The organism is Chitinophaga tropicalis (genome assembly GCF_009758205.1).
GTDB classification, from domain to species: Bacteria; Bacteroidota; Bacteroidia; order Chitinophagales; family Chitinophagaceae; genus Chitinophaga; species Chitinophaga tropicalis.
The window spans coordinates 1-115343 of the sequence record NZ_WRXN01000002.1 but is presented as its reverse complement, the minus strand read 5'-3'; the positions used below and the strand labels follow the sequence as shown (position 1 = coordinate 115343).

74 protein-coding genes (1 of these 74 running past the window's edge) are annotated in these 115343 nt (G+C 45.4%); 44 read left to right on the top strand and 30 right to left on the bottom strand.

The features are described 5' to 3' along the window. Window positions 1-4459: the 3' portion of a pectinesterase family protein gene (locus GO493_RS06415; protein WP_157305309.1), read on the top strand. The gene continues 1091 nt to the left of window position 1, outside the view; 4459 of the gene's 5550 nt are visible here — the last part of the coding sequence; its start codon lies beyond the left edge, outside the window; it ends in the stop codon at window positions 4457-4459. Window positions 4460-4691: 232 nt separating this feature from the next. Then, complete coding sequence (locus GO493_RS06410; protein ID WP_157305308.1) at window positions 4692-5045, top strand: chorismate mutase; 354 nt, start codon at window positions 4692-4694, stop codon at window positions 5043-5045. A 91-nt stretch (window positions 5046-5136) separates the two neighbouring features. Here the strand turns inward: GO493_RS06410 and GO493_RS06405 are convergent, their stop codons facing one another. The 4 genes from GO493_RS06405 to GO493_RS06390 all read right to left on the bottom strand — a co-directional run bounded on the left by GO493_RS06405 (window position 5137) and on the right by GO493_RS06390 (window position 10687). Beyond that, on the bottom strand, window positions 5137-6906 hold the full coding sequence (locus GO493_RS06405; RefSeq protein WP_157305307.1) for a RagB/SusD family nutrient uptake outer membrane protein: 1770 nt from the start codon (window positions 6904-6906) through the stop codon (window positions 5137-5139). 5 nt (window positions 6907-6911) lie between these two features. Continuing rightward, window positions 6912-9923, bottom strand: a complete 3012-nt coding sequence (locus GO493_RS06400) for a SusC/RagA family TonB-linked outer membrane protein (RefSeq protein ID WP_157305306.1) — start codon at window positions 9921-9923, stop codon at window positions 6912-6914. Continuing rightward, the gene (locus tag GO493_RS06395) at window positions 9920-10108 is read right to left on the bottom strand and encodes a hypothetical protein (RefSeq protein ID WP_157305305.1); all 189 of its coding nucleotides are present in this window, start codon (window positions 10106-10108) and stop codon (window positions 9920-9922) included. Before GO493_RS06395 ends, GO493_RS06400 begins: the two co-directional genes overlap by 4 nt. Window positions 10109-10255: 147 nt before the next feature. Continuing rightward, window positions 10256-10687: a DUF305 domain-containing protein gene (locus tag GO493_RS06390; RefSeq protein ID WP_198315543.1), complete on the bottom strand. Its 432-nt coding sequence runs from the start codon at window positions 10685-10687 to the stop codon at window positions 10256-10258. A gap of 213 nt (window positions 10688-10900) precedes the next feature. On the opposite strand from GO493_RS06390, the gene GO493_RS06385 reads away from it, so the two are divergent. Together GO493_RS06385 and GO493_RS06380 are read left to right on the top strand one after the other, a co-directional pair. Next, on the top strand, window positions 10901-11743 hold the full coding sequence (locus GO493_RS06385) for an alpha/beta fold hydrolase (RefSeq protein ID WP_157305304.1): 843 nt from the start codon (window positions 10901-10903) through the stop codon (window positions 11741-11743). Window positions 11744-11823: 80 nt separating this feature from the next. Further along, window positions 11824-14259, top strand: a complete 2436-nt coding sequence (locus tag GO493_RS06380) for a DUF1963 domain-containing protein (protein ID WP_157305303.1) — start codon at window positions 11824-11826, stop codon at window positions 14257-14259. A gap of 110 nt (window positions 14260-14369) precedes the next feature. Here GO493_RS06380 and GO493_RS06375 read toward each other — a convergent pair whose 3' ends face one another. The 6 genes from GO493_RS06375 to GO493_RS06350 all read right to left on the bottom strand — a co-directional run bounded on the left by GO493_RS06375 (window position 14370) and on the right by GO493_RS06350 (window position 24039). Next, window positions 14370-15287 carry a PorP/SprF family type IX secretion system membrane protein gene (locus GO493_RS06375; RefSeq protein ID WP_157305302.1) on the bottom strand — a complete coding sequence of 306 codons (918 nt, stop codon included), beginning with the start codon at window positions 15285-15287 and terminating at the stop codon, window positions 14370-14372. Window positions 15288-15289: 2 nt separating this feature from the next. Continuing rightward, a complete protein-coding gene (locus GO493_RS06370; protein ID WP_157305301.1) occupies window positions 15290-21094 on the bottom strand; it encodes an MBG domain-containing protein in 5805 nt (1934 codons plus the stop codon). Between the two features lie 82 nt (window positions 21095-21176). Continuing rightward, window positions 21177-22319: an ABC transporter substrate-binding protein gene (locus tag GO493_RS06365; RefSeq protein WP_157305300.1), complete on the bottom strand. Its 1143-nt coding sequence runs from the start codon at window positions 22317-22319 to the stop codon at window positions 21177-21179. Window positions 22320-22335: 16 nt separating this feature from the next. Then, window positions 22336-22893: a phage tail protein gene (locus GO493_RS06360; protein WP_157305299.1), complete on the bottom strand. Its 558-nt coding sequence runs from the start codon at window positions 22891-22893 to the stop codon at window positions 22336-22338. Window positions 22894-22909: 16 nt separating this feature from the next. Then, entirely contained in the window at window positions 22910-23461 is a 552-nt protein-coding gene (locus tag GO493_RS06355) for a phage tail protein (RefSeq protein WP_157305298.1), read from the bottom strand. Between the two features lie 11 nt (window positions 23462-23472). Beyond that, window positions 23473-24039: a phage tail protein gene (locus GO493_RS06350; protein ID WP_157305297.1), complete on the bottom strand. Its 567-nt coding sequence runs from the start codon at window positions 24037-24039 to the stop codon at window positions 23473-23475. A 165-nt stretch (window positions 24040-24204) separates the two neighbouring features. On the opposite strand from GO493_RS06350, the gene GO493_RS06345 reads away from it, so the two are divergent. The 9 genes from GO493_RS06345 to GO493_RS06305 all read left to right on the top strand — a co-directional run bounded on the left by GO493_RS06345 (window position 24205) and on the right by GO493_RS06305 (window position 36520). Further along, window positions 24205-25011 carry a bifunctional UDP-sugar hydrolase/5'-nucleotidase gene (locus GO493_RS06345; RefSeq protein WP_157305296.1) on the top strand — a complete coding sequence of 269 codons (807 nt, stop codon included), beginning with the start codon at window positions 24205-24207 and terminating at the stop codon, window positions 25009-25011. A gap of 196 nt (window positions 25012-25207) precedes the next feature. Then, window positions 25208-26347: a PDDEXK-like family protein gene (locus tag GO493_RS06340; protein WP_157305295.1), complete on the top strand. Its 1140-nt coding sequence runs from the start codon at window positions 25208-25210 to the stop codon at window positions 26345-26347. A 171-nt stretch (window positions 26348-26518) separates the two neighbouring features. After that, on the top strand, window positions 26519-27604 hold the full coding sequence (locus GO493_RS06335) for an alpha/beta hydrolase (RefSeq protein WP_232538778.1): 1086 nt from the start codon (window positions 26519-26521) through the stop codon (window positions 27602-27604). Window positions 27605-27611: 7 nt separating this feature from the next. Then, window positions 27612-28394 carry an MBL fold metallo-hydrolase gene (locus tag GO493_RS06330; RefSeq protein WP_157305294.1) on the top strand — a complete coding sequence of 261 codons (783 nt, stop codon included), beginning with the start codon at window positions 27612-27614 and terminating at the stop codon, window positions 28392-28394. A 225-nt stretch (window positions 28395-28619) separates the two neighbouring features. Beyond that, a complete protein-coding gene (locus GO493_RS06325; RefSeq protein ID WP_157305293.1) occupies window positions 28620-29465 on the top strand; it encodes an AraC family transcriptional regulator in 846 nt (281 codons plus the stop codon). 86 nt (window positions 29466-29551) lie between these two features. Next, entirely contained in the window at window positions 29552-31990 is a 2439-nt protein-coding gene (locus GO493_RS06320; RefSeq protein WP_157305292.1) for a histidine kinase dimerization/phosphoacceptor domain -containing protein, read from the top strand. Beyond that, window positions 31987-33363: a sigma-54-dependent transcriptional regulator gene (locus GO493_RS06315; RefSeq protein WP_157305291.1), complete on the top strand. Its 1377-nt coding sequence runs from the start codon at window positions 31987-31989 to the stop codon at window positions 33361-33363. The genes GO493_RS06320 and GO493_RS06315 overlap by 4 nt, the downstream gene beginning before the upstream one ends. 103 nt (window positions 33364-33466) lie before the next feature. Beyond that, window positions 33467-34240, top strand: coding sequence for an alpha/beta hydrolase (locus tag GO493_RS06310; RefSeq protein ID WP_157305290.1), 774 nt, complete (start codon window positions 33467-33469; stop codon window positions 34238-34240). A gap of 114 nt (window positions 34241-34354) precedes the next feature. Next, on the top strand, window positions 34355-36520 hold the full coding sequence (locus tag GO493_RS06305; protein ID WP_157305289.1) for a beta-1,3-glucanase family protein: 2166 nt from the start codon (window positions 34355-34357) through the stop codon (window positions 36518-36520). A 64-nt stretch (window positions 36521-36584) separates the two neighbouring features. On the opposite strand, the gene GO493_RS06300 is transcribed toward GO493_RS06305, so the two are convergent. The 5 genes from GO493_RS06300 to GO493_RS06280 form a co-directional block, all read right to left on the bottom strand. Next, entirely contained in the window at window positions 36585-37529 is a 945-nt protein-coding gene (locus tag GO493_RS06300) for a family 43 glycosylhydrolase (protein WP_317165407.1), read from the bottom strand. A gap of 68 nt (window positions 37530-37597) precedes the next feature. Beyond that, entirely contained in the window at window positions 37598-39577 is a 1980-nt protein-coding gene (locus tag GO493_RS06295; protein WP_157305287.1) for an alpha-L-arabinofuranosidase C-terminal domain-containing protein, read from the bottom strand. 28 nt (window positions 39578-39605) lie between these two features. After that, window positions 39606-41096, bottom strand: a complete 1491-nt coding sequence (locus GO493_RS06290; protein ID WP_157305286.1) for an arabinan endo-1,5-alpha-L-arabinosidase — start codon at window positions 41094-41096, stop codon at window positions 39606-39608. A gap of 53 nt (window positions 41097-41149) precedes the next feature. Beyond that, window positions 41150-42700 (bottom strand): RagB/SusD family nutrient uptake outer membrane protein, encoded by a 1551-nt coding sequence (locus GO493_RS06285; protein ID WP_157305285.1) that lies wholly within the window; start codon window positions 42698-42700, stop codon window positions 41150-41152. Window positions 42701-42718: 18 nt separating this feature from the next. Further along, on the bottom strand, window positions 42719-45772 hold the full coding sequence (locus GO493_RS06280) for a SusC/RagA family TonB-linked outer membrane protein (protein WP_157305284.1): 3054 nt from the start codon (window positions 45770-45772) through the stop codon (window positions 42719-42721). A gap of 223 nt (window positions 45773-45995) precedes the next feature. Here GO493_RS06280 and GO493_RS06275 point away from each other — a divergent pair, with 223 nt between their 5' ends. The 6 genes from GO493_RS06275 to GO493_RS06250 all read left to right on the top strand — a co-directional run bounded on the left by GO493_RS06275 (window position 45996) and on the right by GO493_RS06250 (window position 57190). Next, window positions 45996-49256, top strand: a complete 3261-nt coding sequence (locus tag GO493_RS06275) for a ligand-binding sensor domain-containing protein (RefSeq protein WP_157305283.1) — start codon at window positions 45996-45998, stop codon at window positions 49254-49256. Then, complete coding sequence (locus tag GO493_RS06270) at window positions 49253-50029, top strand: response regulator (RefSeq protein ID WP_157305282.1); 777 nt, start codon at window positions 49253-49255, stop codon at window positions 50027-50029. Before GO493_RS06275 ends, GO493_RS06270 begins: the two co-directional genes overlap by 4 nt. Window positions 50030-50113: 84 nt before the next feature. Then, on the top strand, window positions 50114-50674 hold the full coding sequence (locus GO493_RS06265) for an RNA polymerase sigma factor (protein ID WP_157305281.1): 561 nt from the start codon (window positions 50114-50116) through the stop codon (window positions 50672-50674). Window positions 50675-51063: 389 nt separating this feature from the next. Then, complete coding sequence (locus GO493_RS06260; RefSeq protein WP_157305280.1) at window positions 51064-52134, top strand: FecR family protein; 1071 nt, start codon at window positions 51064-51066, stop codon at window positions 52132-52134. A gap of 184 nt (window positions 52135-52318) precedes the next feature. Continuing rightward, entirely contained in the window at window positions 52319-55477 is a 3159-nt protein-coding gene (locus GO493_RS06255; RefSeq protein WP_198315539.1) for a SusC/RagA family TonB-linked outer membrane protein, read from the top strand. A gap of 33 nt (window positions 55478-55510) precedes the next feature. Next, window positions 55511-57190 carry a RagB/SusD family nutrient uptake outer membrane protein gene (locus GO493_RS06250; RefSeq protein ID WP_157305279.1) on the top strand — a complete coding sequence of 560 codons (1680 nt, stop codon included), beginning with the start codon at window positions 55511-55513 and terminating at the stop codon, window positions 57188-57190. Between the two features lie 81 nt (window positions 57191-57271). On the opposite strand, the gene GO493_RS06245 is transcribed toward GO493_RS06250, so the two are convergent. The 4 genes from GO493_RS06245 to GO493_RS06230 all read right to left on the bottom strand — a co-directional run bounded on the left by GO493_RS06245 (window position 57272) and on the right by GO493_RS06230 (window position 66325). After that, the gene (locus tag GO493_RS06245) at window positions 57272-58381 is read right to left on the bottom strand and encodes a fatty acid desaturase (RefSeq protein WP_232538777.1); all 1110 of its coding nucleotides are present in this window, start codon (window positions 58379-58381) and stop codon (window positions 57272-57274) included. A 349-nt stretch (window positions 58382-58730) separates the two neighbouring features. After that, a complete protein-coding gene (locus GO493_RS06240) occupies window positions 58731-60542 on the bottom strand; it encodes a RagB/SusD family nutrient uptake outer membrane protein (RefSeq protein ID WP_157305277.1) in 1812 nt (603 codons plus the stop codon). A 20-nt stretch (window positions 60543-60562) separates the two neighbouring features. Beyond that, window positions 60563-63751, bottom strand: coding sequence for a SusC/RagA family TonB-linked outer membrane protein (locus tag GO493_RS06235; RefSeq protein WP_157305276.1), 3189 nt, complete (start codon window positions 63749-63751; stop codon window positions 60563-60565). A 33-nt stretch (window positions 63752-63784) separates the two neighbouring features. Beyond that, window positions 63785-66325 carry a glycosyl hydrolase 115 family protein gene (locus tag GO493_RS06230; protein ID WP_157305275.1) on the bottom strand — a complete coding sequence of 847 codons (2541 nt, stop codon included), beginning with the start codon at window positions 66323-66325 and terminating at the stop codon, window positions 63785-63787. A 325-nt stretch (window positions 66326-66650) separates the two neighbouring features. Here GO493_RS06230 and GO493_RS06225 point away from each other — a divergent pair, with 325 nt between their 5' ends. From GO493_RS06225 to GO493_RS06180, 10 genes are all read left to right on the top strand, one after another. Then, window positions 66651-70763, top strand: coding sequence for a hybrid sensor histidine kinase/response regulator transcription factor (locus GO493_RS06225; RefSeq protein WP_157305274.1), 4113 nt, complete (start codon window positions 66651-66653; stop codon window positions 70761-70763). A gap of 173 nt (window positions 70764-70936) precedes the next feature. Continuing rightward, the gene (locus GO493_RS06220) at window positions 70937-72484 is read left to right on the top strand and encodes a S41 family peptidase (protein WP_157305273.1); all 1548 of its coding nucleotides are present in this window, start codon (window positions 70937-70939) and stop codon (window positions 72482-72484) included. 131 nt (window positions 72485-72615) lie between these two features. After that, the gene (locus tag GO493_RS06215; protein WP_157305272.1) at window positions 72616-73344 is read left to right on the top strand and encodes an ImuA family protein; all 729 of its coding nucleotides are present in this window, start codon (window positions 72616-72618) and stop codon (window positions 73342-73344) included. Next, window positions 73248-74852 carry a Y-family DNA polymerase gene (locus GO493_RS06210; RefSeq protein WP_232538776.1) on the top strand — a complete coding sequence of 535 codons (1605 nt, stop codon included), beginning with the start codon at window positions 73248-73250 and terminating at the stop codon, window positions 74850-74852. Before GO493_RS06215 ends, GO493_RS06210 begins: the two co-directional genes overlap by 97 nt. Window positions 74853-74864: 12 nt before the next feature. Next, on the top strand, window positions 74865-78014 hold the full coding sequence (locus GO493_RS06205; RefSeq protein WP_157305270.1) for an error-prone DNA polymerase: 3150 nt from the start codon (window positions 74865-74867) through the stop codon (window positions 78012-78014). After that, entirely contained in the window at window positions 77995-78489 is a 495-nt protein-coding gene (locus tag GO493_RS06200; RefSeq protein WP_157305269.1) for a helix-turn-helix domain-containing protein, read from the top strand. The genes GO493_RS06205 and GO493_RS06200 overlap by 20 nt, the downstream gene beginning before the upstream one ends. 85 nt (window positions 78490-78574) lie before the next feature. After that, entirely contained in the window at window positions 78575-78862 is a 288-nt protein-coding gene (locus GO493_RS06195) for a hypothetical protein (RefSeq protein WP_157305268.1), read from the top strand. Between the two features lie 99 nt (window positions 78863-78961). Further along, window positions 78962-79255 carry a hypothetical protein gene (locus GO493_RS06190; protein ID WP_198315529.1) on the top strand — a complete coding sequence of 98 codons (294 nt, stop codon included), beginning with the start codon at window positions 78962-78964 and terminating at the stop codon, window positions 79253-79255. 46 nt (window positions 79256-79301) lie between these two features. Next, on the top strand, window positions 79302-79784 hold the full coding sequence (locus GO493_RS06185; RefSeq protein WP_157305267.1) for a lipocalin-like domain-containing protein: 483 nt from the start codon (window positions 79302-79304) through the stop codon (window positions 79782-79784). Between the two features lie 30 nt (window positions 79785-79814). Further along, the gene (locus GO493_RS06180; protein WP_157305266.1) at window positions 79815-80675 is read left to right on the top strand and encodes an AraC family transcriptional regulator; all 861 of its coding nucleotides are present in this window, start codon (window positions 79815-79817) and stop codon (window positions 80673-80675) included. A 4-nt stretch (window positions 80676-80679) separates the two neighbouring features. On the opposite strand, the gene GO493_RS06175 is transcribed toward GO493_RS06180, so the two are convergent. Beyond that, window positions 80680-81771, bottom strand: coding sequence for a DUF2652 domain-containing protein (locus GO493_RS06175; RefSeq protein ID WP_157305265.1), 1092 nt, complete (start codon window positions 81769-81771; stop codon window positions 80680-80682). Between the two features lie 200 nt (window positions 81772-81971). Here GO493_RS06175 and GO493_RS06170 point away from each other — a divergent pair, with 200 nt between their 5' ends. After that, entirely contained in the window at window positions 81972-82433 is a 462-nt protein-coding gene (locus tag GO493_RS06170; RefSeq protein WP_157305264.1) for a 6-pyruvoyl trahydropterin synthase family protein, read from the top strand. A gap of 13 nt (window positions 82434-82446) precedes the next feature. Here GO493_RS06170 and GO493_RS06165 read toward each other — a convergent pair whose 3' ends face one another. Both GO493_RS06165 and GO493_RS31325 read right to left on the bottom strand, forming a co-directional pair. After that, window positions 82447-83730, bottom strand: a complete 1284-nt coding sequence (locus GO493_RS06165; RefSeq protein WP_157305263.1) for an MFS transporter — start codon at window positions 83728-83730, stop codon at window positions 82447-82449. Between the two features lie 107 nt (window positions 83731-83837). Next, on the bottom strand, window positions 83838-88646 hold the full coding sequence (locus tag GO493_RS31325; protein WP_317165406.1) for a PKD domain-containing protein: 4809 nt from the start codon (window positions 88644-88646) through the stop codon (window positions 83838-83840). A gap of 466 nt (window positions 88647-89112) precedes the next feature. Between GO493_RS31325 and GO493_RS31475 the strand changes: the two genes are divergently transcribed. The 5 genes from GO493_RS31475 (at window position 89113) to GO493_RS06140 (ending at window position 93890) form a co-directional block, all read left to right on the top strand. Next, window positions 89113-89508, top strand: a complete 396-nt coding sequence (locus GO493_RS31475; RefSeq protein ID WP_449386641.1) for an HYC_CC_PP family protein — start codon at window positions 89113-89115, stop codon at window positions 89506-89508. Window positions 89509-89599: 91 nt separating this feature from the next. Continuing rightward, a complete protein-coding gene (locus GO493_RS06155) occupies window positions 89600-90991 on the top strand; it encodes a hypothetical protein (protein ID WP_157305262.1) in 1392 nt (463 codons plus the stop codon). Between the two features lie 97 nt (window positions 90992-91088). Then, window positions 91089-91856, top strand: coding sequence for a PepSY domain-containing protein (locus GO493_RS06150; protein WP_157305261.1), 768 nt, complete (start codon window positions 91089-91091; stop codon window positions 91854-91856). Window positions 91857-92320: 464 nt separating this feature from the next. After that, window positions 92321-92842 carry a hypothetical protein gene (locus GO493_RS06145; protein ID WP_198315527.1) on the top strand — a complete coding sequence of 174 codons (522 nt, stop codon included), beginning with the start codon at window positions 92321-92323 and terminating at the stop codon, window positions 92840-92842. Between the two features lie 82 nt (window positions 92843-92924). Beyond that, a complete protein-coding gene (locus tag GO493_RS06140; RefSeq protein WP_157305259.1) occupies window positions 92925-93890 on the top strand; it encodes a DUF5996 family protein in 966 nt (321 codons plus the stop codon). Window positions 93891-93943: 53 nt separating this feature from the next. Here the strand turns inward: GO493_RS06140 and GO493_RS06135 are convergent, their stop codons facing one another. Then, the gene (locus GO493_RS06135; RefSeq protein WP_157305258.1) at window positions 93944-94306 is read right to left on the bottom strand and encodes a DUF2200 domain-containing protein; all 363 of its coding nucleotides are present in this window, start codon (window positions 94304-94306) and stop codon (window positions 93944-93946) included. 173 nt (window positions 94307-94479) lie between these two features. On the opposite strand from GO493_RS06135, the gene GO493_RS06130 reads away from it, so the two are divergent. From GO493_RS06130 to GO493_RS06115, 4 genes are all read left to right on the top strand, one after another. After that, complete coding sequence (locus tag GO493_RS06130; RefSeq protein WP_157305257.1) at window positions 94480-95277, top strand: hypothetical protein; 798 nt, start codon at window positions 94480-94482, stop codon at window positions 95275-95277. A 500-nt stretch (window positions 95278-95777) separates the two neighbouring features. After that, a complete protein-coding gene (locus GO493_RS06125) occupies window positions 95778-96806 on the top strand; it encodes a hypothetical protein (protein ID WP_157305256.1) in 1029 nt (342 codons plus the stop codon). A 106-nt stretch (window positions 96807-96912) separates the two neighbouring features. After that, window positions 96913-100371 carry a DUF5977 domain-containing protein gene (locus tag GO493_RS06120; protein ID WP_157305255.1) on the top strand — a complete coding sequence of 1153 codons (3459 nt, stop codon included), beginning with the start codon at window positions 96913-96915 and terminating at the stop codon, window positions 100369-100371. Between the two features lie 25 nt (window positions 100372-100396). Then, window positions 100397-104833, top strand: coding sequence for a DUF6443 domain-containing protein (locus GO493_RS06115; RefSeq protein WP_157305254.1), 4437 nt, complete (start codon window positions 100397-100399; stop codon window positions 104831-104833). Between the two features lie 728 nt (window positions 104834-105561). On the opposite strand, the gene GO493_RS06110 is transcribed toward GO493_RS06115, so the two are convergent. The 6 genes from GO493_RS06110 to GO493_RS06085 all read right to left on the bottom strand — a co-directional run bounded on the left by GO493_RS06110 (window position 105562) and on the right by GO493_RS06085 (window position 110580). After that, window positions 105562-106080 carry a hypothetical protein gene (locus tag GO493_RS06110; protein WP_157305253.1) on the bottom strand — a complete coding sequence of 173 codons (519 nt, stop codon included), beginning with the start codon at window positions 106078-106080 and terminating at the stop codon, window positions 105562-105564. A 250-nt stretch (window positions 106081-106330) separates the two neighbouring features. Then, a complete protein-coding gene (locus GO493_RS06105; protein ID WP_232538775.1) occupies window positions 106331-106735 on the bottom strand; it encodes a DNA alkylation repair protein in 405 nt (134 codons plus the stop codon). A 71-nt stretch (window positions 106736-106806) separates the two neighbouring features. Beyond that, a complete protein-coding gene (locus GO493_RS06100; RefSeq protein WP_157305252.1) occupies window positions 106807-107727 on the bottom strand; it encodes a putative phage abortive infection protein in 921 nt (306 codons plus the stop codon). Window positions 107728-107953: 226 nt separating this feature from the next. Next, a complete protein-coding gene (locus GO493_RS06095) occupies window positions 107954-108889 on the bottom strand; it encodes a DUF2268 domain-containing putative Zn-dependent protease (protein WP_157305251.1) in 936 nt (311 codons plus the stop codon). A 62-nt stretch (window positions 108890-108951) separates the two neighbouring features. Then, complete coding sequence (locus GO493_RS06090) at window positions 108952-109659, bottom strand: SMI1/KNR4 family protein (protein ID WP_157305250.1); 708 nt, start codon at window positions 109657-109659, stop codon at window positions 108952-108954. 66 nt (window positions 109660-109725) lie between these two features. Beyond that, window positions 109726-110580 (bottom strand): AraC family transcriptional regulator, encoded by an 855-nt coding sequence (locus tag GO493_RS06085; protein WP_157305249.1) that lies wholly within the window; start codon window positions 110578-110580, stop codon window positions 109726-109728. A 208-nt stretch (window positions 110581-110788) separates the two neighbouring features. On the opposite strand from GO493_RS06085, the gene GO493_RS06080 reads away from it, so the two are divergent. The 5 genes from GO493_RS06080 (at window position 110789) to GO493_RS31000 (ending at window position 114860) form a co-directional block, all read left to right on the top strand. Next, window positions 110789-111724 carry an alpha/beta fold hydrolase gene (locus tag GO493_RS06080; protein ID WP_157305248.1) on the top strand — a complete coding sequence of 312 codons (936 nt, stop codon included), beginning with the start codon at window positions 110789-110791 and terminating at the stop codon, window positions 111722-111724. 151 nt (window positions 111725-111875) lie between these two features. Beyond that, complete coding sequence (locus GO493_RS06075) at window positions 111876-112895, top strand: DUF7638 domain-containing protein (RefSeq protein ID WP_157305247.1); 1020 nt, start codon at window positions 111876-111878, stop codon at window positions 112893-112895. 319 nt (window positions 112896-113214) lie between these two features. After that, on the top strand, window positions 113215-113574 hold the full coding sequence (locus GO493_RS06070; protein ID WP_157305246.1) for a hypothetical protein: 360 nt from the start codon (window positions 113215-113217) through the stop codon (window positions 113572-113574). A gap of 235 nt (window positions 113575-113809) precedes the next feature. Next, window positions 113810-114046: a tetratricopeptide repeat protein gene (locus GO493_RS06065; RefSeq protein WP_157305245.1), complete on the top strand. Its 237-nt coding sequence runs from the start codon at window positions 113810-113812 to the stop codon at window positions 114044-114046. A 175-nt stretch (window positions 114047-114221) separates the two neighbouring features. After that, window positions 114222-114860: an RIP metalloprotease gene (locus GO493_RS31000; RefSeq protein WP_157305244.1), complete on the top strand. Its 639-nt coding sequence runs from the start codon at window positions 114222-114224 to the stop codon at window positions 114858-114860. A 121-nt stretch (window positions 114861-114981) separates the two neighbouring features. Here GO493_RS31000 and GO493_RS06055 read toward each other — a convergent pair. After that, window positions 114982-115343, bottom strand: a 362-nt coding sequence (locus GO493_RS06055) for a transposase (protein WP_198315523.1), incomplete at its 5' end; no start/stop codon positions are given.

The window sequence follows — 115343 nt, the reverse complement described above, 5'->3', positions numbered from 1 at the left end:
TACGGAAGCCGCGTTGAATGCCTATGAATCCGTACTACAGGGGGCCGGTTGCAGCCTGCCTAACCGTGATACGCTGGACCAGAGGATAGTAAATAATGTACGTAACAGGACGGGCAGCATTATAGATGTACAGGGCGGGTATCCTCATGGTACTGCGTACGATCAGACTGTTAACGCCTGGCCGGCGCTGGCATCTGTGGCGGCACCGGCTGACGGTGACCATGACGGTATGCCGGACAGCTATGAAACGGCTAATGGCCTTAATCCCGCTGATGCAGCTGACCGTAATGGTTATGCGGCCAATGGTTATACTAACCTGGAAAATTACCTGAACAGTCTTACCAATCCTGCTACCAGTACTAACCCGGTAATATATGCCCAGGCGACGTTTAACAGCTTCAGTCAAACAGCAGGTTCTCCTTCTGCTTCACAGAGCTTTACCGTTTCGGGGGCTAATCTTACCGGCGCCATCACTATTACAGCGCCGGCCAGCTACCAGCTATCGTCAGACGGGAGTAACTGGAGCACTACGCTTACGTTTAACCCGGCTACGGGAAATACTATCTATGTAAGATTAAATGCAACTTCCAGTGGCAGCTATTCAGGTAGTATCCTGCTTGAAAGCAGTGGCGCTACGTCTATCAGTTTTCCCGTTAGCGGGACAACAGGCGCCGTGACAGCTAATCAAAAACAGGTGATCGGTATTTTTCCTATAATGGAGGGCGGGTTTGAAAACCAGGCAGCGGGCGCAGTTTCTACTACTGCTCCTGCTGCGGCCCTGAATCTCAATCAAACAGCCTGGACCACTTCAGGATCAGCCAATATTGTCAATAATGGTACGGCCAGAACGGGAAATAATTATTTTACATACACCAGTACAAGCACCAGCACCAAGAATGTCTACTCCCCTACTATTACTGCATCCCGGTTCACAAATACCACGAAGTACATTGTACAATATTATTACAGGGCGCCAGCGCCTGCAACAGGTAATACTGTAAGCGGATTACTGGCAGTCGCGGACAGCACAAACTTTACTACTGGTTATTCGACAATAACGTATGCGGGTACGGATAATGGCTGGTTAAAAGCGGCTAAGTCCTATTCCATCAATCCTGCCTATACGCCGGGTATCTCTTTTGGAGGTCTCCGTTTCAACGGTGGTGGCACAGCCATTGCCAAACCCTTCGATGTAGATGATCTGGTAATATACCCGGCCGATGATCAGAGTAATCCGTCGCCGGATACTACCGCTCCTGCGGTTGTTACCAATGCAAAGGCTGTCAGGGTGAATGGTGTAGTAAATATCAGCTGGACGGCACCCGCTACCGGTGTAGATGGTGGCGGATACCTGGTAGTACGCAGCACTTCATCTGCTACTCCGGCTTTAAATGCAAACGGAATCTATTCAACAGGGAACAGCATTGGGAACAATGGTACTGTAATATATATTGGTACAGCAACTTCTTTCACTGACAATAACACTCTGGTATCTGATACAACTTATACTTATTCTATTTTCACAGCAGATAAAGCTTTCAATTATTCACAGACAGCTACCACATTCATTAAAGTCACGGCATCTGTGCCGGTATATACTGCTGACAATGCGGATATAGTTGTGGCAAAGGATGGCAGCGGCAGTTATGCTACCATACAGGCAGCTATTGATGCGGCTCCCTCAGGGAGGACAACACCGTATGTCATTTTCGTCGGGAATGGTAAATATGTAGAGAAAATAAAGATCCCCTCCAATAAAACCTTCATTCACCTGGTAGGTGAAAGTGTTACCAATACTATTATCAGCTGGGATTCTTATTCCGGTAAAGTAGAGAATGGTGTAGTAATAGGCACCAATACTTCTGCTACCCTTACGATCAATGCCAATGATTTCCTTATGCTGAATATTACGGTGGAGAATTCAACAGGGTATACGGGTGATGGTCCGCAGGCAGTTGCCGTGTATATCTCAGGAGACCGTCACGTGTTCAAAAGCTGCAGGTTTATTGGCGGACAGGATACATTCTGGCATAATGGCACAGGAAGGCATTACCTGAAGAACTGTTACATTGATGGTAACACTGACTTTATTTTCGGTTCATCCACAGTTGTATTTGATTCGTGTATCATTCATCCGAGGGACAGGGTTGATGGAGGCAGCGGCGGGTTTGTTACTGCGGCCAATACCACGGCAGATAAAGCGTATGGTGAAGTTTTCAGGGATTGTATACTGACAAAGAACCGGGGTACTACACTTTACACACTGGGAAGGCCCTGGCAGAATGCGCCTAAAACGGTGTACCTGAACACTGTTATGGGATCGTCTATCAATTCTACTGGTTGGTCGACCTGGAACATTGACCCTTCTCTTATTATCTATGCTGAGTACGGGTCTAAGAAGTTCGATAATACTCCGGTTGATGTCAGTAAGCGTGTGTCCTGGTCCAAACAGCTGAATGATACTGAAGCAGCAGCTTATTACAATAACAGTAATCTCTTTGGCACCTGGGACCCTTTTACGGCTTTCCCTGCCATTAATGGTCCGGTTACTACGGCCCTGGCAGTAGCTAATTTCCGTGCTAAACGCAGCAGTTCCAATTCTACGCTGAGCTGGAACATATGCTGGCCTATGAGCGGGGTAAAGTATGAGCTGTTCCGCAGCCGGGACAGTGTCAACTATACAAAGATAGGCGAAGTGAATGGTGTTATTGATTCTGTTGTAGCATTCAGTCTGACGGATACCCTGCCTGCAAAGGGAACTATCTATTACTATTATGTAAAGGCATCCAAGAGCGGTTATCCATCCACCAATAGTTATGTTGCAATAGTTGATCCTTCTGTTCCATTGAATGGTGATTACCGTTCCAAAGCATCCGGTAGCTGGACCAATGCCGGCAGTACTTCTATATGGGAGAGGTATAACGGTACTACTAAATTATGGGAAGAGGTGCCGGCAGGTACGGGAGCTTCAGGGAATGTGACTATCTCAACCGGAGATACTGTTGCGTTGAACGGTCTTGTGGGTATCAATAGCTTAACGGTTGATTCAGGTGCTGTATTACAGACAGATGGGCAGAACAGGAACTTCCGTGTTAAGGGAGATGTAAACAATGCAGGCATCTTTGGCGGGGATGATCCCAATGTTAACAAGATCACCCTGGAACTGGACGGTACTAATGGGATTTATAACATTAGCGGTGATGGCGTCTATAACTTCAACACTATCCGTGCGTTGACTGCTGTTCAGAACCTGACGGTAAACATCAATGCAAATGTTACATTGTATGGCAATCTTCAGGCATGGTATGGCAGCGGATCTGCCACCAATTATGGCGGTAATAATGTGATCGTTAATATCGGTAAGGGTTATACTGTGAAAGCCAATGCGCTGCATAGTACGGCTACGACCAATACGGCTGCATCTTTTGGCAGCTATACCTACAATATTAATGGAACGCTGGACCTGAGTAACAGCAGTACGCTCAGCAGTATTATACCACATGCTACTATTGCGGAGAGCTCCGTTACATTAAATGTAAATGGTGTTCTCAAAACGGGCAGCCTGTTCCGCACCGTGAGCAGTGCACCGGGGGCGTCTGAAGGGAAAGTGATCTTAACTATTGGAGAAGAAGGCCTGATAGATGCTGTAAAAGCAGATGCAGGTTTTACTATCCTGCCTAATTATTTTATAGTAAGTGGTAAGGGTACACTGAAACGTGCGGTAGGCAGTACCGCGGTTACATTCCCTATAGGGGCCAGCGGCGGCAGTTATAGTCCAGTTATCTTATCCAATACGGGGACTGCCGATAATTTTTCGGTGACAGTAAAGAACACCTTTGATCATCCTGTTCCTGATTCCGGCAGAGTGGTGAACAAGCAATGGAGTATTACTGAAGAAGCTCCGGGAGGAAGCCTTGTAACGGCTAAGTTTCAATGGCAGGCAGCTGACCAGTCGCCCGGCTTTGATTCCGCACAGTTGCTGGCAGTGATGCAGTATAACAACAACTGGGACATAAAAGCGGCTGCATATGAAACGCCTAATACAGCTGTTGTTTCGGGGTTGAACAGCTTCTCTGATTTTGGTGTCACCAATTATACCAAGGCGAATGGTGATAAAGTACTTATCTGTCATAAAGGAAAGACGCTTTGTATTTCGCGGGATGCTGTGCAGGCTCATTTGAAGCATGGAGATAGCTGGGGTGCATGTGATGAGAAGCAGGAGGTAAAGATATATCCTAATCCGGTACGTGATAACCTGAATGTACAGGTGAAACATGTAATGGCTGATGCTACGGTTCAATTGTTCACCGCCAGAGGTTTATTAATACGTTCGGTAAGATTGACCAGCACTCCGCAAAATATGTCAGTGAGAGGATTGCCGCAAGGGGTATACCTGCTGGTGATAAGGAATGGTGACAAGGTTACTACAGAGAAAATAGTTGTTACGTCATATTATTGATATAAGCATCACGATCATCTTTTTTTTGTAATCGGAGTTTCTGTTTCAGCCGGTACCTGCTCATTGAGCAGGTCGCTTTTCTTTTACAGAAAATTTTTCCACTACCGATACAACAATTCATTAGTTGAGGTGGTATACCTATTTTTTAGGGTATTTTCACATATCTACATATATTGCAGTCTCCATTTCTATTTACCTGCGACAAAATATTTATCACATTAATCATTAAACTATGAAGAAAGGATTGATTATCACAGGTATGCTGTTAGCAGGATTGGTGAACGCCAATGCACAAACGCAAACGGCGCCTAAGCAGGATACGCTGACAATGTTCAGGGGTAAGATAAACCAGCTGGATAAGGAGATTGTTCATCTTTTGGGAGAGAGAATGGCGGCGGCGAGGGCTATTGGCACATATAAGATGAATCATAAAATAGAGGTGACACAGTCTGCGAGATTCAATGAGGTGTTGCAGAAAGCTATAAGCCAGGGGAAGGAAGAGGGGCTTTCAGAGGAATTTATTAAAGCGTTGTATGAGGATATTCATAAGGAGAGTATTCGTCAGCAGGAGGCTTTGAAACAATAAAGGGAAGTTGTTTAAAGAAAATGGGATCGCTTTCGGCGATCCCATTTTCTTAGTGCAGGTTTGGTTGGCCTGTGGTCAACCGGAGATAAAATCAATACTTATCGTTCTGCTGGAACAGTTTGGAAGCATCGATGGTAGACTGAGGGATCGGGAAGATCCTCTGGTAAGGTTGAGATACGGGTTTAGCTGTGCCTGCCGCTTCAAATTTCCCAAAACGTATCATCTGTTTCCTTCTGTACATTTCCCAGTATAACTCGAATCCAATCTCATTGTACAATGTCTGCTCATCGACAGAAGTCAGCGCTTTACCGGGAACATTGTTGTACAGTGCTTCACGGGTACGGCTGGTCCTCAACTTATTTATATCATCCATTGCAGACTGTGTCAGGCCCTTGCGGAAATAGGCTTCAGCGCGCATACAATAGATGCCGCCCAGACGGTAAAGCGGAATATCTACATTGCTGGTACCATTATCTTTCTCAGGATCGAACTCGTATTTGAACACTCTTACACCACGGTTGATCTGGGCCTGGGTGAAAACTGCCTGGGCCGGGTTATCAAAGTTAAGCTCGGGAGTGAAATCCATAGGCAGCGTAGTGTTCTTTTCGCAGAAGAGTTTGGAGACCTTGATACGATCATCAGATGTCATCTGATATTTGGTACTGGATACAGGGATAGGACCATACTGCTGGCCTACCTGCATACCACGGTTAAAATGGAACCAGGGTAATGAAGGAGAACTGTTTGCTACAGTGGTGGTAGCAGGTACACTTACGTCGGTACCATCATTCATGAACCAGGTGCCATCAGTATACTGATAATGCCTGCTAAAACGGGGATCATCATGGTTATTATCCCAGGTAGCATAAAACTCAGGCGTAGTGCAGGAAGCGTTTGTGCCCCTGTTAGCCGGGGAAGGTTTCTGGTTCCTCTCCATAGGCATGTAGGCGAAATCGTTGTCGCTGCTGCGCAGGTTATTGATGTCCTGAGTCACTACAAAGATCAGCTCTGTACCTGTGTTATTGTCTATATCAAAGTTTTTGAAGTAGTTGCTTTCCAATGTGAACATGTTGGAGCTGATGATCTGGGAGGTATAAGAGATCACCTTATCCATATCTGAGCCATTACCATCAACTGCAGCTTCGTCAAATTTGAAACCGGTGGTTGAATAACGGTCTTTGAGTACTGCGCGGTTCAGGTACATATCGGCCAGCATTGCATAGGCGGCCTGTTTGGTGAACCTGCCGTCATGTGTGGATTGTTCTTTGATATTAGCCAGATCAGGTATCAGGGATTCCACTTCTTTGATGAGTACATCGATGGTGGTATCTGCCTTTCTTACTTCCAGGGGAGCGTTGGTAACATAAGGGTTCCGGTAAGGCGCCTGTCCGTAGAGGTCCAGCGTATGATATGTATAAAACGCCAGCAGTGCCCTGGCTTCCGCCATGAAAAGCTTCTTGTTGGTGAAATCCTGTGTGTTGTTGATAGTGCTGATAGCGGTAATTGATTTGGTGATACCGCTGTTCAGGTTGTTCCAGGTATTGGTTACCACGGAGTTGGCTGGCCCCCACGTGAATTCGTGCATGGCACGCCATGTACCGCCGTCCCCCCAGTCGCTACCACGGGTAGGGAGCATTGCTTCGTCAGTTGAATATTCCTGCATTGCAAATACGTTACCATGATCTACGAAGGTAGCGTTACCCATTTGTCCGTATGCGGCTGCCAGGGCATTTTCAGGGTTTGCATTATCGGAACCCAGTACCTCATCTATCACCTTTTCATCGAGGTTGGTGCAGCCTACCATTGCTGTCATGAAGAAAGCACAGGCTATTTTATATAGTTGTAATGATTTCATTCTCATAGTGTCTAAAATTTAACTGTTGCGCCTAACAGGAATGTTTTTGTAGATGGGTAAGTGGCATAATCCACACCGAGGGACTGGTTACCATCTACTGTTTTAGTAGTATTCACCAGCGGGTCATAGCCGGAATATTTGGTGATGGTAAACAGGTTCTGACCGCTCACATAGATGTTGAGTGATTTCAGCCAGGTTACCTGCGGTAGTGACAATGTATAACCCAGCCTTACGTTATTCAGGCGGATAAAATCTGATTTTTCCAGGTAGAGTGTTGACAGCTGTACAAGGTTTGCGGTGCTAGCTTTGGCTTCATAATATTTTGCCAGTACGTTACGGTCAGATGCGAGGCTGTTGATGTTCAGGTCCAGCGCGGTGTTGTTAACCAGGTAACCGCCTGTTTGCCCTATGAAGGAGAATGCCAGGTCAAATTTCTTATAGCGCATCTGGCTGTTAAGGCCAAAGTTAAAGTTAGGAATAGCTCCCTGGAAGATCTGCCTGTCATTAGGGTTGATAACGCCGTCGCCGGTTTTATCTTCGAAGATGTCTTTACCATCTTTGTCGTACCCCAGGTGTTTCAGCATGTAGAAAGAACCAGCTTCATAGCCATTCTTGTAAATGTTGGCATTTACGCCGGAAAGGCCGGGACCGGAGATGCTACCGGAATAGAGTTCTGAAACAGGGAGGTCTTTGATGGTGTTGGACAGTGTAGAACCGTTAACGTCAACATTCCAGGTAAAGTTCTTTGTATTGATGACCTGTGTACCCAGCATGAATTCAAATCCTTTGTTCACGATCTGTGCGTCTACGTTCTTCCATACGGTGGTGGTAGGGCTGAGCGGCTCAGAAGGGATGTTGAGGATAGGATCTTTGGTGGTTTTGTTGTAGTACTCCAGTGAGCCGTACAGCTTACCTTTCCACAGGTTGAAGTCTACACCGATGTTGTACTGTTCAACCAGTTCCCATTTCAGTTTGGGGTTTGGTGTACGGTTTACGGTAACGCCGTTCACCACTGCCTGGTCGCCATAGAGGTAATATCCTGCAGATGGAGATAAAGAGTAGCTGGCCTGGGTGATCTTGTTGGGTACTTCCTGGTTACCTGTTTGTCCCCAGCTGGCACGGAGCTTCAGGTCTTCAACAGCGCTGATATCTTTCATAAAACCTTCCTGGGACAGGGTCCAGCCTACAGCGAATGAAGGGAAGTAACCGTATTTGTTGTCTTTACCGAAGCGGGTGGAGCCGTCAGCACGGAGAGAGGCGGTAAACAGGTAACGGTTGTCGTAGTTATAGTTTACACGTCCGAAGTAAGACTGCAGCTCATTCTCCTGGGCATAGCCGCTTGGGCTGGTAGGCGTTCCGGAGTAACCGGGGTTGTATTCAGGATCTACGCCCTGTCCCTGTTGCGCAATGCCCTGAGTACCGAAGGCGGTACCTGAGAACTTGAACTGCTGGTAAGAGAAACCGCCCAGTACTTCTACCTGGTGTTTGTTAACTGACAGGTTATAGGTCAGGTAATGGTCCAGCAATGTGGTCAGTGAGGACAGGTTGTTCTGAACATAAGCACCGGTTGGAGTTCTGTCAGTTACGTTAGGATAGATAGTTGAGTTTCTTTCTGAAGTAGATTTGTCAATACCGTAGTTGATGCGGTAGTTCAGACCTTTCAGGATCCTGAAGGAAGCTTCAACGTTACCCAGGACACGGAAGGTGTTGGTTTTATCCTTGTAGATGCTCAGCAGATAAGCGGGGTTATAGTGAGCATTCATGTTGAAGTTGGTGTATTTGCCGGCAGAATCGTATACGGAGCGTGTAGGGTTGGCCATCAGCGCGTGGATGATGAGCTGACCGTCGGAACCTGCGGTGTTACCGTTGGGGATACCTGTTTCCTGGATATCGCTGGCGGTCAGGTTCATTTTTACTATCAGGCGTTTATCGTCGAAGAAAGACTCCTCAGCGTTCACCCTTGCGGTAGTTCTTTTGAAGGTGCTTGTTTCTACGATACCATCCTGATCCATATGGGACAGTGAGGCCATGTAGCTACCGGTAGCGGAAGTTTTGGCGAATGACAGGTTGTGGTTCTGTACAAATGCGTTGCGGTAAATGACGTCCTGCCAGTCGGTGTTACCACCGTGGTCATAGGCAGGGTTTACCAGTGCCTTGCGATATTCTGCTGCAGAGAGCACGTCCATTTTTTTGATAACGGAAGAGGTGCCTATGTAGGTATCGTAGGTCAGCACAGGTCCTCCCCTGTTACCACGCTTGGTGGTGATCAGCACTACGCCGTTGGAGCCCCTGGCACCGTAAATAGCGGCGGCAGATGCGTCTTTCAGGATGGTAACGGTCTCAATATCGCTTGTATTCAGGAAGTTGAGCGGGTTCTTTGGTTCGGAGCTACCGAGGCCGAAGTTAGGGCCTGCTGCGCTCACGTTATCGTTACTTAACGGTACTCCATCTACGACGAAGAGCGGAGTGCTGCCGCTGCGGATGGAGCCTACGCCACGGATGAAAACGTCTACGCCGGCGCCGGGCTCGCCGCTGGACTGGGCGATACGTACGCCGGATACTTTACCCTGCAGCATATTGTCTACAGAGATGTTGGCGCCTTGTTTAATATTATCTGCCTTTAACTGGGTGAGTGCACCTGTTACGTCGGCTTTGGTCTGGCTGCCGTAACCTACTACTACCACTTCACCCAGCTGGCTGCTGCTGCCGCTCAGGGTGATCTTCATCAGGGAGCTGCTGGCTGTAACCTGCTGCTGGGTGTAGCCGATGAATGAGATAACGAGTTTCTCACCTTCTGCCGCCTGCAGGGTGAATTCCCCACGGTCGTTCGTGGTGGTAACGCGATTGGTGGCAAGTGATTTTACAGAGGCACCCGGTATGGGGCTGCCGTCTGTACCAACAACTACCCCTTTTATGGGTTGCTGCGCTACCTGCTCAGAAATAGGATGACGTGGCACATTGGCCATAGAGGGGCTGATGGCTGAAAGCCATACTGCCGCCATTAATAGGTAATGATTATTCATGGGCAATCTATTATTCGTTGATGTGAATAGGTTATAGTGGTATACCGGATACCGTTGCCGGTACCTGTCATAATTATTGTCTCGTTGCGCATAAGCGATTGGTTGGGAGTATCCCTGAATGCCAGTGTTTTTATGAAATCGGCCGCAATGATAAGGCATTGTCCTGAATTAGGCACTAATTTCATGTTATGTTTGTTTTAACTAAATTCCCCGCGCGGGGTGTAGTAAGCTACAGGATCAGGCAACTTTCATGGGGGCTATAAGGTTCATTCTACGTGGAAAATTGTGGTTCTGTTCATTCTCTTATTTTTCCAGTTCATTCAGCTTTGCTTTCATCTGGTCGATTTCGGTTTGCTGACCGGAGCGTATCTGTTCGATAATTTTTTAAGCTCCGGATCTTTGATATCAGCCTGTTCGCACATCAGGATTGCGCCGGAATGGTGTGGAATCATAGATCTTATGAATTGCTTATCATCGACTACAGCCTGTTGCCTGATCAATAAAAAGAAAATAATTAACAACGCAGTACTGCCTGCGATAAGCAAGATATTGATTTTTTTGTTCCTGTACATTGATCCCATAAGAAGCAACTCAATAATTATCATGGGGCTGGTCATCAGGCCTGCCATATAAAACTGATTTATATTCATAAATACATTTGAGAAAGTATCAACCATTGCGTACATGAGTATATACATGGCTAAAAAAGAGAGAATGGCCATTACAAGCAATTTTCCGTAGTGATGGGTATGCTGCGTTTCCATGATCTGATCATTTTAAAAAGCATCTGCAATCTCCTGTCCATTATTATTTACGGAGGTGCAGGGAATTTATAATCAATATGTTGGAAGGCTGAGCGGGCTCAGTCAGAATTATTGTAAAGGAAGCCGGGGAAGGGAATAGTGTCTACGAAATGGGGTGTTAGCGGCAGCTGGAATTCAAACTGATGTATTATCTTAATCGTGTAAAATCATTTTATGACAGAAAGAATAATAACCATCGGGCAGGTACCGGTTACCTGTTACGAAGGCGGCCAGGGAGACAATACTTTAGTATTATTACATGGATGGCCGCAAACGTCCTATGTGTGGAGAAAAGTATTTCAGCCGCTTGCGGAGCAGCACCGGGTTATAGCTATTGACCTTCCCGGAATGGGGAATGATAATGCGGCAGATAGTGCGGATACGGCGGCTATTGCGGCTATTGTGAAATGTGTGTGTGATGAGCTGGGACTGGATAAGTTTAATATTGCTGGTCATGATATAGGCGCATGGGTAGCTGCGGCCTTCGCGTTAGCGTATGAAGAAAGACTGAGATCGCTGATAGTGATGGATGCTGGTATACCGGGGTTGATACCGGATGAGATCTTCACCCCTGCCAATGCCGGTAAAATATGGCAATTCTATTTCCATGCTATTAAAGAGTTGCCGGAACAATTGCTGGAAGGGAAAGAGAGGGAATATCTTTCCTGGTATTTTGAGAATAAATCTGCGGTTAAGGATGCTATTACGGCGGCTGATATTGATCATTACGTCCAGGCTTATAAAGGGAAACGACGACTGACTGGTGGTTTTGCCTATTACCAGGCTTTTCCTGAAAGTGTAATTCAGAACAAAGCCCGGTTAAGGAATCTTAGTATACCGGTATTGGCTATTGGCGGGGAGAAAGCGCAGGGGTTAAATATGGGGAAGGCTATGAGCAGGATATGTACGGAAAATCTGACGGCGATAAGTATTCCGGATTGCGGGCATTATATTCCGGAGGAGAGGCCGGAGGAGATGTTGAGGGCGTTTGATGAGTTCTTTATAAAAGTGAAATGATATAATAAGGAGAGACCGGCCAGAGAAAAAAAGTATATTTGACAGCAAATTTTGCCAACAGAAACCATATCTGATCATTTATGCAGGTAGCAATTACAGAAACTTTCGCAGCCGACTTCCCGGATATTTATCAACGTATACATACCATGTGGGAGAGCATAAGAGGTGAGCATATAAAAGATGATGAATTATCCCTCGTATCTATTGCCCTGAGAGAAGTCAGTACATATGATAAATACCAGGGTACAGATCTCCTGTCCCGCTTCCGGGAGGATTGCCTGGAACAGCGAGGCGCCTTTGAGGTTATTGCAGATAAGAGATTGCCTGTAGCAGATCTTATATCTGATATCCTGATGGCGCAATCAGTGGAAGGCTATTTTTTCTACTTCGGTATTGTACAGATCAGCGCTGAATATTGTTACACCTTTTCAGGAGATTGTAATATAAAGGACCGGGAGTTTTATGAGCCGCTGTTTGATGGTATCTGGCAAAGCCTGGAATACTTTGGTAACCCGGCGAAGGAGCTGGCGAAACAGCAAGCGGCTATTGATGCTCTTTCTACGAAAAATAATCCAGCAAAAAAGGAGAAAAAAGAAGAAGCCCTTCCTTTTTCCGTTCCAGCTGATGGTAAGGAGCTATGGGAGCTGGATGGCAATCAATTCCGTTTTCTGCCTGGTAGCAGCCTGTATGTTTCTGACACCGATGGAAACTTATATATTAAGCTGGAAGGAGAAATGCCGGATTATAATGACACCAGGCACGGGCATATTTTAAATAATTATGAGAATGGGAAGGTATACCTGCAGTTTAATTTCAAAGGAGTATATAACAATGGCGTACCAACGGGAGTATATAAATTTAAAGATGAACGGGACAATACCCACCGCTCTTACCTGTGGAAAGGAGGTTTCCAATACAGCTTTAATTTTAACGGGGAGGTTACGCTAAAGGATGGATGGCTTAATATTAATGGGCACTTCGGCGATTATTTATTAAGAGTAGTTAAGAAGCTCCGCCTGGAAGATATTCAGTGGGATAAGTACCGGTTTACAAGCCTGGAAGAGCTTGATACAGCGTCTGCGGTTATTGTACATCATATACAGCTTACAGACCCTTATCCGGCCCAGCTGCATGAGCAGCTGTATCCGTTCACAGAGGTACGGACGTTTGCTATTCATTTCTCTCCTGGCAACAAGTCAGCCGCTGATATGAAAGAACTTCCCAAACCGCTTAAACGGTATAAATCTCTCAGGCAGCTCAACCTGTCAGGCATTGTTGCAGTGGATACGCTGCCGCAATGGATAGGAGATCTCAAAGAGCTGGAACATCTCAGTTTGTCTGAAAGCCAGATAGAAGGCATACATCCTTATATATTCCAGCTTCCGAAACTAAAGTTCTGTTACCTTGGTAATAACCGCCTGCAATCCCTTGCTCCTGCCCTGCCGGACACGCTGGAGTTCCTATTGCTGGAAAATAATCAGCTTACATCATTACCAGCGTCCCTGGCAAAGCTAAAGCACCTGAAGAGCCTGAACATCAGCAGAAATCCGCTGCAAAAGCTGCCTCCGGGGCTGGAAAATATAGAACATCTGGAACTGGAGCTGGAAAAGAAGCTTTCCATGATGGATTATTCCTACAAAGGCGCTGATGGTAAAGGCATCATTTCTTATGACGATACTTTATTCTTTGCTCATAACGATAAAGAGTTGCAGCAAGGACTGGAAACTGTGATAGCAGATCAGAACCTGCAGCTCTACCGGCAAGGCCTGACAGAGCTTGCCCGTAAGTCAGTGGCTATTGTTACTACTGACGAAGATCATTATGAACAAAAAGGTAACAGCCGTTTTGGCGGATTGCCGGATCTACCTGCCGGTACTTCGTACCCGTCCTTTACTTCATATGATGGTAGTTCTAAAGGATTGCAGTTCATCTCGCAGCTTAATTGTGCAGATGTGGCCCACCTGCAGGATTACCTGCCAAGGACCGGTATCCTGTATTTCTTTATAAGAGACCAGGATGATTTTGAGCCGCTGGTTATGTATTATGATGGCGATATGTCTTTGCTGCAATCAGCCAGAGCACTAGATATTACTGAAGATTATATTTTCGATGACAGGGGTATTTATACTCCTTACAAAGCAACCTTCGATAAGTATCCCGGTATTCCGTTCTTCTATAACATACAGGATTATATAAAAGATTCTTTTCCGGAGCTGAAAGACCTGGAGGATATGGACGATGAAACGGAAGCACTCAAAAACGCGCTGAACCCAGCTATTACGCCTGTACACAGCATTAACAGCTATGTATTCAAACAACATGATACTCCGGAGATTGAAGCAGCGAACGCGTTTAAAGGGAAGCCGGAGGATTGGATGGTATTATTGCGGGTAGGATCTGACAGCAATACCGGGTTTAGCTTCTGGGATGCGGGGGAGATCTATTTTGTGATACATAAGAGTGATCTGGCGCAGAGGAATTTTTCGAAGGTGTTTTGTGGTTTGGAGAGTAGTTGATGGGAGGAGGATATTGCTCAGAAAAAAGGGTTTTGCCTTCGGCAAAACCCTTTTTTCTGAGAGAGATTTTTCTTGAGAGATAACAGGCTGGCCTGCGGCCAGCTAAGATATTAATTGAAGAGGTTTACCATCAGGTTCAGCTCAAACATTCCGTTGGTATAAGTGCTTAGCCCGGAAGTCTGTGAGGTATAAGTGAACTGTACACCTCCGAGCGACTTATAGTTAAGCCCCGCCCCTGCACTGATACTTTTAGAGGTATGATACATGCCAAAGGCATTCAACAGATTGCCCAGGAACACGAAATTGGCGCCTACATCCACGATGTTATCATATCCTTTTACACCACGGAAACAGATTTTAGGTTCAACAGAGCTAAGCTGCTCTCCTGTCTGGAATTTATACCCGGCAGCGGCAAAGAAGATGGAACGGTTTATACCGACATCGGCTGATTTATTTCTCACATAACTGATCAGGTTAGGCATGGCTGCCTGCAGGCTAAGTCCGTTACGGGTGAAGGCCATACCGAAATCACTTTCAAAATAATTGTCCCGGCGGTTATAGGCAGAGATCTCTTCATCTGTAGGATCTCCGACCACAGATTTTGTATCCAGCCTTCTTGCGATGAAAGCAGCAGATAAGCCAAAGTGTAATACACTGTTACCATTCACGTTCAATGGCAGGTGATAGGCATAGGTAAAGGCTACTTTTGTACTGTTCAAAAGGCCGGCCTTATCATTATAGAGATTCATCCCCAAACCTACCCTCTTGCCCAGCATATAGTCGGCCGCGAGTGCCTTTGCTTTAGGAGATCCCGGAACATCCGACCATTGCCGCTGGTAGGCGGCGAATATATGCAGGCCGGTATCTACACCGGCCATGGCAGGATTGGCCATATACTGGTTCAGGAAGTACTGAGCTGCCATCGGCTCATATAAGGAAGGTGCGTTACCCAGGCTCTGCGCTTCTGCATGGTAGCTGCTGAGCGCAAAAGCGCCCAGCAATGTTATGTAGCTTATATATCTTTTCATGTCTAGTATCTGTGGATGATTGTAATGAATCCTTTGAATCTGGGTTTATTATCCCCCAGGTCTATGATATAGTAATAGGTACCTTCTGCTAACCGCTGACCGTTCACTGTACCGTTCCAGTTATTGGTATAACCCTGCTGACGGTAGATGAGACGACCTGCCCGGTCATAGATCTTCACCTCATTCTGCGGATACATGTCAATGTTCTTCACTATCCACAGGTCGTTCTTACCATCTCCGTTAGGGGTAAGGATATTTGTGGCCTCCAGCTGATAATCGTCTTTTACTGTGATGGTGATCTCTTTTGTAACGCTACAACCTTCATTGTTAGTAATAGTTACCTGGTAAGTAGTGGTGGCTGCCGGACGTGCGTCTGTTTCTGCCGATTGAGCGTCGGTCAGTCCAGCGACAGGGCTCCACGTATAAGAGCTGCCGCCGGAAGCTGTGAGCCTTATTGTTTCGCCTTTACTGATAGTAGATTCTCCTGTCAGTTGAATATCTCCATCAGGTAATGGGTTCACAACTACTGTAACAGCGGAGGAAGTCACGCTAAAGTTGCCGTAGATAGCTTTTACTGTATAGCTGCCGCCCTGGTTAACTGTCAGCGATCTGCCGGCTGCACCAGCTACCTGGCTGCCATCACGATACCATTCGTATGCGGGAGCTTCGCTGGATTGTAATGTAATGGTGCCACCTGCGCAGAATGTAGTGTTGCCTTGTGCTGTGATGACCGGTGCACTCCATGCGCTTACTTCTATTGTTTGAGTTACTGCCTGTGCGGGCTCATAGTTATTATCGCCCGCCTGTGAAGCAGTGATAGTGACGCTACCCGCCACACCTACATGGGCAATGTTTCCATTCACACTTATCACCTGTGTATTATTAGTGCTAAATGTTACCGACAGTCCGGAGGTGGATGTAGCGACGAGTGTAAAGTCAGGGTCTCCCTGGTTCTTATTGCCCGGGTTGCTGAAAGTGATCTGCTGGGTAGCTTTTGTGATGGTCAGCTGACCATCTGTATATGTGATGCTGTAATCATTGCTTGTCAGTCCTGCCGGGGTAATGACGTATGCACCAGCATTTACAGCCCCCTGAGCCGAACCGGTATATGTAATGCTACCGCCGAGTTTTGCTGCGTTATCTCCGTTCACAAAACCTGCGTATGTTACTCCGTTACCACCTGTATAGGCAGTACCATTATAGGTACGTGTATCATTTGCTGCTGTAACGGTGAGCGATGCTTTGTTAACGTTGAATGACCGTGTGGCTTGTGTTGCCGGGAAATAGCTGGCATCGCCTGCCTGGTTGGCAGCAATTGTTACGATACCTGCACCGGTGATAGTAACAGTATTGCCATTTACAGTGGCCGGGCCGCTAACTATGCTGTAGCTAACTGGTAGCCCGCTGTTACTGGTAGCGTTGAGTGTAAATGTAGCATCTCCATATGCTTTATCGGTAACTGCCGGGAAGGTGATGGTTTGTGGCGCCTGACCTACCGTGAGCGTACCATTAACAGTAGTGAAGACATAGTTGGCAGAACTCAGTGTACCGGCAGCGATAGTGATCGGGTAATTACCTGCCAGGCTGCTGGCATCTGCATTAGTATTCAGTACGGGGGCGCCGCCTATTACACTGTCATCATCCCCGTTCACGAAACCGGTGATAGTATAGGTCAGCGCCGGATTGGCTACTCCGTAGGCCTTCTGTTTATCATCTGCAGTTACGGTCAGCGTAGCTGTGCCAACATTGAAGGTGTTGCTTACGGCAGTAGCGGCTGTATAGTTGGCATCGCCCGGTTGTGTAGCTGTAACAGTTACGCTACCTGCGCCGGTAATGGTTAATGTATTACCGTTGACAATAGCGGGCCCTGATGTAACCACATAGGTAACCGGTAACCCGCTGGTGCTGGTGGCGCTGAGCGTAAACGGAGCATCCCCGTATGTTTTGTTTGTAAGAGCCGGGAAGGTGATGGTCTGTGATGCCTGGCCAATAGTCAGTGTGCCGTCTACAAAACTGAATGAGTAATTAGCAGCGGTCAGACTACCAGCTCCCACTGTAATGGGATATGTGCCTGGCGTACTGTTTACAGTTGCTGTAGTACTCAGGGCTGCGGTACCGCTCACTACAGTGCCGTTTTCTCCGTTTACGTAGCCGGTAATGATATAGCCGAGTATAGGATTGGGCGCCAGGTAATTCTTAGCCAGGTCTTTGGCGGTTACTGTGAGCACAGCTTTATTAACGGTGAATGTCTGTGTTACAGTTGTTGCCGGCCTATAGTTGACATCACCTGGTTGATCGACAGCGATTGTTACATTGCCTGTGCCTGTGATGGTAACAGTGTTGCCACTTAAAATCACAGGGCCTCCAACTAAACTGTAAGTAACTGGTAAGCCACTGGTGCTGGTAGCGCTGAGTGTAAATTGAGCATTCCCGTATGTTTTATTTGCAATAGCAGGGAAATTGATGGTCTGCGAAGCCTGAGCTATGAGCAGGGTACCATTTGCCAGGCTGAAATTATAATTAGCTGCGCTTAATGTACCTGTAGCAGTAACTATGGGATAAGCACCAGGTGAGCTGCTGGCATTAGCATTAGTGCTGATTGCAGGAGCACCGCTGATTACGCTGTTATCTTCTCCGTTCACGAAACCCGTAATAGTGTAAGTAAGTACAGGATTTACCAGTCCATAGGCTCTTTGTTTATTCTCAGCTGTTACCGTCAGTGTAGCAGGAGTAACAAGGAAGGTCGTGCTTACTGCTGTAGCAGCACTATAATTAGCGTCTCCCGGCTGTGAGGCTGTTACGGTAACACTACCGGCGCCGGTAATAGTCAGGGTATTACCGCTGATGGCAGCGGGGCCTGATGTAATGGCATAAGTAACGGGCAGGCCGCTGGTGCTGCTGGCGTTTAGTGTAAACGGAGCATCGCCGTATGTCTTATTCGTAATAGCCGGGAAGGTGATGGTCTGCGATGCCTGGCCGATGGTAAGCGTACCATCTACCAGGTTGAATGAATAATTAGCAGCGTTCAGGGTACCTGTACCTAAAGTAATGGGATAAGTACCTGGTGTACTGCTGGCATCTGCTGTTGTGCTGATAGCGGCAGTGCCACTTACTACGCTGTTATTCTCTCCGTTCACGAAACCCGTAATAGTATAATCCAGGGCAGGGTTAGCCTGCAGGTATGTTTTGGTTTTATTATTGGCGGTTACTGTAAGAGCTGCTTTGTTGATGGTGAATGTCTGTGTTACTCTTGTTGCCGCTGTATAGTTGGCATCACCAGGTTGATCGGCAGCAATTGTTACATTACCTGTGCCTGTGATGGTAACTGTGTTGCCGCTTAAAGTAGCCGGACCTCCTACCAAACTGTAGGTAACAGGCAGGCCGCTGGTGCTGGTAGCGCTGAGCGTAAACGCAGCGTCTCCATATGTTTTATTTGCAATGGCGGGGAAATCGATGGTCTGTGAAGCCTGGTTGATAGTCAGCGTACCGGTAGTAAAGGTGAAGCTGTAATTAGCCGAGCTTAATGTGCCAACAGCAGCAGTGATAGGATAGGTACCTGGTGCGCTGGTTGCATCTGCAATGGTGCTGAGCTGTGGCGTACCTGTCAGCACGGTGGCATCTTCGGTGTATACAAATCCATTGTAAGTATATGTAAGTGCAGGGTTGTTGACGCCGTATGACCGTTGTTTATCATCAGCTGTAACTATCAGTCCTTTTTTATTAACGGTAATGGTACGTGTAGCGGTTGCCGGCAGATATGTGTTGGTGGCGCCTGCATTGGCTGTGATGACGGCTGTGCCTGCGCCGGTAGTTTTGATCTTACCGTTAACTATCTGTGCTACGGCTGTATTACCCGATGTGTAGGTAATGGTAGCATCGCCGGTGGTGGTTGCCTGTAGAGCGATGTTTTCATCGCCATAGGTAGCAGGAGCAAGTGTCGGGAAGGTGATGGTCTGTGCCTGGGCCTGGATCTCATATGCGCCCAGGTCAATCACGGTATTGCTGATACGTGTTTGTCCGCCGAGGTCCAGTGTACCGGCCTGCGCTGTGTAGCCGCTGTTGTTGGTCTGCGGATCGCCCCTGTTGATGGCGAAGTTGGTCAGTGTGAGCCGCAGGTCGCCGTTAGCGGCGTCTGTAAATGTTACAGCGGGCGTAGTTTGTTGCGTGGTAGTATTGGTATAATACTGATCACCCAGTATTGAATAGTTAATATCCTTTGTAGCAGTAGCGGAGAAATAAATGTCTGTGACACCCGCCCAGGCTGATGTATTGCCTGATATAATGCTATTGTATGCTACAAGGCTGCCATTGGACATTGCCACACCACTTGCCTGTGTAAAGCCGGTATTGCCGCTTATAGTAGCGTTGATCAACCGCAGGGTACCGTTTGCATTCTGGATAGCCCCGCCCTGTTGAGCACTTCCGTTGCCGGAGATAACGCTGTTGGTAAGTTGCATGGTACGCGAGCCGGTATTATATATAGCGCCTCCGCCCAGGTTAGCGGCGTTGCCATGGAAGCGTGTGTTTGTAACAGATACGTTGGCGTCAGAGCAGTAAAGACCTGCACCTGATTGCTTGTCGACCGTTGCGCCGGTAGCGTTTCCGCCCGTAATGATCAGGCCGTCCAGTACCACCTGGCCGCTGACATTACCGATGGTCATTACCTGATAGCTGTTGGTTCCCCTGATATCTGAGGGTTGCAGCACAATACCGTTATTCAGGATATCATCACTTGCCAGGTCGCCGCTGAGTATAACGGGATTAGCCGGTATATTACGTGCATTCAGTGTTGCTTCGTTACCAGCAAAGCCGCCATATACGGAAAGGGCTGAGGTTATAGTAAATGAAGCCGCCGGGTCTGCCGTGGCAGCAGGCTTATAGGTGCCTTTGGCTACCCATACCTGGCTAATGCCGTTTGCTGGATCTGCGGCTGCATTGAGGGCGTCCCGCAGCTCAGGCAGGGGGCTGGTCCAGCTGCTGCCATCGCCGGGTGTAGCGGATTGTTTGTTGACATATACGATACCTCCCGCATCCGGGTTTACGATAGTCAGGTTACAGGGAGCGGTATTTTTCAGGCTGAATGCTGTAGGCGCCGGCGCTGAAAGCGTATTGTCTTTGTTCCATTGTAACGTATCCAGTATCAGGCTGCGCAGCCTGGCAGAAGAACCTACAGTGGTATTGCAATTATATCTTGCATTTACGGTGGTTAGATCCGGGAATTTCAGCAGCGCAGTTGTTGCTGGCTTTACGGAAGAAGAAGAAGTAAAATCACAGGGATCGAGCGATGTTTCCCAGGTCTTCCTGTTTATATTGATACCAGCAATGATACTCGGTGCAGCAACGGTGCCAGTGAAGGCAAACAGCTGATCGCCGGCAAGGCCAAGGCTGATATACTGTGAACTGGAAGCTTTAGTAGCTGTGATATTCGTGACTGTCCCTATTGTAGCTGAGGGAGAATATTTACAGGAGATGACCACCTGCTGACCGGCCTTGATCAGAGTGGAGCCGGAGGACCATCTGATGACGCCATCTGTTTGTGAACCAGTATTGGCGGCACAGGAGGTGGACTGAAAGCCGGTTCCGGTCCAACCCAGATCTGTAAAATAAATTTCTGTATTAGCAGGGCAATTACGGAGAAATACAAACGAAAAAGCATCGTTCTGTGTACTGCCATTGTTATCGTCATCAAAGGTATTGATACCGGTAAACAGCAGATCGCCGGCGGTGATGGTCTGCGCCTGCACATATTGAACAGTACTGCTGAGCAGTAACAAATAAACTACAATCCGGAGTAACGTTAACTTCATAGCTATTGGGAAGCCTTTGGTATAAGAAAAATGTATTGATATAGATCCGCCGTGGCGGATCGTGAATTATCTGTAAATAAGCTCAGGCACAGAGATAGGTGTTAATCCATCCGGAAGTTCGTGTTACGGTCTTATCATTCACTATTTCCTGCCATATCGTTGCTGTATTATCTACCCTCCCTTTCACTTCCGGTTCAAACACTTCATTTGCTTCTACCAGCCATGCGGGGGTAAGCATATGGTGTGTGGCTGTATCGATGCGCATGGGTCCGCGGGGACTGTTGAGCGTAACATTACCAAGACCGGCCAGTATGTCCTTTGCCCGGAAGTTATGTGTGTTTGCAGTATTAAAAATATGTTCCAGTATCAGACCGGTATCCCACCCGTGCATGCCGGCCAGGTTGGCCTCACGGCCGGTGAAATGCAGGAATTGTTCTTTCAGTTGGCTGTTGGCGTCATTGTTAATAGAAGATGTCCAGGGTACATATCCGCTGATACGGAAAGGTAATCTGAGTTCTCCATAAACAGCAGGCAGGGTTTCGTCCAGCAGCATAGGGCTGGCAAATACCTGTAAGTTCTTTGCATGATCCAGTTGTTGCAACTGCTGAAGGAAACAATGTGCGAGATCGCCGTTGAAAAGTGACAGTAATGCCTGTACCTGTGTGTTGGCCGTCAGGAAATCGTGCAGGGGAGCTGAATTGAACTCCTGTACTTTGTACTGGCTGACGAAGTTATAGGCAATGTTACCTCCGCAGTCAGCATATGACTGTGTGAGGGCATGGCTGTGCGAATATCCCCCGTCATAAAAAGATGTGCATACGGCAGCATCTTTTAACAGACCTGCGGCGTATTGACCTGTAAGCCGGCATTGAACAGTATTGTTAAGCGTGTGGGATAGTACTACGGGATGGGGTTCCCAATCATACGGATATTTGGCGCCGTTATGCACCAGCAATACCAGGCGGTTGAGAGACCGTGCCAGTGATGCGATATTCTGTACCGATTCCTGGTCGGCATATAACACCAGGACATCTACCTGCTGTTCCAGCAACATTTTTTCAGCTTCAGCCAGCATCTTTTCCGGTTCTGTTCCAAAACCTATATGAGCCGTGATCAGCGATGCCGGTACCTGCCTGTATTGCAGGTATGCCTGCAACCCTTGCTGGAAATTATGATAAAGCAAAGGCTGGAAGGTTGATCTTGGTAAAAGTGCTCCTATCTTCATACTGGCTTGTGCTGGATCATGTTTGCGATGGGAACTCCCCAGCCGGGTTGATTATAAAGTTCACAACAATATAGGGCTGCATATTATCAAAGGGCTGACTGTTCCCTACCGGAGTTACAGTCATCATATTACCTCCGCTGGATGGGATGACCTTCAAAGGAGGCAGATGGCTGGTATCTGTTTTACCTGTGCTGTAAAGCTGTGTGCCTGTAACAATTGACGGATAAGTGTTATCAGGTACGAGGGATTTGCCGGGATTTTGTCCGAGGGAAGGGATATATACCGCCCCGGCAACCAGGTGCTGGTGAGCAGGAAGGTTGTTGGGTATCAGCGTTACTGTTTCTGTTCCTCCATTTTCTCCCAGTGTAAACGAACTTCCCTGATGTACCGGCACTCTTCCACGCAGGTCAGGAAGACCGAATGTTTCCACTCCATCACCACCATAGGTGGTACCTATGACGAGGAAGAGAGTTTCATACTCAGAAATGTTAAGCAATCGTCCATCACAGAAAAGCCAGCCCGCTGGCTCAAAATCTCCCGCAAACATTCTTATTTCTCCTGTAAAAGCAGGCATAGTTTGAATCTTTAAATTATGAACGTGGAGGGAATACTCCCTGCATAGCAATCAGAAATTTGAGTGTTAATGAGGGCTGAACATTGTATACCGGAGCAGAATTGCCTGCGGCCCTCAATTGCAAAGACGCATGGACGGGGATAGCACCGCTACCTACAGTAGCACTGTACAGAGGTGTAGCTGATGAAGTACCCGGATAATTGCCCATAGGGTTATTGGTATTATTGTTGGCTCCTGCGGGAAATGATAATTCCTGCTCGGGAATATTGTGCGTATGCGAAGGTAGTTCGTTGGTAGTCAAAGTAACCTCCTCAGTTCCGCCCTGCTCGCCAAGGCTATGCAGGTATAAACCCGGTCCCTGGCCTGCTCCGATGGGAACCTTGCCCATGAGGTCAGGAAGACCGAAGGTGCTCTTTCCATCACCTCCGAAGGCAGTTCCCAGAAGTGCAAACAGCGGGGTATTCTGTGAAATGGGCAGTAACTGTCCATTACAGGTAGCGTAACCTTTCGGCGCAAAATTGAAAGGTACTATAATGATCTCAGCGACATAGCGGTCTGTTGCTGCCATAATGAATATAATTAGGTTTCAGAAGGGAAAATACCTTGCAGGGCAATAATAAAATTGATAGCCAGGTATGGCATTACGTTATTAAAAGGAGTTTGTGCCGTTGTATTAGCAGTGCTCAGCAAAGGGGCTCCTGCGGGATCTCTTACCATATCATAAGCCTGTACCGTAGCCATTTTTTCATCTGCCACGGGGCTGAACCCGGGGCTGCCAGCCGGCGCCGTTGCAAAGAAAGTACTGTCTGATGAAGTGGTGGTTGGTGCGCCCCCTGTTGGCAATGTAAGTGTTGCCGTTACCGGATGGCTGTGTTGCGGCATAGTTCCCATATTAAGGGTATTGGCCATTGCACCCTGTTTGCTTCCTAAAGTGTATCCGTTGCCTTCATGCATGGGCGCACGGTCCCGAAGGTCAGGAAGAGCAAAGTTAGTCTGTCCATTACCGCCAAAAGTAGTGCCTAACAAAGCAAACAGTGGCTGGTTCTGATTGATAGGTAATAATTGTCCGTTGCACAATGCGTAACCTTTAGGGGCAAAATTGAAAGAGACCATAACGATCTCTGAAAGGAAGGGTGTTTCTGCCATTGAATTGAGTTCACGTTAGGGATATTGTCCTGGATAAATACGTACGTAACGAATGCTGCCGCAAAAATATAGTTTATTTCCTTCAGATACAATATTTATTTTATCAATGAAAATCCGGATAACAGTGATTATCTTTGTTTCATTCTTTCCCAGATCCTTATATTTATGAATCAAGAACGCCGTTCCTTTCTGCGCAACACGCTGCTATCCACAGGCATTCTGTTGGTCCCCCCTTCTATTAAATCCCTGGCTTCTATTACAGCAGGCAACATTTATATTCCCGGTAACAACCGTGAGTTAATGATATGGCATACAAGCAACCTGCAGGGTGCGCTCCCGGACCTGTTGCCGACCGGCAATGAAAACCTGTTGCTGGACGCCGGAGATTTTACCGGTCATACGGGTATTGAAATGGTACAGGCTATGAATAAAGTCAGTTATCACGTTGCCAATGTAGGTAGCAGGGAACTGGTAAACGGACAGGCAGGCCTGGCTGCGTTGATACCATATATACAATTTGCCCTGGTGAACTGTAATTACCGATTTACAGATAAAACGCTGGTGCGCGAAGTAGTACCGTATAAGATCGTGTATATAGGCCAGTTAAAGATAGGGGTGACTGGTGTGGGGCCTCAATTACCTGCTGCCAGTGGCGTTACCTGCCTGCCTCCCGTTGAAGCTGCCAGCAAAGTAGCTGCAATACTTAAGAATGAACATAGTTGTGATGTGGTAATCTGCCTTTCACAAACGGATAACTACAAAATGGCGATCGATTCTACCAATATAAATCTTGTGATAGGCGGCCATCAGAAGGGAGTATTGTATTCATCACTTGTACTGAAGAATGCCCAGGGTCAGGAAGTATGTCTTAACCAGACAAACAGCGACCTGAATATGGTAGGTAGTATGAAAATGATGTTCAATGAAGAGCGTGAGGGTTGTGGTATGGTGCCTGGTTATGTGATGGCTTAATTAATTTATATCATAAAGCGGTCCCGGCTGTATTTCAGACGGATGAAACAGCTAAAAAGAACGGGTTTTGCCTTCGGCAAAACCCGTTCTTTTTAGGAAGGATTTGTCTATGCTGCGCGGCTGGTTTTGAGAGAAGAGGTAATTGCCCCGGGTTGGTCAAGAGAACAAACCTTCTCCCCTTTCTGTTAAATTAAATATGATAACAGATCAGTTCCCATTCTTATACCATCCTCAGTGGGGAGCAATTGCCGATGGTTACCGCCAGGTGAAACGAGAAAAGAGGTCGGTGGGCTTTAATCTTTTCTCTGTCACCTCCAATGGCCGTCATCATGAAAACTTCCATTCGGATATCCTGGCAAGCCTGCTTGATCCCGGAAGGGAGCACCAGGAAGGTTTCCTTTATCTGCATCTTTTCATAACGTATTTACGGGAGCAGTATCAGATCCTGGTTTCATGTGAAGATTTCTGTCATACCAGGGTAACCCGGGAGGAAGGCAGGCTGGATGTATTGATAAAGGATGAAGTATCCAGGAAAGCTATCATCATTGAAAATAAGATCAACGGCGCCCAGGATATGGAGGACCAGCTGGAGCGGTATCACCGGTTTGCTGAAAAAAATGGGAACTACACTGTCGTGGCTATTATATACCTGTCTGCAGACGGGTTAAAGTATGCTCCCAAATCCAACGCAAGAATAGATCATCTTGTATACAACATTGGTTGTTTTGTTAATACAGCGACTGACCTGCTCAATGGCTGGCTGGTACCCTGTGTTCAGGCAAGTGCGCATGCAGATAGCCGGTCGTTCCTTCAACAGTATATAAATTTATTGAAACATCTTTCAAATAAACATATGGAAACTGCCCAGAAAGCTCAGCTATATGATTTCCTGAGTGAGAGCAATAACCTGCAACAGGCTTTGTTAGTGATGGAACTTATGTCTCAAATGACTGCTTACAGAGCTGAATGTTTTATTAAAGCTATTAATGGTAAATATCATCCTTTCCGCCAACTGTACCGGTATAAAGAGAATTACTACTGTTTCGAAAACTATTGCCCGGAAGACAATCACTTTAAACTGGACGTATGGTTCAATGAAGATGGCAGTGCGGGGCTGGATTTCTGGAATACAACGCTCCACTCGCCCGAAGGCAGGCCACCTCTCACACAGGAGCTACAGCGTATTGGATGGGAAACTTTATTTGATCCCGGACATGGTAATGGCGATAATGGCTACCGGAAGCTATTCAAGATCAGTGATGCCTATCCTAATATGAAAGCGCTGGATGCTGCGGTACTGGATTTTGTTGAGAAATTTATACATGCCCTGGGTTAGCAGAACTTATAATATGTATGCAACCTTTGCTGATCAGGAACGTTTTTGAAAATAAAGACAACCCAAAAAGGATATTATATCGTTACATCTTTGATTTATACAAATGCTCATTGCATTTGTCAATTGACTTCATTTTGCGGCACCGGTACCTTTGAGAACAAAAACGTTGCCATGAGACTTACATACCTGATCATCCTGGCATTGCTGCTGACCAGTTGCGGCAATGCCAGTTCCCAGAAGCAATCTGATTCCTCACCGCAAAATGAAGCAAAGATGAAAAACGGAACAGAAGTAGCTGACTACGCTACTGATCCTGCTATTGAAGTACAGACAAAAGCATTTTTAAAGGCCCTGAACACCAGTGGGGGCAAACCTATGGAGACAATGCAACCTGCTGATGCCCGCAAGGTACTGGAAGGGGCGCAAACATCTGTAAATGCAGATGTATCCGGTATAGAAGTAAGTGAAAGGACCATTACCCAGGACGGGATAACAGTAAAGCTCTTTATTGTGCGTCCGGCTGGAGCTACCGGCGTATTACCCGCTTTCATGTTCTTCCACGGTGGTGGATGGGTGATCGGGGATTTCCCTACACATAAGCGCTTCATCCGTGACCTGGTTGTTAATTCCGGCGCTGTTGCCATACATGCAGAATACACCCGTTCACCCGAAGCAAAATACCCTGTGGCAGTGAATGAGTGTTATGCAGCTACCAAATGGGTAGCGGAACATGGTGACGCAATCAATGTAGATGGCAAACGCCTGGCGATTGCCGGTAACAGTGCAGGAGGCAATCTTGCGGCAGCAGTAGCGCTAATGGCCAAAGATAAAAAAGGGCCTGAATTAAAGGCACAGGTACTGTTCTGGCCTGTTACTGATGCCAATTTTGAAACGGTTTCCTATAACCAGTATGCGAGCGACAGGTTCCTGACAAAGAATATGATGAAATGGTTCTGGGACAATTATATACCGAATGCCAGTCAACGGAACGAAATCTACGCGTCTCCGTTAAGAGCCACGACTGAACAGTTGAAAGGCCTTCCCCCAACACTGGTCCAGACGGCTGAAAATGATGTACTGCGGGATGAAGGAGAAGCTTATGGACGAAAGCTGAATGAAGCAGGCGTACCTGTATCTGTAGTACGTTATTCAGGTATGATACACGATTATGGTTTACTTAACCCACTGGCGCAAATCCCGGAAGTACAGTCAGCACTCTTCTATGCTGCTGTGGAACTGAAAAAAGCGTTGAAGTAACCTCTTTATGATAAGCATTACCCATATTGATACCGCCTGTGTTCTTCTGAACATAGGCGGTTATAAAATACTGACAGATCCGACATTGGACAGTCCGGGGAAACTGTATTATCATGGTTCAGGAACTTTCTCCCGGAAAACCTCTGTACCGGCCTTGTCATCCTTAACCCCGGGTGATATAGACCTTGTACTGTTAAGCCACCATCAGCATAAAGATAATTTCGATCATGAAGGCAGGCGGTTAACTGAAAAAGTGCCCCTGGTCCTTTCTACGGAGGCGGCTACCCGTCTTCTGCCCAATGCAAGGGGGCTTAAGGAATGGCAGTCCTTTTACATCAGGAATTCCCGCGTTCCGGACCTGAAGATCACGGCAACACCGGCACAACATCACCCCTGGTGGGTACCGGGATCTTTTGCGGGGAAGGTTATCGGGTTCATTATTGAAAGCAGCCTGCTGAAGAACGGGGCTATATATATTTCAGGGGATACTGTTTATTTCAGGGGCATACAGGAGATAGCACAGCGTTTCAGAATTGATACCGGGATCTTTCATGTTGGCGCTGTGCAATTCAGGTACCTGACGGGTTGGGGGCAGTATACATTCAGCGGCGCAGAGCTGCTGAAGGCTGTCAGGGTACTTTGTCCTACTATGATAATACCGGTACATTTCAGTGGCTGGACGCATTTCAAAGAGAATGAAACGGCATTGAGAGATATACTGGAAAAAGATACGGAAGTGTGGCAAAAAACGGTTTTTCCGGAGCCGGGAAAGGAAATCGCCCTCTACTAAGCAATGGTTTGTTTGCCGCTGGCGGACAAAGAGAGACTAAACAAAAGCGCGGGACAAAATCCCGCGCTTTTGTTTAGTCTCCATATTTGGTTATTCGCTTTGGTGCATTATCCATATATCGTTAAAATAAAACCGCCAGAATCTCACAACTAAATAAAAATCAATCAAATAACAACCAGGCACATTATTAGTTATGGCAAACTATCACTAACCGGAATTACCACTATGAGAAATACCAATTTTGTCACCAATCCGCTAGCCCGCCCCATTGCTGTTACTTCACTTAAAGAACAGGCCATGGCGGATGCCCTCACCTATTTTCCTTCCGGCAAGCTTTCCAGGTTTGAGATCATCCTGGTGCAGGAAGGCCATTACGATATAGAAGTAAATGGTTATCCCCTGCAGTTAACGACACATACTGCCTGTTTTTTGATACCCGGACAGTTCCGGCTTGCAGCAATTTCAGAAAATGTGAAGGGGTTTCATATCAGTATTTCAGAAGAGTATTTCCATCTTACCCTTAACCAGGGGCTACAGCAGTTCTATCATAGCAATTTTCTGGCTCATCCGTGGTGCTGTAAACTGGATAAGGAGAAAGCTTCATTGCTTGAACTGATACTTTCTGTTATACAGCGGGAAGCCTCGGCACGCCAGGGTATTATACTGGGATGGCTGAAGGTGCTGCTGGAATATTTTGAATGGGAACATACGGAGGCTATCATAGAATTTCCACCCCGCAGGGACCAGGAAATTTCAAGGCAGTTCTTTAAGCTTCTTGCGGATCATTTTACAATGCAGAAAAGGGTGTCTTATTATGCACGTTCATTGTCGCTTACGCCCTCCCATCTTAACCAGGTGATAAAAAGAATATCCGGGTATACTGCCAGCTACCATATACAGCGTTGTATTATCATGGAAGCCAAACGGCGGGCACTGGACGGAGATAAGAGTATGAAAGAAATTTCATATGCACTTGGTTTTGATGATATCTCCCATTTCAGCAAATATTTCAAGAACAATACAGGTGTAAGTTTCAGCAGTTTCAAGAAACTGGTTGACAATCAGCAATAGTATAGGGCATCTGGCAGTAACCGGCACATGATTGCGAAACCGCTTTCTATTCCGTACTTTAGAGGCCAAACCAAAATCCCTCTGCAATGCCCCGGTTTCTGTTACTGTTATGGCTGTCCGGAATGACCATGCTTTCCAATGGCCAGCAACTCCGCAATCCCGTTCCACCATCCTATAATGCCGATATGCAAAGGCTGCTCGTTATTTCGACGGCCAACTTTATATACGGTATTTGCCAGGGACAGATGGACAGGGACAGCTCCACTGTCTTTTCTGCCAATATGTTTGGCTTAAGCCGGCTGTTAGCCTATAATGAAGACTTTTCCAGCGGGAAAGACTATCCCGGCCAGCAGCTGATCGATTCAGGAAGAATAACTACTGCTGAACAGCGTCTGGCAGACCTGCAGGGTGATGCAAGGTTACAACTGCTGGCGGAACTGTGTATCTATTACCTTCATAAACCGGGCAGCGAGAAAAGGGATATGGACAAGGCCATCATTTTTATTGAGCAACTACATCAAGCTGCCAATGCCAAATGGTTGCCATACAGTTTGTGGCTGCTTGGCCAGCTGTATAGTGAAAAGAATGAGGAGGTGAAAAGCCGGCAATATCTTGAACAGGCTACTACCTTATGCCGTAAAGCAGGGAATGCAAGGATGCTGGCAACATCGTTGCTTTACCAGGCAGGGTCGCTTCCTCCCGGTCTCCCTGAAAGAGAGTTATATCTACAGGAGGCATTGAGTATATGTAAAAAAGTAAAACTCCCTCTCCTGCAGTACAGGGTCATGATAGTACTGTTGCTGGACCATACTCATACTCACCCGGAATTGGTACTGAACGAATTACAGGAAGTCCTTGCTCTTGAAAAAAAGATCGGCTTCCTACACAATCAATATGTTTATTCTGTTCTGTCATTCTGGTACAGCATGCAGGGCAACTTATTACAGGCGAAGCTGAATGCCGAAGAGGCTATTACCTGTATGGAAGCAACAAGAGATACTGCGCTGTCAACCACGTATTGCAAACGTATGAGTGAAGCAAATGCCAATCTCAATAATATGCCAGCAGCTACTTATTGGAATGCACGTGCATTGAGCATTCCTAAAACCAGGGAAACGCAGGTGTTCTGGTTCAAAAGTTTCCTGGGTAAAATACGCCTGCTCAATAAACAGGACCTGTATGAACAGTCGCTCAAACTGGCTAAAGACATCAGTAGCCGTTATCCCCCTACGAATGCTTTCGACAAAATGCATCTTATCTATAACATGGGATATTGTTATGACGCCCTGCACCAGGACGAGCAGGCATTGGACTATTACCTGCAGTTCCTCGACATGGCCAAACACTTCCCTCCACAGTTCACTTATACAGAAATGCTGGTAGCCTATAACCAGGTTTCCACCTTTTATTTCCGGAAGGGTAATTATGCAGCCTCCAGGGAATATGCCATGAAGATACTGGAAGGCCCTATAGGGCAAGGGACGGTCCCTACGAGGGCGGCAGCGTATCACCTCCTGTTCAGGCTTGATTCGGTTGCCGGGAAGTATGCATCTGCTATACAGCATTACCAGAAGTTCCACCGGTTTGCCGACTCGACTTACAGCATCTCACAACGGAAAAAGATGGATGAACTCACTGTACAGTACGAAACAAAGAAGAAGGACCAGGACATCCGTATCTTAACCAAAGATAGCCAGTTACAGAAAGAAAAGCTGGCCCGCAGTTCCATGATGGGCAATGCTACGCTGGCCGGCGCTGTTGTGCTTCTAATTATTGTGGGATTACTGTATAATCAATACAGGGTAAAACAGAGAGTAAACCGCGAAACGCTGGCAAGAAATACTGCTCTTCAGCAACTGGTAGAAGAAAAAGAATGGCTGTTGCGGGAAGTACATCACCGCGTCAAAAATAACCTGCAAACTATTGTAAGCCTGCTGGAATCACAATCCGCCAACCTGCAGAATGAAGCCCTGCTGGCCATACAGGAAAGCCAGAACAGGATACATGCCATGTCGCTCATCCATCAAAAGCTTTATCATAACGAAAACATCTCATCTGTCAACATGGGCGCTTACCTGCCAGAGCTTATTCAATATCTTTGTGACAGCTATGATGTGAGAAGCAGAATTAAGGTCATGGTGAATGTAGAGGAAGCGGAGCTGGACGTATCTCAGGCTATTCCCCTGGGGCTGATAGTAAATGAGGCGGTGACCAATGCCATTAAATATGCTTTCCCGAAACCGGGACCGGGGGATAATATCATCATCTCTTTTCTGAATGAAAGCGGTGGTTATGCAAAGCTCTGTATTTCCGATAACGGGACAGGTATTGCACCGGGTATCCTGAACAGTAAGATCCAGGGACTTGGGTTAAAGCTGATACGGGGGCTGACAAAAGATATTGATGCAACGCTGGACATTCATTCAACCAATGGGACTTCTATAACGATAACATTCCTGGTAAGCCGCCCGCTGAGGTCAGTAACGGGACTTCCTGCCACTAACCTTGTCAATGCAGCTGTATGAACAGAAAGATATTAATTGTCGAAGATGAATTTATTGAAGCCAATAATCTTGAAAGGATATTGGAAAAGGCAGGTTATGCTGTTACCGGCATTGCCCGATCTGTAGTTGCTGCAAGGCAGGAAATGGAAAAGGAGCAACCGGATTTTGTGCTGATAGATATTTTTCTTAATGGTCCGCAGACAGGTATAGATCTTGCCTGGGAGCTAAAGAAAAGGAACATACCCTTCCTGTATCTTTCAGCCAACTCCAACCAGGATACACTTGAAGCTGCGAAAAAAACGGGGCCTTATGGCTTTCTTGTAAAGCCTTACCGTGAGAAAGATGTGCTTGTAATGCTGGAAATAGCTGTTTACCAGCATACAAACGGACGGGAGGCTTTGTTAAAGAAGCAACGTATGCAGAGTAAGCCGCAGATGGAAGGGGATTTCCATGGTATTTTCGGGAACAGCCATGCCTTGAAACAGGTGATCGAGCAGCTGGAAATAGTTGCACCGACAGATACCAGCGTGCTTATACTGGGTGAAAGCGGCACAGGTAAAGAACGTGTGGCAGAGGTCATTCATCAGCTGTCTAACCGTAACCGTGGGTCGCTTGTTAAAGTAGATTGTACTACCCTGCCCCCCACGCTCATAGAGTCGATTCTTTTCGGTCATGAAAAAGGCGCTTTTACAGGTGCGACAGAACGCCGTACAGGTAAGTTTGAACAGGCGAACGGCGGCACGTTGTTTCTCGATGAGATCGGGGAAATGCCTGTTGATATGCAGTCAAAACTGCTGAGGGCTATACAGCAAAAGGAAATAGAAAGGCTTGGAGGCGCTTCTGCCATTAAAGTGGATGTCAGGGTGATTGCCGCTACTAACCGCAATCTTGAGCTGGAAGTGAGTGAAAAAAGGTTCAGGATGGACCTTTATTACAGGTTAAATGTTTTCCCGCTGCCGATGCCTCCTTTAAGGCAACGTGAGGGAGACATCAACCTGCTGGCCATTCATTTTGCTGAGACCTTTTGCCGCAGGCTGGGCAAGCCGGTCAAGACTATCAGCGCGGCAGCCATGCAATCACTTATCTCCTATTCCTGGCCAGGTAATATCAGGGAACTGGAACATGTGATTGAGAGAACGGTGTTGCTGTCAAGGGAGGATATCATTACAGAATTTCCCCTGCCGGGGCAAGCGACAAGCACAGCATCTACTTCCTCAAGCACGTTGAAGACCATGGCTGAGAATGAAAGAGAGCATATCACTTCTGTGTTAAAAAACTGTAATGGTAAAGTATCAGGTCCTGGCGGTGCGGCGGAGATACTTGGTCTTCCGGTTTCGACGCTTAACGCCCGCATGAAAAAACTGGGTATACGTAATGGGAAGTTTTTTCATTGATTTATACAACTGAAAGATGGAGATGTCAATTGAATGAGGCTGCTAACAACGGTATTTTTGAACTGTAACCAGGATATCATCTGTGTTATTCAAAAATATTGACATGATCAGCTCTTCAACAATTGTTTTCTTAACCGGCGCATATGTTTCCCATGCATGCTGGGACCAATGGCAAAGTTTCTTCCAGGAAAAAGGATATAATACTATGGCGCCCCCCTGGCCTGGTAAGGATGCTGATACTGAGACACTGAGAAGACGGCATCCGGATAAGCATCTCTCTGCCGTTACTATGGATGATGTAGTTAACCATTATACTTCCATCATACAGAAACTTCCTGAAAAGCCAATATTAATAGGGCATTCATTTGGCGGCCTTTTTACACAGGTACTACTGAACAGGGGTTATGCTGCCGGAGCAGTGGCTATTCATGCGGTGCCGCCTCAGGGTGTGTTTCCTTATGAACTGAATTTTCTCAAGTCGAATCTTCCTACGTTGGGCTTCTTTTCATCACTTGACAAGACGTATCTAATGCCTTTTAAGAAATGGCAGTTCTCATTTACTAATGGAATGTCTCTTGAGCAACAGAAAAAAGGATATGAGCAGCTGGTGATACCTGAATCGAAAAGGGCAGCGAGAGGCGGGCTTACAAAAGCCGCGTATGTGGATTTCAGTAAACCGCATCCTCCCCTGCTGCTGCTTGCTGGTACGGATGATCAATGTATTCCTGAGCATCTTTGCAGAAGGGTGCATAAGAGCTACCGGGATAGAAATTCAGTGACGGAATATGTGGTGAATAAGCGTAATCATTTTGTGCTGGGTTTGCCGGGTTGGCAGAAAGATGCGCAATTTATTTATAACTGGTTGCAGACGCATTGAGTGAAATAATGGGGCGATTGGGCCTGTGGCCGGCTAAAAATTCAAATGAGTGCACTAACGAAAATTAATTTTAAATTAGGGGTGACATTTTGTTAATTCAAACACCCGTAATCTATGAAAATCAGACCTTTCTTTTCCCTCAGGGTCTTACTGCTTGCATTTGCCATAACGGCATCAGGCAAAGTACAGGCCCAGACAACAGTCCCTTTCACATTATCCAATAACTCACAGTACACTGACGCCAATGTGTATGTAGCTATTGTAGGTATCATTAACGGCAATCATGTCTGGATCAATCCGAAGACCAGCGCGGTTAACCTGATGAGCGTATCAGACAACACTGTATCCGGGCCGGTTATTGGCGGGAACCAGGGCCCCGGTGGTAATGGTAAATACGCCAACTGTTTTGCGAGGCTTAGTGAGATTCCCGGGAAAACCATCAATATTCCCGGTATTGCAGGATGCCGTATCCTGATCTCTTTCAATTCCCAGCTGTTCCTCTACTTCTTTGGCGCTTCGGGGGCGCCGAGCGGTTATGCAGCTCCGAATCTTGCCAATCCTACGGACCCTAACCAGGGTATCCGGTATGAGATGATCGAGCTCACAAATGCGTCAAACGGCCTCTGGGCTAACACTACCCGTGTTGACAGTTACCAGTACCCTATGGGGCTTGAAGTATGGGGTAATTCCAGTTTCTATAAAAAAGTTGGAGAGATCATCCCTCATAGCCAGATACTTTCACTATGGCAGTCTAATGCACCATCTGCATTTGCCGGCTGCTATGATGCTACAAACGGTATCATCAAGTTCCCTTCAAAGACAGCTGCTTTCCAGAGCGGTGGCGCTCAGGCCAATTATTTCGGTTCCTACATTGATGCTATCTGGTCTAAATACAGCAATGGCAACCTGGTATTCAATGCAGGAGATGCCGGTACCTGGAGCGGCCGTGTATCCGGAAATGTATTCACCTTCACAAGGACATCTGACGGGCAGGTAGGTACCATATCAAACAAGCCTACCAATACCGAAGTGATGGAAGGCAGTGGTGTTATGGCTTCCGGAGGACAATTTGACAAAGTAGTTCAGGCACAGATATGTGCGGCCATCAACCGTCACGCTATAGATCTGAACCTTGCTACAGGCGTTACACAGAATTTCTCAAATGTGGCTGCGTATTATCAAACCTCTCCTTACAACTGGTATTCCAAATTCTGGCATCGTAGTGACATCACTTTAAACAGCCTGAGCTATGGCTTCTGTTATGATGATGTATTTGACCAGTCTTCCACCATCAATGCACCTTCACCTGTACGTGCAACTATCACTATTGGCGGATATTCAGGATTGACACCAACCGGTGCTGCCATCTTCTACCAGGACTGTAACTATGGAGGTAATGCCGTAGGACTTAGTACCGGGACCTATACCCTTAGTCAGTTGAATGCATTAGGTATCCCGAATGACTACATCTCTTCCGTCAAGGTGACTTCCGGATATAAGGTAACTCTTTACAAGCATGATAATTTTGGCGGAGAAACCCTTGTACTGACAGGAGATGATGCGTGCTTTGTAGACAACAACTTCAATGATTCTACCAGTTCATTGAAAGTGGAAACCAATAGCAATACATCCTCTATCGTTATTCAGGCGGAAAACTACAACTACATGTCCGGTATAGACGTAGAAACGACCACAGATGCAGGTGGCGGGCAAAACGTAGGATGGATAGATGCGGGCGACTGGCTTTCCTATGCGGTTACAATCCCGGCGACAGGAACTTACCAGGTTAGTTATCGCGTAGCTACCCCTAATGCCAACACTACCCTCAGGCTGGAAAAAGATGCCGGCGCTACACAACTGGGCACTGTCAATATACCTAATACCGGTGGATGGCAGAACTGGGCTAATGTATCACATACAGTATCATTACCTGCAGGATCATATAACATCGGTATTGCCACAAGCACGGGCGGCTTCAATCTCAATTATCTTACCATTACCAATGTTGCATCTTCTGCCAGGATAGCTATGCAGAATGAAAAAGTAGTGGAAGATAATGTGATCACCCTGTCACCTAACCCTGTAAGTGAGCAGCTTTACCTCCGTAATAATGATAAAGTAAGAACACTGCGCATTTACGATATCAGCGGACGTGAGGTTATGAGGGTTAACAATCCGCAGGCTACGTTGTCGGTATCTTCCTTAGCTCCGGGAATGTATATTGTTGCTATAGAACGCAAAGACGGCAAGCAGAAACGGGTTAAGATATTGAAGCAATAATATTCTAAAAAAGAGAGTGCGTCATATAGGCGCACTCTCTTATATACTCCAGGTTGACATAAAATTATCTCAGGCCATTTGTCAGTACCGGCCATCCATCCTGCCACGTTATCTCTTCTATAATTAATTTAGAACGTCCTCTGTCCTTCGCGTCATAGCCATGCAATACAAGATAGTCTTTCCCCGATTCAGAGAATACGGCATTATGTCCCGCTGCATACCAGTTAACGCCATCGCCCTGAGCAACAATAGTACCTCCGCCTGACTGCAGGGAAAGCTGTTGTTTATCCAGGTAGGGCCCGTCTACTCTTTCACTTCTCCCTACTACTACTTTATACGTGCTTTTCACCCCCTGACAGCAATAATCAGTGGAAACAAAGAGATAGTAATACTTCCCTTTCCTGAAAATAAAAGGAGCTTCTATAGCTCCGTTACCGGCTGATGTATCGGGTATGGCAAAGCTACGCGGCCTTCTTGCAACAGTATACCATTCTTCCGGCTGACCAGGTGTTTGCAGGTCCTTTTCCATTTTCACCAGTTTAATACCTTCCCAGAAAGAACCGAAAGAAAGCCATGGTGTACCGCTATCATCCAAAACCAGGTTGGGGTCTATCGCATTCCACATATCGCGGCCGGGAACAGATTGTATTACCTTGCCTTTGTCTTCCCATTTATAATCAGGTGATTTTCTATCCAGTGTACTATTAACGGCCAGTCCTATACATGATGTGTTTTTCCCGAACGCAGAAACAGCATAATAGAGATAATATCTGCCGTTATAATAGCTGATATCCGGCGCCCATATATGTCCTTTAAATCCGGGGATGGTCTTTAACGCCCATTCGGGCGCATGATCAAACACGGGGTTTTCCTTACGCCAGTGCTGCAGGTCAGGAGAGGAATAAACTGTAATACCATTTCCTGTGCAGAACAGGTAATAGGTATCTTTCTCTCTGATCAATACCGGGTCATGCACAGGTGTGCTGCGGGTAGGGAATATAGTCCCCACAGGTACGGGTTGGGCCCCGAGCCGTGAGGACCATACCAGTATTAATAAAAGAAAGACTGATACATATTTCATAAACGGACCCTGCATATACTTAATGAATAAGGAGCTGCTTCCAGCGGGAATCGTTTGCCCGGTATGATGATCTCTGCCGTCTTCGGCGCAACCTGCTTAGGTTGTTCCAGGCTGTTCACACCGTTCACGTTATCGCTTTGCAATACTGTCAGCTTAGCCTGTTTGGCAGGTTTTGCATCTTCCAGTTCTACAGTATACGTCTTAGGTTTGCCGGATACGTTGACCAGCTTGATGATCAGCTCATTGGTCTTCCCGTCAAGAGCCGCAGATGCGTAAAGGCTGTCCTGTCCTGCAATAACGTCGTTGTTCATGCGCAGGGGCACAATAGCGGTGCCTTTATTCAGAGAGAACAATTGCTGTACGTAGTAATTGGGCGTACCGTAAGATTGCAGGTTATCTACCCAGATAAGATCGGGCGTCCATTGCCAGCCATCGGCATGTGCAAATAATGGTGCATAGGAAGCCATTGTCACAACATCTGCATTTCTTTCCAGGCCCGTCATAAAAGCCGCTTCAGAAAGGGCTGCCAGCCAGTTGTTCTTATTATGCGGGCTTGCGATCTTATCGGTTTGCGCAGCATATTCACCTGCAAATACCTTTGATCCTCTCCGGGGATAATTATCATAACGCCGTGCATTCTGCATGAACCATTGTGGTGAACGATAGTAGTGTTCATCAATAATATCTGCCTGCATGTTGCGCAGCTCTTTGTTAAGATAATCGAACCGTTCTCCGTCGGGATCAGTACCAGCGCTGTTCACTAACTGAATCCCTGGGTATTTGTCTTTGATGGCTTTGGTGAACAGTTTCAACCGTTCTATATATTGCGGGCCCCAGTTCTCGTTACCTACTCCCAGTAATTTCAGGTTGAAAGGCGCCGGATGTCCCATGTCAGCACGTACTTTGCCCCAGTGTGTAGCAGCATCTCCATTGGCAAATTCTATGAGGTCCAGGGCGTCCTGGATATAAGGTTGCAGCTCGTCCAGCGGCACCAGTTCGGCCGAGTTGAACTGGCAGGCCATACCACAGTTCAGAATAGGCAATGGTTCGGCTCCTATATCTTCAGCCAGCTGAAAGTATTCAAAAAAGCCAAGGCCAAATGTCTGGAAGTAATCCGGTGCGGGCCGGTGTGCAAATTCAAAGTTCCAGCGGTTAATGATCAGCTGGCGTTCTTCTACAGGCCCGATCGTCTTTTTCCATTGATAACGCTGGGAGAGGTCAAATCCTTCCACAATACATCCTCCGGGAAAGCGGATAAAACCGGGCTTAAGATCGGCCAGCATCTGTATCATGTCTGCACGCATGCCGCCGGGGCGGTTCTTCCAGGTATCTGCCGGAAACAACGAGATCATATCAAGATCAATGATCCCGTTGCCTTCCAGCCATAGCTGCATCTTAGCTTTAGGCTCCGTTCCGGAAGCATGAAAGCTGACCGCCTGTTTATGCCATTCACTGTTCTGTTGCGAAGGAATAAGTATAGTATCGCCAATTACCTTACCGTTGCTGTTCAGTAGCTGCACATGCAGCTTCACTCCCGGCTGCTGCTGCCGGTACATGACGGAGAAGTCATAACGCAATCCCTGTTTGATCCCCATCCCGCGGAATCCTTCATTCAGCAAACCGGCATCGCCCTGTGCTGCGTTCCTTACCGTAGCTTTCAGGAAACGGGGATTGGCAGTATGTTCCGGAGCCCGGTTCAGTACCAGGAAATCGCCCTCTTTCACTTTAGCGCCGTTCACAGTCCATCCCATCAGGGGTTTGAAGAATTCGAAGGAACGGTTCTTTACCAATTCTGCATAGATGCCGCCATCAGCCCCCATGTTGATGTCTTCAAAGAAGACACCCCACATAGCAGGAGCTATTTTACCGCTTACTGTTTTTGTTTTTACTGTGATGACATTCCTGTTCTGCGCCTCTGCAACACATGGCGATAACAGCAGGCCAAGCGCCAGTACCTGTAATACCTTTTTTCTCATTACACCCGGTTATCAATTGTTTAAATCATTACTTGCTTTTCTTACCCCATATTGCGGTACCGTCATTATTCAGCCCGGTAAATATGAAAGTGTTTGTTTTTTTCTCCCAGTCCCTTCCCATCTGTATCAGCACCTTATCTGTAAAGCCGTTGCTCCATTTCATTTCCAGCCAGGGAGCGGTATAGGTCCATTTGCTGTTGGGATCGTTGTTCAGCGTTCCGTTGGCAGATATAGTGAGCGGTATGGATACCTGGAAATCGGGGGATACCTGCTCATCTGCGTAACCTGGTACTACCCGGTACCCAAGTATGATCTGTTCCCAGGCGCCGGTGATACTGTCGACAGGTACATTGGCATTATTCTCCCAGGCGTAGCGTTCCGGCGAAACAATGGGCCATCCATCACTTGTCCAGAACACTTTTCGCACATGCAGGTCCATAAAGTATTTACCTGCTCCGGGCCTTCCCTGGTGCGCCAGGTAGTATTGCCCGTTCCCGTCATCAAATACGGTGCAATGCGATACGCCCTGCCAGCCTCCATGGCCATTGAACTGGTATGGAGCTGTGATCATTGGTCCGTGATCTACGTTAGTGTTGGCATCTGTGCCTTTGAAATCGTAGAAAGGCCCATCAGGATTATCGCCGCGCATTACGCGTGTGTTGTATTTTGTTTCCAGCCAGTCATACGCAATGAAGAGGAAATATTTATTCTGTGCAGGGTTATAGATCACTTCCGGTCCTTCTATATTACCGTTATACTTTCCAGCAGTAAACCCGCGGTTAGCGATACGTTTTCCTTTGTCGTTCGACGTTTGTGCGAGGCCGGTGGATGCGTTCAGTTTCAACGCATAGATACCGTCCCATGCAGAACCGTAGTACATCCAATGATCGCCGGAAGAAGTTACCAGGACGCTGGGATCGATGGCATTTGTCTGAATGGAATTATCGTTCAGGGAGGTCACTACCAGACCTTTTTCTGTCCACGGGCCTTCGGGAGATGTTGCAGTGGCCAGTCCCACAACACTCAGGCGGCCTACATTCGAAGCCAGTGAGTAATAAAGCCGGTATTCATTACCTACTTTCAGCACGCTGGGCGCCCACAGGCTGTTATTGGGTGTGCCACCCCGTTGCTGAATGAAGGAAGCGCCAATGGATGGTATCTTGTCAAATACCCAGCCTACGAATGTCCATTCTACAAGGTCTTTCGATTTACGGATCTGCAGACCGGGCCTTACGGAGATGCCGTAGCCTACGTCTGTGCTGTAACAGTAATAGTAATCACCGAATTTCCTGATGATGGGATCATGCACGTTGTAGGGCCCCCATTTGGGATAATAGACAAACGGCGCCACATCGGCATAAGTATCGTTAATACTATTGATGTCGAAGGTAACTACCGGGGCTTCCTCCCCGGTAGTATCAGTGCCGGCCGGTGCAGGTGTCTCTGTTTTCCGGCACGAAACCATACCTGCTATTAATAAAAACAGAATTGCTCTCTTTCTTACATGAGGGAAGATCATATGCTGTATTTACAGGTTTTTGATGATCCGTACGGTGGTACGGGAATGTTTTATCAGTATGCGTCGTTCTGTTCAAACCCGGGATTGTTATCTATTTCTCCCTGTGGGATAGGATAGAGTTCTTTTCCTGGTTTGTAGTTGTCGAACTCCGGATCGCGGGATTTCAGCATGGCAAGTTTGGTGGGATCTTCCAGCCATCCCCAGCGGCGTATATCATCAAAGCGGTGTCCTTCCAGGCAGAATTCCAGCAAGCGTTCGTGGGCAAGCTGAGTGAGCATCTGGTCTTTTGTCATGGCAGCCAGTGTGGAAGTGATATCAGGCAGTTTAGCACGGGTCCTTACCTGCTGGATATAAGGGGCAGCCTGTGCTGTCTGGCTCTGTTGCGCCAGGCATTCCGCATACATGAGCAGTATGTCGGAGTAGCGCATCAGGCGCTCATTGATGCCGGATTTCCAGTCGTATTCATTGGCTTTGTTACCATCGCCATTCTCGTACTTGCGGCAGAAAATATCATTGAGATAGGAGCTGTTGGCATATACCTGGGCGAATAACTGTCCGTAGATAGTTTCTCCTGGTTTGTTATAGAACATGGTGGCATCAAGGCGCGGGTCTGTTCCGCCATCTACGGTCTTTTCCTGCATGTACTCATTGAATGCAGACATGGTTGGCTGTACGTCGGTCCATCCGAAATTAGGAGCGCCGTAGGTGATAGCCCTTGCAGATGTCTTTGCCCAGGTAGATGTAGGAATGCCCTGCCAGCCGAGATCGGTACCGCCTGCGGTAGTGGAGAACTGTACTTCAAAAATAGATTCTGCGTTATTTTCTTTGCTTTCTGTAAAGTTGTCTTTATAATCGGGCATCAGTTCATATACGCCCAGGTCTATCACTTTCTTAAACTGTTCGCCTGCTTCGGGATACATTTTATTGAACAGGTAAGCTTTACCCAGGTAGCCCATTGCAGCACCTTTGGTGGCCCTGCCCACCTGACCGGCGTCAGCGCCGCTTATACCTACGTACGATACAGGTAACAGGTCTGCCGCTGCTTTAAAATCGGCTATTACCTGCTGCCAGCCTTCCTGTTGTGTAGCCTGTTTCTTATAGAAGTCTGCTTTTGACTGTGGTGTGCTGGTGGGCAGCGCTACGTTACCGAACATGTTGACCAGGTGGAAAAAGTACAGGCCTCTCAAGAAATAGGCCTGTCCCAACACACGGTTTTTCAGGTCGCTATCCATATCGATGGCAGGCACATTGTCGAGTACCTGGTTGCAGCGGAACACGCCTTCGTAGTACTCGTCGAAAGCCCATCCGTAGCCGTCTGCATTGCCGGTGCCAAGAGCGAATTTCCCTACACCGGAGATAGCTGTCCACGGACTGTTGCTCCTGATATCATCACCTCTCACATCCAGTAATATTGGTGTAAAACGCATGTATGCTCCGTCCAGTAATAAGGGTGCGTAGGCTGCATTGATACCCTGTACAGCATCGTTACCTGTTTTCCAGAAAGTTGCTGACGTTTGCGCGTTCGGGTTAATTTGTTCCAGTTTCTTACCGCAGGCTGTAATTAGCAGACCGGTGGCCATGAATATAATTATAGTACGTTTCATTGTAATGCTGTTTAAAGATTAAAGACCTAACTGTACGCCAAACATCACTGTTCGTGGGTTCGGGAAAGAGCCATAGTCAAAGCCACGGTTGAAGAGCCCATCACTGATAAAGTCAGGATCGTAGCCTTTGTATCTGGTGATGGTAACCAGGTTCAGTCCTGAGATGTACATGCGCAGGCTGCGGAATACATGGGTCCTGCCGAGTGTTGACTCTGGAAGGGTATATCCGATCTGAGCGTTCTGCAGTTTTACATAGGAACCGCTCTGCACAAAACGGTCTGAGAAACGGCCGTTGTTAATATCGTTGATCAGCGGACGTGGTACATTGGTATTGGTGTTTGCTGGTGTCCAGTAGTTCAGTTCATCTGTATGCGCATTACCATACTGACCGGCCATCAGGGCAGAATACACGCCATTGTTTACTTTACTTCCCATGTTACCCTGCCAGAAGAATGAGAGGTCGAAGTTTTTGTAAGAGGCAGAAACATTCAGGCCGTAGTAGAATTTGGGAATGGCTGACCCGAGGTAAGCCCTGTCTGCGTCGGTAATAGCTCCATCGCCATTCATGTCCTTATATTTGATGTCACCCGGTTTGATACCGCCTGACTGGTCCTGTGTGGCATGTTTGCCAATATCGTCAGTGCTCTGGAAGATACCTTCTGTAACATACCCGAACAGCTCTCCCACTTCGCGACCCACTTCTGTTTTACTGCCGGAGCCGTATACAGGGTTATTCCTGCCACCCAGTTTCTCTACCCTGTTCTTCAGCGTATAAGCATTGGCGTTGATGGTATAGTTCAGTGCACCGATATGGTCTCTGTAGGTCAGGGTAAACTCCAGACCGCTGTTCTTCAGGGAAGCCGCGTTGGTGGTCAGCGTCTGTGGGAAAGAACCTACAGAATAAGGTATAGGGATAGCGGTGATGATATCTTTGGAAAGACGGTTGTAATATTCTACTGTAAAGGACAGTTTCTCTTTGAAGAGGCCCATGTCCAGCGCTACGTTGGTGGTGGTGGTAGATTCCCATTTCAGTGTGGGGTCTGTTACTGATACGGTGGTAGAACCTACAGCCAGCTGATCGCCAAACAGGTAATTGGTGCTGTTGTTAATATAGGACTGGTAATCGTAATACCCTAATGCGGTCTGGTTGCCCAGTACGCCGTAGCCACCTCTCAGTTTCAGGCTGCTTATGAAGGAAGGCAGTTTGAAGAATTTCTCGTTGCTGATATTCCAGGCAGCTGCGAAGCCAACAAAGTTACCATAGCGGTTGGCAGGAGTAAATTTTGAGGAGCCGTCGCGTCTGAAGTTGGCAGTCAGCAGATAGCGGTCGTCATAGTTATAGTTGATCCTGCCCAGCATGGAATACAGGGCTGCGGCGCCTTTCCAGCTGGTCACGCCTTTAGCGTTTGCTCTTGACACAGCAGCAAAGGTGTGAAAATCAAGATCTGTTGTATCTGTAGCGGTAGCAGACATCCATTCGTTCCTGTCTTCCTGGTATGTCATACCGGCCAGGAAGTCAATTTTATGTTTGCCTTTCTGCAGTGCATAGGTAAGTGTATGTTCCAGCAGGCTGGTATTGGAATGACCATATTGCAGGTACATATAATATTGTGTGTTGAGATAGTAGTATCCCATATCAAAGCGGGGCTCGAAATGGGAGTTCTCGTAGTCTGTCCTGTCGTAGCTGGCGTTTAAGCGGTATTTGAGGTTCTTCAGCACTTCGATCTCACCCCAAACGTTGCCCAGGAACCTGTTCCTGTCGCTATAATCATTTACCAGGTTATTGATACCTACTACGTTGGCAGAGATGGCCCTGTTCTTGACCTGGTCGCTACCGCCATAACCACCCAGGCGGGATGGGTCATATACCGGTACTGTAGGGATAGCGGTCAGCATACTGGTCACCACGCCTCCAAACACTGCGTGCCCATTGGTGGCTGCATAGTTACCTTTTTTAGACTGGGTATAGGCGGCTTTTACTCCGTAGCTAAAGCGGCCTTTCTTTCCCTGGAGGTTGGTGTTCAGTGTGTAGCGATCGTATTTCTGTGGACCTTCCTGTGTGCCTGTCTGGTTGAAATATCCCAGTGAAGCGTTATAGGAAATGTTCTCTGTTCCGCCGGAAAGGCCTACGTTATGGTCCTGTATCAGTCCCTGTTTGAGGGCTTCTTTCTGCCAGTCTGTATTAATATCAGATACATAGGAAGGGTTGGCAGGGTCGTTGGCAGGCGCCAGGCTTAAACCGGCATTTATTTCAGCAGCAGACACTATTTTCTGGTATTGTTCCCTGTTTGTGAGTGATATCTTTCGTGGTACTTCCTGCACACCTACATAGCTGTTAAAGTTCACTCTTACGGGTCCCTGCTTTCCTTTGCGGGTGGTGATAATGATCACCCCGGTAGCCGCGCGGGAGCCGTAAATGGCCGCTGCGGATGCGTCTTTCAGTACCTGTATGCTTTCAATATCGTTAGGTGAGAAATCATAAGGGGCATCTACAGGCACACCATCTATAACGAAGAGCGGGCTGTTAGCACCGAAGGTGGTAGTACCGCGTATCTTGATCTGCACATAGCCACCGGGTTCTCCTGAGCCGTGTACGCTGATACCGGCAGCCTGGCCCTGTAACATCTTTGCTACATCGTATGACGCGTTCTTTTTGGCGTCCCCAACATTCACCAATGCTACGGAACCTGTCAGGTCCTTTTTCTTTACGGTACCATATCCTACAACCACCACATCATTGAGGTTCCGGTAGGACTTATCGAGTCTTACAGAAACGGGCTCATTCCCTTTCAATACCAGTTCTTTACTTTCAAAGCCAATGCTGCTGATGGAAACGGAAGCTCCGTCTTCAGCTTCTACGGTAAAACTGCCTGAAACATCGGTCACTGTGCCGGTCCCGCCTTTTACATTGATAGTAGCCCCGATAACAGGCTCATTCTCCTGGGTGGTCACTGTTCCCCGGAACTTCTTTTTGCCGGTTTGCTGGGCAGATGCTGGCTGGATGAGAAATAAAAGCGTGCAGGCAAGCATAGGGAGCACACTTTTGTTCAACAAAATGTGGATCAGTTTCATAAACGTGTAATTATTAATAAATCTTATTTGTCTGCCAGGTTTGCCGGGAATAGCGTAACTTTATAAGTGTAACAAAAACAATTAAAAGCTCTGCTACTTTTATCCGGCCTACACTCTGGAAACAACAGTATGAAGTTGCGATTATTAGTTATATTAGGTTCTACAAACTGTATCAAAACTTCTGCAAATCATCTCATTTTGGATTTTTACGTTATGAAACGGTATGCCACAACCGCATTATAGTGAACAGGGACAAGGGAATTCCACATCACGCTTGTATTTACAGATAAGAACATTTCTGCTGGCCTGCGTTTTTCTGATATGCAGTGCAGGGGGTGTTTGTGCGCAGGCTTATTATTTCCGGCATTACCAGGTGGAGAATGGCCTGTCTAACAATGCTGTTATCTGCTGTTTGCAGGACAAAAGGGGGTTTATGTGGTTCGGCACCAAAGATGGTCTGAACCGCTTTGACGGTTATTCCTTTAAGATATTCCGCCATGATCCGCAGGATACGGGCAGTATTGGGAGTAATTTCATCCATTCTCTTTTTGAGGACCGGAACGGCACGCTGTGGGTAGGGACGGAAAACGGCCTCTACAGCTATGATCCATCCACGGAAAGCTTCCGGTTGCTGGAAACGGCTCCTAAGGGCCAGATAAGGGCTATACAGGCCGATAACAGGGGGAATATCTGGTTTGTAGCTGGTTTTTCGCTGTTCCGTTATCATGCAGCCAGCCATCAGCTACAGTACTTCAGTACGGACAGTTTCTTTGAAGCCACTTCCCTCTGTCTTTCTGCAGACGGTAACATATGGGTAAGCACTTCAGACGGCCACCTGCAGCAATACGATGCAGGTAATGGCAGGTTTACGGCGTTTGACATGTTCAGTCATTCAAAGCAGCCTGCTTCCCGCTGGATAGAGAAAATATACAGTACATCAGACGGTGACATAGTGGTAGGCACGTCCAACCAGGGCGTCAAGCTCTTCAATATTACTCCCGGTACCTATTCGGATATTCTCACGTATAATGATGACCATACGGAGATATTTGTCCGCAATTTCCTGCAGACCGGAGATCATGAATACTGGATTGCCACTGAAACGGGCATCTTTATATACAATACATTGACCGGGAAGGCGCAGAACCTGCGTAAAATGTATAATGATCCTTATTCTATCTCAGACAATGCAGTGTATACTTTCTGCCGTGATAAGGAAGGCGGTATATGGGCAGGCACCTACTTTGGCGGCATTAATTATCATCCGCAGCAATACACACCTTTCAGGAAGTATTTTCCGAAGACCGGGGAGAATTCCCTTAGCGGTAATGTTGTACGTGAAATTCATGCTGACAAATACAATAACCTCTGGATTGGCACTGAGGATGCCGGTCTGAATAAACTGGACCCTGTTACCGGTATATTCACTCACTTCCAGCCGGGAGGCAGGGGCAGTATTTCCTATACCAATATCCATGGACTGTTATTAGATGAAGATGATCTTTGGATAGGCACTTTTGAACATGGCCTGGACGTGCTGAATATCCGTACCGGGAAAGTGATACGCAGGTTCAATATGCAATCCGGTCTTTCCGCCCTGAAAAGTAATTTCATCTACTGTATATATCGTCCTCCGGGAGGCCCTATTATGCTGGGCACTACCCGGGGCGCCTATCAGTACGACCCTGCCCGTAACGATTTCAGCCCTTTCCAGGGCCTGCCGCTCAATAACTGGTATTCCTGTCTCCTGCAGGACAGATCGGGCGTTCTCTGGGCTGGTACCTATGGAAGCGGTATTCTTTTTTATGATCCGGCAACGGGGAAGAAGGGTAATTTCCATTATGGGGGAGATGCACATAGTATATGCAGCGACAGGGTTAACAGTATTTTTGAAGATTCCGGTGGCAGTCTCTGGTTCGCTACTGAAGGAGGGCTTTGCAGGTATAACCCTGCTACGAACAACTTTACCAGGTATACAACTGAAAATGGCTTTCCCAGCAATTTTATGCTCAGCATACTGGAGGATAAGCAGGCAAATCTCTGGATCAGTACTTCCCGGGGGCTTAGCTGTTTTAATCCGCTGACAGGTAACATAAGAACATATACCAGGGCCAACGGGCTGCTGAGCGATCAGTTCAATTTCAATTCTGCTCATAAAGATGCAACAGGCCGTATGTACTTTGGAAGCGGAAAAGGGTTTATCAGTTTTAACCCGGACGAGTTTACCGTTAACAACTTCACCGGTCCGGTTTATATCACCGGTTTCCAGGTAAACAACCTTGAGTTGCCTATTGCAGTCAAAGGGTCTCCGTTACAGCGGTCGGTGACCAGTACTGACAGGATCAGGCTCCGTTATAACCAGTCTACCTTCAGTATTGACTTTGCATTGCTTAGTTATACCGCGCCTGAGATAGCGGAATATGCCTACAGGATGGAGGGACTGGATAAAAACCAGACCTTCCTTAAAACCAACCGGAAAGCATATTTCACGGAGCTGGCTCCCGGCACTTATGTGTTCAGGGTAAAGGCCTGCAACAGTGGTGGGGTATGGTCTGCCGAAACATCTCTTACCATCGAAATAATGCCACCCTGGTGGCGTAGCTGGTGGGCGTATACGTTATATGGCATATTGCTGACAGGATTGATCTGGTATATTATACGCAGTTATCATAAGCGGACCAGGGCTAAAAACAGGCGGAGGATAGAGCGTTTTGAAGCAGCTAAAGAGAAAGAGGTGTTTAAGGCAAAGATAGAGTTCTTTACTAACGTAGCGCATGAGATCAAGACACCGCTTACACTCATTAAAGCGCCGCTGGAAAAAGTGATCAGGAAAGCAGGTAATATGCCGGAGATCAAGGATAGCCTGACCATCATGGAGCGTAATACTAACCGGCTTATCAACCTTACAGGGCAGTTGCTGGATTTCCGGCAAACAGAGCTGAACGGTTATTCTCTCAGCTTTGTGAAGGCCAGTATCACAGAATTGCTGGAAGAGATGTATACTTCTTTTAAACCGCTGGCCGAGCAGCGGCAACTTGACTTCTCGCTTGAGTTACCTGCGGAGCCGCTGTATGCTTATGTAGATATAGAAGCCTTCAATAAAATTCTCAGCAACCTGCTGGGAAATGCTGTAAAATATGCGGCGGCTCATGCCAGCGTACGCTTGTTAAGCTTTGCTGAGCAGGACAATTACTTTACGATAACCATCAGCAATGATGGTCACCTGATACCTGAAGAGATGAAGGAAAAGATCTTTGAACCATTTTTCCGTTTAAAGGAAACGGAAATGCAGAAAGGTACGGGCATAGGGCTTGCCCTTTCCCGCTCGCTGACGGCATTGCATAAAGGAACGCTGGTGCTGCAACCGGGTAATGAGGGAGTGAATGTATTTATACTACGTATTCCGGTACACCAGGAAATAGAGTTCAACCTTCATCCTGGCAGGAGCAATAAAACAATTACAACAAAAAACCAGGTTTCATGAAACCACTTTTACTGCTTGTTGATGATAATGAAGAGATCCTTTCCTTCCTGGGTGAGGAACTAAGTGAGAGGTATACTATCCTGACTGCTCAAAACGGACGTGACGCCCTGCAGCTGTTAACACAGGAAGCTGTGCAGCTGGTTGTAAGCGATGTGATGATGCCTGTTATGGATGGCTTTGAATTATGCCGTATCATCAAATCTACTTTTGAGCATTGTCATATTCCGGTTATACTCCTGACTGCAAAGAATACATTGCAGGCAAAAATAGCGGGGCTGGAACTGGGTGCTGACGCATATATTGATAAACCCTTTTCCACAGAATTTCTCCTGGCACAGATTGCCAGTCTGCTGAGCAACCGTTCCAAGCTGAAAGATTACTTTGCCCACTCTCCTCTTGTACATATTAAGACCATTGCCTATTCAAGGGCAGATGAGCTTTTCCTTGAACAGCTGACCGGCGCTATTTATGAGAATCTGGAAGATCCGGAGCTTGACATTGACAAGCTGGCTAAGCATATGAATATGAGCAGGCCTACGCTATACCGGAAGATCAAATCCATCTCTGACCTTACTCCCAATGAGCTGGTGAATGTTATACGGCTGAAAAAGGCCGCAGAGTTATTGGTAGAAGGATCCTTAAAGATATATGAAGTGAGTGATATGGTAGGGTATCATTCCCAGACCAATTTTGGCAGGAATTTCCTGAAGCAGTTTGGTATGACGCCTTCTGAATACCAGGCCATGAAACAGGCGGAGAAGCAGGCAAAGTAACCAGGCCGTGGCCGAACGTAGATAAAAAGCGAAATCAGGCTTGGTTTGATTGGATTAAATTCTTACTTTTTCGCCAGATCACGTATGGGCTCAACTTTCTCACAATACATTGACTCCTGGTATGCACAGTTCCACGTTCACCTGATCCATGTAGCCACCCGCTGGGGGTATGGAGAGGAAGAAAGCAGGGACCTGGTGCAGCAATTCTTCCTGGAACTTCTGCAAAAGAATGTGACACCCACAGTTGTTCAACACCCCAGGACTTATCTTACCAGGGCTTTTACACACAAGCTGATTGATCACTACCGGCGTACAAAAGCAGTGCTGCATAAGGCCTCTCTTATGGAAACCAGCAGCTATGAGCCTTCGGTGCTGGAAAATCTTGTCCGCATCCAATCCAATGAAGAGTTGCTGGCTTCTGTCAGGGCTGCCTATAACAGGCTTCCTGCACGCTGTCAGAAGGTGATTCACCTGAAATATTATGAAGGCCTTACTACCGAGCAGATCTCAGCGCGTACTGGTCTTAATACCCGGACAGTATATAATAATCTTTATGAAGGTATTAGGCTTCTCAGGGAAGAAATGAAACGGGCTCATCCCGGTTTGAATTTCGCTGCCTTCTTTTCGCTGCTGCCCCTGCTTTAAAGGGAAGCAATCTTTCTTTTGTCCGAAGCAGCAGCCATTGCTTCATTCCCGGTAAAGAACATTTATTAACACCAACAGACGGAGCATGCCACTTTCTTCCGGGAAGTGATGTGGCGTACTTTAGCTACCGCAATACATACACTAAACATGCTTCAGACATGCTTTAAACATGCCTGAAACATGCTTAAAAGGAGAAGTATCTGTATGGAGAATATTCATGAACCAGGTTGAAAAGAAAGGGTGAGATTCTATCCAGGCAAAGGGCATCGTGCAGAGCCCCAGAAATTATATACTGGTTTTCAATCACTTAAAATAAATTTTCAAAGAAACTGAGAAAATAGTTGGTAAATCTGCCAAATGCCTACGTCTATGTTTAAAACAGCTGTAGCATGCCCGATCGCTTTGAGATAGAACAACTGGTCATAGACGATACCTTTATCAGTTACTGTTACCGCAGGAACGTGGCAGACGTAGCTTATTGGGAAAACTACCTGGCAGCGCATCCGGAAGAGGCCGGAACGCTTGCCGAAGCGCGGGAGCTGGTGCTGGGAATATCCCTTATGCTGATGGAAGCGCACGAACATGCGGATGTCTCTGAAAGAGAAGGACTGTCCCTGTATGGCAGACCGCGGCGCAATATTTGGAAAACCCTTGCTGTAGCAGCTTCTGTAGCCGTGATCGCCGTATCCACATTCTTTTTTATCCGTAACAGGAGCAGGCCGGAGCTGGCAACTGCTGAACGTACCTATGTATTCACTACTGCCCTTGCGGAAAAAAAGAGAGTCAGGTTGCCGGACAGTTCTACCGTGCTTCTCAATGCCGGATCAACCTTACAGGTAAGCAGGGACTTTGGCGGGCAGGACCGTTCTGTAAGCCTTACAGGAGAAGCATTGTTTGACGTAACGCATGATGCCCGTCTGCCGTTTATTGTGAAAGTAGAAGGATATGAAGTAAAGGTACTTGGTACTGTCTTCAATGTAAAAGCTTACCCGGGCGAGAAAAAAAGTGAAACATCCCTGATCAGCGGCAAGGTGGAGATACATATGAAACATACAGACCCGGGCTATAAAATACTGTTGCCGGAAGAGAAATTCGTGTTCAGCGAAGATATCAGCACTGTGCCGTCATCCAGCCCATCACCGGTTGCTTCTCCGCCTAAAACCTCTATCATGCCGCTTTCCTATAACCGCAACCAGGTGAATATTGAAACCGCCTGGTCACAAAACCGGCTGATATTCGAAAATGAGTCATTTGAAGATATCAGTAAAAAACTGGAACGCTGGTTTGATGTGCAGATCATATTTGAGGATAAAATTGCAAGACAATATAGTTTCACGGCCACTTTTGAAAAAGAAAATATCTACCAGGTAATGAAAGCGCTGCAGGCTTCATATGGGTTCACGTATAGTATAAATGGAAAAGAAATAAAGATCAGTCACCAAAATCGCATCGTTAAATAAAATTCCCTTTTTCTTAAAAATGGAGGGGAGAACAGCTGGAACCTGTTCTCCCCCGGTTAAAAACATGACCAGTGTATTGGAAACAATACCTGTGCCGTATTTCTAACATTTAAACCTTCTCTAAGATATGAAAATCAGCTGTATTAAACTGCCCTCAAAAGGGGCGTTTAAAAAGATTCTACTTATGAAACTTACAACGGCATTATTGCTGCTTACAACATTGCAGGTCACGGCGTACAAAGGAAGCTCGCAGGACAAGGTGAGTGTAGATTTCCGTAATACAAAGCTTACTCTTGCATTAAAAGAAGTTGAACGTAAAAGCCAGTACAGGTTTGTGTTCAGCAACCTGGTATTAAACGAGCAGGTAAAAGTTACGGCAGATGCAAAGGACATTCCTGTAATGGACCTGCTGCGCCAGATACTTGCCGGTACTGGCCTCATCTTTGACCAGATGGGAAACAACCTTGTGGTAATTAAAAAAGATGAAAGCCCGCTTGGACTGATCACTGTGCAGGGCAAGGTAACGGACAGCAAAGGGTTCCCTCTTCCGGGAGTAACGGTAGCATCTGCTCCCGGCGCGGGTACTGTGACAAACGAAGCAGGTGACTATACTGTTCGCGTAGATGAAAAAGGTACACTCACTTTCACCTATATAGGGTATGCGCCGCAGGCTATTCCTGTAAACGGACAAACCACCATCAATGTAACCATGCTGACAAAGCCGGATACGGAATTGAATGAGGTAGTGGTGGTTGGCTATGGAACGGTGAATAAACGGGACCTCACCGGGGCTGTTACGAATCTTGGTCAACGGGACCTGATAGCCGGCTCCGTATCTCCGCTGCTGGCTATACAGGGAAAGGTTCCCGGCCTCACCGTGCAATCCACTAATGGAACAGATCCTAATGCCAGCGTTTCCCTGCAGCTGCGCGGGGTGAACTCTATCAATGCAGCGCAGGGCCCGCTGGTGGTGATAGACGGTATTCCCGGTGGTAATATCAATGCTGTTGTGAAGGAGGACATTGAATCTATCAGTGTACTTCGCGATGCTTCTGCAGCTTCTATTTATGGTACCAGGGCTTCCGGCGGAGTAATACTTATTACCACGAAGAAAGCTGAGGCCGGCACCATCCGCGCCAGCTTTACCAGCGAATTTTTCCTGGAGTCAGTGCGCAGAAGGCCTGAATCCCTCTCCGCAAAAGAATTCCTTGCCAATGACATGGGTAATGACCTTGGACATACAACTGACTGGTACAAGGAAGTGACCAATAAATCTCCCTTCAGTCAGCGTTATGTGCTGAACCTTGACGGCGGCACGGAAAATGCACAGATCTATGCCTCTTTTATGAGCCGGGATGCAGTAGGCATGGCTATAGAATCTAAAAGGAAAGAACGGAGCGGCCGTATCAACACCTATTTCCGGCTTTTTAACGGGGTAGCTGAACTAACTACCAATATCAGCTATCAGCAGGCCGATGCGGACTTCAGTGATAATGGCATATTCAATATGGCGCTGGTTATGAATCCTACTGAAACACCTTACAATGCTAATGACGTAACCGGTTACAACATACCTGTTGGCGGCTATGACTATTTTAATCCGCTGGCGGAAGTGAAGCTGCGGAAAGACCAGGCGCAGTATAAATACCTGCTGGCCAGTTCTACGTTGAAGATCAATCTTACCAAAGACCTGTATGCTTCCGGCATGATAGCGTTGAAAAATGATACAGAGCATAAGAATTTTTACCGTTCTGCGCAACATCGCATTTCCCGTAATGACAACATTGACGGGTATGCCAGCCAGTCGTACAACCGTTGGGAGGACCGTACAGTGGAACTGACGCTGAATTATAACAAGTCTATCGGCTACCACCGTATCAATGCTGTAGGCGGTTATACATACCAGGATTTTAATGGCCAGGGGTTTAATGCAAACAACTCTAATTTCCCGGTAGACGGTATTGAAGAGAACGACCTGGGCACAGGCACCTGGCTGGCAGACGGCCGTGCAGGGCTGGGGTCCTGGAAAAGCCCTTCTGTGAAGCTTATCGCTTTCTTTGGAAGGGTGAACTACTCATATCGTGACCGTTACATAGTTACTGCATCGTTGCGGCATGAAGGATCGTCCAAGTTTGCCAAGGGTAACCAGTGGGGTAATTTTCCAGGTATATCTGCCGCATGGCGCTTAACTGAAGAGCCATTCCTGAAAGGTTCTTCTATTGTGAGTAACCTGAAGATCCGTGCGGGATATGGCGCTACAGGCAATGAAGGGTTCAATGCCAATGTAGCTACAAGGATGTACGGCCCCGATACGTGGTGGCTGGTGAACGGAGAATGGTTGCGCACCTATGGCGTGCTGCATAACCAGAACCCCAACATACGCTGGGAAGTGAAGAGAGAATTCAATGCAGGGCTCGACTTTGCGCTGTTTGACAACCGCGTGTACGGGCGTATAGACGTATACAAACGCCGCGTAGATGATATGATCTATGAAGTAAGCGTTTCCCAGCCACCTGCCATTCACGATAAGACCAGCGTGAACATTGGCAATATGGAAAACAGGGGATACGAGTTTGAGCTGAACTGGAATGCGGTGAAAACAGCGAACTGGAACTATACTACCGGCATTGTGGCATCTGCCAACCGTAGTACGCTGACAACGCTGAATGGCGGGCAGACCTTTTCAGACCGTAAGGGTTTCCCTTCTCCCGGTAGTCCCGGTAGTGCTGTACGGCTTTATCCCGGGGAAGACATTGGCCGTTTCTTTCTCTGGCGTTCTGCAGGGTTTACAGAAGAAGGCAACTGGATGCTGTATGATAAAACAGGGAAAGCTTTTGACGTAACAAAGCAGGCCAAGAAGATAGAAGACAAAGTATTTGTGGGCAATGCAATTCCTAAGCTGATCCTTTCGTGGAACCACGCTCTGACCTGGAAAAATTTTGATGCAGGGCTTTACCTGCGCAGCTGGATAGGGCATGATGTGTTTAACATGATCAACATGTACTACAGCCTTCCTAATGTGAGAGGGCAAAATGTGCTGCGTGAAGCCTTTGGTAAACACAAGGATATCAGGGGAGAAAAAGAGCTGAGCGATTACTGGCTTGAAAAAGGCACGTTTGTAAAACTGGACGCCCTCAACTTCGGATATACTTTCCGGCCGGAGATGGTAAAACCATTGAAAGGGCTGCGGCTGTATGTTACTGCGCGAGATCTGTTTGTGCTGACAAATTACAGCGGATTGGACCCTGAAGTAAATATCAACGGCCTTGAGCCTGGTTTTGAGGAAAGGGACGTTTATCCTAAAACGCGCACTTTCATGTTTGGTTTGCAGGCAAACTTCTGATCTGCCACATTATTCATTCCACAAGTAATTAGTATGAAAAAGATATTGGGATTAAAGATTTTAATAGTCGCCACACTCCTCTTCGGAAGCTGCACTAACCTGGACCAGGAGTTCTATGACAGGGTAACGCCGGAAACGTTCTTTAAAAGCGAGAAAGATATCAAAGCTGCCTTATACCGTCCATTTACCCATGCCCGCTGGTATCTTGGCGAAGACCGATGGAACCTGCAGGAATATACAGCAGACCAGTTTGCGATCACTACCAAAGGCAGGCACTGGTATAACGGCGGAGAAAATGAGCGTTATCATTACCACCGCTGGACGCCGGATGATAACTGGATATGGGGCACGTGGCGTGGGACGTTGATGGGCGTTGCGTTAGCGCTGGATGCAAAGCAGGACCTGGAAAAGCTGGATTATACAAAGTTTGCGCTGACACAGGCAGATAAAGATGATCACGTTAACCAGCTCAACACACTCATTGCATTCTTTTACCTGAGAGGCCTGGACTATTTCGGCGGTTTGCCGATCTTTGAATCGCTCGACGCAGAATCACTTCCCCGTAATACTGATAAGGAGACATTCGCGCACATTGAAAAGCTGTTGAAAGAAGCTATACTGAAGCTGCCGAAGAAGAAAGCCGGCGATAAGGAAGAAGGCGCTTTCCGCCAGGCCGGGGCAGCCGCTTTGCTGGCAAGGCTTTATTTTAATGCAGAAGCGTATGTAGGTCAGCCGATGTTTGCAGAATGTAAGAAGCTCTGCCAGGATATCCTGGCGCACCAGTATGGCGACTATAGCCTGGATGCTACCTGGTATGGGCCTCATTCGTTTACAAACGACAGATCGCCGGAGATCATATGGTCTATTCCCTCAGAGTTCAATAAGCTGCAATATGATTGGTTCTTCAATCCTTTCTACCATTACAATACTACAAAGTACCTGGATATAGATGGCGGGCCGTGGAACGGGGCGCATCTCACTCCGTCAAAGAAACCGACCGGAGAATGGTATGTGGAATACAAACTGGGATCGCCATTCAGGAAATACAATGATCTTGATCTGCGGAAGAGACCCTATAAATACCTGGGTGGCGGCCGTTATGAAGGGATGTTCATTTTTGGCCCGCACCTTACGCCTTCCGGAGCAGTGATCAACGGTGGTGAAGAATATAAGGACCAGCCGCTGGTGTTTGTGGACCAGGTAGGCCGTTTTTCTGAAGTTGGTCCGGGGAAGCGTTATGCGTCAATAAGCGAGCTGCCTTCCAGGATGGCAGATGGGGAAGAGAATACCGGTGTACGGCCTGTTAAAGTACCTATTCCGAATAATACAGATAAAAGCCTGCGCTGGGGGGCGGATAATCCGGCTATCCGCCTGACGGAGATACAGTATATGTTAGCAGAGTGTCTTCTGCGTGAAGGAGATAAAGGCGGGGCAGCGGCATTGATCAATGAAGTGAGGAAACGCAATTTTGAAAATGGTACAGATCCGGATCCGGTAACAGCCGATAACCTGGATGACTATCGTATGCTGGATGAATGGGGTATTGAGTTCCTGGCTGAAGGACGTCGCAGAACAGATCTTATCCGCTGGAAAAAATTCACCACGGAATCCTGGTGGGACCATCAACCGTCAGATAATCATTATAACAGGTTTCCGGTGCCTACACAGGCAATATCGGGGAATAATAACCTGGCGCAGAATGACGGGTACTAAGCCCTGGTTAAAAAATCCGGGGCTGCTCAGATACATTTTCAGGTATCTGGGCAGCCCCGGAAATATTCTTTATAGACTATTTTACCTGATAACAGTTACCGGTTTAACGGCAGCCGTTTTCATCCGCTTTACTTCTTCGAGATAAGGCTTCCTGTAAGTTTCCAGGAACTGTTTCCTTGCGTCCCGGCAGGAGCTTACACCGCCAATTAATTTCAATGTCCAGATGTAATACCAGGCAAAATCGATCTGTCTTTTCAAAAACCCTGACCTGGCGCTGGCAGGATAAAGGTGATGATTGTTGTGCCATTCTCCCGCAACGATGCCAGGCCACCACTGGTTAATAGATTTGTCTTTTGTATTGTAATCAAAGCCGGCAACATGTTTTGTTTCTCCTTTTGCGTGTCCTTCATAGTTGAAAGTCCGTACCCCTATACCCCATACAAAGGCCCCGGCAAGGATAGCTACCAGCAGGTAGGGGCCGCCAATAAGATAGAAAGCCGTCAGCCAGAATGCCCAGTTCGCAAATGTGGCAAGTACTGTATTTAAGGGATGTGCAATAGAGCCCCATTTGAGATAGCCGGCATAGCTGTTGGCTTTTATGCCTGTATGGCTGAGCATAGCAGCAGCCTTTTTATAGTCTTCTTCACTCAGGTCTTTAGCAATAGGCTGATGATTGGCATCGGCCAGGAAACAGTACAGGAAACCAGCTTCTGCGTTGTAAGGATCTCCCGGTTCGTCTGACAGGGAATGATGGACATGGTGAGATACGATGTAAAGTTCTTCCGGCACCAATTTAATTACCAGGTTGAGGGTAAAGAAGCGCCAGAATTTATTGCTGAAGGTATAAGCCTGGTGTGTACCATAGCGGTGATACCAGATGGTACCATGACTACCCATAAAGATCATTCCGTAAACGAAAGCCACCAGCAGGTACCAGATGTTAAAATCCCTGATCTCCATCGCAATAAAGATGAAAAGAAAGGGTGCAAGGCTTAACGTGCTGAACCAGGAAAAGAATGGCAGCCAGTTCTTACGGGAGGCCATAATATTTATCCGGCGGAAAAATTCTGTAAACAGTTGTCTGGCTGTAGGCTTTACAAGTAATCCTTCACTGGTCTTCCATCCATAGCTTGGAGGCGCCAGTACATTCTCGATAAAAGACATATTTTCAATATAAATTTCAATTCGCATATGGATTTGCTGACAAATCCTTTTAAACTCATTCCAGTGTATAAAAATGAATAGCTGACATAGAATCACAGGACCATGAACTAAAGACTACTTGGCGAGAGCTAAAAGATGAGAAGATTCGTTATTACCTGTAGGAAGTAAAAAAAAATAATTCAGCAGCAGAATGCTCTAATCAAAGAATCTAAGCCCAATATAAGTGAAAAATATTGATTTATGTATTATTTTTTGAAAATACATGACTTCGCTACTGTGCTGGCTGGCTGAATTTGCTCCTGGCGTTGAGTCTATTAATACAAACGGAGAGAAGAAAAATCTTCTCTCCGTTATCCTATCCATCAATTAACACGTATTAATATCCCTGATTTTGTGGGAAGGGAGGCCCTTCCACTACCCTATCTATCTGTGACTGTGGAATGGGACGCAGCGAATGAAAACTCTGAATATTTCCCGCCGCTTCGGGGTTCCAGTCTTTCACCCTTCTTTCCAGTGACTTTGTGCGTACCAGGTCAAGCCATCTTTGCCATTCGCCATAAAACTCACGCGTGCGTTCATCCAAGATAAAGTCAAGTGTAACATCAGCCGGAGTGATGGTTACAGCCGCCGCAGCGGCATCATTCTGTGCAGCTGTGTTGGTTTTCCTGTAAGCTGCACGTTGCCTCACTACATTGAGCATGGCAGCTGCATTGACATTATCTCCTGCTTTGAAGGCTGCTTCTGCGGCAACCAGGTATACGTCTGAAAAGCGGTAGAGTACTACGGGCCTGGTGGAGGGATCATTAAAGTTAGCCCCCCTGCTGGGATCCATGAATTTCTTTACGGCGGGGAAATAAGCATTTGACCAGAGGCTTGGCGGTATGATGATACCTTTAAAGGGTATAGTGCCGTTAAACTGTGGCGCCCCGGTCACTTCACGGTCGGTTATCCATACGGCAGTATCTACTCCTACCGCCATAGAATAGCTGATACCCCGCTGATTATTACTGGCCGTTGCGGTATTGGAAACAGCTGTATTGCTGATCCAGACGGTTTGAAAAGTATTGTCATAGCGGGAATCATTTACCCTGTCAGCAAATGCCTGATCAAGCAGGTAGCGTTTGCCGGTGTTTGGTCCGACGGAATTATTGGGCCTTGTGCGCACATAAGGGCGTCCGTTGGCAGCATCTCTTACCATGGTGGAAGAGCCGCTGTTCACCAGTGCATTGGAAGTATTTTTATAAGAGTTAATACCGCTGTTTGAAGGATAGTTCCAGATATAGAACCAGGGCGTAAGATTTTGTGCAGCGCCGCCGGAGGCTGCGCCGCCGACAGTGTACTGACCATATTTAGGATCGATGGAATGGTCGCTCACGAACATAGTCTCCTTACCGTAGTCGTTGGCGGGGTTGAATGCGTCTCCATAGTCCTGCCATAAGTCCAGGCCGTAAAGGCCTTTGTTGCTGATGATATCTGTACAGATATTATATGCCTGGGTGAAGTCAGCCTGCGTATTATTTAACCAGCCCCTGGTCAGGTAAGCTTTTGCCAGCAGGTATTGTGCCACGGGCTTACAGGCAGCCTTTCCCAGGAAAGGTAAGATAGGTTTAGCAGGCATATCTGTAGCAGCATCTGTAAGATCTTTGAGGATCTGTTCATATACCTGGGCTACCGGCTGACGGGAATCTGCCTGGGATGGTGTTGTGATAAATGCTGTATGCAAAGGAACATCTCCGAAGGTCTGTACGAGATAGAAGTACCAAAAGCCGCGGAGGAATTTTGCCTGTGCCAGGTATTGTTTCCTGGTGGAATCGGGTACATCTATAGTCTGTCCGTATTCCAGTACGCCGTTCAGGGTATTGATGTCAGTGTAAGCAATACCCCATGCAGCGCCAAAATTGCTGCCGTTCAGCCCATTGTATGTATACAATTGTATGCCGCTGGCAGAAGCACCGGAGAGGTGTTCGTCCGTACCTGCTGCCATTTCTGCACTAAAGCCCTCTGTGCCCCAGGCGCCCCGGATATCGTTATATACGCCGGCAATGCCTCCCAGCACCCCCGATGGGCTATTGAAAAAGGAAGGGACAATTCCTGATTGCGGATGCTCCTCCAGTATCTTGCTACAGTTAGCGAAAAGCAGTGCTGCACCGAGAAGCACTGCCAGTTGTATGTTGATTTTACGTTTCATATCTGCGCTGTTTGTATGGTTTAGAAATTCAGGTTTGCTCCCACGGTGTACTGGCGGGTAGAAGGATTGTTCAGGTTTACGCTGATCTGCCGGGTAGGAGAACTTACGTCTGAAGAGCCAGTGGGATTAACAGCGCCGCCATACCCGTTGCCTTCCGGGTCAATGCCCAGTCCGGATTTAATCAATGGTGCATAGATGAAGAAAGGATTGGTAGCATTAACGTATACACGTAAGGAGTTTACAGACAGTTTTTTCAGCAGGCGGACAGGGATCTCATATCCCAGGTTGATGCTGCGGCATCTGATAAATGAGCCGTCCCTGTAAGCGAGAGTGGAACCGAAATTCAGTCGGTCGGTACCGGCATCCGGCGCAGGGAAATCGTTGGAAGGATTAGTGCGCGTCCAGTAATTGGTCCTGATCTGGTTAACCCTGCCCTGGTTGTAGAATGGGAAGCCGTTGGAGCCTCCATCAGCCGATAAATAAGGAACCAGTACTTTCATGCCCATCCTTGCATTAATAACTACAGAAAGGTCAAAACCTTTATAGGAGAAACGGTTTGTCAATCCTCCTTCCCAGTTGGGTTGGAAGTTCCCTAATATCTGGCGATCACCGGCATCTATTTTCCCGTCTTTGTTTACATCTTCAACACGTATCTGGCCCGGGTAGGCTTTGGGAGATGTTTGTCCGCCGGTAAGCCCTTTAATGGAATCTTCCGTCTGCCAGATGCCGGTCTTCTTATAATCATAGATGACAGTCAGCGGCTGACCTACAAACCATCCGTTACCTGTATTTGTTTTTTCTGCCGGGGTAGTTAGCTGAACGATCTTTTCACGGTTGAAGAAGAAATTGACGTCTGTGCTCCAGGTGAACCCGCTGCGGGTCCTGACGTTGACGCTGCTAAGGCTGATCTCCAGTCCTTCGCCGGATGTTTTGCCCAGGTTCTTCAGTGTTGAGTTGGCGCCGTTAGAGATGGGCAGGTTTACTGATAAGAGGATGTCTTTTGTAGTTTGTTTGTACCAGTCGACCGAGCCGCTAAGCCGGTCATTGAACAGGCCGAAGTCGATGCCCAGGTCAACCTGCGATGTGGATTGCCATCCGAGTGCGTTATTGGGCAGTGTGGTGACTGTGTAGGCTAACTGCTGGCCCTGGGTGCTTTGTCCGAAGTTGTATGTGGACGCGGTGAGAAGGCCAAGTGTAGCATATGGAGACACGTTACGGTTGCCGGATATACCCCATCCACCTCTGAGTTTCAGATTTGAAAGCACGGACTGTCGTTTCATGAATTTCTCTTCCGTTACATTCCAGCCTAATCCGAATGCAGGATAGGTAAAATACTGGTGTCCGGGAGACAATGTAGAAGAGGCATCCACCCTTACGGTAGCTGTGAGCAGGTAACGGTTATCGTAACCATAGTTCACCCGGCCCATATATGATAACAATCCTGATTCAGAGAATCCTGAGTTAGCGCCGTCGGCCACCGGCTGACCGCTGGCCAGGGCAAAGTTGCTGTTCAGGATATAATCGGCCGGTACGCCGGTAACGGTAAAGCGGCTGCTTTCATTGCGGTTTTTGTTGACTTCAAATAGTCCTGTGAAGCCGACCTTATGTTTTCCGGCAAATGTCTTGTCATAATAGAGCAGGTGCTGGATGTTGTAAGACCATGCTTCCGCATTGCTGATACTGGCATTGGATGAAGATTGTACTGTAGCAGTATTTGTATAGGTTAAAGGGCCATTGTACCCGTTACCTGCCTGCTGACTGAAATCAAGTCCTACATTCAGGCGGTAACGCAGCCCATTTGTTATCTGTACTTCGCCATACAGGCTGTTGAATGTTCTGAAGCGCCTTGTCTTTGAAAGGATGGCGTCTTCTTTTGTAATAAGGGTTAAGGGACTGACAAGGGCTGCATCAAGAGAACCTATAGCTGGAAAAAGATTCACAGAGCCGTCACTGTTATAAGGCGCCGCCAGTGGGGTGAGGCGGGCCAATCCGCTGGAAACGCCGCTCCCGCCCGGAGTATTGGAATAATTGAGTGTATTGAGGGAGTTGATCCCTACTTTCAGAAAGCGGTTGATACGATGGTCTATTGTAGTACGTATGGTATAGCGTATAAAATTCTGGTTGGGAATGATACCAGCTTCGTTATAGTACCCAAGCCCCATACCGTATTGCGTGCTCTCACTACCGCCTGAAACACCCAGCTGATGGCTGGTCACAAATCCTGTTTTATATATCAGGTCCTGCCAGTCAGTAGAAATGCCGGCTTCCAGTGCATCCTGCTCGGCAGCTGTAAGCGCATAAGCTGTTGTACCCGGTGATGTACGGTTATAGGTAGCCGCATCTGCTTTAAACTGCGCATATTGCGCTCCGTTCATTACTTTATAATTTCCCAGCGCCTGTGAGATGCCGTGATAACCATCGTAGGTGATGGTTGCCTTTCCGGTCCGTCCTCTTTTGGTGGTGATCAGTATTACACCGCCTGCCCCTCTTGAGCCGTAGATGGCAGTAGCGGAAGCATCTTTTAAAATCTCCAGGCTGGCTATATCGTCCGGGGTAATATCATTGATGCTGCCTCCGAACGGGATACCATCTACCACCAGTAAGGGGCCGTCCAGCGCATCGCTCTGGCCTTGTGTGGTAGTAAGTGTACGGTTACCGCGGATACGTATCTGTCCTGCGGTTCCCGGTGTTGAGCCGTTGTTGATAATAGATACGCCCGGGGTACGTCCTTTCAGCTGTGCAATCAGGTTAGGCGCCGGTACTTCTTTCAGCGTTTTTTCATTCACGGAAACTACAGACCCGGTAACATCTCTTTTCCGCTGCATGCCGTAACCTACTACAACCACCTGGTCGAGATCACTTGTGGAACTGGCCAGCGTTACATTATTTGTACCCTGGCTATTGATAGTCACTTCCGTCCGTACGTGTCCCATAGCAGATATTACCAGTGTGCTGTTAACATTAGTATTAACATTGATCTGGTACTCTCCGTTGGCGTTGGTAATAGTCCCTGTAGTTGTTCCTTTTACGGCTACTGATGCGCCGATAACGGGCTGGTTCTTATCATCTGTTACCCGGCCTTTTACAGTTGTTTTCTGCTGCGCTATGGCAGGTAGAAAGGCCAATGCGGTGAAGAGCAGTGATAATCCTGCTTTCTTAATACGTCCCGCCACCGGTTTTGTTTGTTTTTTTGCAGACATAGTTTTCATAACGTTCTTTTAAAAAAGTTGTGGAGATACTGTTCACCGGAGTATGCTGGTTTCCGGAGGGCCGAGGTAACCGGGTTGTAGTCCGCCGGCATCGATCACCAGCCGTTGCAGCACAACACCCGGATCAATTACCCGGCATTTCAATACGTGCCTGCCGGGTGTATGAATGGTATGTACAGACCGTTTAATGATGATGTTATCCGCTACCCATCGTTCCCAGGTATGCAGATCATCGTCTTCTTTGTTAAGCGTGATCAGTTGCGGAGGTTCATCATCAATGGAAACAGCGTACTGCAATCCCTGCTGATGAGGGAAATTGAGTGTTGGTGAACAGTAAGTATATAATGTGATTGTCCCTGTGTCGTAAGTGTAAAAATTGTAAGCAGTATAGGCGTCATCTTCTTCCCCTTGCTGGCGGGGTGCGGTTACCGGGAAAGGCGATATACCCCCACCCGTTTTTCCGATACCGGGAATGGCTTTCCATGCAACGTACCTGTCGTTCCTGGCGTAACTGTAGTGATCTGCTTCCATGGCGATATATCCGTCTTTTTCGTAGAAGAGTCTTCCTTTTGCGGTGTCAGGCACCAGGGATAATGCAGTACGTGTTGCCGGAGCCTTCACTGTATCTGTTATGGCTTTACCGGTAAGGGCCGGCATCCTGTTACGTGGCGGGTCATTCCAGGAGGTATAGCCAATATGTGTCTGGCTCATCATCCTGTTCCATTTACCACCGGCAAGGGTAGTATGAAAACGGGCGGTAAGCAATGAGTCATTTTCGAAGTACCACTTTACACTATCTGGTTTATTGAGCGCTACTGCGTGGTACATTTCGTGGAGATTGCAAAGAGCGGTAACGGGATATAGTACCAGCTGGAAATAGGCATCGTGGTAGTCCGGCGGGAGTTTTTCATCCATCCGTTCAGCCCTGGAGCGTAGCTGGCGCCATTCTCCCGTTACTGTTTTCCACTCCTGGTATGAATAGGTCTTTTCATTCAGCAGCTCAGGTTTCCGCCTGGCGCTGTATTGGGAGTATAACCGGAGAATATTACCGACCTCTGTTCCCACTGCAGTTCCAAACTGTTTTACGGCCCAGGTCTCATAATAGTTAGGGATATTATCTTCATTCCATTTGCCGGGGTCCCATGCGTAGTCGAGGAAAAAGGAGATTGGCAGCTCCATCGGTTTAATATCTCCTACGTTCACTATCCAGATCTGCCGTACGTTATATTCCCATGCCAGGTGCATCTGTTCCCATATGCGGGCGATATTGCTGGTGTTGATCCATTTGTAGCTGCGTGGGCCTCCTACATAATCAAAATGGTAGTAGATGCCATAGCCCCCTGTACGGTTCTTGTCTTCCAGCCGGGGTAAGCGCCTGATATTCCCCCAGTTGTCATCGCAGAGCAGCAGGGTAACATCGTCAGGTACCCGCATGCCTTTGTCGTAGTAATCCTGTACCTCTTTGTATAAAGCCCAGAGCTGGGGTGTGGCGGAAGCCGGCTTCCGTGTTACCTGTTCAATGATATGACGTTGTGTGTCTACAATTCTTTCCAGCAGGGCTGTGGCTGTTTCCCGGCTCATTGGTTCGTCACCGTCTCCCCGCATGCCGATGGTCACTATCTTTTCATTATCTGCCCGCTGGAGGCCAGTGCGCCAGAAATCTTTCAGCCGCGTTTCATTGCTATCAAAGTTCCAGGCACCTTTTCCATAGCGTCTCCATTCGTCATGCGCCCGCATAAGCGGTTCATGATGCGAGGTACCTATTACGATACCGTATTCAGCGGCCGTCCGTATGTTGAGGGAATCATCGTCATAAAAAGCATTTCCCCACATGGCAGGCCATAAATAGTTGCCTTTCAGGCGGAGCATCAATTCAAATACCTTCTCATAAAAGCGATGATTGAACCCGCCGAACTGTTCTTTAGCCCAGCCAGAGAGTGCCGGAGCTTCATCATTAATGAAGATCCCCCGGTATTTTACTTTAGGTGCATCTGTAAATATGCCCGGCCTTATATACAGGGCCTGCTGATGCTTTACCGGTATATCTGCCCACCAATGCCAGGGAGATACCCCTATCTGCTCCAGGAGGGTCATGACACCGTAAGCTGTTCCCCGGCGGTCGCTACCGGCAATAACCAATGCCTGGTCAATACCTTTCATTGGCTGACGTACCACCTGTACCTGGTAAGCCTCCCATTTACCTTTCAGGGAGCTGACATCTATCTTATGTTTTTTTATTAACTGCTGAAGAAGGGAACTTTTATCTATCGACCCTACCAGGACAACCGGCCCTCCGGTCAACGGAAAGGTATTTCCGATACCTGGTCTTTTACCGGTGACTGCGGCAACATCTTCCTGCATCATTCCGGTTACCTTTTTTACAAGCGGATCATCCCCTGCGTCAACAATAATACTGGCAGTTCCTTTTTCTGTAACCAGGGGAAAAGCTCTATTCTCTGCCTTTATGGAAACCAGTTCCTGGGCTGAAAGACAAAAGGGGAAAAGTAACGGGAAGACAAAAAAAAGCCTGCGCTCAGCCAGGGCGACCGAGAACCGCTCTATCCATTCTTTCATACGTGAAATAATTTGATACCGGCAACCATCATCTATTGCCAGGAATAAAACTACATGCAGCTACAGAGGAAGGCTGCCTGTTTTGGGGATAAGCATGGAACAAATGTTCAAGCAAAACCTTCTCTAATTCATTATCGGTCAATAAATTTGAACATTTGTGCTATTATTCAGAACATTTATACCATAGCGTGGGTATGATCCGGGTTACCTTTGAAGTGATCAGATCCACTATTCCGTGATGACGTAACCGCTGTGGCGGCGAAGAGTTGTACCTTAAATATTCTCCTGTAACCAGCAACCCAGTTCCACATTACAAACCGGTAATATGACGGCATTTCTAATATCCAGGTGTAAGTCCGCTGTTTTATTATGTATATATTTTGCTTGTTCTACATTCCACGCAACGGCGCAGACAGATTCTATCAATTTCACCTCCCTGACATCCAAAAACGGGCTTTCTTCCAATACGGTAAATACCATCCTGAAGGACCGGTATGGATGGATGTGGTTTGGTACGGAGGATGGACTGAACAGGTTTGACGGCAGCAGGTTCACTGTATACCGGCATAAGGAAAATGAGCCGAACAGTCTGCCGGTCAACGATATTACCTGTCTTCATGAGGACAAGGCCGGCAATTTATGGGTGGGCACCAATGGCGGAAGCCTGAACCTGTACGACAGGAAGAACGATGCTTTTATCAATGTGAACATATATGAGAGAGGCTACGCCTTAAAAGGCAGCACCATCCGGACTATCTGCAGTGACGATGCCGGCAGGTTATGGATAGGTTGTTATAAGGGGCTATACATAATCGACCCTGCAACCGGGAAATTATGCCAGCTGCCGGCTGCTTTAAGGAAAGACAGTCTGTCGTTTACCCGGCAGGTGAACTATCTATACAGGGACAGCCGGCATACCCTCTGGATAGGGACAGCAAACGGACTGTTCCGGTACGATAAGCAAATCCGGCTGTATAAGCATTCTGATGCAGACAGTAACAGCCTGATCTGCGACAATATTAAAACCATCTCCGAAGATGGCAACGGCAATATATGGATAGGGACCTCTAAAGGCTTAAGCATGCTCAGGCCGGATGGCGACAACTTCCGGAATTTCCGGCATCGGGACAATGACCCGGGGTCTATCAACTGTAACCAGGTATTTGCCATAGCGGCGGACGTAAACAGGGGAAAATTATGGATAGGTACCGAGGAGGGGCTCTCTATACTGGATCCCGTGAGCGGGCAGATCATGCGAATAGCGCCGGATAAGCGAAGGTCATATGGGCTGACGGGAAAATCACTCCGTTCTATCTATATTGACCCGCAAGGTATTTACTGGCTGGGGCTTTACCAGGGAGGGATAAGCAAATATGATAAAAACCTTGCCCTTTTCCAGCTGAGGCAAAGTAATGTCTTTGATGTAAACGGCCTGAATTCTTCTGTTGTTACCTCTTTTGCTGAAAGCAATGACAACAGGGTTTATATTGGCACAGATGGTGGCGGGCTGAATGTATTTAACAGGAAAAGCGGGTTGTTCTCACATATGCCGTTGTCTTTCGGGGGGCAAACGTCCTCTTCACTCACCATCCTCTCTATGGAAATGGACCGTAATAACCAGCTCTGGATCGGCTCTTACGGTATGGGACTTTTCCGTCTAAATCCCGCTACAAGCACCTGCCGCCGTTTCCAGCAGGGAACGGGAAGCGCTTCTCTCAATAATAATGATATCTTTTGTATCAAAGAATCCAGGGAAGGTAATATATGGATAGGAACGAACGGAGGCGGAGTGAATGTCTACGATTCCCGTAGTGACCGTTTTCATACGTATAATAACGGTCCTGGGAGTACCTCCAATACCAGCATACCTATAAATGGTTATATACGCGGTATTGAAGAAGATGAAAACGGGGATATGTGGATAGGCTCATATGGTACCGGTGTTGTCCGGGTCAACCCTAAAACAGGCAGCAGCAGGCTGTATAACAAACTGAACAGTGACCTTCCTGCCAACGTTGTGCTTTGCTTATTGCGGGACAGCCATAATAATATCTGGGTAGGTACTGCCGGTGGTGGATTGAGCCTGTTGAACAAGCAGACGGGCCGCTTCCTCTCCTATTCCGAGAACGACGGGCTTTCCAATGCTGTTGTATATAAAATACTGGAAGACAATAACGGCATACTCTGGACAAGCACCAATACAGGCATCAGCAGTTTTGATGTAAAGACCAGGCGGTTTACCAATTACAGTCATTTCAACGGTGTTCAGAACAATAATTTTGTTTTTGGTTCTGGGATAAGGCTCAGAGATGGGGAGATCTATTTCGGGGGACTGGACGGATTTAACTTCTTCAATCCCTGCCTGCTGCCCCGGAACAGGAATATACCTGCTGTTGTGTTAACAGAGTTGCGGGTAGCTAATCAACCCGTTATTCCGTCGTCTGAAGGGCCGATACAGGAACAGGTATCTATCGCCAACCGGATCAACCTCAATTATAAACAAAGCTTCTCTCTCAGCTTTACTGCGCTGGATTATACTTCAGCCCAACAGAATACTTTTGCATACAAGCTGGAAGGGTTTGACAGGGACTGGAACTATGTGGGCGCTTCCAAAACAGCGTCGTATACAAATCTTGATCCCGGGGACTATACATTCAGAGTAAAGGTCAAGAACAGTGACGGTGTGTGGAATACAAAGGGCGCGTCAATTGCCGTGCATATCAGGCCGCCGCTCTGGCGTACTGTGTATGCGTATATGTTCTACGTGGCAGTGGCTATCGGTATATTCCTTTTTTACAGGCATAAAACCCTGCAGAAGCTGAAACGGAAGTTTGCGGCAGAACAGGAGCAACGGCGTATAGAGCAGCAGCGGAAGGAAGCGGCCATAGCCCGGCAGATGGATGAGATGAAGATCAGGTTCCTTACCAATCTAAGCCATGAGTTCCGCACGCCTATTTCTCTTATAATGGGCCCGGTGGATAATCTTCTGTTACGCAAACATGATGAGATTATCACCGGTCAGCTACAGATGGTGAGGCGTAATGCAAGGCGCCTGCTTAACCTGGTGAACCAATTACTTGACTTCCGTAAAATGGAGGAGAATGAGCTGGCTATCCATACATCAGAAGATGAGGCCATCGGCTTTATAAAGGAGGTGTTCGATTCTTTTAAAGACCTCTCAGAAAGGAAAAAGATCAGCTATTCTTTCTCTGCCAGCGTGGAGCGTTTGTTTGTTCACTTTGACCATGACAAGCTTGAACGCATCCTGTTCAACCTGCTTTCCAACGCTTTTAAATTTACACCTGCTGAAGGCTCTGTGAGAATAGTGTTAAGCACAACAGAACATTCAACAGATGAAAAGAAAATATGGCTCAACATCTGTGTATCTGACACCGGTATAGGGATACCGGAAAGTAAAAAGGAGAAGATCTTTGAGCGGTTCTTCCAGATCAACTCTGCTTCGGTCCTTAACCAGGGCAGCGGTATTGGTTTGTCTATTACCCAGGAATTTGTAAAGATGCAGGGAGGGACCATCGGAGTAGAAAGCAAGCAGGGAACAGGAACAACTTTTAAAGTAAGCCTTCCCCTTCATATAGCGGAAATACCTGTGCCTGAGGTCTCTTATCCCGCAGAGCAGGAAACAATAACAGAGCCATCTGATAAGCCAGTTATCCTGCTTGTAGAAGATGATGATGAATTCCGTGCTTACCTGAAAGATAACCTCAGGCGCTTTTTCAAAGTAATAGAAGCCTGTAATGGAAAAGAAGGCTGGCAGAAGGCCCTGGCCCATCATCCGCTGATCGTGGTAAGTGATATAACCATGCCTGTTATGGATGGTATACAACTGAGCAACAAGATAAAATCTGATAAAAGGACCAATCATATTCCCGTGATCCTGCTTACAGCCTTAACAGGCGAAAAGGAACAACTGAAAGGCCTTGCTACCGGTGCTAATGATTATGTTACCAAGCCGTTTAATTTTGAAATCCTTCATTCTAAGATCAGGAATCTGCTTTTACTGAATCATTCACTAAAAGCTACCTATTCACGGCAGATACAGGTACATGTACCGGATAAGGACATAGAATCGGCGGATGCCTTGCTGATGAAAGATATCCGATCGTATATTGAGGGGCACCTGGTTGATTCACAGTTGTCAGTAGATCAGTTAAGCAGGCATGTTGGTATGAGCAGGAGTTCTCTTTACAGTAAGATGCTGGAGCTGACAGGGCAATCTCCTATTGAATATATCCGGTCGGTTAAGCTTGAGAAAGCAGCTGTGCTGCTGGAGAAAAGCGGGTTGAATATGGCGCAGGTAGCTTATGAAACGGGATTTGCCACACCTAATTATTTTGCAAAGTCTTTTAAGGCGAAGTTCAATATGCTTCCGTCTCAATATGCCAATTCAAAACGAAAGAAGCCGGTGGATGGGATATAGAGGTTATATCAGTTTAAATTCTTTCTGATAACAGCGCAAAGAAAAGTTGAACGGTTTCTTGTAGCTTAGAGCTAATGCCTTGCTATTATATGAGTAAGAGATTTTCTTTGCGCTGCGCGCTGCTAAAAAGTCGAACGGTTTTTGTAGCTTAGGGGTTGATACCCTGCAATTATATGAGAAAAGTACTTCTTCTGTTATTATTGGCGCACCAGGCATGGGCGCAGTCTACAGCCAATTCCACTGAACCTGTTAAACGTCCCGGCGATAGCCTGTCTGTATATAACCAACAGCTTTCCCCAGCTGAGATGAAGCAGGACCTTCAGCTGTTTCTCGACATCCGTAAAAAAGCTAATTCCGGTCTGTATCGTTACCGTACCCAAAAGCAGATAGACAGTATCTACAAATGGGCATTCAACCAGGTACGCCAACCTATGTCTACTATAGGCTTTTACAAGATAATTTTACAGTTAACTGATTTTGAAGGAAGCTGTCATAACTATACAGAGCCACAGGCAGCACTTGTCAGCTATCTTAACCGGCAGCGCGCCTTCTTTCCTTTTGCTCTTAAATATATTGAAGGCAGGATGATCTTCAATAGTAAAACAGACCTGATACCTGTAGGATCGCAGATATTGAGCATCAACGGCGTTACTGATAAAGAGCTGATGCGATCCTTTTATAAATATATGACAGCAGATGGTTATACGCAGACACAGAAGCAGTCAGCCAGTGTGAACAAGAGTTATGGTATACGTTACCTATACGAATATGGTGTCAGAGATAGTTTTAAGATCGGGTTCCTGGCGCCTGGCGCTACTCAGCAACAGACCGTAACAGTACCGGCAGTATCGCTGGAAGAACGGAAGGCTAACCTCACGTTACGTTACAGTGCACCGGTAGATAGTGTGATAGATTATAACGTGCAACCTAAATACAGTTTCAGGATGGTGAGCCCCACCACCGGTCTGTTGAACCTGCGGATATTCACTATGGCCGCCGACGCAGATGATCCGGCTTTCCCTGTATATGTATCATTCATAGATAGTGTATTCAGGGTACTTGCCAATAATAATATTCCTAATCTTATCCTGGACATCCGCAGCAATCCTGGTGGCAGTGATCCCACTTTTGAGCAGCCGATGATGTACCTGACTGATTCAAGTTTTAAGGAGAATACGCTGGCCTATACCATCTTTGATGAGGTGCCCTATGAAAAATATTTCTGGGGTGTATCTACTGCAGTAAAGATGGATTCTGCAGAAAAAATGAGCGGGAAGCAACTGCTGAAAGATTATTTCCCGGCATTGCACAATGGCAGGAATATACAAAACAGCAAATACAACCCGGTATATCATCCTAAAAGCCCGGGGTTCAAGGGGAAACTATATATGCTTATTGATGAAGAGGTAGCTTCTGCCGGATCACATCTGGCATCACTTGTAAAAGCCTATGCCCGTAACGTCACTATTGTTGGAGTGGAAACCGTTGGCGGATATTATTACCACAACGGGCATATGCCTGCAATCTATGAGCTGCCTAATTCAAAAATAAAAACGAAGTTCTCTATTGTTCATGTGGAGCAGGATGCCCTTATAAAGCCTGACCAGCCTGAAGGCAGGGGTATTATACCGGATTATACGGTATGGCCTACTTTCAGTGATTTTATGCAAAACCGTGATACGCAGATGGAATATGTGCTCAGGCTGATTGCCGGGAAATAAAACCTGAGCACACAGTATAAAGGATCTTTAAACATACTGCAAACCGGACATTGCCTTATTTCCTGATTGGAATGCTAAAAATTTTAGTATTTTTACACTGGAAATTTAAACAAGTATTCTACTCGTCACCTATGTCCAAGGCAGATATTATCGCAAAGTTGCGACAGGACCTTCTTTCCCTTCAGGGATTGAGACCAGCATCAGATCCTCTTAATGTTGGCCTGGGCCTTATTGAATCTGCTTTTCCCAATGACACCTTTCCTACCGGAGCTATGCACGAATTTCTGAGTGACACGGCAGAAGATGCAGCAGCCACATACGGATTTATTGCAGCGATCCTGGCCCCGCTCATGCAGCTGGGCGGCGCCTGTGTATGGATCAGGAAAACCAATAAGATATTCCCTCCTGCTTTAACAGCATTCGGTATACGGCCGGACCAGGTGATCTTCATAGATCAGAGCAATGACAGGCCTACCTTATGGGCTGCAGAGGAAGCACTGAAATGCCCGGGCCTTGCAGCTGTCATACTGGAAATACAGGATATAAGCTTAATAGCATCCAGGCGTCTGCAGCTGGCTGTAGAACAGAGCAGGGTAACAGGTTTTATCATCCGTTATAAACCCAGGAGCTTACATACTATAGCCAGTGTAGCACAATGGCGTATACAGGCGTATGCAAGCGTTTCCCACAACGGCATGCCGGGGCTGGGGTTTCCCCGCTGGCAGATAGAGCTGTTGCGTGTCCGTAATGGTAAGCCCGGCAAATGGCTGACAGAATACATGGATGGCAGACTATTACCGGTTGTATCCGAAGCAGCACAGATTATCCCGGAACAGAACGTGAGGCGGAAAATCGGGTAGTTATGGGACAGCGATTTATTACGATCTGGTTCCGGCATTTAAAAACGGACTGGCACATTAACCGCCGACGGGAACTGGCATCTATTCCTTTTGTTCTGGCAATACAGGACTATGGCCGTATGGTCATCTCTGCTACTAACATAGAAGCGGAAAAACGGGGGATCTCTGCAGGAATGGCTGTAGCTGATGCCCGTGCTATGGTCCCCTCACTGGAAGTACAGGATGATAGTCCTGATCTTGCTGTACGCCTTTTACGGAAATGGGCAGAATGGTGTATCCGTTATACTCCTTTTGTTTGCATAGATGGCGAAGATGGGCTGATCCTGGACATTACCGGCTGTGCTCATTTATGGGATGGTGAACGCCCTTACCTGAAGGAGATCATTACCCGTATCCGGGCAATGGGTTATGATGCACGCGGCGCCATCGCCAGTACTATTGGCACTGCCTGGGCTGTTTCCCGTTACGGGACTATCACTCCTATCATAGAACCTGGTAACGAATTAACGGCTATCGCTCCTCTCCCTCCTGCCTCATTACGATTAAACAGTATCATAATAGAAAAGCTACACAAGCTGGGCCTCTCTGAAGTAGGGAGTTTTATGACAATACAACGTCCGGCATTACGCAGGCGTTTTGGGACAGAACTCTTATTGCGGTTAGATCAGGCATCGGGCATGCAGCAGGAGATCGTCATACCGGTCTTCCTACCCGAACAGTACTTTGAAAGGCTTCCCTGCCTGGAACCTATACGTACAAGAACAGGTATTGAAATAGCTGTTCAGCGCTTACTGGAAGCCCTTTGCCAGCGGTTACAGGCCGAAGGGAAAGGCCTGCGGAAAGCTATACTGAAGGGATACCGTATTGACGGGGAGATCATACAGGCCTGCATTGGTACTAACCGCCCTTCACATCATATCAAGCATCTTTTTCACTTATTTGAACCGGAGATCGGAAAGCTATGCCCTGAGCTGGGTATTGAGCTATTTATTCTTGAGGCGCCAATAGTAGAAGACGCTATATCCAGGCAGGAAGCATTCTGGAATGCCGCCACAGGAAGCCCTGGAGATGTAAAGGTAGCAGAGTTATTAGACCGTATCACTTCCAGGTTAGGCGCAGATGCAATACACCGTTATCTGCCTGATCAGCACCATTGGCCGGAAAGATCTGTCTGTACAGCCAGTTCACTGGAAGAGCAAGGGACAATTACCTGGCCGGAGGACAGGCTACGTCCTATTTTATTGCTCTCTTCACCTGAGCTGATACAGGTAACTGCGCCTATACCGGACTATCCGCCAATGTTATTTATTTACCGGGGAAAGGTGCACCGGATATCTAAAGCAGACGGGCCGGAGCGTATAGAAAGGGAATGGTGGCAGGAACAGGGCGATCACCGGGATTATTACCGTGTAGAAGATGAACAGGGTAAGCGTTACTGGGTATTCCGCTCAGGGCATTATTCAGATGATCAGCAACCGGACTGGTTTATTCATGGTTTTTTCGCATAACAACGAGTGAGTATGGATTATGTAGAGTTACAGGTGACAAGTAATTTCTCCTTTTTAAGGGGCGCCTCCCATCCTGAAGAACTGGTAGAGCAGGCCCTGGAACTGGGCTATAAAGCCATAGCTATTACAGACCGTAATACGCTGGCGGGTATTGTCCGCGCGCATGCTGCCGCTAAAAATAAACCTATCCGCATTATACCTGCCTGCCGGCTTGACCTGCTGGATGGTCCCAGTCTCTTAGCCTATCCTACCAGTAAAGAAGCATATGGACGGTTATCTGCTTTATTGACTGCAGGCAACCAGAGAACGGAAAAAGGCCAGTGCCACCTGTACAAAGCAGATGTATATGCTCATGCAGAAGGCATTAAGTTTATAGTGATACCGCCTGATAAGCTGAATCGCCTGTTTGAGCCTGATGCGGCTTTTATTGCAGCATTGGCTGAATATAAAAGCCATCTGGGTGATCATTTATACCTGGCCTCTCACCGTACTTACCAGGGAGACGATATGAAGCTGATCTACCAGCTGCACCGGTTATCACAGCGATACCAGGTACCGCTTGTTGCTACCAACGATGTATATTATCATATCTCTTCCCGTCGTGAGTTACAGGATATTCTTACCTGTGTACGTGAGAAATGTACTATCCATAATGCGGGTTTTCTCCTGCTATCCAATTCAGAAAGACATTTAAAACCCGTTGCTGAAATGCACAGGCTTTTCCGGCAATACCCGGATGCGCTTCAGCGTACGATAGAAATAGCTGACGCCTGCCGGTTCTCTCTCAGTGAATTAAAATACGAATATCCTGAAGAGATCACTACCAATGGCAGGACGCCGCTGGAGGAGCTGAAATATCTTGTCTGGAAGGGAGCAAAAGATTTTTATGGCGAATCATTGCCGGATAAGATCATCGCCAATATCAATCATGAAATGCAGTTCATTGAAGAAATGAATTATGCTCCTTATTTTCTGACAGTCTATGACATTGTAAAGTTTGCCCGTAGCAAGGATATATTATGCCAGGGCCGGGGATCTGCTGCAAACAGCACTGTTTGTTTTTGCCTGGGCATTACCAGTATAGATCCTACTAAATTTGATCTGCTGTTTGAACGTTTTATTTCCAGCGCCCGCAACGAACCTCCTGATATTGACGTTGACTTTGAGCATGAACGCAGGGAAGAGGTAATACAATACATATACAACAAATATGGCCGTGACCGTGCGGCTATTGTTGCTACTGTTACACAGCAACGGCAGAAAGGCGCCATCCGCGACGTAGGCAAGGCAATGGGACTTTCTGCAGATACTATCAAACGGCTGTCAGACGCAATATGGCGGTATTCTGATGATATATTTGACGAGCAGCGCGTTGCAGAACAGGGTATCAATCCGCAGGACCCTTTTTTGCGAAAAGTGCTGGAGCTTACACACCTGATGATAGGATTTCCGCGGCAATTAGGGCAACATACCGGGGGTTTTATTATCACCCGTGGGAAATTAACTGACCTCTGCCCTGTCATCAATGCCCGCATGGAAGACAGGACAAATATTGAATGGAATAAAGATGATATAGAAGCCCTGGGGTTTCTGAAGATCGATGTACTGGCATTGGGTATGTTAACCTGTATCCGTAAGGCATTTGACCTCGGTAAACGGCATTATAACAAACACTGGACCCTTGCCAACATTCCACAGGATGATCCTGAAGTCTATGAGATGATCAGCAACGGTGATACTATTGGCGTATTCCAGATTGAAAGCCGGGCCCAGATGAGTATGTTACCAAGGTTAAAACCGAAAGAATTTTACGACCTGGTGATTGAAGTTGCAATAGTGAGGCCCGGGCCTATTGTCGGAGACATGGTGCATCCTTATCTGCGACGCCGTAACAAGATAGAAGAGGTATCTTATCCTTCTAAAGCGCTGGAAGAGATACTGCATCGCACTTTAGGTGTTCCTCTTTTCCAGGAACAAGCGATGAAGATAGCTATAGTCGCTGCTGGCTTTACACCTGCGGAAGCAGATGAGCTACGTCGCAGTATGGCAACGTTTAAAGCTAAGGGAGTGGTATCCAGGTTCCGGGAGAAAATGATACAGGGTATGAAAGAGCGCGGCTATAATGAAGATTTTGCCAACCGGGTATTTAAGCAGCTGGAAGGGTTTGGAGCGTATGGTTTTCCGGAGAGTCATGCCGCCAGTTTTGCGTTACTGGTGTATGTCTCCTCCTGGTTAAAATGCTTCTATCCTGATGTATTTGCCACAGCGTTGCTGAACAGTATGCCTATGGGGTTTTACCAGCCGGCGCAGATCATCATTGATGCAAGAAAGCATGGTGTTGAAGTCCGTCCGGTGGATGTGAATCACTCTGCGTGGGATAATACCCTGGAACCGGCAGGTGAACGGCATGCTATCCGCCTTGGCTTCCGGCAAGTAAAAGGATTACAGGAGCCCAGTGCCGGCCTGATCGTAACCGGGCGGGGAAGCGGCTATTCCTCTATACCTGCACTGGCAGAAGCAGGCGTGCCTGTTACTGTGCTGGAACGGCTTGCTGAGGCTGACGCATTCCGGTCATTAGGATTTGACAGACGCAGCGCCCTGTGGGAGGTCAATGCGTTAGCAGACAGACCCGTTGCACTGTTTACAGGGCAGCCTTCAGATAGTGTTTTTGAAGAGAAGCCTGCTCTACCGGTAATGACTGATGGAGAACATGTATTGATGGACTATGCCTCAACAGCACTTTCCATCAAAGCACATCCTGTCAGCTTTGTCAGAGAGAAGCTACGGTTGCTTAACGCCGTTACAGCTGCCGAACTGGCATCGCTGCAGGATGGCATAACGGTACAGGTAGCTGGCCTTGTGCTGGTACGACAGCAGCCCGGTACTGCGAAAGGTATCTGTTTTATTACTCTTGAAGATGAAACCGGTTCAATGAACCTGGTTGCTTTCCAGAACATATTCAGTAAATATCGCAGAGAGATCTTAAGTGCGCGCCTGCTTATGGCAGAAGGTAAGCTTCAGATAGAAGGTAAAGTGATCCATGTTATTATCACCAGGTGTTATAACATTAATCCTATGTTACGGGAGCTGTCCAGGCCCCGTTCTTCCGGTAAGGAGAGCCAACAGGAAAAGCTGTTTCCGGATGCACGGAATTTTAAATAAGGTACACCAGATAAAAGCTGAATTACAGACCCAGGGAAAATTCGGGCAGGAAGAACTGCTGAGAAACTATCTGAAAGCGTTCCTGATCCAGGTCCAAAGGCGAAAGAACGAATCTGAAAAGGGGGAAGGTCAAACTCCCTTTATGGTTGATGAGAAAAGGGTCCAATTAATACACTTTGTAAACCTGATAGAGGAAAACTATAACAAAGGTCTTTCCGTAACAGAATATGCGCAGTTAATGCATATTTCCGGGCGTACTTTATCAGACCTCACTAACCACATGCTTAACAAGACTCCTTCTCAAATGATACAGGAACGTATTATCCTGGAAGCGCAGCGCCTGCTTCTGCATTCCAACCTGAACGTAAATCAGATCGGTTACCGTTTGGGATTCGATGATCCCTCCTATTTCGTCAAGTATTTTAAGAAACATACACTGATCTCTCCTTCTGATTTTCGGAAATCTATTTCCTAAATCTACCATTTCTTTTCAAGTCTATCCATTTTCAGAAGGCGTCTGCCTTCCGACCTTTGCATTGTAAACTTTAAATTTTTATACAATGGTAAAAGCTTATTTAGAGATTAGTCTGAAGGTTGATAATTCAGACAGGGGAAGTGCGGCGGAAGTATATAACAAATACAAAGCACCATTCCTCTCTGATATTAAAGGGGCCACATCCAAGGAACTTCTGATCAGGGATGAGGACGTACAGGTACTGCATGGTTTTGAGTCAATAACGGATGCGCAGGCTTACCTGTCAAGCGGATTGTTTAACAATGACGTTGTAATTGCCCTTAAGCCGTATTTGAAGGATACGCCAGACGTAAGAATTTACACTGTTGTCTGATCAAACAAAAAAATATAAAATGAAACAAGCATTAATTATAGGTAGCTCGTCAGGAATGGGAAAGCTACCGCTCTCCTGCTTCTTCAAAAAGGAATAGAAGTGGCTATTGTAGCGCGTGCTAACAAAAATCTGGAAGTTACTGAGAAAGAATTATCTCAAAAAGGGAAAGTGAAAGTTTATGGCGTTGATCTGGCAAATCCAGGAGAACACCTGGCAATGGAGCTGGCAGATGTCAATATCCGCGTCAATGCAGTTTCACCCGCAGTAGTGGTGACTCCTATTTACGGATCTTTTATTGAAAAAGATAAGATAGTCTTCGTTCAAAAATTCATTAGGCATAACTTCAAATATCCTTTATACAAATACAGATTTTTGGTAAAATCTTACAGATAACCGCTGTTTTCTCAAGCTATTTTTGTCCTGGCACAACAAATATAATATGAACAAGATGTTACAATACGTTATCGCTACATTCAGCACCTGTATCTCAATTCCAGTATTTGGCCAGCAGCTGGCCGGTACATGGAAGCTCATTGCTGCAGACAAGATATTACCTGATGGCCGGCAGGCGGCAGATTATGGCGATAATCCACATGGCATTGCCATCTTTACCAATAACGGGCATTATACAGTGGAGATCTTCCATAACGACCGGCAACGATTTGCCTCCGGCGACCGTGAAAAGGGAACGCCCGAAGAATACCGGAATGCTATGCTGACAATGAGTTGCCATTTCGGTACATATGAAGTAGATACAGTAAAGAACAGGATCCGTTTCCACATTGACAAAGCCAGTTTCCCAAATGCCGACGGTACCTCAAGGGAAAATACCTTTTCACTGAAAGATGACCAGCTTAGCTGGCAACTGCCACCACGGCCCAACGGTGAAATTCCCCTTTCCGTATTCACCCGGATACGATGACCTCCCGTATTAATTCTGTAAATTACGATCATGAAAGAGACCTTACACAGACCTTTCGAGATCGAAGTGAAAGAGATGGAATACTTTCCTGTTAAGAAACGGAAGCTCAACTTTTTTGAGTTGATCTACATTGTTAATGGTACAGGTATCCAGTATGTAAATGGAAACCAGTTCTCTTACAGGAAAGGTAATCTCTTTCTGCTCACCCCTCAGGACAGCTATTCATTTGATATCACTACGCAGACTTGCTTTTTATTTATCCGTTTTAATGAATATTATGTACGCAGTAAATCTCCTCATGATAAAGATGCTGTACAATGTGTAGAAAACATTTTGCAAAATGCCAGTCACCGGCCAGGATGCATATTGAAAAATAAGACAGACAAGCCACTGATCGCAGTTTTAATGGAAAGCATCATATCAGAACAGGAACATCAGCAGATATACTTTACAAGGATAACAGAACAGATTGTGAATACGATCATTACCATAGTAGCCAGGAATATTGCCCTGAAGTTGCCTAAAAAGATCAAGGAAAATACCGGCGAGTTGGTACTGGAAATGTTGCATTTCATACAGCAGCATATCTTTGAGCCGCATTTGCTTAACACAGAGAAATTAAGCACCCGGTTTAGTGTTGCACCGAATTACCTGGGGCGTTACTTTAAAAAACAAACAGGAGAAACCTTACAGGATTACATTACTAATTATAAAGTGAGGCTGATCGAGACCCGCTTACTCCATAGTGATATGCGGATCAATGAAATTGCAATTGAACTGAACTTTACGGATGAAAGTCATCTGAACAGGACCTTTAAAAAGATAAAAGGTATGAGCCCGTCAGCTTTCAGGAAGCAGTATACGGTGATCAATACAAAAGTTCCGGTGTGAGTGCTTATTTTTTAAAGGCAGGATCAAAAGAAGCGCCCTCCATTTTCTCACAATACGCTACCAGTTCCTCTCCTACCTTTTGCATACTCCGTAATAATTCAGCGTTTATTTCTTCCGGGACCGGCGATGTTCCGTTGTTCAAAAAACGGCAGGTAACGAGGCAAGATGTTTCATTTATTTTAGTAAATGCAAATTCGTATACCAGAGAAAGGTTCCTTTCGGAGATATTACAGCTTTCAGCGTAGAAAATAGCCTCATCAGATATGGTCATCCGCAGAGGGGATATAATGGCCCGGTAACCTTCAAACGTGCAGTAGTGAATACTTCCAATAAATACTGCCGGTACCTCCTGTTCCACTTTCAGCAATTCGGGCACCCATTCCACCCGGCCTGGAATATTCATCACTACCATGTACACATCACGAAAATTTGCTGTTACAGATAACTCCAGGTAACAAGTATCATCAACACGATAATCGTTTTCGGGCCCTGGCGGTTCCGGCACATTTTCACGGGCTTTATTGAGCAAGGCAAAGCGGTAATTAACCTTGCCTATAGACGCATATTCTTCCGATGAGCTGTTCCATTCCAGTTCATCCTGTTCTGACATACCAGCTTCCTGTTCAAAAAGCTTTTCTGTGATCAGCAGGTATTCATTGTTATTAATATTATTCTTCAATAAGCGATGGGCGATGATCATTTCAGGCCCGGATTGTTTTACAAACCGGCCGACTGTTATTTCTGCAACCGCTCCGTGATGCACTACAAACTTCAATGTCAGGTTAATAATAGCCTGGCAGGCGCCACAGGCACAAACCATATGTTGCTGCATCCATTTTCGTTGATAGTGAAAAGCGTTAAAGATGTTCAGGCAGGTATTTAATATTTCTTTCCGGGTAGGTGGTTCTCCTTTTCTGACCAGCAAAACAGCATCTCCTTCAATCTCTGCCACTTCGTATTCATCGCCAACAGCTTTAATCATCGCATCAATCAGCATGTTAATGGCATGTGCGCTATGATTAAGTTCAGTTGTTGTCATGAACTCGGTAAACCCGCTGATATCCGGGATCAGGATCGTTGCGTTGGTCGTTGCCATGATTTGGGGTATATGTACTATAAAGTTAAGAAAGATCAGGGTTATAAGTCTTTTTTGTTTTTGGGGCTCAAAAGGTCAGTTTAATTGAACAAGATCAAGAATGTTGCAGAACAGATCATTCCAGGGGTGATATCCGTCATTTGTTCCTTTGACTAAGATCAGGGATTGTTATTCTCACCAGGTATACTTTTGCGGTCCTCATGAAACAGATTATCCGCCTTACCAAAATTTTCAGATTTGAAATGGCCCATGCCCTTCCCGGGTATAATGGGCTTTGTAAACATATTCACGGACACTCGTACCGACTGGAGGTAACTATCAGCGGAGAACCGGATAACCATTCCGGGCACAGCAGCGAAGGGATGGTATTTGACTTTGCTGATCTGAAAGCAATTGTACAGCAGGAGATTATCCTGCCGCTGGACCATGCTTTAATGTTAAAGGAGGGCAGTATGCCCTCCTTTGCAGAAAATGAAAATGAATTATTAGGTAAGATTGTGTGGGTACCCTGGCAGCCTACCTGTGAGAATATGCTGCTGGATTTTGCCGGCCGTATCAGCAACAATCTGCCAGAACGGATAAGGCTCTGCAGCCTGAAATTGTACGAAACCAGTACATCTTATGCTGAATGGCATGCCAGCGATAATTTACCCGTAACCTAATAAATAGTTATCATCAGTTACCGGTTACCAGCTGCGGGCTTGCTTTCTTTTTGTTTCTCATATAGACAAACAGAAGAGCAAATGCCACCGTTAAGATAATAGGTATAACCAGTGTTGCATTAATTATTTCGGGACCTGCTGCTTTCTTTGCCTCGCTAAGCGCAATGGCCATTTCGCTGCCTGCCGGCGCGTCGTTAAACGACTTTACATCTGCGCCTGCCGGCAGTTTATCTGCTAATAACTTATCATAGTAGCCGCCCATAAATATCATATAAACAGATACGGCAAACATGCCAGCCCCACCCATGAAATTCAGGCCAACAGCACCTGTTTTAGGCAGGTTCTCGGAAACAAAGCCCAGCATGGTAGGCCAGAAATAGCAAACACCTATGCCAAATACCAGCGCACCTACGAATAACATATTACCGGTGGTATGGCCAAGCAGATATAAGCCCAGTGCGGCAAAAATGGCTGACAGCAACAGTACTCCCGCCGGGGAGAACCTATGTACAACCGGTTCAGCAAAGCCACGGCCAATCACCATTACGCCTGTTTCGATGGTTAACAGCAGGATGGCGTTATCTGTAACGTTCTTCAGCAAGACATCTATCCACTGGCCGGTAAATAATTCTGTAATGGCTGTACCGAACATTAATATCAACATAACAATAAATAGTGGTGAAAGCAGGGCCTCATACATTTCTGATGTGGAAACGCCACTGGCTACCCTTTCTGTTACAGGAAATTCCAGCTTGCTGAAAAGATAACCATATAATACAGTAGGAATAAGCATAACCCCTACCTGTACCTGCCAGCCTAAGCCGATCTTATCAAATAAGAAAACCAGCAGGGTCCCTATTACGATCCCTCCGGGAAACCATAAATGGAAATGATTTAATTTAGTGGTTTTGTTATCCGCATAAATAGTAGCTACAAGCGGATTACAGGCGGCTTCCACAGTACCATTGCCCAGTCCTATAAATAAGGTGGAAATAAACAGAGGCCAGAACCCGGAGGCGGAGATGGTTAATAAAATGCCCACCAGATGAAAGACACAGGCAGCAATTAATAGCTTTTTCATGCCGATAATGTCTACCACCATACCTCCGATTACAATGGCTAAAGGAAAGCCCCAGAAAGCAGTGGAAGCGATGGTAGCCAGTTGTCCGGCACTCAGTTGAAATTCTGTTCCCAGTCTTCCTAAAATTCCGGCACGGATACCAAATGAAAGAGAGGTAACCAATAAGGCTAAACAACTTGCAACAAAAAGCTGATTTCGATTAATAGTAGAGGGCATACAACGTAGAATTAATTGTTTATTAGTGATCAGATAAATGCCTATTCTCTACCAAACTACAAAAAATATTGAATTGCAGGGGAAATTATTGCCCGTATAAACAGATCTTATCTGATCACTGTAATTGTGCCCCTGAACAGGAAAGTAGTACCGTCTTCGCACATTGTCTCCATAGCATATACATAGCTGCCAATAGGCGCTACCTGGCTCTTCCAGGTGCCATCCCAGCCGGCTGGGGCGCTGTTGATCTGGAAATGTGCTCTTTCAAATACCAGGCTGCCCCATCTGTCATAAATACGCATCCATTTCACTTCTTTTATACCACGCCCTTTAGGATAGAACCAGTCATTTTTTCCATCCCTGTTGGGAGTGAAGGCTGTAGGCAGGAACACGGCGCCTTTGTTGCATGTTACTTTCACAAGCACTTCGTCCACAGCTTTGCAACCGTAGCCATTCTCTACCTCCACAATATAGGTGGTAGACAGGTTAGGCAGGGCCTCCGGTGTGGCACAGGTGGCACAATTCAGGTACTCCGGCGGTGTCCAGCTCCAGTTTATAATATCGGGGCTGCCTTGTCCGCCAAGTGTTACCGGTACTCCTGCCATCACTGTAAGGTCAGGACCTGCGTTGATGGTGGGTGAAGGATGTACACTCACTACCAGCCCTGTATCATGTGTAAAGCAGCCGCCAGCATCGTAGCCGGTCACTTTATACGGGTGGTTGCCAATTGCGTTGATAGTGGCATGCGGATAAGGACTGCCGGCGTCATCCAGCCCCTCTCCTTTCCATACATAGTGATCTGCGCCCCATACCCGTAATGGCAGCACATGTCCCAGGCAGAGTATTGTATCGGGTGTGGCCTGTATCGTGAAAGGCTGTGCCACGCGGATACTTACGTCGTCTGTATTGATACAGCCGTTGACATCTGTCACAGTTACCTGGTAGGTAGTACTTGCCCTTGGTGCGGCTATTGGATCGGGCGCCTGCGGATTGCTCAGTCCCAGGGCGGGCAACCATTGATAACTGATACCACCACCGGCGCTCAGCGTAGTGCTGTTACCCTGGCATATGACCCCGGACGCAGCAGCGGCATTGATCTCCGGTTTAGGCAGTATATTGATGTTGTGACGTGCGGTATCGCTACAACCATCTTTACTGATAACAGTCAGTACTACTTCTGCAAGACCTGTTTTACTGTAAGTCTGATCAGCAGGTTGCTGTATGTTGCCAGTATTACCATTGCCAAAATCCCATTTCCAGGCTACGTCATTCACTTTGCTTACTGTTCCGCCAAAGCTTACCGGCGCATCCTGGCAGGCCTGTGAAGGTCCGCTGATAGCTAATACAGGTTTGGGATAAGCATGCACTGTTTTGCCGACAGTTTGCGTACAGCCGAAGGCGGTAGTAGTGGTAAGGCTGAAATTATATTCCTGTATTTTATCCAGGTAAAACCTGGGAGTGGCGGTAGTATCGTTTTCTGCCATTAGCCCCGCCTCGTACGTCCATTTGTATTTCGCTTCTTTTTTCAGCTCGTCAATGGAATAACTGTTGAATCCTGGCTCAAAAGTAATCCAGCCTTCATCGCACACAAATTCCGGTGCAAATGCCAGTTGTACATTCAGTTTGTCTATAACGATGGGGTCCTGCAGGAAGGCTGTGCCTTTACAACCTGCCTGGTCTGAGAGGATAAGCCGAGGCTTGTAAATGCCGGGTTCTTTAAATGTATGTTTAATGATGGAATCCTTTGTTTCCATTACGATACCATCTGTAAAATCCCATGCAAAATTAACAGCAGCAGATGCGGCGACCCTGAACTCGATCTCTTTTGTCAGGCAGCCGCCATTGGAGGAAGTTGTAATGGTGGCGTAGGGGCCCTTTACTTCTACTATTTCCTCATATTCATCTTCCGTACCTGCATCGCCCACTACTTTCAGTTTTACTTTGTATTTCCCGGCGTAAGTGTAAGTATGGGAAGGATTGCTGATAGTGGCAATGCTGCCATCGCCAAAATCCCAGTATGAGCCGGTGGCGTTAACGGATGTGTTGGTGAAGCGTGCTATCACTGGCGGACAGCCACTGTTATTTACAAACGATGTAGTGAAAGTAAAACCGGCGCTGACGCTGGATACCTTGATCTGTTTCCGGGTACTGTCTGTACAGCCGTTATTGTCTTTTACCAGCAGTTTCACCGTGTAGAGCCCTTTATCAGGATAGTTCTTATACGGGCTGTTATCTGCAGAGGAGGTATTATCTCCGAAGTCCCAGTTGTAGGTAGCATAGCCTCCTGTTTCAGTGGTATAGTTATAGAACCATACATCACCACCTGGCGGTATGAGCGTTGCGCTGGGCGTAAAATCGGCGTTAGGGCCGTTCACCTGCAGATAGGAGCCTGTGGCTGTGCTGGTACATCCGTCCTGATCGGTAACAGTTAATTTGGGATAGAAATAGCCGGACTTATTGTATGTGTATTTGAAAGGAGGCGCGGTAAATACCTTTGCAGGAGTACCATCGCCAAAATCCCATGACCAGGTCTTTATGGCTTTCCCTTTGGAGATATCTGTCTGGTCGGTAAAGGTGAGCCCGGTGCCCCGGCATTCCAGCACATTCGGTGAAAGAAAGCCCGCCACCGGCCCATGTACGTTCACAATCACTTTGTTGCTGCTGTCGGGGCATCCCTGCAGGTTATATGCCACGAAGCGGATAGTGTCCTGACCGGGTTTCAGGTTTATAAAAGTAGCGTTCTGATAATTGTAATAATCCCAGCTGGCAGGAGTGCCGTCTGAAGAGTACCACCAATAGGACGAGTTATATATAGTTTTATCAATAGATGTCACGTTGGCTTTGAGCATTTCGCTGCCGCACAGTGTTGCTTTGTCTGTCGTAATAGAAATGGGTGAAGGCGCATACACATTAATATTCATAGAGTCGGTACTGGTACAGGTCCTGTCAGTGACGGTCAGCTTTACTTTATACATTCCTGTTTTGTCATATTTATGTTTAACAGGGCTTGTTTTTGTAGTGTATATATTCTCTTTTCCATCTCCCCAGTTCCATTTCCAGTTGTTAATGCTACCGAGAGATTGTTCATCAAAACCGATCTCTGTACGGTTATTACAGTCAATCCCCTGTATGGCAAAGCGTGGGAAGGGGTTTACGGCGGTGATATATGCCGTTTTGGTAATTCTTTCGCTGCAACCGTTATTTGAAACGGTCAGCGTTACAGTATAGGCGCCTGGTTCCCTGTAGCTGTGCGCCGTATTCTGCGAGGAGCCGGGGCCGGAGTAATCGCCAAAATCCCATGTCCAGGAGGTACCTACGTCTGTAGTACCGTTGAAATGTACCCAGTTGTTACCACAGACCTGCGGAGCTTCCGGCGATGAAAAATCGGGCTTTGGCTTTTTATATACCCGGATGGAATTGAAGGAATAGAGGTTTACTGTTCCTTTACAGCCATTTGCTGTTGTGTAGGTAAGTTTTACCGGGTATGTGCCTTCTTTGTTGTACGTATGCGATGGTGTGGCGGCGGTTGACCTGGGGCTGCCATCGCCGAAATCCCATTCATAGCTGACAATGGCATCGCCGGTGCTGACAGAGCTGCTGAATGTAGTGATCAGTCCTTCGCAGCCCTCAGCAATATTTGCGTAGGCGTAGATTTCCGGTTTCGCCACATAAACATAATGCTCTGCCATACTGGAGCAACCTGAGGCATTGCTGGCTGTCAGCTTTATATTAAAATATCCCAGGGAGTTATAAGTGACGGAAGGACTTTGCAGGCTGGATGTTTGTCCGTTACCGAAGTTCCAGCTCCAGCTGGTAGCGCCCTGCGATTTGTCTGTCAGCTGTACTGTGGCAGGTACGTCGCAGATGGCTTTCTGATCGGTCACAAAATCGGTCTGTGGGGCGGGTTTTACCACATAATCTTTCGTCACGGTTTCCTGGCACTTGCCATAATCGGCTGTCATGGTCACCTTTACAGTACCGGCACCGCCAGGATAGTAAGAAGCAGAGGTGCCATAGCCATAGATGCTACCTTTATCAACGCTCCAGGTAACGTTGTTAGCCTGTGGATTGTTCACAGCATTGAAAGAGGCGGTACTGTTCTCACAAATACCGGCAGGCAGCTGAAAATCCGTTTTAAAGTTGGCTACATTGATATCTTCGGAGGTTTTGGTGGCAGTACATCCTTTATCACTCGTAACAGTGAGCTTTACCTTGTAAATACCTTTTGCAGTATAATTATGCGGACCGGGATCAGCGCTGGTAGCAGTGCCGCCATCGCCAAAATCCCATTTATAAGTGAGATTGCCGGGCCCAGTGGAAGTATTGGTAACCGTTAGCACCCCGGGGGCGGTGCAGAGGAATTTGTCAGAGACGTTGAAATTGGCCGTGAGGGAAGCTGCCGCCTCTACAATATTGCTGATCTGTTTTGATGCAGTACAGCCGTTACTATTAGTGACAGTAAGTGTAACGGTTGGCGATAACGCATTAGTGTACGTATGTACAGGGCTGTTGCCTGAGCCGATAGTTCCATCACCAAAATCCCAGCTATAGGCGGTGATGGTGCCGTTCACGGGATTTGATCTGTCAGTGAAAGTAACGTTAAAAGGTACACACCCTTTGGCCGGGCTGGCTGTAAAATCAGGTTTGGGGTTCTCCCATACGGTAACTGTTTTTTCTGCGGTACTGGTATTGCCTGCAGCGTTCTTTACGGTCAGCGTTACCTTGTAGTTGCCGGGAGAAGTATAAGAAGCGCTGGGACTTTTTTCTGTAGAGGTAAAGCCGTTACCCAGGTTCCATTGCCAGGAAACAGGGCTGCCGGTAGAGTTATCAGTGAATCTGGTGATCAGGCTTTCGCAATCGCTCGTCTTACTGGGGGTGAAATCCGCTTTTAACTGTGCATGAACAGATGCGCTCATTAAAAGCATTATACATAGTACAGCAGCATAGGTAAGAGCAACTCGCGGGGTTGCGTTGGCATATAGGAACATAACATGCAGTTCTCCACTGAAATGTAAGCAAAAATTCTTAATTCCGGCCACTAAATACAATATTACAAATAGGTTATATATACAACTGCACGGACTTTCAGCGGGGGGAGTTCTACATTTAACTATTGCTTAATTATTCTTTCGGGGGTTATCATACTTCCATTATTTATAATTGTTATTCCTTCTACAATGTAGAATTTAATCCCGTTAAAACGTGGCAGCAACCAACTGTGGGAACCATACTAAGTTGTCGTGAAAAATGTATTAAAATAAATCAATACATTGATTATTATCTGATAATATATTCTACTGAAGCAGGCAACAGGTTGAAAGACCAGGAGCATGAATCATTTATGGTACAATATTTATGGAATATCTTTAGAATCTCAAACATGTGAAGCGAATCAGCTCTCTCATATTAGTTATAATATATCTCAGCTATGTAGCCGGACTTACCATTTACCATCACTACTGTATGGGGGAACTGGTAAAAACTTCTATATTTTCCACGCATGACAGCTTTTGTGAAAAATGCGGAATGAAAAAGCATTCTGTGGAAAGCAAGGGCTGCTGTAAGGATATTGCAACAAATGTTAAAACAAGCGAGTCCCATCTATATTCCTCCGTTTTATCTGACATAGGATTCAGTGATGCGCTACACCATGAATTAACTTTCAATTTTCTTCTTCTTCACCTACAAGAGTCTGTCTTATATACTTCCTATCCGGCACATGCGCCGCCTTTTCAAAAGGACACATTGTTTCTCCAATACTGCAATTTCCGCATCTGATCAGGAATGGCAATATATCCGGCATTTGCCGGATTGTATACTACCGGCATTTTATATTCCAACACAAAAAGTAAGTACTAAAAACAATAGTATGAAAAACGTATTTATACTGGTTTCCATATGCCTTATATGGCAACCGGTTTTTGCGCAACATGAACATCACATGCCTGCGAAAAAAGACACTGCAAAGCCTCATCCGGAGATGAGGAAAGACAGCTCCATGTCTAACATGCAACATAAAATGAACATGAATATGCAGATGGGCGATGCTCCGATGAGCCATGCTTTTTCATTAAACCTACCGATGAGCAGGAATGGCTCCGGCACAGGATGGTTGCCTGATGCGTCACCGATGTATGGTTATATGATACATTCGAAAAAATGGATGTACATGGTACATGGAAGCATATTTATCAGGTATGACAACCAGGACTTTTCTAATAAGGGAACAAGAGGTGATTCACGGTTTGATGCGCCTACCTGGTTTATGCTGATGGGGCAACGGAAAGCAGGTCAAAACGGTCTTTTCCATTTTAGTTCCATGCTTTCACTTGATCCGCTTATTGAGGGAGGGAAAGGGTATCCATTGCTATTTCAAACCGGGGAAAGCTATAAAGGGAAACCATTAATTGACCGTCAGCATCCTCATGATCTCTTTTCCGAGTTATCTGTGAGTTATTCCCATGCATTTTCAAAGAAAATTGATGCCTCTATTTACATTGCTTACCCCGGTGAGCCGGCGCTGGGCCCTGTTACATTTATGCACCGCCCTTCTGCGCTCGACAATCCCAACTCTCCTATCTCACACCATTGGGTAGATGCTACTCATATCACTTTCGGAGTGGTTACCGTGGGAGTCCGATATGATAAATTTAAACTGGAGGGCTCTTCATTTACCGGCCGGGAACCGAATGAAGAACGATATGGTTTTGATAAACCCAGGTTCGATTCCTGGAGTGGAAGGCTTTCTTTTAACCCGTCTGTTAACTGGGCATTACAGGTTTCTCACGGTTATGTAAAAAGCCCTGAAGAACTCCATCCTGAAGAGAATATTTATAAGACCACAGCTTCGGTTATATACAGTATTGATATGGGTAATGAAAACCGGGTCAATGCAACAGTTCTCTGGGGTATGAATAAGGAAAAGGAACATAACGGGGAAAATGCTTTTATGGCTGAAGGTTCCTGGAGAAAAAAACGGATAGCTGCATATACGAGGTATGAATTTACCGAAAAATCGGGAGAGGAACTTGTTCTTGAGCCGGTGTTTGAAGCTCATGATATATTCAGCATTCATGCTTTTACATTGGGCGCCAATTACGATCTCTTTGAATTGCGGAACACCAGGATAGCTGGCGGAGCACAGTGGAGCATTTATCATGCGCCTGCATCTCTTAATTCTTTGTACGGGAAAAATCCGATGGCCCTGGAGGTTTATTTGAGAATATATCCTTCATTGATGAAAATGAGGGGTAAAATGTAGACAAGTTAAAATTTGTATATCCTTTAATGCTGAATTACTATATTTTTGATGCAATGAGAAGTTCCTGCCCTCATAAAAAAGGAATTTAAATAAACCTATGGCAAAAAGTAAACACTATTACATTCGCAAAACACATCGTTATTTAGGTCTTATCTTAGGTATACAATTTTTATTATGGACCATTGGGGGCCTGTACTTCAGCTGGAGCAATATGGATGAGGTACACGGGGACTTTGAAAAGAAGAAAGCACCTTTTCCGCCGGTTGGCATTGCACTGGTTTCACCATCCGTTGCTATAGAAAACATCAGTAAAATACATCCTGTTGATTCATTACTTTCTGTACAATTGATTGAAATATTGGGCGAGCCTTATTACCAGATGCGCAGTATAAGCAATATACATTCCGGTAGCCATCATTCTGTACAGGCAACAACCTACCTGGCTAATGCTATAACAGGGAATATAAAAGCCCCGCTTACGAAAGAGGAAGCGATCGAAGTTGCGAAACAGCGGTTCAACGGTAAGCCGGCAGTTACATCTGTTGAATATCTGGCGGCAACAAACGGCCATCACGAATACCGTGAAAGTCCTTTACCTGCCTATGCCATTACATTTGATCATCCATCAGCCACAACCGTATATGTAGCGAGTGAACTTGGAACTGTCCAAAAGTTCCGTAATAACAAATGGCGGATGTTCGATTTCCTGTGGATGCTGCATACAATGGATTACCAGTCCAGGGATAATATCGGTAATCTTATACTTCGTATGTTTTCTGTACTTGGCCTGGTAACAGTTATTTCCGGATTTGTACTTTACGGCATCAGTTTCAAAGGTTTTAAGAAGAAGCGGGTACTATCCTAACCGCTCCGCTCCTTTCTTTACCTCTGCCGCCACTGTCATATTCAACTTTTGCAGCTCCAGTACTGTCGTATTGCCTGTTTCCCGGTACATTGGCACAAAGCGCCGGTTGAGCCTTATCTCCTCCCAGGTATACGAGGTTCGTTTCAGTACAAAGTTGGAGAACACCTTAAGCGGCCCACAGAGCTGTTGGAGCTGGTGCCAAAACCAGTGTCATTATTGACCCTGGGAAAAGGATTAATGCGTAAAGGCATATAAGCAAAAATTTATATAGCAAAGCTAAAGCTTAGATTTCATTTTTTTGCCTGATACGTTGGTTTATGCTCATACAACGCCTTACCACTCATACTTCATCATCTTCGGCTTTAGGAATGCCCGAATGTATGGAGTGTCTTAGCTTAATCCAGGGAATGAAATATTATGATTTTATTAGCAATATTAACAAAAAGGATGATTAACTTCATGGTATGGTACGCGCAATCATTTTTACCGCAATTTTAATGTCGGCTTTGGCTGCAAAGGCACAGTCTCCTTTATTTTCCGGGGCGCAGAATAACACACAATCTGTTTTCAGGGATCCGAGGCAATTGACTGATACCAACTACCTTCGGAAGAAATGGTTTGTTACAAAATATGCTGGTATCTCTACTGGTTTTATTGTATATAAGGGAGGCAGCAGCAGCTTCCTGTCGGCTCCTTTAGAATTACAGGTCAACCGGCAACTTACAAATAACGTATATGCTTTTGGAGGTATTGCGGTGACACCTTATCTTTTACAATCCAATGGTGTATTCTATCCAACCGGGATTGACAAGAACTATGGCTTAATGCGTACCAGCAATTACGGTATTAACCCTGCTGCCAGGGTTGGAGTAATGTACATTAGTAATGATAAGACATTTTCTATTTCAGGCAGTATCAGTGTAAGCAGAAGTATTTATAACGGCTACTCCCCTATTTATGCTCCGGTGAATTCTCATATGCAGTAAAAGAACTTCTTTCCCCGAAATGCTTCCATTTTTCAGTAAATTGCTAAAGAAAGACTAATCTATTTATTTTCAATGGATAAGTATGCAAAAAACTCTTTTAAAGCAGGGCAAATGGCCGGTGTTGCTATTTGATGAGTTGAAAGATACATTGAGCGCTGTTCATTTGTGGTCGCAGATTATTGGCAAGATCCGTCTTCGGAAAATGCCCTGGTTAAATCATTCCTGGCATGTTACGTTATATGTTACGTCTCAGGGATTGAGTTCGGGAAGTATACCTTATGAGCATGGCATCTTTCAAATGGATTTCGATTTCCATCAGCATCTGCTGATAATCACTACCAGCACAGGTAAAAAGGAAACAGTAGAATTAGCACCGCGAACGATAGCAGACTTTTATGAGGAGGTAATGCAGAAATTAAAGGCGATCGATATATCCATCGATATATATACAATTCCCAGTGAAATGGACGGAGCTGTTCCTTTTGAGGAAGATCATGTACAACGTCCATATGACAGGCAAAAAATGGAGGATTACTGGCAGGCACTTGTAAGAGTTCATAATGTATTGACCCGTTTCAGGTCCCGTTTTACAGGTAAATGTAGTCCTGTTCATTTTTTTTGGGGCGCCTTTGATCTGGCCGTTACGAGATTTTCAGGCAGAGAAGCACCATTGCATCCGGGACAGGCACCCAATATGCCGGCAGAGGTAATGCAGGAGTCTTATTCCAAGGAAGTAAGTTCCTGCGGATTCTGGCCTGGCAGTGAGCAGTATCCGCATGTTGCCTTCTATTCTTATTGTTATCCGGGGAACGAAATGTTTGGTGAACAATCTGTTCAACCCGAAGCCGCCTTCTATAGCAAGGAAATGGGTGAGTACCTGCTTCATTATGATGTGGTACAGCAAGCAGACAATCCTGAAGAGATATTACTGGCCTTTTTACAATCTGCTTACGAGGCATGTGCCAATACCGCTAACTGGGACCGTAAGTCACTGGAATGCGATCTATCCCGGTTTGAGAATGAATACGGATGCTTTAAGCAGAGGTGAAGTGAAGCCGGAATTCTGCCATCTCCTGTACAGCAAAAGCTCCATTGCTTTTATTATCCACGCAGGATCTTTTCCATCTTCCGGCCTTTTGCCAACTCGTCTACCAGCTTATCCAAATACCGGACCTGCCGGGTCAAGGGGTCTTCTATCTCCTCTACACGATACCCACAGATCACCCCGGTGATGAGGCTCGCATTGGGGTTTAGCAAAGCCTGCCGGAAGAACACTTCAAAAGTTACATTTTCCTTTATCAGTTCCTGCAACTTCCTGTTATCGAAGCCTGTTAACCATTCTATAACCTGGTGTAATTCTTCTTTTGTCCGGCCCTTCTTCTCCACTTTAGCAATATACATAGGATAGACCGAGGCGAAAGTCATCTTTGCAATACGCTGATTATGTGTGCTGGAATTGTCCATACCTTGTTTTTTTATAGTATATACGTTTTCCCTTCTATTTTCTAAAGATACCCTGGAAAGTTAACTTCCTGATAGTTTGGAGAGGAATGATATTATAATAACATTAATAAACATGTAATTATTTCTTCATACAAAAGAAGAGTACTATTTTTGCGTAAATTTCAAATATATCTATGAAAAAAACCTTCTTGACTACAGGATTGTTAATCCTCTCCATCGTAAGCTTCGCTCAGGACGCCGACAACGATGAATATGAGTTAAAGAGCAATGAAAAGCAAGGGTACATTATTACAAAAGACGACCAGAAGATTGAAGGAATTGTAAAGCTTTATGGTAAAGCATCAAATCCATGGGTGAATCAGAAGAAAGTTAAGTTTATTGCTAAGGAATCTATTGATCCTGAAAAAAAACGCCAGAAATTTAAAGTACTTGATGTAGATGACATGAAAGAGTACGTGGCTATCGAGGATAATGCAGAAAGGCATTTTCGTCTCATTAAGTTCACGAACAAAAGAGAAGGGTTGACCAGTGGCGGTGGTCTGGGGGCTCAGATAAAAACGATCAAGAACCTGGCTTCTACTACGCACATGGCTGAAGTAATTGTTGATGGTCCTATCACAATGTATCGTCTTTACGGTTATCCTGCTCCTGTAGCTGTTGGTAATAGTGACATTGCTGAAATGGAAGCTGCTGAGCAGAACCTTCGTGACAATCCTGACATCCTGTTCCAGAAAGGCTCAGATAAGCCTAAGGAACTGGCGGCTTCTGATATCAAAAAACTGGTAAGCGATTGTCAGACTGTTGCAGATAAGCTTGCAGCCGGTGGTTACAGCACTTATGATCCTGCTAAAGAAGAGAAGAAAAAGAGTGCAATGGGTAAGCTGATCAAAGGTGAATTAGATAGAGGCGGTAGCAAATTACTGGATATGGGCGTTCAGATATTCAGTGATTATAATAGTACCTGCAAATAGTATATTATAGATATAAAAAAGGGGAATTGGGCCATGCTCAATTCCTCTTTTTTTATAAGAAAATTACCAAACCCTATATCATGATAACAATGAGGAACATAGGCAGAATTACAACGTAGATACAATGCGTAAGTAATGCCGTTCTTTGTGTCTGAATCGGTTTGACAGGTTTACACAATATACGTACTACTAACGTGTTATGTTTTTTATCATATCAAATTTCAACCTTTACCGGCAGTTAGAATTTGATGTTGCCCACTACCCGTTTAGTTACCTATACATTGTTCGAGCATATTCAAAAATTCTTATTTAGATCTTAGCCTATATAATTTATGTGCAGTTGGATTATTGTAAGCCTTCTTATGATAAATCTGCATGACGATGTTGACACTCATCGTACCGACGCAACGATGTTAGCCCCTGGGCAGCAGGAATGCTTTCTAAGTTACAGTAGAATTACAACGACTTTCAAATATTTAACATTTAACATACAAAATACCATGCACAAGATCCTTTTCTCTTTAGCAGCTATTTTATTGCCATGTTTTAGTGTAAACGCACAAACGCAGAGTTTCACCACAATAAATTTTCCTAATACGTATACTAATACCATTACTACCGGATTATATACGTCAAATTTCAGGTCGGGTTTTATTTATCAGACGAACGCTTCAATTAACTACGGGCTAACAGGGCCCAAGGCCAGTCTATTCAGATTTCGCTGGTTAGCTCATGACAATGGGACTATTGACTATGCCACAGATGCAGATCAGGTGATGTTCCTTGATGGCAACGGAAACTTAAATTTCAAAGGCACATTGGCAACAGGTGGCAATGTAGGCATAGGTACAGCCCCTACTTCAGAGAAGGTAACTATCGATATGGGAGCTACCAGGGGAAGTGTAAATATGATCAGCGACGGGGATGCCGCCGCTTATACTGACCTCAAGTTCAGTGTAAAAACAACTACCGGTTTAACATCAGGAAAGCCTACCGCCTGGCTGGCTTCATTCAGGAAGGATGGCTATTTCAGTAATGATCTGACAGGCCCGACCCTGGAATTTTATGCTCTGAAAAAGGACATTGGAGGATATTATGCTCCCTTGCTATTTAAATCAAACGGAGACGTGATAATAGCCGGCGCCCGTAATGCTACTAATGGTAGTGTAGCCATCGGGACCACTGATCCCGGAGAATATAAGCTGGCTGTAAAGGGAAGTATTGGAGCAACGAAAGTAAAGGTCACCCTGACCGGTTGGGCTGATTTTGTATTTGAACCAGCGTACAAATTGCCATCTCTATCAGAGCTCGACACTTATATCAAAGCCAATAAGCATCTTCCCGGAGTACCTTCAGCTACTGAAGTAGAAAAAAATGGGATAGATCTCGGAGAGATGAATAAGGTTCTTTTGCAGAAGATAGAAGAGCTGACATTGCATCTGATTGATATGAAGAAAGAGATCGGTGAGTTAAAACAACAAAATAAGAGGTTGGAGCAGGAGATTCGTAAAGAGAAAAATGATAACTAGAGCTCCTATCCTCTTCAAAAAAGAATTTTGTCAAACACAAGAGTAATCAATGAATATAAAGAGTGTTTTTGGAATTTTTCTTATGATCTTATCTACCCTGCAGGGAATGAGTCAGGTCAGAAGCCATATAGATATGGGTACTTTACCGAGTACCCCTGAAGCTGCCAGCCTGGGTAAGTTTATAGATTTTCCCGTCAGCCCGTTTACGGGTACCCACAATCTCGATCTGCCTTTATACGAGATCAAAGTGGGTGAGTTTTCTATGCCGATATCTATGGCTTATCATTCTGCAGGAGTAAAGGTGCAGGAAATTGCGAGCCGTTCCGGCATGGGATGGCTGCTGAAAGCGGGTGGCACTATCAGCTGCGCTATAAATGGGAAATCAGATCTGGGATTTGCGGTTTTAGACGATCCGGGTGCTGTTACAAATAGTATCTGGGGAGGAACTGATGTTTTCTATTATACCTTTGGTGAATACTCGGGAAAGTTTATAGTAGCGGTGGAGCCATTTAATGAGGCTCAAAATGGTGAAGTGAAGGAGGTCATCAAATTAGACAGTAACAATATTAAAATAACCTTTACGAGTTCAGCGCAGATCACCATTCAGGATGAATGGGGCAACCGTTACTTCTTTTCTCTGGGAGAATACGTAGGCGACCAGGTTAAATATCTTGCCGGTCCTATTGATGATGAGGATTGGCCAAGGCAGCTTAGTTATACTATTTCCTCAAATACAGTCTGGAACCTGCGTACTATCATCCTGCATACTGGTGAGGTAATTTCATTTGATTATCAGAAAGATATTGCAATCGAGTATGATTATGATGGACTGACTAACTGGACAAACCCTATTCTATGGCAACCTCCAGGCCAGTATTCTCCTAACCAAGGATATTCCAGCCGCCGTTATGCCAGAACGGAACTGCTAAGAAGTATTAATTATAATGGTGCATCTGTTTCTTTTCAATACAATGAAGACAGGCAGGACTTAGCCGGGGATAAAGTGCTTACCGGTATGAAAATATTTTCAGATGGCAATATCAAGGGCTTCAGATTTGCCCATTCATACAGAACCGCATTCAACGCCGCCAACGCAGTTTCCACTTTCGCCGGAAAGAGGCTTTTCCTTGACAGCATTCAGGATATCAGTGATGTAGCAGCACCTATTACATTATACAAGTTTAAGTACAATGAAACGGCGCTTCCTCACCGATCTTCATTCAATCAGGATATGTGGGGCTATTTCAATCAGACGGGAACTGCAGCTGTTATGCCGGAAGAGTACGTTTACCCAAGAAGTAGCCGGCATGCCGAAAGATATCTTCCCTTTAAACGTCCATCTACCGAGCCGGTAGAACTTTATGTACCGGGTAGAAACATGGCCGTGAATCCATCCCTGGTACAGGCAGGTATATTGACAGGCGTGACTTACAGTAATGGCGGAAGTACTACTTTTGAGTACGAACCGAATGAATTTTTGTGGTTCCCCGAAACATCATCTAATGTACAGGACGCCTATAATATTAAAGCGGGTGGCGTGCGTATTAAACGTATTGTGCATACCGACAGCACCAGATCGCAGATCATTAAAGACTTTGAATATACCCTTCCTTTTGCGCCGACAAAAACAAGCGGCGCAATAAGCAATCTGCCTTTGTTCGCGTATCCCGGTGTGGCAGATTATACAAAGCAGGCCACTGCATCTGAAACCGTAGACTTTTATCAGAAAGTGCTGGTACATACTATCAGAGATGCCACGGTAACAGGATCCATCTTTAATTCGGTTGCAGGCTACAGATATGTAACGGTGAAAACCTCCAACAATGGTAAAACCGTTTACCAGTTCAGCTTCCCTGGCGCATATGGAGAAACACATGACGATCCTGCAAAAGGTTGTAGCGTAGATATGCAAGGGTTCTGCGATAATAAGTTCACACAAGCCGTCATGTCTCATACATACTATGCCACCTTCGGTCTTATTCAGGGCAGGATGGGTATGGATCTCGTTTCCGACGCGCCCGGTACATTCCCTTTTGTTGGTGGTATAAACTATGACTGGAACAAGGGGCTTCTAATAAAAGAATTGCAGTATGACCAGTCAAATAAGCTTGTGGCCAGAAAAAGCCTCTCATATTACACCATCATGTCTAACCGTAATATCAGAGAAACGGCTACCGGCGATGTTTGCTGCGGTGCAGAGTCGAGTGGCGGACGCCTGGCAAAATATGCCAACTATGGGATTGTTACAGGGGCTTCCAAAAAGCTGAAACAGGAAACCAAGGTAGTTTATCTGGGCACAGATTCTGTTGTTACAATCAAAGATATTGCTTATGATACACAGAAGCTCCTCGTCTCAGAGGAAACAACAACGAACAGCAAGCAGCAGCAGAAAATAGTACAATTTAAATATCCTCACCAGTCACAGTCCGGCAGCGCTGTGTATACCGAAATGGTAAACAGGAACATGCTGGCGCCAGTCATCGAAGAAAAACAGATCGTAGCTGGCAATGTTGTCAAGATCACTACTACAGATTTTGATATGAACTGGTTTACAGACAAACATCTGATTGCCCCTAAATATGTATGGGAGAAATATGAAACCGGTAACCCGGTAAAGATGCTGGAAGTAAAGTCGTACGATGGCTCCGCCAATCCCCTGTCATTGCAGAAAATTGACGGACAATACGCCTATAAGTGGTCTAAAGCGGGAGATGTGACGGGCGAGTTTTTTAACGCGCTGCCAGAAGAATGCTACTATGAAAGTTTTGAAGATTATGCTGGCGCTACTATCGACCTGGAAGGTGCCGGATCAGGAAAAGCATATTATACCGGAGATTTCAAAGTACCATTTACAGCTCCCAATACAAGGGTATACATTGTAGATTATTGGTATAGGGATCAGGGTAAATGGAAACAGATGAGAAAATCATATGTGAACAATATGACATTGACAGACGGAGATGCTATTGATGATATCAGAGTAGCTCCTGCCGATGCTACCATGCAGACTTATACTCACGATGGCATTTATGGACTGACATCTTCCATCAACAAGGAAAATAAGAAGGAAACTTACCAGTATGATAACTTTGGCAGACTATCTATTGTACGTGACCGTGAGGGGAATATATTGAAGAGCATCAGGTACTCATATGCGCAGAAACCCGACGTGGAAACTTCTGCATTATATATGAACAATGAAAAGTCCGGGGTATTTACCCGTACTACCTGTGGACAGGATTATAACGGTGGTACAGTTACATACAAAGTGCTGAAAGGAAAGTATAGATCTTCTATTTCACAAGCCGATGCTGATGCGAAAGCGCAGGCTGACGTTAATGAAAACGGCCAGGACTATGCTAATATATATGGGACATGTGTGGAGAAATGTAATACTCCTGACAGAAAATGGATTAATGGTGTGTGTGAAAGAGGTGAAAAGAGATATACGCGTTCAGTAAAAGTAGATGATGCCTATGATTGCTACTATCGCTATTATTTCTCTGACGGCACTTCTTCGGCAGAATTCCTCGATGGTACATATCCAGCCCCCTGCCTAAACTAAGATTGCATGTCCCATAACTATTGAAATGAAAATTATGAGTCTGAATAAACTATTTAAATTCTATTTCTTACCGATCAGCATTTGTATAGCTTATAGTATTGAGTTGACTGCACAGACGAATGCGCCCTCAGGAGTGACTGCACCTCAGACAATAAGTTCAGGTATAGCTCCTGTACCCTCAGCCTATCAGAGCAATGCTAAGATCAACTATGTGAGAACCAGAACTCCTCAACGTCCATTGACCAATCCCAATGATGTGTTGAGCGCAACATCTGTAGCGGAGGTACAACAGAGCACAGAGTATTTTGACGGGCTGGGCAGAACAATACAAACAGTAAAAAAAGGTATAAGCCCTGCCGGAAAAGACCTGGTCACCCCTGTGATCTATGATGAAGAAGGACGGGAAGCCTACCAATACCTGCCATACGTTTCTCCGGTAAGTAACGGAGCGTTTAAGACAAATGCTTTTTCCGAGCAGGCCACCTTTATGCAGGCTCAGTACCCTGGTGAACAGGTATATTATAACAGAACAGAATTTGATGCTTCACCACTGAACCGCACAATAAAGGCATTTTCTGCAGGTAATAGCTGGGCAAAAGAAGGCGGTAACAGACCTGTGGAAACGCAATACCTTACCAATTCAACAGCGGATGCAGTTCGTATATGGGATTTCCCCGTGTCAGGACTGATTCCCACCAGTGCTACAAATCGTGTGTATGCAGCAGGACAATTGTTCAAGAATGTAACTAAAGATGAGAACGGGTTCAGAACAATTGAGTTCAAAGACAAGGACGAGAAAGTTGTATTAAAACGTACTGAACTGGCAGCTAATACAGCTGACGGACATAATGGCTGGCTGAATACTTATTTCGTATATGATGATCCTGGTCGTTTACGTTGTGTGATCACTCCCAGAGCTGTCGAGCTCATAAAAAGCACATGGGTGATCAATGCTAATGCAGCAAATGAGCTCTGTATCTTTTACCGCTATGATGCACAAAATCGTGTAATCATGAGCAAGAAGCCGGGGGCCGATTCTGTTGAAACTGTATATGATGTGCGCAACCGCCCCGTATTTATCCGGGATGGTAATCTCAGAAATACAGGTACCAAATGGCTGGTTACATTCTATGATGCGTTGAACAGGCCAATCATGACTGCATTTTATGCTTCTTCTTCCACAAGAGAAGCATTACAGACAAGCATGAATACGGCAGTTTCCAATACACAGGGTATAAGCTACTCAGTACCGGAAAAGGCAGACCTGGTATTTGACACGCATGACGGCAGAAGCAGATATGTTGCGCGAAACAGTATATTATTTCAGGAGCCATTTGAAGTAACCGCCGGAGAAGTAGAAGCAGAAATCGATAATACCGCCACCCAGGGTACGTTAAATATTCTTGTTACCAATCCGCTGCCTAATATTTCTGCTGCCGCACTAACTCCGCTGGCTTATAAATTTTATGATAACTATAATTTTACCGGCGCTCAGGCAGTGCAATCAGCTGATTTCGCCAAACCTGTAGCTTTTGATGACACACAAAATGGAACCACGCCTTATCCTGAAGCGTTGACAGCTTCGAGTATCATTCCGCAAAATCAGACAACTGGTGAAATGGTAAGAATTTTAGGTACTGATCAGTGGATCACAACTACCAGCTACTATAATGATAAAGGCCGGAACATACAGACAATCTCTGACAATATTGGAGGAGGACAGAATGTTGTTACCAGCCTGTATGATTTTAATGGCAAATTATTAAGCACCTATTCACGTCATAAGAACCTGAGGAGTGGTTCTACCCCACAGACAACTTTACTTACCATGATGGTGTATGATCATGCGGGTAACCTGAAAGCTGTCAGAAAAAGATTGAATGACAATACCAGCATACCTGATAAAATAATAAATGTCAGTAAGTATACAGAGCTTGGTGCATTATTAACCAAAAATCTCAGTGTAAATGGTAGCAGTCAGCTGGAATCTTTAAATTATGAGTACAATATCCGCGGATGGTTACGTAGTATCAACAAGGCATTCCTGGGCACGTCCGGCAGTACGACCAACTGGTACGGACAGGAACTGAACTATGACTATGGGTATTCCGTGAATCAGTTTACGAAGAATATTGCGGGTACAAAATGGAAGAGCAGAGGAGATAACGTGCCTCGTTCTTATGGATTTACTTATGATGGTACAGGGCGTCTGACATTGGCAGATTTTAATCAGCAAAATACAGCTAATGCCGCATGGACAAAAGATAAGATAGATTTCACCACCAGTGGAATTACTTACGATGAGAATGGTAATCTGCTTACCATGATACAAAAGGGGATGAATGGTACCGCTATTCAGACAATAGATAACCTTAAGTACGGCTATTTAACCGGAAGCAACAGACTATCTTTTATAACTGACAAAAGCAATAATCCCCAAAGTACCTTAGGCGACTTTAAAGAAATCAACAATAATGAGACCCCTGACTATAGCTATGATAACAATGGTAACATCACCAAAGATCTGAATAAGAATATCACGGCTATTACCTACAACCATCTGAATTTACCCGAGACGATCACCATTGCAGGTAAAGGATCTATAGTGTTTCTGTACGATGCTTTGGGGAATAAGCGCCGTAAAATAGTAACTGACAATACAGGCACACAGGTCAGGACTATCACAACTGATTACATGAATGGCATGGTCTATCAGAATGATACATTGCAATACATTACTCACGAGGAAGGGAGGATCAGACCTGTATTTAAAAGTACGGCACCTGTACAGTATGTATACGATTATTTTGTTAAAGATCATCTTGGCAATATAAGGCTGGTATTGACAGAACAGACTGATTTCAGTATGTATGCGGCATCAATGGAAACTGAAAGAGCCGTTATCGAGACCGCTACATTCAGTAACACAGAAGAGACCCGTTCTCCAAAACCGGCAGGTTATCCGCAGGCAAAGAGCACCACAAAGAATGAGTTTGTGGCCAAACTAAATGCAAAAGAAGGTGGAAAAAAGATAGGCCCGTCTATTATATTGAGAGTGATGGCCGGAGACACTGTCAGAATAGGTGCAGAAGCATTTTATAAGTCTGAAGGACCGGCTGAAAAGAAGCAGACCACACCTGAAGACATGCTGGCTTCCCTGTTACAAGCCTTCGGCGGTGATGGGACTGCAGAAAATATGCACAATGCAGCAAATACAGCCGTAACTTCGCCTTTTGCCAATGTAAATAGTAGCGCATATGAACGTCTGAAAGAAAAGACTCCTGATCAGAATCGCCTGGACAGGCCGAAAGCATATCTGAATTTCGTTCTGTTCGACGATCAGTTTAATCTTGTAGAAAACAACAGCGGGGTGCGCCAGGTGAATGGGAATGCCGACGAATTGCAGACGCTTACTGTTGGTGAAATGCCAATTCAGAAAACAGGATTTTTGTATGTTTATACCAGCAATGAAACTACCCAGGATGTCTTCTTTGACAATGTGACTGTACAGGAAATCAGTGGTCCCCTGCTGGAAGAATCACATTATTATCCTTTTGGCCTGACAATGGCGGGTATTTCAAACAGGACGATCGGTAAACTGGCAAACAGGAAGCTGTATGCCGGCAATGAGTTACAGACAGAGGAGTTTGCTGATGGTAGCGGATTAGAACTGTATGATTTTAATGCACGTACATATGATCATCAGACTGGTAGATTCATTCAGATCGATCCGCTGGGAGATAAAGGGAATCAGGAAGGATTAAGTCCATACCATTATTCATATAATAATCCTGCTCTTTATTCTGATCCTGATGGTAAATTGGGTTTACTCGGAGCCGCAATTGGAGGATTGATTGGTGGTGTATCTTCGTTAGTAAAATCAGTGATACAAAACGGAGTTGGCACATTGAAGGACGGGAAAACCTGGCAGAAGGCAGGTGTAAATGCTTTGGGGGGCGCTATAGTTGGTGCGACCGGAGGCTTGGCGGCAGGTGTTATAGCAACCGGAGCAACTGCTTATGCTGGTTCTCTGGCCGAGGATGCGATAGATGGAAATGAATTAAATCATTTGAAGGCAATTGCTTCAGCCGGTGTTGGTATGGCTTTCGTGGGGCTTGGAAGTATGGCTACAAGTAGTATTTCCAAAGCAGTGGGCAAGAATTATTGGAACCGGGGAAATACAAATGGATTCATACGTTATTTGGAAAGAAATACGGCAACACGTGTGGGATATCTGGTAAATAGAACAACAGATGTAGCCGCTGTAGGTGCTGGTATAGGTTTAGATAATTTACTACCTTCCAATGCGATCCAGAAGCCGTTAATAATAACTCTCCCTACCATTACGGTAACTGCTAAAAGATCAGGCGATTACGTTCATGTAGAATCAGAAGAAACGGCAAGAGCGTTGGCTAACTGGCAATCAATAATAATTGTAAATACGGGAAATGAGAAGAAATAAATTTATTATCAGAAAAGGGTACATAAAAGTCTTCGCTGCCAGTTTATTTTTGGCTTTTATACAAGCATTAAACTATAATTATTTTGCCGGAAGACCACTTTTCGATCTGAAATTTGTACTGCAGACGGGAATAGTATTTCTAGTTATGTTTGTACCTGGTTTTTTTGTAGTCAGATGGTACTATAAAGTAATGGATAATAATAAGCCGAGATACTGAAGCATAAAATAGAAAAAGAGGTTCGGTCGAACAATCATCTTTAGCGGCTGTCAGTCCTATGCTGACCAAGCTTCGTTGATAACGTTATGTCTGAAGTGGTATTCTCGAATGGACTTTTCTGTATCTTTGAAAAAGGCCTTCTTCTCTGGTGAGAAGAAGGCCTTTTTTAACAATCCTTTTTACTGCCTTATCATCATCCGAAGAAAAGGCAAGAGCCCCGGCTACCTGGCAATCAGTTATAATTGTAAACAACTGAGATGAGAAAAAATAAGTTTACCATAAGAATAAAAAGAGGATATATTAAGTCCTTTCTTCTCTGCTTGGGCCTGGCGTTTATAGTCACATTGAATTATATTTGTAATTCAGGACGAAGGCCAATTTTTGATCTGAAATTTTTTATTCAGACTGGACTACATACGCTGATCACCTATATTCCAACTTTTTTTGTAGTCAGATGGTACTATAAAGTAATGAATAATAAGCCGAGACACTGAATCTTATTCATGTTAACTTAAATCGTGACTTTAAATAGTACCCGGGAGCCTGTTTGCGAAACTGTAAACTGATGGTCCACGATTACCGGATCGGTTACGGTTATATAATATGGATTACACTTATTGCCTGATTCCTTCTCTATATTGGTATAAGATAGTGTAACCCTATCTACATCGGGAATGTTGATCGTATATTTGAATGCACCTTTTTTTGTATCAGCAATATGAAACATCAGTGATCCATACATGGGTGCACGTGGCTCCTTTACAATCACACCCCGTTCTGGAGGAAGACCTGTCCCTTCTGGAATGATTGATATAGTTGCAGTATCTATATTCTTTGACAAAAGAATATTCTCTCCGGTTTGTCCGTCTATCAATATCAACCCTACCTGGGTAGGCGTTCCTTCACTGACTACGCCTTCGCAGGGATCAGATTGTTTTGATTTCCGGCACCCTGGAGCAAAAATTACAGCACCCAGGAATATCAATAACAGATTCTTAGTAAGGGAATAAGCAAATGGTTTCTTTCTCATAAGGAATTTACTTTAAGCCAGGGAAGTTTAATTATCAGTTAAGGTTGCTGCCTTTATTAAACTTTTCTAGTCTGGTTGCCGCAGTACTTTGTTTTTTATAGGTAACAAAACTTATATCAATCGCCTAATTTATGCAAAAATCATTAAACTGAAACACTCAAAAATAATATGTACACTACTAAAAGAGCCTCCTAAGCTGTCGTAGATAGAAATCTATTCCCTCCGGCGTTGCTCCTGTACTACTTGAATCTCAGCAAGTAATTGCGCTGAAAGAGCCACATGCCTGATCGCATATGTCCCAGCTTGCAAAATCTTTTGTCCAGCTGTCAATCAATTGAGGGGTAACCAGCTTTGGATCAGCAACTAATGATGCCAGAATACGGGCCTCATGTATGCGGGTATTCCATAATTGCAGGGCCAACTCATGATCCTTTTTAATTATTTTGGCAAGTTTCCTGACCTCTGGTATTTTAACGCCCAACGCGTTTTCATTATCAATACCGAAACGCAGCATACCTGCGTGATACCTGGGGTTTGCTTTTTCTTTAAGCAGGTCTATTATTTCGGTAACGTCCATAAATTGCAAATAATAGTGATGAGAAGGATTAAAATCAGCCTCTTGCCTCATTGGAGTAAATAGCGTTTGAGAGTGCAAATTGCGTCCTTATTTAATTGCCCTCAACACAATATCTTCATTACCTCCCTTTTACTATAAAGTTTACTCACCTAAAAATCTAAATAAAGAGACCGGTATCCTTTGAGTGATATTCCGTCTTCCCCATCCTCTGATTCTGTATCTGCCTTAATTGCTATATACAAGTCATAATAATGCTTTAGAAAAGGAGCGTCATGCCGAAAATTCTCAAGGATACGATACTTTTTGTCAAGTCGCAGAAACTGCGGATAACCATAATCATAAATTATAAGATTGAACATTATAGCCAATAACTCGTTTTGCGATAACTGAGAGCGTACAATACTGGCATAATAAGGCTTCCGGTCATCTTTAATCAATTCCGACTTATCAATATATTTAAAAATATGATACAGACTCCTAAAATAATGATTAAGAATTTCTTCAAAATAAATATAATAGTTATCATGATATCTCTCTGCCATTTGATAGCGGGCCTCCGCGATAGATTTAACAGGATGCGTATACGGATTATCTGAATCATCCGGATCATCCATGATCCTCAATTCACACATCCTCTTTATGCGGCGCGCCGCCTCGTCAAAGACGCCACGCCCATACTCTTCAACAGGGTTATCGTCGCCATACATGTCTGTTTTATCTTTAAATTTTAATTGTAATACAACCTGATTAAACAGATTGAGCAGGCTGAATAATGAGTGTTCGAATTGCTGTGTATGGCTTTGTGCCAACTGCAGTTCAAATTGTTCCCTCATTCGTTTCTGCTCCGACTGGGAATCCAATAAATTATTATTTCGCTCTTCTTCAATTCTCACCTGGTCATCTTTATCTTTCTTCCTGGTATACCAGAATTGAATGATAACCATAATAAACCCAAGTGCTGTAGCTATAGAAGCCACGGCATTAATTATCTCTATTGTAGTAGGAGAATCTGAGGTATCAGACCTGTGTGAATCCGAATCAGAAGGGGTAACACTTGCAGGTATTCCCATTCTACTATTAGGTTGGGAATCTTTATGGTTCCGAGCACCTGGTTGTGCAAAAATTATGGAATCTACCAGTAATAATGACAGAACAGGGATGAGGAATCGAAACAATCGCATTTTGCAGAATTTGGGATTCCGTAAAGTAACAAATCTCTGGGATTTTAAACAAAAAAGTGGGTAGATAAACAAGAAAACCGGGAATACAATCTACATTTCGTCTTGACTGAAAGAGCTACTGCATGTACCTGGACGCAACCAAAAACTTATCTAAATCAGCAATCTGCTCGTTATCTAAATTTATCATATAATCGATCGCTTTAGCCTTGTCTGCGGCATGCACGTAATAAGACTTACAGATGGCATATCCTACAAAATATCCCAGATCAACACCATTATATAACCAGTTTTTTAGCTCAGTCCCATGCATTTCCTGCTTAAATTTTTGCCATATTTCCTTTTCATGCTCCTTACCATAAATCATGTATGGAGCTTGTAATGGGTGCTGTAACAACAATTCAGCTATAAAATCACATAAGCCTTCCGCAATGCAAAATCCAAGCAGGTTTGTATGGGCCCTATCCTCCATATCCCCTCCTTTATGTTGAGTATGTGAGAGTTCATGCGCCACAATCTGCAAAATTCCTTTATTGGTTTTAAAATAACCTTGTAAAAAAGGATTAAGTCCAACCGAGTTAGTTGTGCTGTCTGATGCTCCAATCTCTGTCCCTATTAGTACCTCTGTTTGCGTAGTAGTCCCTCCTGTTCCAATATATCCAATGATAAAATAAATTGCCGGCGTTTTAAACGGGGGATATAGCTTTTTGTATGCCGCTATTAATTTTTCAATATCTGCCTTATCCTCTTTTACTTTTAGTGTATTAGGCCTTATAGATGTCCAGAAATCGGGATGAGCAAAAATGCTTTTCTGGAATTTTGAGGGTGTCCAGTTTCTGATCTGGGCCAGTTCTTTTAATCCTTTGGTTCCTTTATCAAGATACATGGTCTGTATCAGACGTATTTGCTCTGCAGAGTCATTAACGGTATGTATGCTATCGAATGTTTTCCAAAACGAATCTATGTCGGAATAGTAAATATGCGTTTGTGCGCAGAGAGTGGTTGTAACAAATGATGTTAGTAATAAAAGGATAGAATTTTTAATGCCGTTCATAGAATAATTAGTTAAGAGAATGGAGATAAGTTATTTGTTAAGAGTCGGAACCTATCCTGGCTCTATTCATCTTCATCCTCCTCGTCATCATCTTCCTCATCCATATCCTCGGTAGATAAATAAAACCAGTCTACATCTAAATGATCTAACATATTATTAAAACGGTCCCGTTGATTGGCGCCAATAAAAATACCAGAACAGTTTTGATCTTTGTCAAATGACAGGCTGATCACTTCCGCATAATCCCTGGTATAGATCTTTTGGGTACTATTTGAAATATCTTCCAACTCCTGCCAGTTATCTTTGATATAAGCAACTACTTCCGGTTTAACGGCATCCAGATAGTTTCCATTGAATTGCAATCCTCCTAAAACGCCATTATACACTGCTAACATCAACAAACAAGCTTCTAACGGGAACTCCAGATGCCAGTCAGGATTCGCTTCATCATTGGAATAATTGCCATATACAGCCAGATCCGGATGTAAGAAGTCCTCCTTTTTTATACCCCAGGAAACCACTCCCTGGTTTTCTTCATAAAACATCAAATATCCATCTTGTGAAACCCATACCTTTTCACGCCGTAACAATCTATTGTACGCATAGTTAAGCGCTTGATGATTGCCCAAAGTAAGATAGTACTCTCGCAATGTAACAGGCAGTTCAATATTCAACCGTTTTTCCAATACAACGATCTCGCTTTCTTCCAATCCGAAGTTTTCATTTTCAGGGATTCCATACAAATGTCTGATCTTTTGAAAATAAGTCATACGTAATTATTAAATCTGGTTTGTCTTTTGGCAATGACGCACAATAAATATATAGCATCTTCCCATTTATTGAAACTGCTTTCTGTATTTCAACGGAGGCATTCCCATAGCCTTAGTGAAAACCCTGATAAAATGGGGAAGATCGTTGAATCCTACGATATAACAAATTTCAGAGACCTGCTTTTGCGAATGTTTGAGCATTTCGCAGGCAGTGTTCAGGCGATACTGACTGACAAACTGCGAAAAGGTCATTCCCTTGGAACGTTTGAAGTAGGTACAGAATGCAGACCGGTTCATACCTACTTCCGCAGCAATGTCATCCAGGGAAATAGTATGGGCATAATGGCACATCACATAGGTAGATATTTGCAGCATACGCCTTACATCCCGTTCAATCCGTATGGGCTTACCTACAGAAACATAATCAGACGAGCCGAAGATTGCGGGTAAGAGACGAAACATTTCACACAGGCGATCCAGTTCATCCATACCATTCATTTGTACAAGCATTTTACGGAAGTTACGGGAACTCTCTGTACCAAACTTTAGCGCATCGACAGGAAACTTTATGTCTGTCATACGGTTGCGCAATTCGGGAAATTGTTCCATGCACCGTAATAACAGTGAATGGCTGAATGCAACCATCAGATAATGTATAACACCGTTATCATCTGCCGAACCGGGAACAAACTCCCAGCGATGCAGCATGTTCGGGGGTATAAGTACCACATCCCCTTCCGAGAAAGGTTGCACCGTATCACCTGCAATCCGACTACCATACCCACGAATTACATAATATAATTCCCAGGCATCATGCTGATGCAATTTTGCTTCTATTTCGGGACTGATACGGACATCTACGAAAAAAAAAGAATGGTTCTCCGTATTAGGTAATTCATATGGGATTATAGTTTCTTCCATATTCTATCTTATCAGACAATGCAAATCTACGACAACTATTAAAAACAATAACACAAATACACGACAAAATGACGATTTACCTTTGCTCCAGAAAAAGAACTATAGCCATAATGAAATAGTTTTTTCCAGGGCTAAACCGTGTATAAACTAATGCCAGGTTATTACAAAGTATAATAGCTATTGTCAATTATTAAAACAAATAAATATCATGAATAAAACAGCATTGCAACATTTTGGACGGGACCACATTTTTCCAAACAGCATACCTGGGCTGCCCAACAAACTCTCTGACATTGATAACTTAGAGATTGGCTCATTCAAAACGAACGACGGGGTTTCCCTTTCATACTGGAAAGCAGGTAAAGGCACGCCACTTATTTTTGTTCCGGGCTGGTCATCAAATGGCGCAGAATATATCAATATCATTTATCTGCTAAAAGAACATTTTGAGGTATATGTGCTTGATCAACGCAATCACGGACTTTCTGAAAAAGTACACTTTAGTAACCGGATTTCACGGCTATCTGCCGACCTTAATGATTTTCTCAATGCCCTTAAGATTGAAAGTGCACATATATGCGGCTGGTCAATGGGCTGTGCAGTTACATGGAGTTACATCGACCTGTATGGTGCAGATAAAATTCAAAAACTGGTTTTCATTGATGAACCACCTTCTATCTATTGTCACAGCGACTGGACACAGGAGGAACGCCTAAAAGCAGGAGCATTCACTAACTCGGCTGAGCGAATGATAGCCTTGTATACCAAGGCGGCACCAGTAAATCGATTGGTAGTGGATACTGATATATTTGATTTCTACAATGTAGAAGGAGCGCCTGCATTTGAAAACTCTCATTTGTTTGCAGAGGAATTTGTTCCACCTGATATGGAGTCACTTAAACACGTGCTGTTTGATCACATATTGAATGACTGGAGGGATGTAATTTCCAACAAGATCAACAAACAAACATTAGTTATAACTGGTGAATATAGCAACTGGGTTGAAAGCCAGCGTTGGATCGCTGACACAGTGCCTGATGGTCGTATAATTATCTATACTAAGAAGGAACACGGAGACCATTTCCTACATTTGAAAGAACCTATAAAATTTGCTGAGCAACTCAAATCATTCCTTTGTGAATGACTATTAAAGCAGTCTTAGACTCAGACGATAATTTAAACCAAAAGAACGCCGGAGATATTGTCGCCGGCGATTTGCCTTTTTGTGCAAACAATTTGAGTATTGGTATAATTATCTTTACTTTGTTCTGTACTGATACAATGAGTCCAGACTGATGAAAGCTGAAAATAAATACTTTCCCCCTGCAACAAAAGTTTACCGGAACCGGATAATTGAAGGTGTTTCCATCCCTGCATTCATTCGCAATGGTTATTATCATTTTACAGATCTGGATGTTTATGAAGATGGACGGGTAAACTGCTGGAATTTTGAAGACTTTGAGCATTTTAAGGAGGATGTCTACAACGACTGGGTATCCCTCAGTATTCCCGAAAATGAATTCATATCTATTCATGGACTGGGCTGTTGGACTGTCGCCAATGGCTCCTGGATATTTGATAAAGATAGTTTCATTGAATATGTGTTCTCTCTGATTAAAGAGTTAAACCCGGAAATGGAAAACATCTTTAAATACCGCCAGAAGATTGTGCATGGCGCCAGAATAGGAGAATCAGGAACAGGGAACATTTATAAACCGCATAGTAAACACCCCAGAGATCCATTTCCAGAGAAAATAAAAGGCGATAGCGTAAACCTCTTTTATAAGTTGGGAGAAGATTACCATCTGATCAAAGTAACAGTCTTCGCTGATCTTACAATTAATTTTGGCCGTCTGAAAAAGCCGTTTGATCTGACTTTTTCAGAACTGAAGGAACTGGTGGACAAAAAGATAGTGGTTACCGAACTTCCCCAGCACGCAAAAGTATCTATCTATGGACTAGGAAATCTCATTATCGGTGAAAACCAGTATGTTACTGACATTCATCAAAAAATGCTGGAAATAAATGACATGTTGCGGACTTTGAAGGGAGAGCCAGATTCTATTACTACCTGCATACAAGCCTACCAACAATATATTGAAAACCCTACCGCGGAGAATAAAGAGCAGCTCAGGATCAGTTATGAAGATGTGCCGGAACACAACCAGATGTATATAGGTGATATGGATACTAAAGACATACCAGTAAGAATGATACTCTATGGTGAACAGGAAATCGAAAACTGGTCGCATTATAGAGTAGCAAAGCAGAGAGGAGAAAAACTACCTGTAATTAAGATTCCCAAACAAAAATAAACTTCGGAATAAATCAAACATCGCTAGCGGAGCATTCCTGAACCAGTCAGCACTGATCTTTAATAAGTTATGTGATAATGAGATTAAATTCACTGGTTAATGCGGCTATTTTATCGGAACAAACAGGATTGTGCAGGCCGCTAATTAAATCCTAAAATTTGAAACCCCTATCCGGCAAGGCAGTTTGTAAAACTCCCAGGTAGTTGGTATTTTTACAACTTCAGGGATTAAATGCCTGGCAAAATAAAACACCAGACGCTACTATTTAGTCTGCTTGCACGGTACTTATTTAATTCCTTTTTAACTAAATCTTATGAAGATGTACAAACTATTATGTGGACTCCTACTTCTTTTCTGCCTGCAAACCAAAGCACAATCCAAAGATTCATTGAATGTAAAGCTGGCTGAAGCCAAACGTGAAATATTGGCGAATGTCGTTATTAACGACAACGCGAATAAGGCGTTTGATCTCTTAACGCAGAAAGCAACAGAGGCATATCAACACGATGGATCAAGTAAAAACCTGGCTAAGATCCTTGAACGCTACCGGACATTGTTAACAGAAATCAAAGGTGCACAGACGCCTAAAATCAACAATACTGAAGAGTTTGAAGTTAGCTACGAATCTGTCAAAAAAGCTAAGCTGAAACTCTGTCCTCTTTATCCTTTTTGTGATTAAGTGTGTTAATATCGAATTATTTCCAGGCGTTCAAATGCAACCGCCTATATAATTCAGGGCAAGTAGTCAAATAATATTGGCTACTTGCCCTGAATTTTTTACATTATAGCTGATGGTAAGCAGAATCAGAAAAAGAAGAACAGCGATTTAATTATGTGACGATTGTCACATAAGAAGAATAACCGGATACCTGAGTCACCAGCAGTTTAGAGCTGAAATGGAAATAGGCAGGGCAATGGCCTTTTTGAGAAAAGCACAGGCACATACAGCCATAAAAATACTAGAAACCTTTATTGGAAATACCGATAACAAATCTTCATTGCCTGAAGCGTTGTATTGGGCAGGAGTTGCATCTTATTTTCAGAATCAAAGGAACGCAGAAGCCCTTGTTCCATATTGGCAAAAGTTGCTGTCGGATTATCCAGAAAATGTCTGGGCACAGAGGGCAGATTGTTTAAATGTGATGATATAGATTTAAAATAAAATGAAATTGCTGAAAAGATAACAAAATCGTTCCTGACAAAGCAGAACACCTAAACAGGTGTCGGACATAAAACCCTTTTATATAAAAAATATTATATATTTTTACAATTCCTTTGAGTAAGGAGCTTGTAATCATTTCTCCCAATAAATTGACTTTTAATCTTATGCCGTACTTTAGCTATAATGCCTTTTGTTTAGGCATATTGATTTTCTCAGCTATTTCGCTTAGCATCTTTATTTATGTATGGCTTTGTAAAATATGGAAGATTAAGATCATAGAGTTTTCAATTTTCTTTAATCCTTTCTTCTCTTTATTCAAAAAGGAAATTAATGGTATAATGTATCAACTAGGCTGGTTGCCACTAGGGGCTTATATTAAACCATTGGGAATGTTAAAGAAGGATTTGGGAAGCATTCCTAAAAAAGAATTACCATTTTCTTTTTTGAATAAGTCCAGAACAAAGCAATTGCTCCTTCACCTTATACCTTACCTGGTTTGGTTATTTGTCTTACTATTAAGTCTGTGTACCCTAAAAGGACCTGGGAATATTCTTCAGACTACGGCAGAAATGCTTAATTATATTTTATTGGCCATCAAGACGATGTTTGGTTTTAGCGCAGCTAATGAATTCATGATGAGTACAAATAATATACTGACTGATAAGAATATTATATCATTCGCTTCGACATTATTTATTTTAATATTTTTTGTTCTTACCTTGCTGTCAAAGATCCTGAGTATATACGATGAAGGAAATATCAATTCGCTAATAAGGCTATCCGGCTATATAGTGGGTGTGTAAAATAAACTGTGTCAATAAAACTTAAGTACTTAACAGGCCTCGTTACTGAATGATATTTTTTCTGATGCAGCGGGGCATTGATCCCAAAGGTCCAAAAAATATCATTCAGTAACGAGGTTTTTTATAGTTCCAATTTTAATCTATCTGAGAATATAATCGAAAGCTGAGATACTGTGATACTCCAGTTTTGAAGTGGTTGCGTCCATTTTTTTTGAATATTGAGAGTAGCCAGATAAATAAGTTTAAGTAATGCCATATCCGAGGTGAAAGCACCTTTGGTTTTGGTCACCTTTCGAATCTGCCTGTGAAATCCTTCTATAGTATTAGTTGTATAAATAAGTTTGCGGATTGCTGCGGGGTACTTGAAAAAAGTGCTGAGTTTATCCCAGTTACGATTCCAGGATTCTAACACAACGGGGTATTTCTTACCCCATTTCATTTCCAGTTCAAGCAGCTGCCCCTCTGCCTCATCCTTGCTCACCG

Excerpts from the sequence above, each read along its gene's own strand:
- GO493_RS06380 (WP_157305303.1), top strand. The coding sequence starts at position 11,824 with ATGCAGGTAGCAATTACAGAAACTTTCGCAGCCGACTTCCCGGATATT.
- GO493_RS06240 (WP_157305277.1), bottom strand. The coding sequence starts at position 60,542 with ATGAAACGTAAAATCAACATACAACTGGCAGTGCTTCTCGGTGCAGCA.
- GO493_RS06180 (WP_157305266.1), top strand. The coding sequence starts at position 79,815 with ATGAAAGAGACCTTACACAGACCTTTCGAGATCGAAGTGAAAGAGATG.
- GO493_RS06230 (WP_157305275.1), bottom strand. The coding sequence starts at position 66,325 with ATGAAAGAATGGATAGAGCGGTTCTCGGTCGCCCTGGCTGAGCGCAGG.
- GO493_RS06320 (WP_157305292.1), top strand. The coding sequence starts at position 29,552 with ATGCCCCGGTTTCTGTTACTGTTATGGCTGTCCGGAATGACCATGCTT.
- GO493_RS06390 (WP_198315543.1), bottom strand. The coding sequence starts at position 10,687 with ATGGAAACGCAGCATACCCATCACTACGGAAAATTGCTTGTAATGGCC.
- GO493_RS06220 (WP_157305273.1), top strand. The coding sequence starts at position 70,937 with ATGAGAAAAGTACTTCTTCTGTTATTATTGGCGCACCAGGCATGGGCG.
- GO493_RS06375 (WP_157305302.1), bottom strand. The coding sequence starts at position 15,287 with ATGAAAAGATATATAAGCTACATAACATTGCTGGGCGCTTTTGCGCTC.
- GO493_RS06275 (WP_157305283.1), top strand. The coding sequence starts at position 45,996 with ATGCCACAACCGCATTATAGTGAACAGGGACAAGGGAATTCCACATCA.
- GO493_RS06065 (WP_157305245.1), top strand. The coding sequence starts at position 113,810 with ATGGCCTTTTTGAGAAAAGCACAGGCACATACAGCCATAAAAATACTA.
- GO493_RS06100 (WP_157305252.1), bottom strand. The coding sequence starts at position 107,727 with ATGGGAATACCTGCAAGTGTTACCCCTTCTGATTCGGATTCACACAGG.
- GO493_RS06165 (WP_157305263.1), bottom strand. The coding sequence starts at position 83,730 with ATGCCCTCTACTATTAATCGAAATCAGCTTTTTGTTGCAAGTTGTTTA.
- GO493_RS06090 (WP_157305250.1), bottom strand. The coding sequence starts at position 109,659 with ATGACTTATTTTCAAAAGATCAGACATTTGTATGGAATCCCTGAAAAT.
- GO493_RS06225 (WP_157305274.1), top strand. The coding sequence starts at position 66,651 with ATGACGGCATTTCTAATATCCAGGTGTAAGTCCGCTGTTTTATTATGT.
- GO493_RS06340 (WP_157305295.1), top strand. The coding sequence starts at position 25,208 with ATGATAACAGATCAGTTCCCATTCTTATACCATCCTCAGTGGGGAGCA.
- GO493_RS06085 (WP_157305249.1), bottom strand. The coding sequence starts at position 110,580 with ATGGAAGAAACTATAATCCCATATGAATTACCTAATACGGAGAACCAT.
- GO493_RS06315 (WP_157305291.1), top strand. The coding sequence starts at position 31,987 with ATGAACAGAAAGATATTAATTGTCGAAGATGAATTTATTGAAGCCAAT.
- GO493_RS06330 (WP_157305294.1), top strand. The coding sequence starts at position 27,612 with ATGATAAGCATTACCCATATTGATACCGCCTGTGTTCTTCTGAACATA.
- GO493_RS06285 (WP_157305285.1), bottom strand. The coding sequence starts at position 42,700 with ATGAAACGTACTATAATTATATTCATGGCCACCGGTCTGCTAATTACA.
- GO493_RS06070 (WP_157305246.1), top strand. The coding sequence starts at position 113,215 with ATGTACAAACTATTATGTGGACTCCTACTTCTTTTCTGCCTGCAAACC.
- GO493_RS06400 (WP_157305306.1), bottom strand. The coding sequence starts at position 9,923 with ATGAATAATCATTACCTATTAATGGCGGCAGTATGGCTTTCAGCCATC.
- GO493_RS06120 (WP_157305255.1), top strand. The coding sequence starts at position 96,913 with ATGAGTCAGGTCAGAAGCCATATAGATATGGGTACTTTACCGAGTACC.
- GO493_RS06295 (WP_157305287.1), bottom strand. The coding sequence starts at position 39,577 with ATGAGAAAAAAGGTATTACAGGTACTGGCGCTTGGCCTGCTGTTATCG.
- GO493_RS06195 (WP_157305268.1), top strand. The coding sequence starts at position 78,575 with ATGGTAAAAGCTTATTTAGAGATTAGTCTGAAGGTTGATAATTCAGAC.
- GO493_RS06210 (WP_232538776.1), top strand. The coding sequence starts at position 73,248 with ATGGCTGACAGAATACATGGATGGCAGACTATTACCGGTTGTATCCGA.
- GO493_RS06135 (WP_157305258.1), bottom strand. The coding sequence starts at position 94,306 with ATGGACAATTCCAGCACACATAATCAGCGTATTGCAAAGATGACTTTC.
- GO493_RS06255 (WP_198315539.1), top strand. The coding sequence starts at position 52,319 with ATGAAACTTACAACGGCATTATTGCTGCTTACAACATTGCAGGTCACG.
- GO493_RS06350 (WP_157305297.1), bottom strand. The coding sequence starts at position 24,039 with ATGGCAGAAACACCCTTCCTTTCAGAGATCGTTATGGTCTCTTTCAAT.
- GO493_RS06365 (WP_157305300.1), bottom strand. The coding sequence starts at position 22,319 with ATGAAGATAGGAGCACTTTTACCAAGATCAACCTTCCAGCCTTTGCTT.
- GO493_RS06110 (WP_157305253.1), bottom strand. The coding sequence starts at position 106,080 with ATGAGAAAGAAACCATTTGCTTATTCCCTTACTAAGAATCTGTTATTG.
- GO493_RS06360 (WP_157305299.1), bottom strand. The coding sequence starts at position 22,893 with ATGCCTGCTTTTACAGGAGAAATAAGAATGTTTGCGGGAGATTTTGAG.
- GO493_RS06215 (WP_157305272.1), top strand. The coding sequence starts at position 72,616 with ATGTCCAAGGCAGATATTATCGCAAAGTTGCGACAGGACCTTCTTTCC.
- GO493_RS06080 (WP_157305248.1), top strand. The coding sequence starts at position 110,789 with ATGAATAAAACAGCATTGCAACATTTTGGACGGGACCACATTTTTCCA.
- GO493_RS06205 (WP_157305270.1), top strand. The coding sequence starts at position 74,865 with ATGGATTATGTAGAGTTACAGGTGACAAGTAATTTCTCCTTTTTAAGG.
- GO493_RS06370 (WP_157305301.1), bottom strand. The coding sequence starts at position 21,094 with ATGAAGTTAACGTTACTCCGGATTGTAGTTTATTTGTTACTGCTCAGC.
- GO493_RS06250 (WP_157305279.1), top strand. The coding sequence starts at position 55,511 with ATGAAAAAGATATTGGGATTAAAGATTTTAATAGTCGCCACACTCCTC.
- GO493_RS06075 (WP_157305247.1), top strand. The coding sequence starts at position 111,876 with ATGAAAGCTGAAAATAAATACTTTCCCCCTGCAACAAAAGTTTACCGG.
- GO493_RS06265 (WP_157305281.1), top strand. The coding sequence starts at position 50,114 with ATGGGCTCAACTTTCTCACAATACATTGACTCCTGGTATGCACAGTTC.
- GO493_RS06410 (WP_157305308.1), top strand. The coding sequence starts at position 4,692 with ATGAAGAAAGGATTGATTATCACAGGTATGCTGTTAGCAGGATTGGTG.
- GO493_RS06270 (WP_157305282.1), top strand. The coding sequence starts at position 49,253 with ATGAAACCACTTTTACTGCTTGTTGATGATAATGAAGAGATCCTTTCC.
- GO493_RS06200 (WP_157305269.1), top strand. The coding sequence starts at position 77,995 with ATGCACGGAATTTTAAATAAGGTACACCAGATAAAAGCTGAATTACAG.
- GO493_RS06175 (WP_157305265.1), bottom strand. The coding sequence starts at position 81,771 with ATGGCAACGACCAACGCAACGATCCTGATCCCGGATATCAGCGGGTTT.
- GO493_RS31325 (WP_317165406.1), bottom strand. The coding sequence starts at position 88,646 with ATGAGCGCATCTGTTCATGCACAGTTAAAAGCGGATTTCACCCCCAGT.
- GO493_RS06260 (WP_157305280.1), top strand. The coding sequence starts at position 51,064 with ATGCCCGATCGCTTTGAGATAGAACAACTGGTCATAGACGATACCTTT.
- GO493_RS06170 (WP_157305264.1), top strand. The coding sequence starts at position 81,972 with ATGAAACAGATTATCCGCCTTACCAAAATTTTCAGATTTGAAATGGCC.
- GO493_RS06345 (WP_157305296.1), top strand. The coding sequence starts at position 24,205 with ATGAATCAAGAACGCCGTTCCTTTCTGCGCAACACGCTGCTATCCACA.
- GO493_RS06405 (WP_157305307.1), bottom strand. The coding sequence starts at position 6,906 with ATGAGAATGAAATCATTACAACTATATAAAATAGCCTGTGCTTTCTTC.
- GO493_RS06395 (WP_157305305.1), bottom strand. The coding sequence starts at position 10,108 with ATGAAATTAGTGCCTAATTCAGGACAATGCCTTATCATTGCGGCCGAT.
- GO493_RS06130 (WP_157305257.1), top strand. The coding sequence starts at position 94,480 with ATGAAAAAAACCTTCTTGACTACAGGATTGTTAATCCTCTCCATCGTA.
- GO493_RS06115 (WP_157305254.1), top strand. The coding sequence starts at position 100,397 with ATGAAAATTATGAGTCTGAATAAACTATTTAAATTCTATTTCTTACCG.
- GO493_RS06185 (WP_157305267.1), top strand. The coding sequence starts at position 79,302 with ATGAACAAGATGTTACAATACGTTATCGCTACATTCAGCACCTGTATC.
- GO493_RS06305 (WP_157305289.1), top strand. The coding sequence starts at position 34,355 with ATGAAAATCAGACCTTTCTTTTCCCTCAGGGTCTTACTGCTTGCATTT.
- GO493_RS06150 (WP_157305261.1), top strand. The coding sequence starts at position 91,089 with ATGGCAAAAAGTAAACACTATTACATTCGCAAAACACATCGTTATTTA.
- GO493_RS06335 (WP_232538778.1), top strand. The coding sequence starts at position 26,519 with ATGAGACTTACATACCTGATCATCCTGGCATTGCTGCTGACCAGTTGC.
- GO493_RS06310 (WP_157305290.1), top strand. The coding sequence starts at position 33,467 with ATGATCAGCTCTTCAACAATTGTTTTCTTAACCGGCGCATATGTTTCC.
- GO493_RS06125 (WP_157305256.1), top strand. The coding sequence starts at position 95,778 with ATGCACAAGATCCTTTTCTCTTTAGCAGCTATTTTATTGCCATGTTTT.
- GO493_RS31000 (WP_157305244.1), top strand. The coding sequence starts at position 114,222 with ATGCCGTACTTTAGCTATAATGCCTTTTGTTTAGGCATATTGATTTTC.
- GO493_RS06155 (WP_157305262.1), top strand. The coding sequence starts at position 89,600 with ATGAAAAACGTATTTATACTGGTTTCCATATGCCTTATATGGCAACCG.
- GO493_RS06385 (WP_157305304.1), top strand. The coding sequence starts at position 10,901 with ATGACAGAAAGAATAATAACCATCGGGCAGGTACCGGTTACCTGTTAC.
- GO493_RS06355 (WP_157305298.1), bottom strand. The coding sequence starts at position 23,461 with ATGGCAGCAACAGACCGCTATGTCGCTGAGATCATTATAGTACCTTTC.
- GO493_RS06325 (WP_157305293.1), top strand. The coding sequence starts at position 28,620 with ATGAGAAATACCAATTTTGTCACCAATCCGCTAGCCCGCCCCATTGCT.
- GO493_RS06280 (WP_157305284.1), bottom strand. The coding sequence starts at position 45,772 with ATGAAACTGATCCACATTTTGTTGAACAAAAGTGTGCTCCCTATGCTT.
- GO493_RS06245 (WP_232538777.1), bottom strand. The coding sequence starts at position 58,381 with ATGCGAATTGAAATTTATATTGAAAATATGTCTTTTATCGAGAATGTA.
- GO493_RS06145 (WP_198315527.1), top strand. The coding sequence starts at position 92,321 with ATGGTACGCGCAATCATTTTTACCGCAATTTTAATGTCGGCTTTGGCT.
- GO493_RS06140 (WP_157305259.1), top strand. The coding sequence starts at position 92,925 with ATGCAAAAAACTCTTTTAAAGCAGGGCAAATGGCCGGTGTTGCTATTT.
- GO493_RS06290 (WP_157305286.1), bottom strand. The coding sequence starts at position 41,096 with ATGATCTTCCCTCATGTAAGAAAGAGAGCAATTCTGTTTTTATTAATA.
- GO493_RS06235 (WP_157305276.1), bottom strand. The coding sequence starts at position 63,751 with ATGAAAACTATGTCTGCAAAAAAACAAACAAAACCGGTGGCGGGACGT.
- GO493_RS06095 (WP_157305251.1), bottom strand. The coding sequence starts at position 108,889 with ATGAACGGCATTAAAAATTCTATCCTTTTATTACTAACATCATTTGTT.